Annotated in this window: 81 protein-coding genes and 1 pseudogene (1 of these 82 only partly in view); 41 read left to right on the forward strand and 41 right to left on the reverse strand. The window is 57.6% G+C overall.

Features of this window, described 5'->3' with window-relative positions:
• The 7 genes from ACR0JF_RS07370 to ACR0JF_RS07400 all read left to right on the forward strand — a co-directional run.
• A protein-coding gene (locus tag ACR0JF_RS07370) for a Hint domain-containing protein (RefSeq protein WP_170661447.1) crosses the window boundary here: on the forward strand, nucleotides 1-1,044 show its 3' portion. Its footprint begins 84 nt before the window's first position; the window shows 1,044 of its 1,128 coding nt (coding positions 85-1,128); its start codon lies beyond the left edge, outside the window; its stop codon occupies nucleotides 1,042-1,044.
• 109 nt (nucleotides 1,045-1,153) lie between these two features.
• Entirely contained in the window at nucleotides 1,154-1,504 is a 351-nt protein-coding gene (locus ACR0JF_RS07375) for a glycosyltransferase family protein (protein WP_170747518.1), read from the forward strand.
• Nucleotides 1,423-1,854, forward strand: a complete 432-nt coding sequence (locus ACR0JF_RS07380; RefSeq protein WP_170661446.1) for a glycosyltransferase — start codon at nucleotides 1,423-1,425, stop codon at nucleotides 1,852-1,854. Before ACR0JF_RS07375 ends, ACR0JF_RS07380 begins: the two co-directional genes overlap by 82 nt.
• 98 nt (nucleotides 1,855-1,952) lie before the next feature.
• Entirely contained in the window at nucleotides 1,953-2,174 is a 222-nt protein-coding gene (locus ACR0JF_RS07385) for a hypothetical protein (RefSeq protein ID WP_170661445.1), read from the forward strand.
• Nucleotides 2,175-2,391: 217 nt separating this feature from the next.
• Entirely contained in the window at nucleotides 2,392-3,354 is a 963-nt protein-coding gene (locus ACR0JF_RS07390; protein WP_480669076.1) for an HlyD family secretion protein, read from the forward strand.
• Nucleotides 3,351-4,277, forward strand: a complete 927-nt coding sequence (locus tag ACR0JF_RS07395) for an ABC transporter ATP-binding protein (RefSeq protein ID WP_170661444.1) — start codon at nucleotides 3,351-3,353, stop codon at nucleotides 4,275-4,277. Before ACR0JF_RS07390 ends, ACR0JF_RS07395 begins: the two co-directional genes overlap by 4 nt.
• Nucleotides 4,274-5,419: an ABC transporter permease gene (locus ACR0JF_RS07400; protein ID WP_170661443.1), complete on the forward strand. Its 1,146-nt coding sequence runs from the start codon at nucleotides 4,274-4,276 to the stop codon at nucleotides 5,417-5,419. Before ACR0JF_RS07395 ends, ACR0JF_RS07400 begins: the two co-directional genes overlap by 4 nt.
• 104 nt (nucleotides 5,420-5,523) lie before the next feature.
• Here ACR0JF_RS07400 and ACR0JF_RS07405 read toward each other — a convergent pair whose 3' ends face one another.
• The 7 genes from ACR0JF_RS07405 to ACR0JF_RS07435 all read right to left on the reverse strand — a co-directional run bounded on the left by ACR0JF_RS07405 (nucleotide 5,524) and on the right by ACR0JF_RS07435 (nucleotide 12,072).
• Entirely contained in the window at nucleotides 5,524-6,396 is an 873-nt protein-coding gene (locus tag ACR0JF_RS07405) for an NAD(P)-dependent oxidoreductase (protein ID WP_170661442.1), read from the reverse strand.
• Between the two features lie 15 nt (nucleotides 6,397-6,411).
• On the reverse strand, nucleotides 6,412-7,374 hold the full coding sequence (locus ACR0JF_RS07410) for a 2-hydroxyacid dehydrogenase (RefSeq protein ID WP_170661441.1): 963 nt from the start codon (nucleotides 7,372-7,374) through the stop codon (nucleotides 6,412-6,414).
• Nucleotides 7,375-7,378: 4 nt separating this feature from the next.
• The gene (locus ACR0JF_RS07415; RefSeq protein ID WP_170380356.1) at nucleotides 7,379-7,573 is read right to left on the reverse strand and encodes a hypothetical protein; all 195 of its coding nucleotides are present in this window, start codon (nucleotides 7,571-7,573) and stop codon (nucleotides 7,379-7,381) included.
• 16 nt (nucleotides 7,574-7,589) lie between these two features.
• Entirely contained in the window at nucleotides 7,590-8,933 is a 1,344-nt protein-coding gene (locus ACR0JF_RS07420) for an amidase (RefSeq protein ID WP_170747517.1), read from the reverse strand.
• Nucleotides 8,930-10,294, reverse strand: a complete 1,365-nt coding sequence (locus tag ACR0JF_RS07425; protein WP_170380354.1) for a TRAP transporter large permease — start codon at nucleotides 10,292-10,294, stop codon at nucleotides 8,930-8,932. The genes ACR0JF_RS07420 and ACR0JF_RS07425 overlap by 4 nt, the downstream gene beginning before the upstream one ends.
• On the reverse strand, nucleotides 10,287-10,895 hold the full coding sequence (locus ACR0JF_RS07430; RefSeq protein WP_170380353.1) for a TRAP transporter small permease subunit: 609 nt from the start codon (nucleotides 10,893-10,895) through the stop codon (nucleotides 10,287-10,289). Before ACR0JF_RS07430 ends, ACR0JF_RS07425 begins: the two co-directional genes overlap by 8 nt.
• Before the next feature lie 82 nt (nucleotides 10,896-10,977).
• Complete coding sequence (locus tag ACR0JF_RS07435; RefSeq protein ID WP_170380352.1) at nucleotides 10,978-12,072, reverse strand: TRAP transporter substrate-binding protein; 1,095 nt, start codon at nucleotides 12,070-12,072, stop codon at nucleotides 10,978-10,980.
• A gap of 246 nt (nucleotides 12,073-12,318) precedes the next feature.
• Here ACR0JF_RS07435 and ACR0JF_RS07440 point away from each other — a divergent pair, with 246 nt between their 5' ends.
• Nucleotides 12,319-13,152 (forward strand): IclR family transcriptional regulator, encoded by an 834-nt coding sequence (locus ACR0JF_RS07440; protein WP_170747516.1) that lies wholly within the window; start codon nucleotides 12,319-12,321, stop codon nucleotides 13,150-13,152.
• Nucleotides 13,153-13,206: 54 nt separating this feature from the next.
• Here the strand turns inward: ACR0JF_RS07440 and ACR0JF_RS07445 are convergent, their stop codons facing one another.
• The 8 genes from ACR0JF_RS07445 to ACR0JF_RS07480 all read right to left on the reverse strand — a co-directional run bounded on the left by ACR0JF_RS07445 (nucleotide 13,207) and on the right by ACR0JF_RS07480 (nucleotide 23,960).
• Entirely contained in the window at nucleotides 13,207-14,643 is a 1,437-nt protein-coding gene (locus ACR0JF_RS07445; protein WP_170661438.1) for a sulfatase-like hydrolase/transferase, read from the reverse strand.
• Between the two features lie 4 nt (nucleotides 14,644-14,647).
• Nucleotides 14,648-15,436 carry a phosphonoacetaldehyde hydrolase gene (gene phnX, locus ACR0JF_RS07450; RefSeq protein ID WP_170661437.1) on the reverse strand — a complete coding sequence of 263 codons (789 nt, stop codon included), beginning with the start codon at nucleotides 15,434-15,436 and terminating at the stop codon, nucleotides 14,648-14,650.
• 14 nt (nucleotides 15,437-15,450) lie between these two features.
• Entirely contained in the window at nucleotides 15,451-16,638 is a 1,188-nt protein-coding gene (locus tag ACR0JF_RS07455) for a 2-aminoethylphosphonate--pyruvate transaminase (protein WP_480669081.1), read from the reverse strand.
• Nucleotides 16,639-16,734: 96 nt separating this feature from the next.
• On the reverse strand, nucleotides 16,735-18,669 hold the full coding sequence (locus ACR0JF_RS07460) for an ABC transporter ATP-binding protein (protein WP_170661435.1): 1,935 nt from the start codon (nucleotides 18,667-18,669) through the stop codon (nucleotides 16,735-16,737).
• A complete protein-coding gene (locus ACR0JF_RS07465) occupies nucleotides 18,669-19,832 on the reverse strand; it encodes an ABC transporter permease (protein ID WP_170661434.1) in 1,164 nt (387 codons plus the stop codon). The genes ACR0JF_RS07460 and ACR0JF_RS07465 overlap by 1 nt, the downstream gene beginning before the upstream one ends.
• A 1-nt stretch (nucleotide 19,833) precedes the next feature.
• Complete coding sequence (locus tag ACR0JF_RS07470; protein ID WP_480555242.1) at nucleotides 19,834-20,826, reverse strand: ABC transporter permease; 993 nt, start codon at nucleotides 20,824-20,826, stop codon at nucleotides 19,834-19,836.
• Between the two features lie 89 nt (nucleotides 20,827-20,915).
• Complete coding sequence (locus ACR0JF_RS07475; protein WP_170661433.1) at nucleotides 20,916-22,967, reverse strand: ABC transporter substrate-binding protein; 2,052 nt, start codon at nucleotides 22,965-22,967, stop codon at nucleotides 20,916-20,918.
• A gap of 69 nt (nucleotides 22,968-23,036) precedes the next feature.
• Nucleotides 23,037-23,960 carry a LysR substrate-binding domain-containing protein gene (locus tag ACR0JF_RS07480; protein WP_170661432.1) on the reverse strand — a complete coding sequence of 308 codons (924 nt, stop codon included), beginning with the start codon at nucleotides 23,958-23,960 and terminating at the stop codon, nucleotides 23,037-23,039.
• A gap of 263 nt (nucleotides 23,961-24,223) precedes the next feature.
• Here ACR0JF_RS07480 and ACR0JF_RS07485 point away from each other — a divergent pair, with 263 nt between their 5' ends.
• Complete coding sequence (locus ACR0JF_RS07485; protein ID WP_170661431.1) at nucleotides 24,224-25,000, forward strand: HAD hydrolase family protein; 777 nt, start codon at nucleotides 24,224-24,226, stop codon at nucleotides 24,998-25,000.
• A gap of 18 nt (nucleotides 25,001-25,018) precedes the next feature.
• Nucleotides 25,019-26,254 carry a glycosyltransferase family protein gene (locus tag ACR0JF_RS07490; RefSeq protein WP_170661430.1) on the forward strand — a complete coding sequence of 412 codons (1,236 nt, stop codon included), beginning with the start codon at nucleotides 25,019-25,021 and terminating at the stop codon, nucleotides 26,252-26,254.
• On the opposite strand, the gene ACR0JF_RS07495 is transcribed toward ACR0JF_RS07490, so the two are convergent.
• The 15 genes from ACR0JF_RS07495 to ACR0JF_RS07565 form a co-directional block, all read right to left on the reverse strand.
• The gene (locus tag ACR0JF_RS07495) at nucleotides 26,232-27,974 is read right to left on the reverse strand and encodes a sugar phosphorylase (protein ID WP_170661429.1); all 1,743 of its coding nucleotides are present in this window, start codon (nucleotides 27,972-27,974) and stop codon (nucleotides 26,232-26,234) included. The genes ACR0JF_RS07490 and ACR0JF_RS07495 overlap by 23 nt on opposite strands.
• A 376-nt stretch (nucleotides 27,975-28,350) precedes the next feature.
• Nucleotides 28,351-30,192, reverse strand: a complete 1,842-nt coding sequence (locus tag ACR0JF_RS07500; RefSeq protein ID WP_170661428.1) for a V-type ATP synthase subunit A — start codon at nucleotides 30,190-30,192, stop codon at nucleotides 28,351-28,353.
• A complete protein-coding gene (locus ACR0JF_RS07505) occupies nucleotides 30,189-30,881 on the reverse strand; it encodes a hypothetical protein (protein WP_170661427.1) in 693 nt (230 codons plus the stop codon). The genes ACR0JF_RS07500 and ACR0JF_RS07505 overlap by 4 nt, the downstream gene beginning before the upstream one ends.
• A gap of 1 nt (nucleotide 30,882) precedes the next feature.
• Nucleotides 30,883-31,560: a hypothetical protein gene (locus ACR0JF_RS07510; protein ID WP_170661426.1), complete on the reverse strand. Its 678-nt coding sequence runs from the start codon at nucleotides 31,558-31,560 to the stop codon at nucleotides 30,883-30,885.
• Nucleotides 31,560-32,003, reverse strand: coding sequence for an ATP synthase subunit C (locus tag ACR0JF_RS07515; RefSeq protein WP_170324458.1), 444 nt, complete (start codon nucleotides 32,001-32,003; stop codon nucleotides 31,560-31,562). The genes ACR0JF_RS07510 and ACR0JF_RS07515 overlap by 1 nt, the downstream gene beginning before the upstream one ends.
• Nucleotides 32,000-33,796 carry a V-type ATP synthase subunit I domain-containing protein gene (locus ACR0JF_RS07520; RefSeq protein ID WP_170661425.1) on the reverse strand — a complete coding sequence of 599 codons (1,797 nt, stop codon included), beginning with the start codon at nucleotides 33,794-33,796 and terminating at the stop codon, nucleotides 32,000-32,002. Before ACR0JF_RS07520 ends, ACR0JF_RS07515 begins: the two co-directional genes overlap by 4 nt.
• Nucleotides 33,793-34,398, reverse strand: coding sequence for a V-type ATP synthase subunit D (locus ACR0JF_RS07525; protein WP_170661424.1), 606 nt, complete (start codon nucleotides 34,396-34,398; stop codon nucleotides 33,793-33,795). Before ACR0JF_RS07525 ends, ACR0JF_RS07520 begins: the two co-directional genes overlap by 4 nt.
• On the reverse strand, nucleotides 34,376-35,737 hold the full coding sequence (locus tag ACR0JF_RS07530) for a V-type ATP synthase subunit B (protein ID WP_170661423.1): 1,362 nt from the start codon (nucleotides 35,735-35,737) through the stop codon (nucleotides 34,376-34,378). The genes ACR0JF_RS07525 and ACR0JF_RS07530 overlap by 23 nt, the downstream gene beginning before the upstream one ends.
• A gap of 158 nt (nucleotides 35,738-35,895) precedes the next feature.
• Complete coding sequence (locus ACR0JF_RS07535) at nucleotides 35,896-38,313, reverse strand: DUF3141 domain-containing protein (protein WP_170661422.1); 2,418 nt, start codon at nucleotides 38,311-38,313, stop codon at nucleotides 35,896-35,898.
• A 632-nt stretch (nucleotides 38,314-38,945) separates the two neighbouring features.
• On the reverse strand, nucleotides 38,946-40,091 hold the full coding sequence (gene argE / locus ACR0JF_RS07540; RefSeq protein WP_170661421.1) for an acetylornithine deacetylase: 1,146 nt from the start codon (nucleotides 40,089-40,091) through the stop codon (nucleotides 38,946-38,948).
• A complete protein-coding gene (locus ACR0JF_RS07545; RefSeq protein WP_170661420.1) occupies nucleotides 40,088-41,023 on the reverse strand; it encodes a LysR family transcriptional regulator in 936 nt (311 codons plus the stop codon). The genes argE and ACR0JF_RS07545 overlap by 4 nt, the downstream gene beginning before the upstream one ends.
• Before the next feature lie 54 nt (nucleotides 41,024-41,077).
• Nucleotides 41,078-42,187: an aromatic ring-hydroxylating oxygenase subunit alpha gene (locus ACR0JF_RS07550; protein ID WP_480669086.1), complete on the reverse strand. Its 1,110-nt coding sequence runs from the start codon at nucleotides 42,185-42,187 to the stop codon at nucleotides 41,078-41,080.
• 24 nt (nucleotides 42,188-42,211) lie between these two features.
• Nucleotides 42,212-42,886, reverse strand: a complete 675-nt coding sequence (locus ACR0JF_RS07555; RefSeq protein ID WP_170661419.1) for a DUF1028 domain-containing protein — start codon at nucleotides 42,884-42,886, stop codon at nucleotides 42,212-42,214.
• 4 nt (nucleotides 42,887-42,890) lie between these two features.
• Nucleotides 42,891-43,307 (reverse strand): RidA family protein, encoded by a 417-nt coding sequence (locus ACR0JF_RS07560; protein WP_170473868.1) that lies wholly within the window; start codon nucleotides 43,305-43,307, stop codon nucleotides 42,891-42,893.
• Between the two features lie 2 nt (nucleotides 43,308-43,309).
• Nucleotides 43,310-44,452, reverse strand: coding sequence for an SRPBCC family protein (locus ACR0JF_RS07565; RefSeq protein WP_170661418.1), 1,143 nt, complete (start codon nucleotides 44,450-44,452; stop codon nucleotides 43,310-43,312).
• 200 nt (nucleotides 44,453-44,652) lie between these two features.
• On the opposite strand from ACR0JF_RS07565, the gene ACR0JF_RS07570 reads away from it, so the two are divergent.
• Entirely contained in the window at nucleotides 44,653-45,900 is a 1,248-nt protein-coding gene (locus ACR0JF_RS07570) for a flavin-containing monooxygenase (RefSeq protein ID WP_170661417.1), read from the forward strand.
• 209 nt (nucleotides 45,901-46,109) lie between these two features.
• Here the strand turns inward: ACR0JF_RS07570 and ACR0JF_RS07575 are convergent, their stop codons facing one another.
• Nucleotides 46,110-46,982 carry an amidohydrolase family protein gene (locus tag ACR0JF_RS07575; protein ID WP_170661416.1) on the reverse strand — a complete coding sequence of 291 codons (873 nt, stop codon included), beginning with the start codon at nucleotides 46,980-46,982 and terminating at the stop codon, nucleotides 46,110-46,112.
• A complete protein-coding gene (locus tag ACR0JF_RS07580; RefSeq protein WP_170661415.1) occupies nucleotides 46,979-47,992 on the reverse strand; it encodes an ester cyclase in 1,014 nt (337 codons plus the stop codon). Before ACR0JF_RS07580 ends, ACR0JF_RS07575 begins: the two co-directional genes overlap by 4 nt.
• Before the next feature lie 152 nt (nucleotides 47,993-48,144).
• Between ACR0JF_RS07580 and ACR0JF_RS07585 the strand changes: the two genes are divergently transcribed.
• From ACR0JF_RS07585 to ACR0JF_RS07665, 17 genes and pseudogenes are all read left to right on the forward strand, one after another.
• The gene (locus ACR0JF_RS07585; protein ID WP_170641200.1) at nucleotides 48,145-49,191 is read left to right on the forward strand and encodes an ABC transporter ATP-binding protein; all 1,047 of its coding nucleotides are present in this window, start codon (nucleotides 48,145-48,147) and stop codon (nucleotides 49,189-49,191) included.
• A 75-nt stretch (nucleotides 49,192-49,266) separates the two neighbouring features.
• Nucleotides 49,267-50,478, forward strand: a complete 1,212-nt coding sequence (locus ACR0JF_RS07590) for an extracellular solute-binding protein (RefSeq protein ID WP_170641198.1) — start codon at nucleotides 49,267-49,269, stop codon at nucleotides 50,476-50,478.
• Nucleotides 50,479-50,545: 67 nt separating this feature from the next.
• Nucleotides 50,546-51,568: a carbohydrate ABC transporter permease gene (locus tag ACR0JF_RS07595; protein WP_170380322.1), complete on the forward strand. Its 1,023-nt coding sequence runs from the start codon at nucleotides 50,546-50,548 to the stop codon at nucleotides 51,566-51,568.
• A gap of 1 nt (nucleotide 51,569) precedes the next feature.
• Nucleotides 51,570-52,724 carry a carbohydrate ABC transporter permease gene (locus tag ACR0JF_RS07600; RefSeq protein WP_170661414.1) on the forward strand — a complete coding sequence of 385 codons (1,155 nt, stop codon included), beginning with the start codon at nucleotides 51,570-51,572 and terminating at the stop codon, nucleotides 52,722-52,724.
• Nucleotides 52,725-52,728: 4 nt separating this feature from the next.
• On the forward strand, nucleotides 52,729-53,259 hold the full coding sequence (locus tag ACR0JF_RS07605) for an ester cyclase (RefSeq protein ID WP_170661413.1): 531 nt from the start codon (nucleotides 52,729-52,731) through the stop codon (nucleotides 53,257-53,259).
• An 11-nt stretch (nucleotides 53,260-53,270) separates the two neighbouring features.
• Nucleotides 53,271-54,602 (forward strand): histidinol dehydrogenase, encoded by a 1,332-nt coding sequence (gene hisD, locus ACR0JF_RS07610; protein WP_170661412.1) that lies wholly within the window; start codon nucleotides 53,271-53,273, stop codon nucleotides 54,600-54,602.
• Entirely contained in the window at nucleotides 54,599-55,651 is a 1,053-nt protein-coding gene (locus ACR0JF_RS07615; protein WP_170661411.1) for an ester cyclase, read from the forward strand. Before hisD ends, ACR0JF_RS07615 begins: the two co-directional genes overlap by 4 nt.
• A complete protein-coding gene (locus ACR0JF_RS07620; protein WP_170661410.1) occupies nucleotides 55,651-56,415 on the forward strand; it encodes an SDR family oxidoreductase in 765 nt (254 codons plus the stop codon). Before ACR0JF_RS07615 ends, ACR0JF_RS07620 begins: the two co-directional genes overlap by 1 nt.
• The gene (locus ACR0JF_RS07625; RefSeq protein WP_170661409.1) at nucleotides 56,415-57,170 is read left to right on the forward strand and encodes a hypothetical protein; all 756 of its coding nucleotides are present in this window, start codon (nucleotides 56,415-56,417) and stop codon (nucleotides 57,168-57,170) included. Before ACR0JF_RS07620 ends, ACR0JF_RS07625 begins: the two co-directional genes overlap by 1 nt.
• Nucleotides 57,163-58,206 (forward strand): LacI family DNA-binding transcriptional regulator, encoded by a 1,044-nt coding sequence (locus ACR0JF_RS07630; protein WP_480669087.1) that lies wholly within the window; start codon nucleotides 57,163-57,165, stop codon nucleotides 58,204-58,206. The genes ACR0JF_RS07625 and ACR0JF_RS07630 overlap by 8 nt, the downstream gene beginning before the upstream one ends.
• Entirely contained in the window at nucleotides 58,203-59,192 is a 990-nt protein-coding gene (locus ACR0JF_RS07635) for a nuclear transport factor 2 family protein (protein ID WP_170661408.1), read from the forward strand. Before ACR0JF_RS07630 ends, ACR0JF_RS07635 begins: the two co-directional genes overlap by 4 nt.
• 148 nt (nucleotides 59,193-59,340) lie before the next feature.
• On the forward strand, nucleotides 59,341-60,300 hold the full coding sequence (locus tag ACR0JF_RS07640; protein ID WP_170661407.1) for a cupin domain-containing protein: 960 nt from the start codon (nucleotides 59,341-59,343) through the stop codon (nucleotides 60,298-60,300).
• Entirely contained in the window at nucleotides 60,297-60,899 is a 603-nt protein-coding gene (locus ACR0JF_RS07645) for a class I SAM-dependent methyltransferase (RefSeq protein ID WP_170661406.1), read from the forward strand. Before ACR0JF_RS07640 ends, ACR0JF_RS07645 begins: the two co-directional genes overlap by 4 nt.
• Before the next feature lie 10 nt (nucleotides 60,900-60,909).
• A complete protein-coding gene (locus ACR0JF_RS07650; protein WP_170661405.1) occupies nucleotides 60,910-62,034 on the forward strand; it encodes a cobalamin-independent methionine synthase II family protein in 1,125 nt (374 codons plus the stop codon).
• Nucleotides 62,031-62,726: an alpha/beta fold hydrolase gene (locus ACR0JF_RS07655; RefSeq protein ID WP_170661404.1), complete on the forward strand. Its 696-nt coding sequence runs from the start codon at nucleotides 62,031-62,033 to the stop codon at nucleotides 62,724-62,726. The genes ACR0JF_RS07650 and ACR0JF_RS07655 overlap by 4 nt, the downstream gene beginning before the upstream one ends.
• Nucleotides 62,723-63,418, forward strand: a complete 696-nt coding sequence (locus tag ACR0JF_RS07660) for an RraA family protein (RefSeq protein WP_170661403.1) — start codon at nucleotides 62,723-62,725, stop codon at nucleotides 63,416-63,418. The genes ACR0JF_RS07655 and ACR0JF_RS07660 overlap by 4 nt, the downstream gene beginning before the upstream one ends.
• Before the next feature lie 358 nt (nucleotides 63,419-63,776).
• A pseudogene (locus ACR0JF_RS07665) lies at nucleotides 63,777-64,530 on the forward strand (IS5 family transposase).
• 173 nt (nucleotides 64,531-64,703) lie between these two features.
• On the opposite strand, the gene ACR0JF_RS07670 reads toward ACR0JF_RS07665, so the two are convergent.
• The 6 genes from ACR0JF_RS07670 to ACR0JF_RS07695 are packed head-to-tail and all read right to left on the reverse strand — an operon-like array spanning nucleotide 64,704 to nucleotide 69,447.
• Nucleotides 64,704-65,486 carry a TonB family protein gene (locus tag ACR0JF_RS07670; protein ID WP_170661402.1) on the reverse strand — a complete coding sequence of 261 codons (783 nt, stop codon included), beginning with the start codon at nucleotides 65,484-65,486 and terminating at the stop codon, nucleotides 64,704-64,706.
• A 38-nt stretch (nucleotides 65,487-65,524) separates the two neighbouring features.
• Nucleotides 65,525-65,920, reverse strand: a complete 396-nt coding sequence (locus tag ACR0JF_RS07675; RefSeq protein WP_170661401.1) for a biopolymer transporter ExbD — start codon at nucleotides 65,918-65,920, stop codon at nucleotides 65,525-65,527.
• Nucleotides 65,917-66,288, reverse strand: coding sequence for a biopolymer transporter ExbD (locus ACR0JF_RS07680; RefSeq protein WP_170661400.1), 372 nt, complete (start codon nucleotides 66,286-66,288; stop codon nucleotides 65,917-65,919). The genes ACR0JF_RS07675 and ACR0JF_RS07680 overlap by 4 nt, the downstream gene beginning before the upstream one ends.
• Nucleotides 66,278-66,943, reverse strand: coding sequence for a MotA/TolQ/ExbB proton channel family protein (locus ACR0JF_RS07685; protein ID WP_170661399.1), 666 nt, complete (start codon nucleotides 66,941-66,943; stop codon nucleotides 66,278-66,280). Before ACR0JF_RS07685 ends, ACR0JF_RS07680 begins: the two co-directional genes overlap by 11 nt.
• Before the next feature lie 4 nt (nucleotides 66,944-66,947).
• Entirely contained in the window at nucleotides 66,948-67,385 is a 438-nt protein-coding gene (locus ACR0JF_RS07690) for a hypothetical protein (protein ID WP_480669088.1), read from the reverse strand.
• A gap of 22 nt (nucleotides 67,386-67,407) precedes the next feature.
• On the reverse strand, nucleotides 67,408-69,447 hold the full coding sequence (locus tag ACR0JF_RS07695) for a TonB-dependent receptor domain-containing protein (protein ID WP_480669090.1): 2,040 nt from the start codon (nucleotides 69,445-69,447) through the stop codon (nucleotides 67,408-67,410).
• Nucleotides 69,448-69,685: 238 nt separating this feature from the next.
• On the opposite strand from ACR0JF_RS07695, the gene ACR0JF_RS07700 reads away from it, so the two are divergent.
• The 13 genes from ACR0JF_RS07700 to ACR0JF_RS07760 all read left to right on the forward strand — a co-directional run bounded on the left by ACR0JF_RS07700 (nucleotide 69,686) and on the right by ACR0JF_RS07760 (nucleotide 86,415).
• Nucleotides 69,686-70,738, forward strand: a complete 1,053-nt coding sequence (locus ACR0JF_RS07700; protein WP_170661397.1) for a ChuX/HutX family heme-like substrate-binding protein — start codon at nucleotides 69,686-69,688, stop codon at nucleotides 70,736-70,738.
• Nucleotides 70,738-71,589: an ABC transporter substrate-binding protein gene (locus tag ACR0JF_RS07705; RefSeq protein WP_170661396.1), complete on the forward strand. Its 852-nt coding sequence runs from the start codon at nucleotides 70,738-70,740 to the stop codon at nucleotides 71,587-71,589. The genes ACR0JF_RS07700 and ACR0JF_RS07705 overlap by 1 nt, the downstream gene beginning before the upstream one ends.
• Nucleotides 71,586-72,659 (forward strand): iron ABC transporter permease, encoded by a 1,074-nt coding sequence (locus ACR0JF_RS07710; protein WP_170661395.1) that lies wholly within the window; start codon nucleotides 71,586-71,588, stop codon nucleotides 72,657-72,659. Before ACR0JF_RS07705 ends, ACR0JF_RS07710 begins: the two co-directional genes overlap by 4 nt.
• Before the next feature lie 2 nt (nucleotides 72,660-72,661).
• Complete coding sequence (locus ACR0JF_RS07715; RefSeq protein ID WP_170661394.1) at nucleotides 72,662-73,435, forward strand: heme ABC transporter ATP-binding protein; 774 nt, start codon at nucleotides 72,662-72,664, stop codon at nucleotides 73,433-73,435.
• Between the two features lie 1,347 nt (nucleotides 73,436-74,782).
• Nucleotides 74,783-76,966, forward strand: coding sequence for an esterase-like activity of phytase family protein (locus ACR0JF_RS07720; RefSeq protein WP_170661393.1), 2,184 nt, complete (start codon nucleotides 74,783-74,785; stop codon nucleotides 76,964-76,966).
• Nucleotides 76,967-77,533: 567 nt separating this feature from the next.
• Nucleotides 77,534-78,571: a GlxA family transcriptional regulator gene (locus ACR0JF_RS07725; RefSeq protein WP_170661392.1), complete on the forward strand. Its 1,038-nt coding sequence runs from the start codon at nucleotides 77,534-77,536 to the stop codon at nucleotides 78,569-78,571.
• Between the two features lie 96 nt (nucleotides 78,572-78,667).
• Entirely contained in the window at nucleotides 78,668-79,807 is a 1,140-nt protein-coding gene (locus ACR0JF_RS07730) for a ring-hydroxylating oxygenase subunit alpha (protein ID WP_170661391.1), read from the forward strand.
• A gap of 96 nt (nucleotides 79,808-79,903) precedes the next feature.
• Nucleotides 79,904-81,436 carry a choline-sulfatase gene (gene betC / locus ACR0JF_RS07735; RefSeq protein ID WP_480669093.1) on the forward strand — a complete coding sequence of 511 codons (1,533 nt, stop codon included), beginning with the start codon at nucleotides 79,904-79,906 and terminating at the stop codon, nucleotides 81,434-81,436.
• 1 nt (nucleotide 81,437) lies between these two features.
• Nucleotides 81,438-82,232 (forward strand): SDR family oxidoreductase, encoded by a 795-nt coding sequence (locus tag ACR0JF_RS07740; protein WP_170661390.1) that lies wholly within the window; start codon nucleotides 81,438-81,440, stop codon nucleotides 82,230-82,232.
• A gap of 154 nt (nucleotides 82,233-82,386) precedes the next feature.
• Nucleotides 82,387-83,316 (forward strand): 3,5-dioxohexanoate:acetyl-CoA acetone transferase, encoded by a 930-nt coding sequence (gene kce / locus ACR0JF_RS07745; protein WP_170661389.1) that lies wholly within the window; start codon nucleotides 82,387-82,389, stop codon nucleotides 83,314-83,316.
• 12 nt (nucleotides 83,317-83,328) lie between these two features.
• Nucleotides 83,329-84,750: an aminobutyraldehyde dehydrogenase gene (locus ACR0JF_RS07750; protein ID WP_170661388.1), complete on the forward strand. Its 1,422-nt coding sequence runs from the start codon at nucleotides 83,329-83,331 to the stop codon at nucleotides 84,748-84,750.
• The gene (locus ACR0JF_RS07755) at nucleotides 84,743-85,489 is read left to right on the forward strand and encodes an SDR family oxidoreductase (protein ID WP_170661387.1); all 747 of its coding nucleotides are present in this window, start codon (nucleotides 84,743-84,745) and stop codon (nucleotides 85,487-85,489) included. Before ACR0JF_RS07750 ends, ACR0JF_RS07755 begins: the two co-directional genes overlap by 8 nt.
• Nucleotides 85,489-86,415, forward strand: coding sequence for a 3-hydroxyacyl-CoA dehydrogenase NAD-binding domain-containing protein (locus ACR0JF_RS07760; protein WP_170661386.1), 927 nt, complete (start codon nucleotides 85,489-85,491; stop codon nucleotides 86,413-86,415). The genes ACR0JF_RS07755 and ACR0JF_RS07760 overlap by 1 nt, the downstream gene beginning before the upstream one ends.
• A gap of 601 nt (nucleotides 86,416-87,016) precedes the next feature.
• On the opposite strand, the gene ACR0JF_RS07765 is transcribed toward ACR0JF_RS07760, so the two are convergent.
• The 3 genes from ACR0JF_RS07765 to ACR0JF_RS07775 all read right to left on the reverse strand — a co-directional run bounded on the left by ACR0JF_RS07765 (nucleotide 87,017) and on the right by ACR0JF_RS07775 (nucleotide 88,853).
• Entirely contained in the window at nucleotides 87,017-87,598 is a 582-nt protein-coding gene (locus ACR0JF_RS07765; RefSeq protein ID WP_170661385.1) for a disulfide bond formation protein B, read from the reverse strand.
• A gap of 9 nt (nucleotides 87,599-87,607) precedes the next feature.
• Nucleotides 87,608-87,763, reverse strand: coding sequence for a DUF5993 family protein (locus ACR0JF_RS07770; protein WP_425084400.1), 156 nt, complete (start codon nucleotides 87,761-87,763; stop codon nucleotides 87,608-87,610).
• A gap of 145 nt (nucleotides 87,764-87,908) precedes the next feature.
• Nucleotides 87,909-88,853 (reverse strand): aldo/keto reductase, encoded by a 945-nt coding sequence (locus ACR0JF_RS07775; protein ID WP_170661384.1) that lies wholly within the window; start codon nucleotides 88,851-88,853, stop codon nucleotides 87,909-87,911.
• Nucleotides 88,854-89,147: the final 294 nt, after the last annotated feature.

Here is an 89,147-nt window from a genome sequence, read left to right on the forward strand (position 1 = left end):
CTGCTCGACAACAGCTTCAGCGTGCAGATCAACGGTGTTGATCTTTTTGTCGGCGGCCCTGCCGGAGCACCCAATGAGCTGCAGTTCCAGATTAGCGGAACCTCCGGTCAAACCGTGCGATTTGCAGATGGCGACCGGTACGAGGTGAATACGCCTGCCGTATGGCAGCTTCAAAATTCGGACACTGATCCTGTTGTCCGGCTCGAGGTGAACCCGGACGGGACCATCGCCCTGTTCGGTGTGAAGTCCAACGATGGCGCGCTTGTCCCGTTGGAATTGTTCAACGGCCTGACCGTGAACACCGACGCAATCGCGGCAGCCTGGAACGAGGATGGTGACAACACCATCGAAATCGATCAGGTCGTGACCGGCCCGACCAATGCGAGCGGTGAATTCGAGGATGTACCCTGTTTTGCATCCGGAACACTGATCGAAACATCAGATGGGCTCGTTCAGGTCGAGGACCTGAAGGTCGGCGATCAGGTCCTGACATATGACAACGGTCTGCAGCCGGTTTGCTGGATTGGCTCTCGTGACCTGAGCGGAACTCAGCTTGAGGACAAACCGCACCTCAAACCCATTGTGATCCGGGCGGATGCGTTGGGTCCCGGCTATCCACGGCGCGATCTGATCGTGTCGCCTCAGCACCGGATTCTAGTTTCCTCGGCCATCGCCAAGCGGATGTTCGACTGTCAGGATGTCCTGCTGCCAGCGAAGAAACTGCTGCCGTTGAGCGGTATCGATGTTCTGGACGACCTGGCTGGCGGAGTGAGGTATCACCACATCCTGTTCGATCAGCATGAGATTATCTGGTCCAACGGCACGCCCACGGAAAGCCTCTTTCTGGGGCCGCTGACTATGCAGGCCATCTCGCCCGAAGCGCGGCAAGAGATCAAAGAGCTTTTCCCTGAATGCGTAACAATTGGTTTTCAGCCGCTAACGGCGAGATTGGTGCCGGAAAAGGGCAAGTGGATGGCGAAACTCGTTGAGCGTCATCGAGGGAACCGCAAGCCCCTGTTCGACGGTCAGCCTGGCCATAGCTGAGTAAGGCACCACCTGCGCCTGACAATCTGCTCGGATACCGTACATTCCGACCGCCGGAGGAAACCCCTATCGGCGCAGTCTGATGTATCGATGCGCGCAGGGCGGTCGGTTGGTCTGGACCATTCAAAACGCCCGCCCGCACAAGGTGATCAACCTTGACGGCTTTCTCCAGGCCCGCCAATCGCTGGTCAATCGGGCCGACGCCATCCACGTTCACGCCCCCCATGCCCGCGATCACATGATCTCGGAATACAGGGCTGACCCGAGCCGTATTCATGTGATTTCCCATCCAAGCTATCTCAGGTCATATGAGCCGCAAAACATCACACTGGCGCGCCCCATGCCGGATCGCAACCCAACCGCGTTTTGTTCTTCGGCATGTTTCGAGGAGAAAAAGGGGCTGAGCGCATCCAGGACGCCGCCGCCAAGCTGGCAAAGCGGGACTATGACTATCGTCTGAACATGTACGGCAAGGCTTTCGGCAGCCAAAGACGGTTGCTGCGGCGTCTCGGCTGGAATGAGAACATATCGCTCAGCACCGACCGTATCCCGGATGAAGAGATCCCAGAAATCTTCTCGAACGCGCATTTCTTTCTGGCCCCCTATTTCGAGCTTTTCAGCTCGGGCACTGTTTCACTGGCCTTAAGTTTCGGATTACCGATCATCGGCCCTGCCCTGCGTGAAATGAAAGAAATCACGCCGCCGGAACTGCATGAGACAACACTCTATGACCCAAGCTTGCCCCGAGGGTTGATCCGCGCCATGATCCGATCGCTGCAGATGGAAACCTCCGAGTATCGGTGGCTGTGACAGGCCTTTTTGAACCATGCGCAAATGCACGCGCCCGAGGTGATAAGCCCCAAGCCGATGAACATCCTTCTTGAACACCAACCAGACCGGGCCACGACATGACACGTTCGACACCTCGCCTGTTCCTTCGTGACTTGCGTGAGCTGGGGGTAGACCTAGCGCCAAAAGAGCCGGGCGCCGAAATCCACCCGCGCAAGCTGTTTCGTGCCTTGTCGCGCCGTGGGTTTGAAATTCTGGATTTCCCCAGACCCATTCGACCGGATTCTGATGACTGTGACGTTCTATTCGCCCGCTATGACAGCGCGCGTTTTGACTTTTAACGCTTTTGAGAACCCGATTGATCCAAAACTGCCGATGGCATGGCAGGGAAATGGTGTGTCAGTACAAGCTTAAGGTTTGAGGCCAGCACAACGCATTGCGTGATCCCCTGGAGTGGTCTCCGCGGAAGGCTGGACAATATATACAATTCCGATTTCATGATTGTATGGTTCAACAAACCGTCCAACGCGACCAGAGGTTAACACCCGGAGGGACCCCGTGCTGAATTTGTCGATCCCCATACCCTTGATATTGGCGGCAATGCTGCCTGCGGTTCTGGACCGATGCTCTGCCTCGGATACGAGCGTGGCCCTAGGTGTTCTGGCACGCGACCGCGTCGCATTGACTGCGACGGCCAGCGAAATCATCGTCGATCTTCCCGTTGCCGAGGGCTCAGTCGTTGCGGCCGGAGATACGCTGGTTCAACTTGATCCCACATTGCAGACCGCAAAGCTGAACCTGGCTCAGGCGGAACTGGAAAAAGCAAAAGCCACCCTTTTGAAGCTGCAGGTCGGGCCGCGCGACGAAGAGATCGCAATTGCCCAAGCCAAGGTCGCCGGGGCTACCGCGCGATTGGCCGATGCTGAAGCAATCTATGAACGCAATGCCCGTTTGGTTGAAAACTCGGTCGTGACCGAGGCGCAGGTCGCAAATGATCTGGCCTTGCGGGACTCTGCGCGGGCCGAATTGGTCGGTGCTCAGGAAACGTTGAAAGAGCTTCAGAACGGCACCCGCCCCGAAGATCTCGCCGTCGCCGAAGCCAACGTCCGCGCAGCCGAAGCGTCGGTTGACGCGGAACAGACCGTATTGGAGGATCTGACCGTTGTCGCAACACGCGACGGCGTGCTGGACTCACTGCCCTGGAACCTTGGTGAACGAGTGACAACCGGCAGCCCCGTGGCCGTTCTGGTCACCGGCCAGACGCCCTATGCCCGCGTTTATGTGCCCGAACCGCATCGCGTGAATCTGAAACCCGGCGATACGCTGGAGGTGAATGTCGACGGGCTGGATGACCCGCTGGACGGCGTGGTCCGTTGGATCAGCGACGACGCATCCTTCACCCCTTACTATGGTTTGAACCAAGATGACCGGACGCGGCTTGTCTATCTGGCCGAAATTGATCTGCCCTCAGCGTCGCCGGACCTGCCTGCCGGGGTTCCAGTGCAGGTTCCCATGCCATGACGGATGTCGTTGTGTCGACACGCGGCCTGACCCGGCAGTTCGGAACAAACACCGCCGTCAACGATCTGGATCTTGAGATCAGAACAGGCCAGATCTACGGGTTTCTCGGCCCCAACGGATGTGGCAAGACCACGACCATGCGCATGTTGACCGGGCTACTGACACCGACCAGCGGATCCATCTCGGTTCTGGGCCGGTCCATGCCTGAGGCAGCAGAACCGCTGAAGAATGAGATCGGGTACATGACCCAGATCTTCTCTTACTACCGCGACCTGACCGTGCTGGAGAACCTCAGGTTCGCGGCGGAAATCTACGGTATCCCGGTAAAAGCAGCGAAAGATCGTATCGACGAACTGCTGCACACCTACGACCTGATAACAAACGTAAATCAACTCAGCGGCAGCATGAGCGGCGGACAGCGGCAAAAGCTGGCCCTTGCGGCCACGATCCTGCACCGGCCTAAACTGCTGTTTCTGGACGAGCCGACCTCGGCCGTTGATCCCGAAACACGCCGCACATTCTGGGAGCAATTGTTCGATCTGGTCGATCAGGGTGCCACCATGATCGTTTCTACCCATTTCATGGATGAGGCCGAGCGCTGCCACCGTCTGGCCATCCTTCAGCATGGTGTCAAGAAAGCGGATGGATCACCGCGCCAGCTTATGAATGATCTTCAAGCCGACGTTGTCGAGGTCGAAGGTCCGGATCTGCGCAAGGTCAAACATGAGCTGGACGGCAGGCCAAAGATATTGTCGACCGCTCAGGTCGGCTCTCGCTTGCGGGTTCTGGTGGACAAGTCCGAACCTCAGCCGGTGGACATGCTGCGCGCCCGGCTTGAGGGTTTCTCCGATCTGTCCTTGACACCCCAGAGGCCAAATCTTGAAGACGTCTTTGTCAGCGCCACGCGGGGGGAAAACCCATGATCTCGGCCCGCCGGATCGCAGCCGTCCTCAGGAAAGAACTGTTGCAGCTCCGGCGGGACAGGATGACCTTCGCCATGGTCATCATGATCCCGCTGATCCAGCTTTTGTTGTTCGGATATGCGATCAACACAAATCTGCGCCACGTGCCTGTGGCTGTTGTCGATCAATCCCGAACCGAGCTGTCCCGCATGTTGACGCAGATGGTTCAGGCCACACAGGTCGTGACCGTCACCGAGCACCTGACCACCCCACAAGAGGCCGAGCGCGCGATCACACAATCCCGCGTGCGGGCCGCACTGATCATCCCCCCAGACGTCAGCCAACGCCTTGCCCGCAGCCCGTCTGTCGGGCTAGGCTTGCCCAATTCAACAGATCAAACCAGCAGTCGACCCGTCGCGCATTGGATCGTCGATGGCTCGGACACGATGGTGGCAAACGCGATCAAATCCCTGCGGACAATGCCCTTGACCGAACTACTAAGACTGCCTGCAAACCGGCAGGTTCCGACATTTGAGGTGACGCTGTACTTCAACCCTGAACAGCGATCAGCGGTCAATATCGTGCCGGGTCTTGTGGGGGTGATCCTGACGATGACGATGATCCTGTTCACCTCGGCCGCGATCGTTCGGGAACGCGAACGCGGCAATATGGAGATGCTGATCAACACGCCGATCAAGTCGATCGAGTTGATGCTGGGCAAGATCATCCCCTACATCTTTCTGGGTCTGATCCAGGTCGCGATCATTCTGGGGCTAGGTCATCTGCTGTTTGACGTCCCCATAAACGGAGGGCTGGGCACATTGCTGGTGGTGACGCTGTTGTTCATCATCGCCAGCCTGTCGTTGGGGCTGGTGATTTCAACTCTGGCCCAGAACCAGCTTCAGTCGATGCAGATGACCCTCTTTATCCTGCTGCCATCGATCCTGATGTCGGGGTTCATGTTCCCGTTCGACGGCATGCCCCATCCGGTGCAAATCATCGCACAGGTGCTGCCGGCGACGCATTTCATGGAGATGATCCGAGGCGTGGTTCTGCGCGATGCCTCTCTCTATGATCTGCGGTCAGAGATCCTGTGGATGATCGGCTTTGCCATTTTCGGATTGCTGGCAGCAACGCTGAGGTTCAAGAAGCGTCTGGGTTAGCGAACCATCTGGCGCTTGAACTGCGTGTCAGGCAAATCGCCGCCCTACCTCGGTTTGCTTTGCAAGCGCTCAGCTGGGAGGCATCGAAATCGCAGACGTGTTGTTCAATCCAGAGCCCGAAGTCTCTTTAGCAAAGACGAAGTATCCCAGCGGCCGCCGCCGAGTTTCTGAACATCCTTGTAAAACTGATCGACCAACGCCGTCACCGGAAGGCTCGCCCCGGTTTCATTTGCAGTATCAAGACAAATCCCCAGATCTTTGCGCATCCAATCTACGGCAAACCCGTGGTCAAAGTGGTCGTCCAGCATCGTCTCGTACCTGTTCGCCATCTGCCAGCTTCCAGCTGCGCCTTGGCTGATAACCTCGACGACCGCGCGCCCGTCCAGACCGGCTTTCTTGGCAAAGTGCAGGGCTTCACTCAAACCCTGAACCAGACCGGCGATCGCAATCTGGTTGCTCATCTTCGTCATCTGACCCGCACCGCTTTCGCCAATCCGACGACAGATCTTCGAATAGACCTGCATGATCGGCTCGGCTGCATCGTAAACAGACTGATCCCCGCCGCACATGATCGAAAGGACACCGTTTTCGGCCCCCGCCTGACCGCCCGAAATCGGCGCGTCTACAAAGCCCAAACCCTGATCCTTCGCTGCCGCATACAACTCGCGTGTGACTTTAGCTGAAACGGTCGTGTGATCCACGAGCGTTGTGCTTTGCGACATCCCGGAGAAAGCTCCGTCTGCCCCGGTGCAAACGCTGCGTAGGTCATCGTCATTCCCCACACAGGTCATGACAAATTCTGCCCCCTCGGCCGCCTCGCGCGGGGTTGCGGCCATCGAGCCACCATGTTCGGCAACCCAGGCTTCAGCTTTAGCTGCCGTCCGGTTGAAAACCGTTACTTCGTGGCCTGCGGCCTGCAAGTGGCCTGCCATCGGATAGCCCATCACGCCCAGGCCGAGAAAAGCAAGTTTAGCCATTCGTTAAATCCTCTACTACAAAAGGTCTCGCGGTGTTTGGCCCGCAAAAAAGGCATCCAGATTGTCCAAGGCGCGAAAGCCCATCGCGTCTCGGGTTTTGGTTGTGGCGCTGCCGATATGCGGCAGCATGAAGATGTTTTCATGCGCGGCGAATTTTGGGTTTCCACCCGGTTCAGTCTTGAAGCAATCTAGCCCGGCAGCGGCCAGCTTGCCGCTTTCGATCGCGTGCAGAAGCGCGTCTTCGTCAACAAGCGCACCCCTCGCCGAATTCACCAGAACCGCGCCGTCAGGCAGTTTTGCCAGATTTTGGGCATCCATCAGGTTCACGGTTTCCGGTGTTGCAGGACAATGCAGTGACAAGAAATCCGCCACCATCAACAACGTTTCGATGCTGTCGTGGTATGTGGCTCCGTGCTCTTGTTCAGGCGACAGGCGGGTGCGGTTGAAGTAGTGAACCTCCATATCAAACCCGCGCGCCTTTTCTGCGAACGCGCGGCCCACACGACCCATACCGACAATCCCAAGCCGAGCGCCGGTGAGCTGTTTGCCGACCATGAAAGACGGGCTCCAGCTGTCCCAAGTACCGGTGCGCATCAGGCGGTCCCCTCGGACCGCATGCCGCGCGGCACCCAGCATCAGCAACATCGCAAGCTCAGCCGTGGCGTCTGACAGGACGTCGGGCGTGTTTGTCACGACAATCCCCTTCGCAGCCAGCGCCGGAAGGTCGCAATGATCTACACCCACCGAGTGGTTCGCCACAATCTTCAGCCGTGGTTCAAGCTTTGAGACGACCTCGGCCGAGAAATGTTCCGAGTGACAGGGCATCATCGCGTCGACCCTTGCGCTCATGGCGATGATCTCGTCCGCCGTGCCCGGCGTGTCGGCCTCGTTCAGGATCACGTCATAGCCTTGTCGCGCGCGCGCAATCGTGGCATCGGACACCCGACGCGGTAGCCAGAGAACGGGTCTATCGCTCATGGGGTCAGTCCTTTTTGATCGCGTCTTCCCAGAAATTGTACAGCGCCAGGGCTATGACGAAGACCGCAATACACAAGAACGGAAACCCGCCCCAGAACCCGGCGAAACCGGTCGAGATACTGTGGGCAAGCCCGAGGACGAACACCATCATCAGGCCGGTACCGATGAGGCCCATGAGAATATTTGTCAGTCGTGACATAAGATTGCTCTCCCTTCTATTCTTGCGTTCTGAGGGTTCTTTGAACCCATGAAGCTGTCCGAAGAAGCCGGTCGTCTTCTTCGACCGCGCCGATCAGTTGGACACCAATGGGCAGATCATTCTGCCCCACCAACAAAGGCAGCGTGAGGCAGGGCAAACCTGCCAGTGTCCAGGTGAGGCAGAAAACGGAATCTCCGGTATGACCGGCGCTCAGCGGCACGGCTTCGCCAGTTGCTGCCGGGGCCAGGATTGCGTCGAATTCATTGAAATACTCGGCAAAGAAGCCCTGAGCGGACGCCATGACCGCCAAGGCGTCTTTATATTGGGCCTCGTTGATATCTCCGCCGCGGGTGATTGCGGATTGCATCTCAGGGCTGAGGTCCGGCCAATGCGCGTTCGAGATTTCGGCCATGTTTTGGCGAATTTCGTAGTCATAGATCGTTTTATGAACGGTGATCAGATCGGCCAGTTGCGGCGATACCGAAAAACGCTCGACCCTTCCACCAAGCCCCTCGATAACGGCGTTCAGCCCCTCAAGGGCATCTTCATCAAGGCGGTCGTTGAACGGAAAATCCAGCCAGGCAATGTTCGGTTCGACCGGAACCTCGGCCTGCGCACCGGCTAGCATATCTGCTCGCGGCCGGGCAAAGCTGGCGGGGTCGCGCTGGTCATATCCAGCCACCACGTCTGTCAACAAAGCGATATCTTCCAGCGCGTTGGCGAACCCCCCAACGTGGTCCAAAGAGACCGACGTCCTGAAAACCCCATGTCGCGAGATCATTCCGCGCGAGGGTTTGAAACCATAGACGCCGCAATAAGAGGCCGGACGGATGACCGAGCCCCCGGTCTGAGTGCCGATGGCCAGAGGCACATGCCTGGCCGCAACGGCCGCAGCAGATCCGCTGGACGACCCCCCTGGTGTTCTAGACGTGTCGAAAGGGTTGGTCGTGTCGGTCGGATGCATGAAGGCAAGCTCGGTCGTCTTGGTCTTGCCCATGATAACGGCGCCGGCCTCGCGCAGGCATTCAACCAGCCTTGCATCTGCCTCCGGCTGCCGACCCGAAAAGATCGGAGTGCCCCGCTGCGTGGGCATGTCTTTTGTGTCGACAATGTCCTTCAGCCCAATGGGAACCCCGTGCAAGGGGCCGGTCGCCCGTCCGGCCTTGCGAATGCGATCCAGCTCACGCGCCTGATCCAGGGCTACGCCCGCATCCAAGTAAGCCCAGGAGCGGATCGTACTGTCGGTCTCTTCGATGCGTTTGAGGCAATCCTCAACAAGCGCCTCGGAAGAGATACGCCCGTCCCGAATGCCCTCTGCGGATTGAACCGCCGAGAACAATGACAGATCATGTTTGGTCATGGCACCCAGACCCCGAACAGGTAGTCAGGCAGCCATAGTGCGATACCCGGGAACTGATACATCAGCACCATGCACAGGATAACGATGGCCAGATAGGGCATCAGACCTCGGAAGATCTCCATCAGCTGAATCTGGTTCTTGAGGACCCCCTTCAAATAGTAGGCCGACATGGCCATCGGTGGTGTCAGGAATGAGGTCTGCAAGTTCAGAGCCACCAGCATCGCGAAGAAATACGGGTTGACGCCAAACGTCTCGAGCATGGGCAGGAAGATTGGCACGAAGATGATCAGAATCTCGGACCATTCAAGCGGCCAGCCCAGCAGGAAGATGATCAACTGCGCGAGCACCAGGAACTGCCAGGGCTGAAGGTTCATACCAACAACCCAATGCTCGATTACGTCATGCCCGCCGAGATATGAAAAGATCGACGCAAAGGTCCACGAGCCCACGAATAACCAGCACACCATGGCGGTGGCCTTGGCCGTGAGGAAGACACTTTGCTTGACCTTGTCCCAGGTGAGCGACCGGTAGAGCACGGCCAGCACAAGCCCGCCCAAGGCACCCATCGCCGCCGCTTCGGCCGGTGTTGCAAGACCGCCGAGGATTGAGCCAAGCACCAGCAGGATCAAAACAGTCAACGGCACGAACGAGATCAGCAGGTCCATGTATATCTGCCGTTTTGGCGGAACATCATCCTCCTGCGGCTTGGGGGCCAGCGACGGATTCAACCAGACACGCACCATGACGTAGACGATGTAGAGACCCGCTAGCATGAGGCCCGGAAAGACCGCCGCTGCATAGAGGCGCAGCGGAGAAAGCTCGGCAATGGCGGCGTAGACGATCAACATGATCGACGGTGGGATCAGGATGCCCAACGTGCCACCGGCGCAGATCACGCCCGAGGCAAAACTGCGCTGATACCCCGCGTTGGCCATTGCCGGATAGGCCAGCAATCCCATCAGCGTGACAACTGCGCCCACAATCCCCGACGCTGTCGAGAAAACCGCACACGTTAGCAGCGCCGCGATCGCCAGAGACCCAGGCAGGTTGCGGGCTGCCATGTAGAGCGAAAAGAACAGCCGGTCGACGATGTTCGCCCTTTCGACCACGTAGCCCATGAACAGGAACAAGGGGATGGCAACAAGCGTGTCATTCTCCATCACCGAATAGGTGTTCTGGTTCAGCAGATAGAAGATGTTGTTGTTGAAGATGTCCGCAATGCTCTCGGGCGCGGACTGGTAGTAGGCATAATACCCGAACGCGACACCCATGGCGAGCAGTGTGAACGCAATCGGAAAGCCCAACAGAACCAGCACAATAAAGAGGCTGAGCATCAGGATGGCGACTTGTGGGTCAGTCATCGCTGCGACCTCCTTGCTTGGTGCCTGTTGTATGAATTCGGTCGACGGTTGATTCCATCAGCATGTCTTCGGTCTCACGTACGTCATCCAGACGGTCGAGCCAGACGCCATTTCGCATCGCCAGCCAGCATCTTGCCATCTCGGCAAGACCTTGCAGCATCAGCAAAACACCTGCGACCGGGATCAGAGTTTTGAAGAAATATATCTGAATTCTGGCGGGACTGTTCCAGCTGACTTCTTCATAGCGCCAGCTGTCCTTGGCGATTTCCCAGCCGTACCAGAACAGGGCAAACATACCGGGGAAGAAAAAGATTATATACAGAACGAAATCGACCCGCGCCTGCCAGCGGACCGAGAACAGGCGGTACAGCACGTCGCCGCGCACATGAGCGTCTTGCGCCAGCGCATAGGCCCCGGCCATCAGGAACAGGGCGCCATACATCTGAACCATCATATCGAACGCCCAGACGGTCGGCTTGTTCAGCACGTACCGGACGAACACTTCGTAGGACACCGAAAGTGTCAGTATTAGGATGCACCAACCGAAGGCTTTGCCGACCCATTGGCTTAGCCCTTCGATGGCGTGGATTGTCTTGATCAAGGTCAGTTCCTCGCCTGTTCCGCCCGCAGTTCAGAAAGCCGCGCACCGGCGCGACCTTCCGTTTTCAAAGAGTTGTCAGGCCTCAGCCGAAGTAGTGCTTATACGCCAGCTTGTAGTCAGGCTGGTTGAGGTTGAGGTAGTTCATGACAGTCTTCGCATAGGCCTTCTGGCTGTCGACGACCTTGGCAAAGAACGGATCTTCGTTCGAGATCCTTTCGACCACAACGTCCCAAGCCTCAAGCTGGGCCTGCATGACGCTGTCAGGCGTCCGATACACGTTGACGCCCTGCTCTTCGGCCAGCGTCACCAGATCGTCGGCGTAGCGCTTGGTGTTGTTCCAGTAGAAGTTCGAGTTCTCGGCCTCGGACGCGTATTTCAGGATCGCCTGAAGCTCGGGCGCAAGCGCGTTGAACTTGTCCTTGTTGAACGTGACCTCGAAGAACTCCTGGCTCTGGTGGAACGAGGCCAGATGATAGTGTTTGGACACGTCTTGCATACCAAAGTCGCGGTCGGATGTGGGGTTGTTGAACTCCGCCGCATCAATCAGGCCGGACTTCATTGCGGGCTGGATCTCGCCCCCGGGCAGCTGCACAACGGACATGCCCATCTCAAGGAGAACATCTGCCGCAAGACCAACTGTGCGGTACTTCAGACCGTTCATCTGATCCGAGCTTGTGATTTCCTCTTTGAACCAACCCAGTGGCTGTGCGGGCATGGGCGAGTTGAAGAACGAAACAACGTTCAGGCCAAGGATGCCCATCAGCTCGTCAAACAGTTCCTGACCGCCGCCATAGTTCACCCAGCCCAGAACCTCCTGGCTGGACCAGCCAAAGCACGGACCCGTCCCGAACAGCGATGCTGTCTTGGATTTCGAGTACCAGTAGGCCGGAACATAATGCGCCGCGTCCAGAACGCCGCGGTGAACCGCGTCCTGCATCTGGCTGGTTTTTACGACCGAATTCACAGGCAGAAGTTCGATTGTCAGTTTGCCACCGGACATTTCGTTGACGCGGTTGACGTAGGATTGAGCGTTCTCAAGAAAGATGCCGCCGCCCCAGGCAGCCTGCATCTTCATTGTCGTTCCTTCCTGAGCATGGACAGCCGGAGCAGCAAGCGCGCCAGCACCTACAACAGCGGAGCCACGCAGAAAGTTTCTGCGGTTCAAAGATTTTGTCATGTTTCCTCCCTAGACTGGGCCGTCGCCGATATCCCTTCGGCATTGGCACCAAACCCGCCCTCCAGCGGATAGAATCTACGATAAGCCAGATTCGCGATTTTTCAAAATATTTTGGAAACTCTTTCATTTTGAGCGTCAAGATGGGCGCAATTTGTTGTTTTTGCTATATTTATTATTTTCATTTTTTTGCACTTGCGAACAAGCTAGACTCTTTTCACAACAATCCAGATGACAAACGCGCCAAAAATGAATGAACCAAAGACAGTTGCAAGACGCGGACGGCCGCGTCTGAAAGCGAATGAAGAAAAGCCCGCAGGTTCTCTGGTCGGGGCGCTGGATCGTGGGATTCGTGTCCTGATTGCCGTCGCGGATGCGCGGGGCGCGACGCTTGTCGACATCGCAAGAACGACAGGCATTCCAACGGCGACGGCGCACCGGCTTCTGACCACGCTTCAACAGCGAGGAATGGTGGTTAACGATGCCGAACATGGTAAGTGGCGCGTCGGACCGCAGGCCTATCGGATCGGTAACACGTTTGAAGAAGCCTCGAATTTGCTGGAGGTCGCACCAGCGGCGATGCGCAAGCTCTCCAAGGAAACCGGAGAGACCGTGAACCTTGCCATCGAGGAAGGAGGACAGTTGCTGTATCTGATTCAAGTGGAATCCGAAAACCCGATCCGCGCCTCGATCAAAAATGGCACCGCAGCTTACTTTCACACATCCGGTGTCGGCAAAGCCATCATGGCGTATATGGACGAAGCAGCGCTTGAAAAGCTGTTGTCCCCTCTGACACTGGTCCAGCAGACTCCCAACTCGATTACGGACAAACAACAGCTCAAAAACGAGCTGCAGACATCCCGGCAAAGAGGATGGGCAATCGACGATGAAGAGCGTTTTCCAGGCCTACGCTGTATCGCGGCGCCTGTATTCGACTCGTTGGAGAATGTCGTCGCTGGAGTTTCTGTGTCTGGGCCCATCACCAGATTCCCCGACAACAAGCTTGAAACCTTGGCCGCGTCGGTTGTTGAGACTGCGGCAAGCATTTCTGAAAAGCTCCGGAATTCCTCACCTCAGAGTTAATTTCTTTGCTTTTTCAACCTTTTTAAGCTTTGGGGGTCAGGCCCCGAGGTTACCTCAGACCGAGCCTTTTCTCATTCTGTGTGACAGCACCTCAGCCCGCAGGAGATGCAGTCGGGGCAGATCTTCCCGCGCGAGATTCCGGGCGCAATCAGGATCATTTTCGACATCAAACAGCATTGGCTCAATATCCGTCGCGAAATGCGCAAGCCGATAACCGTCTTTCTCAAACGCGAGGGCGCGGCAATGATCGGGTGGGCACTGCCATGCGGTTTCAAAGCGCCCTTGGCCGTTTTCTGATCCAAGCTCAAGCTCGACCATGGCCTCGTGCCCGTAGGGTCGTTCGGGCGCCAAAAGGTTGCAGCCCCGCATCTCAGAGGGCGGTGCAGCCCCAAGCGCCGACAGAACCGTCGGGGCCACGTCAATCGACTGGGTCAATGCGTCGATATCTTCAGGCTCAAGATCTGGATGCCCGATCATCAGGGGCACGTGGGACGCGGCGCGGAACGGGGTCTGTTTTCCCCAAAGACCAAGATCGCCCAGCATCTCTCCGTGATCGGCGGTCAACACGATCAGCGTGTCGTCCAACTGACCCACATTTCGCAACCACTCAAAAAGTCGACCGATATGGTGATCAACCTCGGCGGCCAGTCCCAGATAGGTGGCCCGGCACAGCGCGATCTGCTCAGGCGTCATTGCGTCTTGCTGTCCGTCAAAACCCCAGAACATGTCCGGGCCGCTTGGGCTGGAATGATAGGCTTCAAAAAACGGATGCTCAAAAGTGGCCTCAACCGGTGGCGGGATGTCCTGCGGGTTGATCAAATCGTTATACGGCGCGGGGGCAACAAACGGAGGATGCGGCCGGATATAGGTGACCATGGCAGACCATGGCTGTGATTTGCGAACGTCAAGATGCGCCAAAACCCGGTCGGTCAGGTACGCGGTATCACTGTCTCGCGCATCATAGAGCGCTGGCCCTCCGAGCATGTTGTTCTGAGGTCTGTAAAGCGCGGTCAGGTCGCCCGCATCCGGCACGTCATAACCACGCGATCTGAGATGGGCGAGCCACTCCCACGCTTCCTCACGCATCTCGGTGACCTCGGTGATCCCCGGGATCGGCCCTGTGTAGGACAGATGCGCCGGGTCATTCGGGTGCAAGCCTCTGGGATCAGGCTGCGTATCCGTATAGCCGAACAGCAACAGCTCTCGCCCGATGGAGCGCAGCGCTGTTGCAAGGTTGGGAATATCGCGCCGCAGCGGAACGCCGTTCTGAACCGATCCGTGGTTCATGGCGTATTGGCCCGTCAGCAGGCTTGCACGGGCCGGACCGCAAGGCACCACAACCGTATGATGGTTGCGGAAATGCACCGATTGCGCGGCCAGAGCGCGGATGTTGGGCAGCGGCACATGCTGGCCCAAAGCGCCCGTCAGAAGGTTCGCGCGGAACTGATCGATGACGATGAACAGAAAATTGCGCGGAGCCTTCTTCAGCATGGGGTCAGCCCTCTGCGCCGTCCAGTCCACGGATCAGCGCGGGCAGATCGGCAACCGTGTCGATCACATAGTCCGCTCCGGCGTCCTTCAGGATCTTGGTCGCGTGCTGGCGCAGCGCGTCAACCTCATCTGCGGAAAGTGCAGCCAGTTCCTCCGGTGTTTTACCCACAGCATTGCCGGACAGGGATACGCCCACGGTCAGACAGCCAGCGGCGACACCCTCTTTGATGCCCGGCTCGGTGTCATCGACCTTGATGATAGCCGCAGGCGGATAGGCCACAAGATCAACCATGCATTTATACATGCCCAGCGGGCCGGGTCGGCCTTCTGGCAGGTCGTCGGAACAGACTAGGTTGTCCGGCTCATAGCCCTGAGCGGCGGCAACCGGCAGGACGTTCTCCATGATCGAGCGGGTGTAGCCCGTGGTCGATCCGATCTTGAGGCCCATGGACCGCAGATCATCAATCGCAGCTTTGCCACCCGGAACCAGATCCGCGTAGTCGGCAGCGACTTTTTCGTTCATCGGCACGAAGATCTCGTAAACCTTGTCGACATCCTGATCGGTTGGCGCGTTGCCGTATTTCGCCTCCCACTGGGCGGCGATTTCGGGCATATCCATCATGGAGCGGATGTGATCCCATTTGGGCGCGCCCATCGGTGCGCGGGCCTGTTCGATCGTGGCTTCGATATCGAACTTTGCGAAGACCTTCACAAACACGCCCATCGGCGCGAATGATCCAAAATCGACCATTGTCCCCGCCCAATCAAACACGGCGGCTTTGAATTTGCTCATTGTCTTTCCTTTCGTCAGGCAGGTTCAACCTGTTTCTGTTTGAGTGTTTCGTCCGAGGGGCTGGCACTGTCGACCCCCATGTCACGCAGCACCTCGGCTGCGGTGTCAACGACCGCTTGCATCACATGCGCATCGACCTGTCCGATGTGGCCAATGCGGAAGCTTTCGGCTGCGGTCAGTTTACCGGGATACAGGATAAATCCGCGCGCTTTCATGCGGTTATAGAAATCCGGAAACGCAAAACTCGGATGATCTGGGCAGAAGAAAGTGGTGATGATCGGCGACAGCCACTCATCATCAAGCAATGTGACAAAGCCCAGCGCGCGCATCCCTTTGACCAGCGTCTTGCGGTTTTCAAGATACCGCGCGCCCCGTGCGGCGACGCCGCCCTCGGCCTCATGCGCGCGCAGCGCTTCGATGAAGGACGCGACCACATGCGTCGGCGGGGTAAAGCGCCACTGGCCTGTTTTCTCCATCGCGGCCCATTGGGCGTGAACATCCAGGCTGAGCGAATGGCTGTTGCCTTCCGCCGCCTTGATCGCATCTGTTTCGGCGATCACGAACCCAAAGCCCGGCACGCCTTCGATGCATTTGTTGGCCGAGCTGACCATGGCCTGAAACGGGATCACATGCGGCTCGAGCGGAACAGCACCATAGGCCGACATGGAATCGACCAGAAGCTTTCGACCCGCCGCCTGTGTCGCGTCCGAGATCTCTTGCAGCGGGTTGAGGATGCCCGAGCTGGTCTCGCAATGGATGGCCAGCACATGCGTGATCGCGGGGTCGGCCTGCAGCGCCTCTGCCAACTGATCCCCGCGCGGAGGCAGATAGTCCCCCATGTCGATCACGGCGTAGTCACGACCAAGATAACCCAGAGTCTGTACCGCTCGTTTGCCATAGGCGCCGTTGCACAGCACCAGAACCTTGGCGTCCTTGGGTACAAAGCTGCCCAGCATCGCCTCGACCACGTAGGAGCCGCTGCCCTGCAAAGGCACACAGTCATAGCGGGCTTTGTCCTGCCCCAGAATATCCAGCAGGCGGCTACGCAGCTCAGCCGTCATGGCGCGGAAATCTGCGTCCCAGCTGCCCCAGTCGCGCAACATCGCCTCTTTCACTGGCAGCGACGTGGTCAATGGACCCGGAGTCAACAGATACGGTTCGCCGAAATGCGGCGATGGCAGTTTTTGGGTGTGATCAATCATGTCATTCATCTTCTATATGAAGGTTGCCGTAACATAGGTTTGAGCTATGGCTTGGCTACAGTTTTCCGGTGACCCCGGCAAGGGTGTTTCGACCGGCTAAGCGGGTTCCAGCGCCTTGGTCCTTTCCGTGGTCACGTGCTGATCCAGATGACAGGCAACAAAATGCCCCTCATCCACTTCCACCAATTGGATCGGCTTGTCCGAGGGCTGATCCCGGATGCGCAGCGACACCCCGTCCGGGCCATTTGAGGCAACGGGATGGATCATGTCGCCGTCAAAGCGGATCGGCTTGAATTCGGCGTCAGGATCGGGATGCGGCACGGCGGACAGCAACGCCTTGGTGTAAGGGTGCTGCGGGCTGAAAAAGATCTTGTCGGTCGGGCCATATTCCATGAACCGCCCCTGATACATCACCGCCACCCGATGCGAGATCTGCGCGACCACCGCCAGATCGTGCGCGATAAACAGGAAGCTGACACCCAGTTCGGCCTGCACGTCCTTCAAAAGCGCAACGATCTCGGCCTGAATCGACACATCCAGCGCCGAAACGCATTCGTCGCAAACAACAAACTTGGGCTTGGAAACCAGCGCGCGCGCAATGCAGATCCGCTGCCGCTGCCCACCGGAGAACGCATGCGGGAAGCGGCGCAGATGCTCCAGATCGATCTTACAACGCGCCGCGATCTCGCGCACCCGCTCGTCGATCTGATCCCGGTCTGTCATCAGGCCCGAGGCCACAAGCGGTTCGGCGATGATATCCCGCACCGTCATGCGCGGGTTCAGTGAGGAATACGGGTCCTGAAAGACAAGGCTCATTTCTGGGCGGAAGCTGCGTAGCAAGTTGCCACCGAGGTTGTGCAACTGAACCGGGCCTTCATGGAACGCCATGTTGATCTTGCTGCGCACCGCACGAAGCTCGGCCTCGGAGGCGTGGGCAAGGTCGATATCGCCCTTTTTCTTGCGGTGAAAGATCACCTCGCCTTCGCTGGGATCAATGGCGCGCAACATCGCGCGTCCAACGGTGGTTTTACCCGATCCGCTTTCGCCAACGAGGCCCACGGTTTCGCCCTTGAGGATGTCAAAAGTGATGTCACTGACCGCGCGAACCGTTTCAACCTCGGTTCGGAACAGTTTCTTCTTACGCACCTCGAACGCGACGCCCAGATTGTGAACGTCAATCAGCTTTTTGCTCTTTTTCAACGGTGTAGGCGGGACGACCTTGTCCAATCGCGGAACCGCGTCCAGCAAGCGCTGAGTATAGGCCTGTTGCGGGTTGTTGATGACCTCGCGCACGGTGCCGCGCTCGACAATCTCGCCCTTATACATCACTGCAATGTCGTCCGCGACCTGAGCGACCACACCCAGATCGTGGGTGATGAAAATCATGCTCATGCCCAGCTCGGTCTGCAGATCACGCATCAGTTGCAGAACCTGCGCCTGAATGGTCACGTCCAGTGCGGTTGTCGGCTCATCCGCGATCAGCAGCTGCGGGCCCGCCGAAAGGGCGAGCGCGATCATGGCCCGCTGGCGCATGCCACCCGACATCTCATGCGGGAATTGATCCACGCGGGCGGAGGGGTTGGTGATGCCGACCTTGTCCAGCATCTCAATCGCCAGCTCGCGCGCCTGCCGCTTGTTCAGCCCGCGATGCAGCTGGATCGCCTCCATGATCTGGTTGCCGATGGTGTAGATCGGCGAAAAGCTGGCCATCGGCTCCTGAAAGATCATCCCGATCTCGCCGCCGCGGATCACGCCCATGCGTGGGTCATGGGGGCGCACCTTGGCCAGGTCGACGGATTTGCCGTCCTTCATGACGTAGTTGATCTCGGACCCCTGACCGATGCTGGCAATGCCGGGCAGCAGCTGCATCACCGCCTTGGTCGACACGGATTTGCCCGAGCCACTTTCACCCACGATGCCCAGCGTCTTGCCTTTCTCAAGCGAGAACGAGACATCGCGAACCGGCTGGATCAGCCCTTCATCGGTGCGGAAAGACAGGGTCAGGTTTTTGACGTCGAGGATGTTTGCCATCACTTCGCCTCCGCATAGGGGTCAGCCGCGTCGCGCAGCCCGTCGCCGATCACGGTGAAGGCGAGAACGGCCACCACCACGAATACGGCGGGAATGAACAGCCATGGGGTTTGCTCGATCGCGCGGACCGATTGCGCCTGTTGCAACAGAACACCCCACGAGACTGACGGCGGGCGCAGGCCGAGGCCAACAAAGGACAGCGCGGTTTCCGAAAGGATCATGTAGGGGAACGAGATCACCAGATCGACGATGATGAAGCTGGTGAAGCTTGGCAGCATGTGCTGACCGATGATGCGCTTGGGGCGCGCACCGGCCAGTCGGGCCGCAACCACATAGTCTTCGTTCCGGATCGACAGAAGCTGAGACCGGATGCGCCGTGCCAGTGTCGGCCAGCCAAAGAGGCCAAGGATCAGTGTCATCGCAAAATAGACCTGTGTGGTCGACCACTCCTTAGGCATGGCGGCGGCCAGACCCATGTACAGAGGGATGATGGGCACCACCCGGATCACCTCGGTCACACGCTGGATGACGTTGTCGATGAGGCCGCTGAAATACCCGGCAATCCCGCCGATGATCAGCGCCAGTACAAATGAGATCAGCACGCCGATCACACCAATCGAAAGAGACGTCCGCGTGGCATAGATGGTGCGCGAGAACACATCCCGCCCCAGATCATCCGTGCCCCAGAAATGGATCTTGGCCTCCGGGTTCTGCAAGCCGATCAGGTGGCGGTCGGTTGGGATAAAGCCCAGAACCTTGACCGGTTCGCCTTTGACGAACAGCCCCAGATAGTTGCGCACCTCGGGATCGGGCACCGAGACGGCCCGCAGGGTCACCGGATCACGCTCGGTCTTGGTGCCGGTGATAAAGGGCACGACCGAGCATCCGTTGTCATCGCAAAAGCGCGGGATTTGCGGCGGTCCTTCGATATAGGAGGTATCGCGCGTGACTGGGCCATAGGGGGCGACAAATTCGGCAAACAATCCGGCCAGCGCCATCAGCCCCAGCACGATCGAGGCATACATCGCGGCGCGGTGCTTTTTGAAACGCCACCAGATCAGGGTCCATTGCGAAGCCGAGTAGTATTTCAGCAACTGCTGACGTTCTTTTTCCGCAGCCCGACGCTGGGCCGGGGTCATCTCGGGATCTGTCATATCGGTCATGTCACGCCCCCAGCTTGATGCGCGGGTCGAGCCACGCCAACAGCAGATCGGAAAGGAAATTCATGAAGACGATGGCAAAGGTCAGCATCAGCAGGATCGCACCCGCCACGTTCATGTCGAGGTCGAGATACGCTTTCAGCAGCAGCTCACCCAGTTCGGTCAGGCCCAGAACCACGGCCACGATCGGTAGCTCGGAAAAGATCCGGTTCACGTCAAACCCGATGGTCGAGACGACCGGGTTGATCGCCAGCCGGGCCGGGTATTTGATCAGCAACTTCCGCTCGGGCACACCGCGCGCGCGGGCTGCGGTGACGGACAGCTTGTTCAGTTCATCCGACATGGTCGCGCGCACGGTCTGGATCTGGTAGGCCACCGCCGACCAGGCCAGAACCACCGCGGGCAACCACAGGTGTTTCAGCATGTCCCAGACCTTGGCCACGCTCCAAGGCGCGTCCTGATACTGGGCCGAGAACAAGCCACCGATATCCGCGCCGAACCAGCGGTTGGCGAAATACAGCATGACCAGCGCCAGCAGAAAGTTCGGCAGCGCGAGGCCCAGATACGAGAAAATCGTCAGACCGTAATCAATGGCCGAGCCGCGCCGCACGGCCGCATAAATTCCAACGGGGATCGAGATCAGATAGGTCAGGATCAGCGTTGCGAACAGGATGCCTGCGGTCAGCCAGACCTTGTCACCGATCACCTTGGTGACCGAGGTTTCAAAGGCAAATGCCTGCCCGAAATCCCAGCGCAGAACGATGCCGCCAATCCAGTCGAAATACCGAAGCAACATGGGCTTGTCCAAACCCAGCTCCTGACGGATGGCCTGCACATCGGCCTCGGTTACGTTGACCCCGGTTCCCGAGTATTTCCGAAACGCGTAGCGGTCGGCGTAGTCTCCGGGCGGGATTTCCATGATCAGGAATACCATCATCGACACCAGAAGCATCGTGATAGCCATCCCTACTAGTCGTTCGGCGGTAAATCTGAGCATGCGTCTGTCCCAAGATTGCAGCTTGGACTGCAAACTCCGGGGCGTCTGCTGCAAACGCCCCGGAGGAAAATGTCAAACCCGTATGGGGGTTACTGTTCCAGCCACCACTGCGAGGGGCGGTAGGGGTAGGTCCAGTAGAAGTCGTAGGTTTTCGACTTGATGGGTTTGACGTTCTGCAGGTCATTGCGCCACAAGAAGGGAGCAACGATGTCACCGATGGTGCCGATCTTCAGCATGTTGTCAGTGTGGATCTTGACGATTTCCGCACCGATTTCGTTGCTGGTGTCCGAGCCGAACTCAGCCTGAATGAACCGCTCGCTCAGCTCCCACAGCTTCTGGATATCGGCTGGGGGTTCAACACCTTCAGCACCATCGGTCTGTTTCCATGTGGCCCATTTGGCACCGGTGCCCGGGTTGAAGAAGTCGCCAAAGGGCGGCACGAAAACGGTGGTGTCCTGCGAGATGGTCGGGCCGGCATTGCCGTCATATTTCCAGGTCGTCAGGTCCAGATCGTTGTTGTTGCCCGAGGCGCGGTATTCATCCGAGGTGACCTCTTTCAGGTCGACGCGCACGCCCACGGCGGTCCAGTAGTCCCGCACCAGCTCCATCATTTTCACCGGCACACCCTGCGAGGAATAGACCAAGCGAATGACCAGAGGCTTGCCGTCCGGGCGCTCCAACGTGCCGTCGCCGTCGCTGTCGCTCAGGCCCATTTCGGCCAGAAGGGCCTTGGCACCTTCAACGTCATAGGCGATGTCCTTGGTCAGCACGTCATCCGAGATGAACGACACGGTCTTGGGCTCGGCCGGAACACCCTGCATTGGTGTGCCCTGACCCAGATAGACGATCTCGTTGATTTCATCACGGTTCATCGCCAACGACATGGCACGGTTGAAGCGTACATCGTTGAAGATTTCACGCAGCACCTCGTCGTTATGGGTGCGGTTGAACGAGAAGAACACGTTTTCACCCAGTGTCGGCGCGAACTGGATCGTGTAGCCGCCTTTGGCTTCGTTCTCTTTCAGCAGCGGAAAGTCTTCCAGGAAGATCGCCTGCTGTTTCCAGACAACCTCTCCGTTCATGACCTTAAGGTTCTGAACTTCCTTGTCGCTGACATAGCTCTCAACGATTTCGTTGATATAGGGCAACTGGTTGCCCGCAGTGTCGACCTGGTGGAAATAGGGGTTCGCCACCAGTTTGCGGCCTTCCGAGGTCTCTTCGACAACGATGTGGCTTTCCAGCGTCGGCACAACCGCACGGCCAATCGCAGCGGCTTTGTCGGCGTCTTTCAGCAGCGGCGAGGGAACGTCTTTCCAATCCGAGCCGCCGTAGTAGAAATCAACCGCTTCGGCGCCGTTGGCGAAACCGTATTCCTGCGCCAGCGCATCGGCGTTTTCGTTGTATTTGGGCATGAACTGGCCCAGGAAATGCTTGGGCTGGAACGGCTGGCCATAGTCGACGGCAAAGCGGTTCAGAATGCCCGGCGTCGGCACCGGAAAGGTCATGCGGACGGTCACATCATCAACCGCCTCAACCTTGATCGGCTCGCCTGCAAACAGCCAGCGATCCGGGGTTTTTTCCAGAATGTCGGTGTTCAGCAGCAGATCATTGTACCAAAAGGCAACGTCTTCGGCGGTGAAGGGTTCGCCGTCAGACCATTTGTGGCCTTCACGCAGCGTGATCGTGAGAACGGTTTTGTCTTCGTTCCAGTCCCACGCCTTGGCAACGTTGGGAACAACCGTCTGCAGGTCATCCGCATAGCGCACAAAGTTCACATGGCGCACAGATAGAAGGTCCGACGTGCCCGACTCGGTCGCTTTCGAGATGCCGGTGATCGCGCCGCCATACTGGCCGATGCTGTCATAGGGCATCACGACCAGAGGCTCGGTCGGCAAACGGTCTGCAACAGCGGCTAGGTCGGCGTTGCCAAGGATTTTGCCGTTCAGGTCGGCAATCGCTGGGTTTTCCGAGAATTCCAGGGTGCAGGATGCAGCCGATTGCAGCTCGGCCAGTTCCAACTGCTGCGGGAAAGCGGGCTCCAGCCCCATTGGATCAGCGACGGTGGCGCCAGGGCAATTTGCCAGCGCGGGAACCGCAATCATCGTCGCGGCAGTGGACATCAGAATATGACGGATCGTCATGACAACCTCCAGGTTTGTTCGACGACCCGGTTAAGGGGCTATTGTAACAGTTTAATAATGAGTGAGCGTTTATAGCTTTAAACTATGGCGCGCCTGTTCGTTAACGCTCGCCAAAGTTTCTTGTGTAATTTCATAGAATTGTCGGACAGTGGCCGACGCAGCCATCGCAGGCATCGAAACCAAAAACTGATGAGCGCTTAGTTTTTGATCGTTAATCGGGATGAATTTCAGATCCTTGTCTGCGGCCACCAACTCCGATTCGAAGCCTACCCCTTCGCCCACGCCAGCCCTGACCAGAGAGGTGATCGACCCCCAGGAGCCGAGGCCCAGAATGGTTTCCGGCACGATACCAGCATCTGAGGCCGCGCGTTCGAAGATCTGACGCGTACCGGCATTTGGCTCCCGCTGTATCAGTCTCAGTTTCCCGACATCCGCCCAACTGAGGGTCTCGACGTCTCGCAATGCACCTTCGCTTTGGGCGACAATGCCGATCCGGAACGATGCCACCCTTTGGCAATGCATCGTCTCCAGCGGTTCGAGCGCGGTGACAAAGGCGACATCCAGATCACCGGTGCGCAGCAAGGGCAACAGGTCGAGGCTTGCCATGGCACGCGCATTCAGGGTGACACGCGGATGGGTCTGGATAAATCGGGCAATTGGAGGCATGGCGATCTGATAGGTCGAATAGCCCACCCAAAAGCTGCCCGACTTCAGGTCTTTCCGCGCGCCAATCGCCAGATCGACCTCGGACTTCAACGCCAGCAAAGCCTTGATTTGCGGGCGCAGTGTTTCGAACATTTCGGTGGTTTCAATACCCTTGTTGCCCCGCCGCAAAAAGCGACACTCGGTTTGCCGCTCCAAGGCGACGATCAGGTTTGAAACCGTGGGTTGAGAGACGCCCAACTCTTCTGCTGCAGCTGTGAAACTGCCGGTGCGGGCAACCGCCTCAAGCGCTTTGAGCTGGCGGATGCTCGGTTCTACATTGCTGGGCATGGTCAGTTTCCTTCGCTCGCGCTGTCGTGCAGGTGATCCGGAACAGACACAAAGTTCAATGCTCGGATACCCTTTCTTAGCTTTATCCGTTTTCATTTCCTGCGCGTCCAGTGCACATGGGAGTGGGCTAAGTTAGGTATTGCCGGCCTAGTTTGCCTATTTTTTCAGCTACCATACTTGTCTGCTGATTTTTTAAACACTAAATCCGCATGTTCTTCTGATTTGAGATGTAGCCGCGCGATCTCGGATGCTAGTCAGAAGCCATGTCCCGACGCCTGCCACTTCTGGTTTTCTCCGATCTCGATGGTACTCTGCTGAACCATCACGACTATAGCTGGGACGCGGCGCAACCCGCACTAAAACGGCTTCGGGACTTTGGCGCGGGGCTCGTGCTAGCCAGCAGTAAAACCGCTGCTGAGATTATTGGCTTTCGCCAAGCCATCGGCTTTTCGAACATGCCGTCGATCGTTGAAAATGGTGCTGGCATTCTGGCACCGGGCCACCCAGAAACCGGCGGGCCATCTGAATATCTGAACATTCTGAATATCCTGCAACACCTCCCACCCGGCTTTCGCGGCTTCGCAGATATGAGCGTGCAGGAGGTGAGCGACAGGACCGGCCTTGATCTCGTCGAGGCAGAGAAAGCCCAGGATCGGCATTTCAGCGAACCGGGCGTGTGGGAGGGCGCGCCAGAAGATCTTGACGGGTTTATCTCCGAAGCCGGGCGGTACGGTCTAAAGGCCAGGCAAGGCGGTCGATTTCTCACTTTGTCGTTCGGAAAGACCAAAGCGGATGCCATGTCCGACGTGATCCGCCAGTTGAAACCCGAAAGAACCATCGCTCTTGGGGATGCACCGAACGATCTGGAAATGATCCTTGCCGCCGACACTGGTGTCGTTGTCGCAAACCGGCATGGTGCACCCATTCCGGTCCAGGCACTCGAAGACGAGCAGTGGATATTCAGAACCATACGCGAAGGCCCCGAAGGCTGGGCCGAGGCCATTCTGACCCTCACCGCATCCGATCACAAAGACAGCTAACCAAGACAGGCAGCCCAAATGGCAGACTTCCATCAGAACGGAAACATCACCACGCTTCACAACCTTCGAAGCCGTCCGGCCGAGCATCTGGTGCACGAAATCTCGGTCTTTGCCGAAACACGCAAGGTGACACTGATCCTGCCTTGTCTCTACTCAGAACTGGAAGGCCCGGCCCTTACGGGGATTATCGACGAGCTGTCCAGGGTCAATTACCTGCATCGCATCATCATCGGGCTCGATCAGGCCGACGCAGAACAATACCAAAGCGCCAGGGCGTTTTTTGACCGTTTGCCCCAGAAACATGTTGTGATCTGGAATAGCAGCCCCCGGATGTTGCAGCTGGAAGACCGGCTGCGCGACCTTGGCCTTGCACCACAGGAACCGGGCAAGGGCAAAAACGTCTGGTCCTGTATCGGCTATCTGCTGGCTTGCGCCGACAGCTCAGTTATGGCGATCCATGACTGCGATATCGTGACCTACAAACGGGATATGCTCGATCGGCTGGTCTATCCCGTAGTCAACCCAACCTTCCCGTTCCAGATGGCCAAAGGCTTTTATCCGCGCATCGGCGATGGCAGCCTGAACGGCCGTGTCACTCGGCTGCTGGTCAGCCCTCTGCTGATCGCGCTGAAAAAGGTGATCGGAGATCGGGACTACATCGATTACCTACGCAGCTTCCGGTATCCGCTGTCAGGCGAGTTTGCCATTCGCACATCGACCCTGCCCGATCTGCGCATCCCGTCGGACTGGGGGCTGGAAATCGGCGTTCTTTCCGAAGCCTGGAGGAACCTCGCGCCCAAGTCCGTCTGCCAGGTCGAGATTGCCGACAATTACGATCACAAGCATCAGAAGCTGTCGCCCGAGGATGCCAACACCGGGCTAAGCCGAATGTCGACCGACATCTGCAAGGCCATTTTCCGCAAACTGGCCGCAGATGGCACCGTATTCACTACCAACACGTTCCGGACGCTCAAAGCGACCTATTATCGCTCGGCGTTGGATTTGCTTGAGGGGTACTATACCGATGCAAAGATGAACGGCTTGGCGCTTGATCGCCATACCGAGGAAAAGTCGATCGAGCTGTTTGCCGAAAACATCATCCGCGCCGGGCGGGTCTTTTTGGAGAACCCCCATGAAACGCCGTTCATCCCGACATGGAACCGGGTCCATGCCGCAGATGCCGAGTTCCTGCACCACCTGAGCGAAGCGGTCGCGCTGGATCTGGATGAGTTCACACCGCAGGGGCGTTCGTGATCCAGCGACACTGGTAAGGCGCCAGTGAGAATTCGGACATATTGGCACCAAAGACCTCGCCGGTCAGAGCGTCCATCCATGTTTCTTCGGCAATCAGGTTCACTTCCGTCGGGTTGATCTGAACGTGATCCGAAGACACGTTGTGAAGGGCGAAAATGGATTGGCTTCGATCCAGGCTCTGCCGCCAGATGCCAAAGACCCTTTCGTCGAGCCGCAAGGTAAACTGCGTCGCATTCGGGTGGAACGCCGACTGCTGCGCACGAATACGCAACCGGCGCGACATTTCCGACAACACTCGGGATTGATCCGATCCGGGGTCGGCGAGCTTTGACAACAGGTCCGGATAGTGCCAGCGATGCCGATTGATCGCCCTGTTCATCCCGCGACGTTCCACCGCCTCATGGTCGTTGGGTGTGGCCAGCAGGGAATGGATGTAGAACGCGGGAATGCCCTCAAGCGACATTACGATGGTCTGCGAACAGATAAAACGCGCCAGGTGAAACTGATCTTCGCCGTTGAAGGTCGCGCGCATGGCCTCGAAGAAGGCACAGTTCAATTCATAAGGTTCTTCGCGACCATCCGGTAAGGCGCGCATGGAAACCAGCCCGCCCAGCTTTCGCACGGTGTCGATCATCCGCGTCTTTTCTTCGGGCGGCAGCAGCCCTTCTGCGGGCCGCATCCCGATGCCATCATGGCTGGCGGTGAAGTTCAGATAGGCACACCCCAATTGTGCCGGAGGCATGGCCGCCTGCCAATCACGCAAATATCGTGCCGTGCCAGACTGCATGGCGTGCAGGATCAACGGAGGCAGGGGGAAGTTGTAGACCGCATGCGCCTCGTTCCGATTGCCGAAATAGCTTAAATTCTCGGTGCGCGGAACATTGGTTTCGGTCAGCAGGACGACCGTCTCAGTCGTGAAATCGCAAAGCAGCCGAAGCAGTTGCACGATCGCGTGCGTCTGAGGAAGGTGGATCGAGGTCGTGCCCACCTCTTTCCAGATGAAGGCCACGGCATCCAGCCGCAGGATGCGCACGCCCTTGTCGATATGCAGTCGGATGATCCGAAGCATTTCGATCAGCACCTCTGGATTGCGGAAATCCAGATCAATCTGATCGTGGCTAAAAGTACACCAGACGTGACGGTCGCCACGGCTCGTTTCAACCTGACGCAAAAGCGGGGTGGTTCTGGGCCGTACCACCGGCTGCAGATCATCTTCGGGCTTGGCTTCGAAGAAGAACCTATCATGCGGCGGTTTTCCCTGCAGGTAGTTGTTGAACCATAGCCCCTGACTAGACACGTGGTTGAGCACAAGATCCGACATCAGGTGGAAATCATCCGCGATGCGCGTGATGTCCGGCCAATCCCCCAATTGCGCGCTGACGCTGTAGTAATCCGACACCGCAAACCCATCGTCGGATGTGAAGGGAAAGAAAGGCAGGATATGCACACCGTTTACGACCTCTTGCAGATGACGCACAAGAAAATCGTGCAACAGGTCCAGCGGTTTATGAACCTGATCTTCGATGGAATTGCCGTAAGTGATCAGAACACTGTCCCGCTCCGACCACAGACCATTGCCGGGCTTTCGCCCCTGCTTTCTTTGGTGGTGGCCGGACGGCCAGAACGCTTGCACAATCTGCTCGGATAATTCTGTATGGTCATGGTCCGGGTAGATACGGATCAGAAGATCCGTCAGTCGCCGGGAGAAATTCTGGCTCATGGTCGTTGTGCTTGGCTCGGCTTCGTCAAATGCCAATTGTTCGCCAGAGCAGTAGATCTGTCAAACTAGTCCAATTTCAGCTGCGCATCTTCCCGAGGTTTGTCGATCCATCTGCCTGTAAATTGGTCAATGTAAAAGAAAAAATAACGCGCCTACGATATGGCCCTCGCGCATAGCATCCTTCGGATATCAAGTGCTATGACGGAATCATGGATAGGTTCTCAACGCGATGACATCGAAAGGCGTGCTCCGGCCCAAGACACTTTGGGCTGTCAAAAGTATGCAACAGCTTTGGGACCGATGCTTAAGCCAACCAGAATACTCACGGACATTGTCCTCACCAGTCGGCTTTCCGTCCTAAATGGCAAGCAACTCCTCAGACTCCGAATTTTTCATGACAGAGATCGGTGATCTGCTGCCAGATTGATTTGAATTCCGGCGTGTTCTCGGCTGCGTAGTGGAAGTTTTTCATCAATCCGGTGAGTTGCGTGAACACCTGCCGCACTTCGGCTTTGTCAGTGAAGTCGGCACTCGACTGGGTCACGTCGTAGACCAGTTTGAAGGTCATCTTTTGCCGCTCCAAGGGAACAGTTGCGTCCACCTGATCAAAGGCATCCTGCTGCAGGTAAACCATATCCACAAACAGCGCTTTTTGTTGGGTGACAAAATCCTCGATGGTGACACCCTCTTCGCCGGTGACCTGCATCATTTGGTCGACTTGCTCACCTTTTTCGATCAGGGCCAGCAGGTCCCGGACCTTACCTGTCCATCCGGGTTCCGCGTTCTTGTCGTACCAGTCGGAAAGCTGATCCGTGTAGCGCGACCAGCTGAGCATCGGGTCAACGGCCGGATAGAACCGCTTATAGGCCCGCTCTGAGGACAGGCCGAGGAAGCATTTCACCGTAGACAGAGTGGACTGCGTGACCGGCTCATCAAAGTTGCCTCCGGCAGGTGACACAGTCCCGATCAGGGTCAAGCTGCCCAGATCGTCATCATTGGTCTTCAACGCGCCCGCGCGTTCGTACAAACCCTTGATCGAGCTTTCCAAGTAGGCCGGAAAGCCCTCCTCGCCTGGAATTTCTTCCAACTTACCAGAGGTTTCGCGCATCGCCTGCGCCCAACGGCTGGTGCTGTCGGCGATCAGCAGAACGTCGTAGCCCATCTGGCGGTAATACTCGCCCAACGTGATGCCGGTGAAGATCGAAGCCTCGCGCGCGGCGACTGGCATTGAGGACGTGTTACAGATGATGATCGTGCGATCCATCAGGCTGCCGCCAGTTGTCGGGTCGGTCATCTTGGGGAATTCGTGGATCGTCTCGACCACCTCACCGGCGCGTTCGCCACAGGCCACGACGATGACGATATCTACCTTGGCGTTCCGCGCGATCAGGTTTTGCAGCACCGTCTTGCCCGCTCCAAACGGGCCGGGAATACAGGCCGTTCCGCCGCGGGCGATTGGGAAGAATGTATCAATCAGGCGCTGCGAGGTCAGAACCGGCTCGGTCGGGTAGAGGCGTTCGGACAGGGCGCGTTTGAGGATACTCTCTGGCAAGGGGCGCCGTACCGGCCATTTCTGCGAAAGGGTGAGTGTGTGTTCACCGCCCTGCTCATCCTCCAGTCGGGCAACGATGTCGTGGATCGTGGCCGCGCCCTTCTGGACCCAAACGACCTTGTAGTCGCCTGTCCAATTGAAGGGCAACATGATCTTGTGGCTGAAGTGGCCTTCGGGCACCGTTCCGATGCTGTCGCCTGCTGTGACCGTATCCCCAACCTTAACGGACGGCGTGAACGACCATTTTGCCTGATCATCCAGCGGGGCAACGTCTGCCCCGCGCGGCAGGAATGTTCCAAACTCGCTGGCCACCTTGGGCAGCGGCGACTGCAGGCCATCAAACACCTGCCCCAGCAAGCCAGGCCCGAGTTCGACCGACAGCAACTGGCCCGATTGTTCTACCGGATCGCCGACCGCGACACCGTCGGTGCTCTCATAGACCTGAACATCCGCTGTATCACCGCGTACGCGCAACACTTCGGCCTTCAGCCGCTCTTGCCTGCCGCCTGGGCCGGGGCGCGTGGGCAGGATGAAAACCACCTCGTTCTTGACCAGCTGTCCGGGCTGGCCCGAAGCGTCGACGTTGGCTTGGATCTGCACCAACCCCTCCTGCACCGAAACGACGCGGGCGGTGGCGGTCTGCGTGGCGGGGGTTGGGGCGGTCATGCGTATGCTCCCTCAAAATCGATATCAGCGACATCGGCCATGGCCTGTTGCGCCAGATGTTCAAATCTCTTGGCCGCGTCCTGCGCGTTGCTTTGCGCCCAGCGGTCGAAAATGTTCCATTTCAGCACATAAATCGCCACCGCTTCGAAATCGAAATAATGACGAGATGCGTGTCGTTTCAGTTGCTTGTGACTGACGGACAAGAGCAAGCGCTCCAGTCCCAAAGGGTCTTCGGTATCCAACAGCTGTTTTGCTTCCTTGATCCACGGCATCGCGCCTTCAAGACGGAAATGAGGATCGCCCCAATTCTCGGGGATGTGCCGGCTCCAACGCCCCATTCCGAATACCCCTGACGGGGCGCCACCGCCTTGCTTGCGCAGGCGCAGTGCGGCAACGGCGGTGCGCAGATCCATGCGCTCCACAAGGATCTTCCGCAAAGTTGGTTGCGGCGTATCTTCTAATGCTTCTTTGCATCGCTTGATCGCCTGAGCATCCGTCACGTCCATGTCATAGCCGCCCCAGTTCAGAGCATGCTCCAACGCCTTCAAAACGCGCGCGTCCTCGGACGTCAGCGCCGTCAAGCGCCGCTCAAGGCGGAGGCGCGACAAGGGCGGCTGTTTGGCTACAAACAACCGTTCCGAGCCCGGCAGGCTGCTGATCAAAGCGATATAGGCGTCGGAGTCCGACATGTTACCGGATCACCCCTTCCAGCACGGCGCGGAAACGAGGTTGCAGATGCTGCATCAGCAGCGAAGCCACGGCTTTGTCGGTCAGGTCCAGAACCACGCCCTGATCTTCGGCCCGAACTCGGATACCGCCCTGCGCGTCGTCCGCAGCATGCAATTCAACCTGTTCGCGCAGCATTTCGGCGGTCAAGCCAAGCACATATTTCGTCAACTTACCGGACTGGATGTCATCAGCGTTTTGCTTGATGTCTTCTTGCGTGGCGACCTTTGCGGGCAGGATGACCTGAACCTTGCCCTCGAGATTGGCCCCCTCAGAAGCGCGCCCGACAACCTCCAGGATCATCTGTTTAAGCAGGTCTGGGTCTGCCATTTCCTTGGTGACGAGGCGCGCCACGTCCTCTCGAAACCGATCCGTCAGGCCCGCTTTCATGGTCAGAACCGCGTCCCGCATGGCGGTGTTCAGCGCCTCTTCGCCGGCCGCGCGATAGCTGTCGGAGTCGCTGCGGGCCTTTTTCTGGTAGGCATCCGCCTCACGCTTGGCGTCCGCCAGAATCTTGGCCGCCTCGGCCTTTGCATCCGCCCTCAGCTTCTCGGCATCCGCCTTCCCGGCGGCCACCCCATCATTGCGCAGTTTGTCGATCAGTGCGTCAACGCCGTGCGAGATCATGCCATCCTGTGCCATCAACTGATCCCCGCGCTGATCACGAGGGCGAAGACGAAGGCGAAGACGCCAAAGCCTTCGATTATAGCCGCCGGAGCCAAGGACAGGCCGAATATCTCAGGCTTCTCTTTCGTTGCATTGATCGCCGCCGCGCAGGCGCGCCCCTGCCAGATACCGCAATACATCAGCGCGATGCCCGACAGGATGCCGATCCCGAACAGCCCACCCGCGTTTTCCGGCGTCACATCGCGGTTAAGCGTGAACATGATGACGATCCCGTAGATCACCATCGTTGACGGAAAAGCCGAGACACCGACGAACCGACCATAGCCGCCCTCTGTCTCGGTCATCGCACCAATACTGGCCATACCCGCAATCGAACAGCCAATCGCACTGGCCGCCGCGCCCAGCGCCATGGGGGCGTAGATGCCCAGCCAACCCAATGTCAGAACAAGCTCATTCATTTCTGAACCTCCTTGCGGGCGAACGGACGAAAGACGATGCCTTCGTCCGGCAGGCCCCATTTAAAGAATTCGATGTAATTGAGACGTAACCCGTGGACGACGCCGCTCATCATGGCGAGGGCGAAGTTCAGGATGTGGCCCATGATCAGGATCAGCAGGCCGAACAAAATGCCCGGCCCTTTCAGCGCGTGGATCACCGAGACGGCCAGATCGTTAAAGGTGATCGCAAGCGAGGCCGAGGCCAACCCGAGCGCAAAGAGACGCATGTAGCTAAGGACATCTCCGAATGCGCCCATGGCCCCGGCAAGACCCTGCACACCGTCTATAAGACGCCAGAGCCAGTCGATTGGTTTTTTGACCTGCCTCTCGCTTGTAAACAGCAAGATCGCCAAAAGACCCGCGCCCAATATCATCGCGCCCAGCGTTGCTGATTGGCCTTTCATGTAGCTGAGCCACAAAACAAACCCGCCAATCAGCGCCGCGATCCAACCCAGGTTGGCAACCGCTTTACGCTGCCCCCATGCCGCACGCGCGGCCAGAGCGTTGGCCAGCACAAGATGCAAGACACCGACAACAATCGAGATCATCATCATCGCGCCGAAGTTATTCAGGTCCAGCAATTTGGCCTTTGCCAGAAGGGACCCATCGGGCGGCGCGACCCCGAAATAGCTGCCAACCAGCACGCCATACAGGATGGTCGCCGCCGAAACGATGACGCCGTAGCGCCTCCAGGATTGTAGGCTGAACGTCCCGCCCAAACGCTTCCAGAATAGCAACAGGCCCAGCAGAATGACGGCCCCGTATCCAGCATCTGCCACGATCATTGCAAAGAAGAATGCGAAAGAGGCAGCGACGATCACGCTCGGGTCCCAATCCTTGTAGCCTGGCACTTGGTAAAACAGCGCCAAGTCCACGGCAGCGCTGCGCTGTTCCGGCTGCTCCAGCAATGTGGGCGGGGTGTCATCGGCGCCCGGGTCTTCGATCAGAACGGCGGCATCTTTCGCCCCCGCCATTTCCAGAACCGCATCAATCCGATCTTCTGGCACCCAGCCCTGCAGGGCAAACATCGCCTCTTCGTCGCGGACCTTCTGGGTGGCGTGGGCTAGCTCTGCCGCACTTTCAGCTACGGACAGGTTGCGCCGCATCAGCGTTAGATATCGGGTCTGCGCAACCCTTTCCGCCTCAAGCGCTTCGATCGCGATCTCTGCCTCTTCCAGCTGTGCTTCCAACTCGTGGATCGGCAAAGACCCGGTATGCGTGCGCGGGACCGGCAGGATATCGTCGGCCGGTTCGTCTGGCGCAATCAGGACGGCATAGATGAAGCGGTGATCCTGTTCGAGAATGGCCCAAGGCAGCGCCAGACCTTCCAACGCACCCCGGTGCTTTAGGGGCAGTTGGTAAAACCACAACCGGTTGCCCGCAAGAACATCGTCGGGCGGGAAATCCAAATCCCCCCAAGGCTGCACCTGAGCAATCCGATGGGCCAGAAAATCTCTTCGGTCTGACATGTCACGCGTACGCTGCATCAGTTCCAGCACGTCTTTGACGAACTGATCCATCTGGAACTCAGGATCGCGTTGTATTTGCCTGCGAGGCTCGGGGACATCGGTCAGGAAACGCAGCGCCTTGTATGCTTCATGCGCGCCCCGTTCATTGACCTTTTCCGGCTCAGCCGGCGGAGCGGCCAAAGGCAGAACATGCATACAACCCAGCGCCTGCAGCGCCTCAAGCGTTTCGACCTTCTGCGCCGACCGTCCTACCAATGAGAGTTTTTTGAGCCGTGCAACACTCATGACACGGCCTCCTGCGCATGTTTGCGCTTGGAGATCTTCGAGCGCACGACGGCCTGCATCTGCTCATCACTCAGATAGATGCGGATCTTCTTGATATTGGCCTTGGCGCGCGGGATCAGAACCTTTTCGAACAGATTGACCCGCTGCGTGATCGTGGCGACGGCCTTGTCGAAAATCTTCACCCGCTCTTCCGCCACTTTGACCCGCAGACGCGCCTCGATCATGTCGTGTAGCAATTGCGCGGCGGCGTCGACCCAATGGGGCTTGGCCAGCCGTGAGTACGGCCGCACCGAGACCTCAATCCTGTCAAGGGCGGGCAACTTGACGCCGACGACATTCACCTCTTTGATCTTGTAGTCTTTCAGCTCGACCAACCCGTCCAGATCAATACCCTTCTGCGCCAGCATGGGGAGCTTCGCGCCGACCTGTTGCGCCAGATCGCTCACTTCGTTTTCCAGACGCTTTACATCTTCGAGTGCCCTGGCGCGTTCGGCCATCAACTGCTGGCGTTTCAGGTCCAGCGACGGCAGGAACCGCTCATAGCTTTTCAGCTGTGTCTGCTCGCGGGCGAGCGACGACTTATTCAGCTGCAACCGCGCCATCACCATCCTTTGGGAAATACTTGTCGATCAAAGCTTGCTTCATCAGCAATTGTTCGGGTTCAAAACATTCGGCCAGTGTTTTCCAGCCCAGATCCAGCGCGTCTTCCAACGGGATTGAGACGTTAATGTCCATGAACCGCTTGCGGAACAGCGCGCCGAATTTCAGAAGTTGGTGATCGTAGTCCGACAGATCAAAGGCCATCGCCTGTTTCTGCGCCGCATCCCGGCTTTCCGAATAGAAGCGGATCATCGTGTTCATGATCTGCCCGTGATCTTCACGTGTGGTTTTGCCTATGACGTTCTGCTTGAGGCGCGACAGGCTGCCGAATGGGTCAATGACGCCCGAATGCAGGTAGAACTGGCCCTCGGTGATGTAGCCCGTGTTGTCTGGTACCGGGTGGGTCACATCATTGCCGGGCATCGTGGTCACGGTCAGGACGGTTACCGAGCCCCCTTTGGCATAGTCACAGGCTTTCTCGTAGCGTCGCGCGAGCTGCGAATAGAGATCACCCATGTATCCACGCTGCGAGGGGACGCGCTCCTGACTGATGCCCACCTCTTTCATCGCATCTGCATAGGCGGTCATGTCGGTCAGAAGCACGAGAACGCGCTTGCCCTCTTCCACCGCGAATTTCTCGGCCACGGCCAGCACCATGTCTGGCACCAAAAGGCGTTCCACCAGAGGGTCCATGGCCTGATTGACGAACATCACGGTGCGCGAGAACACCCCAGCATCCTCAAACGAAGTCCGGAAGGTGTGGTAGTCATCGAAGATCAGCCCCAAGCCGCCGAAGACCACGATATCCGCGTCCGCCTGAATCCCTATGCGGCTGAGGAAGGCGTTGAACGGTTCACCCGAGACTGAAAAGATCGGAATCTTCTGGCTTTCGACCAGCGTATTGAACACGTCGATCATTGGCACGTCTGTGCGGATCATCTTGTTGGGCACGGCCCGTTCGGCCGGGTTCACGGTTGGCCCGCCTATGTCGATCCGAGGCTCGGCAGACAGGTCGGGGCCGCCGTCAATCGGCTCTCCCGCGCCGTCAAAAACGCGTCCCAGAATATTTGCAGAATACGGCGTCTGCATCGGGTGACCCAGGAAGGTCGCCGTCGCCTCGGTCGAGATGCCCTTGGTGCCCGAGAACACCTGCAGCGTCACCACATCCCGGTCGATAAAGATCGCTTGGGCCAACGTTTTATGCCCATCGACCGTTTCGATCACCGCCAGATCATTGAACCGAACAGCCGGTGCGCCACCTTCGTCAACCGGCACACGAACCTTAATCGTGTCGCCGACAATTTCCAAAACACGTGTATACTTCAAAAGACTCTGAGACATCGCCTACCCTAAGTCGCATGTTTAAGAGTTTAATTTCTTTCCACCTTCGTGCTGCCCACCAAAGCATCAGCGCCAGAGGGATTTATATTGATCTGGCAAATCTGGTTGCCGCCAAGTTAATAGACGTTTCCGGCCTAAAGCAATGAAATCGTTTCAATTCAGACTGGGTTTCGGGTTACTTTTCGCCTTCTGGGTCTTGCTGGTGATGACTCTGACGCTGGCTTTGCCTCAGTTCCAGCATCCCCACTGTAGTCCAAAACCCGCACAAGCAAATTGGCCATCTCTTCCAGTTCTTTAGAGGGCGTTCGGACTTCACCTATTATGTGTTTGACAAGCTCGACGGCTTCAGTGCGCCGCGCTTTGTCAGGCAATAGATAAGGCAACGTTTCAACCGCGCCCTTCGGATCAAAAGTGGCGACCAGGGATTGCTCATGCAGAATACGTTGACGGTCGGTGACCGAAAGGGACTTGAACGGCGCTTCGTGGTGAAAGATATGCGCCCACCGGTGCAAAATCTCGGCGCGAAAGCCTTTGTGACTGTCAGCCAATAGAACAAGCATACGAATGACCGCTTCGGGCAGACCCCCTTGTCGCATATGAGCAAGCACCGCGCTGACCTCGGGCAGATCGCGCAAAGTCGCCGGGTCTGGCAGGGTTCGGCGCGTTGCATTCTTTTGCCCGAACCAAGACGCAAACGGCCCACCCCAGATGGCGAAGAATGACGCCTCATACCAGGCGTCGCGCAAATCTCGGCCAAGATCCATCGACTGCTCGATCCATTCTCCGGTGAGTTTTTCCCATTTCAAAAATGGATTTTTAGTATCGGCAGGAGCGCGCTGTGCTCTCGCATTCTGCGCCAGAGTTTCGATTCCTTTCCCCAACACTGTGCTCGAAGACATCGCAGCGCGTTGTGCTCGCAATGGATGTGCATTTCGCAAAGCCTGGGCCATCACCGGTGACGACAGGGCTTGCACTGCTGGGCGACCGAAGGTTTCATAGGCCCCTGCTTGCACTTCGGACATTTGCGCCACTGCGGCAAAACTGTTCTCATCCTGTCGACCGTCATCCAATGCCGCGACGTCCGACAGCGTTCGTTCGACGAAACGAACTTCGAAGGATTTATCGACCCCGTCCCCTTCGATGTTGTCAATGACCATCTCATAGAGACCGGGCGCCATTGCCTCGACCGTCTCAAGTGTAGAGGCCAAGCCTGCGTGCTCTTTGCGCGCGACCTTCGAGGAAACAAAGATGCCCAGATGTCCCACCTCATCATGAAGCATGTAGATGATGCGCTGGCCGCGTACCCGTATCTCTTCTTCGTCCGCATAGGTTTCGGCAATCCAGTTCAACGCCTGTTGCGGCGGCGTGATATTGTCGCCATGGCTTGCAAAGACAAAAATCGGCGCTTTGATCGCCTTGAGATCAACGGGAACTCCGGGTTCCAGTTGCGCGGTATTCTTGACCAGCCGGTTTCCAACGAACAGCTGTTCGACAATCCATCGAATTTCGGCCTCGTTCAGAATGAAAAACCCACCCCACCAGCGCTCAAAATCAATGAAGCGCTGCCTGCCGGCTTCGGGATCGCGATACAGATCGAAATATTTGCCAAAGTAGTTTCGGCTGGGGTTTAGCTGCTCGAAATTCATCACCAGATTGGCGCCGTCGAACTTGCCATTCCCCAAATCTGACCAGAACATCGGCTGCCAGGTGCCACCAAGCATACCACCGTTGTAGCGCATGGGGTTTTCACCAACCTCACCCGACCAAGGTGCAACCGGCGCTCCGTTGAGCACCAAAGGTCCGTTCAGATCTGGGTTGCAGGCCGCCATCAGCAATGTCGCCCAACCGCCCTGGCAGTTTCCTGTCACAACTGGTTGCGGGCTTTTGGGGTGACGCGCGCTGACTGTTCGAACAAATCCAGCCTCGGCATGCATGACGTCGGCTAATGTCTGACCTTTAACCGGATCACGGCCGAAGCTCACAAAATAGACCGGATGGCCCTTGGCCAGCGCCACGCCGACCTGGCTGTCGGACTTGAAACCACCAATACCACCCCCATGACCGGCACGCGGGTCAATGATGATGTAGGGGCGTTTGTGATCGTCTACGTCGATCCCTTGCGGGGGGACAATGCGCAATAGCTGATAGTTGCAAGGCCGGTCGAGCTCCGCCCCATCAACGATCACTTCGTAGTCATAGGCAAGCACTGGCGGGCATCCGGCCGCTTCATGTTCGAGGAAAACATCACCACGCTCACGCAAGGCGTCCATCGTCAAGGCGACGCGCTGACCAGCATCCTTGACGTAGTCCGCCCAAGCCGAGCCAACAGATTTCGTCTGCGTGAATTGCACCGCAAGATCTTGCAGATCGCTTGTCAGGTTCAGAACCCGATCCGAATGGTGTTCAGTTATTTTTTGTGCCTGAATGGTGGCGGCACAAGACAGAATTTCATACTGAACACCAGATTGATCGAGCACGTTGGAAATCGCGTCAGACATTTTGCTGTTCACGGCCGTTATGTTTTCGCCATTTGCAAGGTTCGATGCCTTTTCATTCAAGGTTGAATTCCGAGCCATTGATCTATCCTTCCTCAGACGATGCTGTTTTCATCGTCGATGGGGTATATGCCCCTGATAAAATTGAACGCCTCGCGGCTTGCAAGAAACGCTTCAAAGGCCGACATCTTCAATGGTCGCGAAGCAATACGTGGGTGCACGATTTATTGCAGCGCACCGAAATTGGCTGTCCCGGTGAATACGCGAGTTTTCAAAGGGCCGGGCGACATCTTCGCTTTGCGACTGAAGCGCGCGTGCATTACCCCACGCGATCGACCGATCGCTTGCCACTCCGATGACGACAGCTTTTGACCTGTTCAGGTGGAACATCGTGGCGCCTCGATTTCTGCAGTGCAGCATACCACTTCTCAATCGATTCGAAACAATTGAATGGTCAATCTGTCTCGCCAACGCTGCGACAAAGTCGTTCAGAAGCGAGCTCGTGGCCCATCCTATTCCGCGACACTCTCCGACGTGGCTAGTCGAAGGAAACAGATATGCGACCGAAATAAGAATACGGACTAGTGTTTAGATGATGGCTGCACGCCAATCCCGGACCGCCCCTTACCGGAGCAGACGGCATTCATACGCATCAAGTGTGGGCGTCAATTGTCGGAAGCTTCGCAACTGACCTCACAAAAAACACATCTGCCCTAGAGGCCAAACAACACCTCATTCGCGACTTTTCCGAGCATGAGGGAACAAGCAACCAATTGTTCCTCGGAAACGTACTCATCAGGCTTGTGGCCTTGTTCCGCCATAGACCCTGGGCCGCACACCACTGTCGCAATGCCGAGGTCTGACAGAACACCAGCCTCAGTTCCGAATGCAACGTGGGTTGTGTCGCCGCCGCCAGAGGATTTGACCAGTAAGACCACCGGTTCAGAGCTGGCGACTGACAGCCCCGGGTATCCCGCCAACGCCCGGAGCGAGATTTGGGCAGCCGGTGGAAACTTGGCCAAAACCGCGTCTGCTGCCTGCTGAAGCTGGGCTTCAATCTTGTCGGGGTCATCTTCCGCCAGATGCCGGAACTCAAACACAAGCGTCGCCTTGTCGGGCACAAGGTTGAGCGCTGTGCCGCCGGACAGCTGGCCAACATGGAAGGTCGTATAGGGAACATCGTAGGCGTCGTTGCGGATCCCGGTTTGTTGGACCTTCTGTTGCATCTGGCGCAATTCTCCGACGAAATCTACAGCAACGTGGAGTGCGTTTACAAATTGCGGGGCCAGTGCGGAATGTCCGGCGTCACCTCTAATGTCGGCGCGGTAGGCACGCTTGCCTTTATGGCCGATAGCGACCTTCATCTCGGTCGGCTCGCCTACAATGGCCAGTCTGGGACGCTCCAACAGCGACGGCAGCTGCTTTTTCATGCGTGAAATCCCGACGCAGCCGATCTCTTCGTCGTAAGACACCAAGAGCTTTAGGGGCGTTTTCAGCTCCCGACCGTGCACGGCATCGGCGAGGGCCAACATCTCAGCCAGAAAGCCTTTCATATCGGTCGTTCCACGCCCGTACAATCGGCCTTCTTGTCGGGTAAGTTTGAAGGGGCTTACGCTCCAATCCTGCCCCTCAACTGGCACCACGTCGGAATGCGCAGAGAGTAACAGCCCACCTTCAACAGATGGCCCGATTTCTGCAAAAAGCCCTGCCTTAGGTTCGTCAGGATCCACGATGCGCTGGACCCGAAAGCCGCGATTGCGCAGAAAGTCTTCGATATAGGCGATCATATCGAGGTTGGATCGGGCACTGACGGTTTCAAAGGCAACCAGACGCTCCAGAACCTCTAGCGAGACACTCATGAAAGCGCTTCTCCTCCGATGGCGCGGAAGGCGCCCGCGCGGGCCTGAGCCTGCGCATAGTCTATGAACGCAGACACCGTGCGCGACTTTTCCGCACCGTGGGTGGTCAAAAGGCCCATTCTCAAGGACCGAACCGGCCCGGTAATCGGCACGCAAACAAGCGGATTGCCGTCCGGTGATGTATTGCTTTGCGGGCGCACATTGGCGATGGAATAGCCAAAGGCGTTACCGACCATCGAACGCATCACGGCCATGTCTCTTGTCAACTCCACGATGCGAGGCTGGCGCGAGGATGCCGTAAACAGCGACAGGAAGTAGTCGGTGCTGATCGGCAAATCGAGAAGGATCATTGGCAGGTCCGCCAGATCATCAATGGATACGGATGTCCGTGTCGCCAATTCGTGCCCGGCATGCAGCAATGCAAATGGGTTCAGGCGCACCAGCCCGATGAAATTCAGGTCGGTTGGAATATCCATGTCATAGGTCAGCGCAATGTCGATCTCGGACCGTTGCAACGCGTTGAAAATCTCGGCCTGATTCAGTTCTTTCTGGGCGATCCTGACATCGGGAAACCCGGTTTCGAACCCGCGCCGCAACCGCGGTAAGACAAGTTGCGCAAAGGTCAGGAGGCAGCCCACCGCGAGAGGGCCGCGCGCCGTACCCGAAATATCGGCGGCAATGTTTGAAATCTCTCTTGCGTCGTTCAGGACCTGGCGGGCCTTTTCAAGTACCCTTTGCCCGCCTTGTGTCAGTGACAGGCCCTGCGCATGTTGCCTTACGAACAGCGAAATCGCCAACTCTTCTTCAAGCTGGCTGATGGCCGATGAGATCGACGGCGACGAGACGTTCAACCGGTCTGCGGCCCGCGCTATACTGCCTGTTTCGCCAACCGCAACCAGGTACTCCAACTGCCGGAGGGTCAGACGCGGCACGCAGACGCTCCTATTTTAGAGACGTTGGCAGAGGTTTTCAGGGCTCGCATACTCTCAGGCCAGATCAGGGGCACTATCCTGTTGGGCCAGCCAGGTCTGGAAATCGCGGATCGTGCCTTCATAGTCATCCCCTGCCAGCGGCCCTTCGATCGCGTGGGCAGAATGCAGCGCGACCTGCATGCGCTCAAGCTTTTCGCGATCCTCGCGGTTGACCTCTTCCCAGAGCGCGATTCGCCCCTGGATCGTGTCGTGATCGAGGTTATCGCGATAGACGGACATCGTCCATTTGACGCGGATCAGGTTCGCGTTGATCGGGAAAATAGACAACGATACGAGCAGGCTGGCGGCTTGGCTGGCCACCTGCGTGGGAAACTTCGCAAAGAGGGACGACCGTTTTCGTTCCGCCTCGCTCAGACCCACGGCGCCGTCTCCGCGCGGCGTGATATTGTCCGGGTAATTGGCAGCGTAGGAGGTGTAGCCATCCCCGCTGACCAGCTTGCGCGACAGCCCTGAGGGGGTGTAGCCGTGCAGGGTTTGCGGATGGACCACACTCAGGTGGTAGCCTTCCATGAAGTTCTCAACCAGGCATTTCCAGTTGGTCTGCCAGTTCTCTTCAGCCACATGCACAAGGCGGAAATCCTCGGTCTCATAAGGCGCCAGCATGGCGTCAAGCTCGGGGTGTTCAAACGGCGGGGCGTCTGGCGTCAGGTTCACGTAAATGAACCCGTTCCAAAGCTGCACCTGGTGTTCCGGCAGCCTGCAGGATTTGGGATCAAAGCCCGCATTCTCCATCCGTGGGGCACGCAGCAAGGCACCGTCGCGCCCATAGGCCCATGCGTGATATGAGCATACAAACCGCTTTGTATTACCGCTTCCTTCGGCCAGCGGCATGCCGCGATGCCGACACACATTTGCCAGCGCGCGGATTTCACCTTCATCGCCACGCACGACAAGCAAGGGTTCATTCAGAAGCTGGACAGTGAAGAAATCACCGGGTTCCGGAATTTCGTCGACCCGACCCAAGCAATGCCACCCGCTGCGCAGCACAGTCTGCGCCTCGTGGTCGAATTGCTCTTGTGAGGTGTAGAATGCACCGGGCATACCCATCGGGCGATCCGCGGGCAAGGCGGCCAAGTCTTGAAGTTTCGTTCGCAAATGGGTCATCCCGGCCTCCCTTGTTGTTATGTCTTACGCGTCCCCCGGCACGCCATAGGAGGGCGCGGCGGAGGGATCGAGTGCGCGGCGCACGTAATCGTCCAGTTGTGGTTTGTAGACGTTCCAGGCGGTTGCAACCGCTTCAATGGGGCAATCCTCGGTCCAATCGCAGCGCAGGTCGGCCACGGGCCAGCTGACTTCGTCAACCAGCATCAGACCCGCGGAATGCACGGGCCCGGCCTCGCCCCCGGCAACAAGCCCAGCGCGCAGTGCAGCAATCAGCCGGTCACCCAAGTGACCCGTCGCATCTTCGAATGCAGACACGATGGCAGCGGGTACATCGTCATGGGCCAGAAGATTGCCCCCCGATGCAACATCCCTGCCCTGCGCCTCGTTCCAGTTGCCCAGCACGTTTTGGCCTGAGTGGATGGCTGTGGTTCCGTTCCGGTCAATTGCCAGAAGCTGCCTGTACGCGATGTGCGCGGCCTCACCAGTGATTTGGCGCACCGCCACCTCAGCCGAGGCGCCCTGCTCCATCAGATCGAGCGTCTTTGGGCCAAGGCTCGGGTCGGTGACATTCTGGCTTGCCACCGCACCAACGCCTGCACGGGCATAGGCGCAACGGGCTGCAACGGCCGGAGAGGAAGACGAGATCGCCATGCCAAACATGCCGGTCTGCGCGCAGCGGGCCACAAGAGAGAAAGTCACGGGGCTAGTCCGGGATCACGGCGGTGGCGTCAATCTCCACCAGCCATTCGGGCCGTGCCAGAGCCTGCACCACCAGACCGGTCGAAACAGGATGCACGCCTTTAATGTATTCGCCCATGGTCCGATACACAGCCTCACGGTGGCGGACATCGGTGATATAGACGACCACCTTGACGAGGTGCTCCATTTCGCCGCCTGCTTCTTCGATCAATTGCTTGATGTTCTGCATCACCTTGTGGGTTTGCTCTGCGGGGTCATGGCTGTCGATGTTCTTGGCATCGTCCAGGTTCTGCGGGCACTGCCCGCGCATCCAGACAGTACTCCCGCCGCGAGTGACAACGGCTTGGCACAGGTCATTGTCAAGCGACTGTTCCGGGTAGGTATCGCCGGTATTGAAAGGGCGGATGCGGGTGTGAGCCATATTTAGGACGCGCCTCCTGCGTCGATCTTTGACATCAGATACTGCGCAAAGTCATAGTTCGGTCGTTCCAGATGGCTTAGGTGCCCGGGCGTTGCCGCTTCTGAACATAGACCCCTAAACACTTTTTCGGTACAGCCGCGATCTTCGACATTCACGTCATCCAGAAGCGCCTTGAGCGCGGTGAAATTGTCTTGCGCATCCGGGTCATCCGCAAAATCATTCGACATGCCACCGCCAAAGCGGATATGCACCTGACCCGGCCCTTTGGGATGCAAGGACAAATACCAGAAATACCCTGGCGTCAGCGTGATCATCAGGCTTGGATAAAGCGCCAAAAGAAAGGTCGTGCGGCGTTCATCGCCGTTCAGCCGGTCATTGCTGGGGTGCGCCATGGCAATGCGCAGGGATTCATCCTTCAGAATCGTGTGGTAGTTGAAGGCCGCGCTACCGGGCGGGCAAATCATATCCTCCAGCCGCGACAAGCCACCAATCGTGCCCGCGTGGCACACCGGCAAATGGTAGCTTTCCATGAAATTCTCGGCCAACACCTTCCAGTTGGTATCCCAGACATGTTCTTCGTAGAACGCCTCGGAATAGTTGGCCATGTCATAGCCTTCGATCATGGTCGCGACTTCAGACAGTTGCTCGGCCACGGTGGCTGCATTTGGATCAAGGCAGACAAAGACCCAGCCTAGCCATTCTTCGCAGCGGACCTGAGGCAACGCGTAGTTTTCTTTGCAAAACCCCTCGTTCTGCTTCATCGCTGGCGCACCGCGCAGCTTGCCGTCGAGGTTATAGGTCCAGGCGTGATAGGGGCAGACGATCGTCTTGGCATTCCCGCGCCCATGCAAAAGCGTTGACATGCGGTGCAGGCACACATTGCTCATCGCGCGCAGATCGCCGTCTCTGTCACGCAACACAACGATTGGCTGCCCGGCCAGTTCGCAAGCGACATAGTCCCCGACAGACGACAAGGCGTCGGCCCGGCCTACACAATACCAGTCCTTTCGGAAGATGTGCTCCAGCTCTGCATCGACAAAGCTCTGCTCGGTATAGACCTCGGTCGGCATGGCCCGCGCACGTTCAAATGGGACCGAGGTATTCGCGCGGAGAGCGGCGATAGGATCAACGTGGTCTTTGGGCATGAACGAACCTCTTTGCCTGAGTCGCGGGCGGCCACCGCATTCACATACTGGGACGGCTTTTGCCGGAAACAAACCAAAAGTCTATCTTACCGGTGATTAGGTAAAATCTAATCGACATAAGATGATACAAAATTAGGGTTGCACAAGCAAAAGAAGCAGCCGGGCCAACAGATACCCAGCACGGTAAAAAAGGTGACGCGATGGAAAACTTCGACACGGTGGTGATTGGCGCAGGTCAGGCGGGCATTGCCACAAGCGAGCATCTCCGTGCCCAAGGCATTGAACACGTCCTTTTAGAGCGGGGCCGCATTGCCGAACGTTGGCGATCCGAACGGTGGGATTCACTCGTTGCAAATGGTCCAGCATGGCATGATCGCTTCCCGGGCCTCGAGTTTTCCGGCGACCGCGACGCCTTTCCGCGCAAGGAATGCGTGGCCCAGTATTTTGAAGACTATGCCAAAATGATCGACGCGCCCGTGCGCACCGGCGTTACGGTGACGCGTGCGCGCCCGCATGAAAACCGCGCGGGTTTTTTGATCGAAACGTCGCAAGGTCCCATAGAAGCGCGCCACCTCGTCTGTGCCACAGGGCCGTTTCAGAAATCGGCGATTCCGCCGATCATCCCCGAATCCTCTGACGTTCTGCAGATGCATTCCACCGCGTATCGCAATCCCGACGCTTTGCCTGAGGGCGCCGTGCTGGTCATCGGCGGCGGTTCCTCAGGATCGCAGATCGCCGCCGAGTTGCACGATGCTGGGCGCGAGGTTTTCTTCTCCATTGGCCCCCATGACCGACCTCCGCGTCGCTATCGCGGGCGCGACAATGTCTGGTGGCTGGGTGTTCTCGGCATTTGGAATTTGGATACACCGGCGCCCGGCACCGAGCATGTCACGATCGCAGTCAGCGGCGCGCATGGCGGCAATACCGTAGATTTCAGGAAACTTGCCCAGCGCGGTATCACTTTGCTGGGGATGTCGTCAGGTTATGAAAACGGCGTTCTCCATATCGCTGATGACCTCAAAGCCAATCTCGATGCGGGCGACGCAAACATGTTGTCCCTGCTCGAAGCCGCCGATGCCTACGTCGCGCGCACCGGCATGGACCTGCCACAAGAGCCCGAGGCCTGGGTCATAGCGGACGATCCCGCTTGTGTGTCGGACCCCATTCGCGAGCTGGACCTTGAGCGTAACAATATACGCACCGTGATCTGGGCAACCGGGTTCCAGTTTGACTATGACTGGCTGGAGGCAGACACGCTGGACGACCGAGGCAGACCGATCCATCAACGCGGCGTCTCTCCAGTGCCGGGGCTCTATTTTGTCGGGCTGCCTTGGCAATCGCGCCGCGGATCATCGTTTATCTGGGGCGTTTGGCATGATGCAAAGTTCATCGCGGACCAGATCTCTATTCAGGAAAACTATCTGGCCTATGCACCAAATTCTCCTTGAGAGGTGTTGATCAGCAAAAGAGAAACAGGCCGTTCTCATGAGCGGCCTGATCTGCCTGGCTCGGTTTTAATTTGAAGTCGAAAGTCTGGCTGTGATTGCCTGACATGTTGAAACCGAATGAATCCGGGCGTGCGCATATCTAAACGCATCGCCCCACGCGGTACCCTCAATTGCAACGGGCCGATCAACTTCGAATACAGTTTCCAAACTCATTCAAAACGGTAGAACCTCTTAGCAGTATCTTGGAACACGCTGTTCTGATGCGCGTCAGGGATCAGTTCTTGAAGGCGCGACACCAGTTCATGGTAAGTCGAAGAAAGACTGTCGACCGGAAAGTTCGATCCGAACATGCAACGATCGGCGCCGAATTGCGACAAGCAGGTTGAAACGATTGGCGCGACGCTTTGGGCGCTCCAATTGTGATCAAACATGCCAAGCCCAGAGAGTTTGCAATGGACGTGAGGCAGTTTGGACAGGGAACTAAGCGCCTCTTCCCAGTGACTTAACCCCTCAGCGCTGCGGTCATGTGGTGAGCCAGCATGACAAAGAGCGACAGGCGTGCTTGGTGCATGAGAAAGCACTTCGGCAGTTTGTTCCATCAGTTCAGAAAGCAATTGCAGGTCAAAGGAAAGGCCTCGCTCGCCCACGGCTTTCAGGCCGGTCCGGAAATCCGGGTTTTCAAGCAATCTGTTTGTGCCGGTCTTGGCATCTTCGCCTGGCGCGCGCCCGACGATCTGACGAACACCCCGGACCGAGGGTAGCGATTGAAAGCGATCCAGCTGGTATTCCAGATTATCGGCTGTCAAATCACAGAACACGACCTGAAACAGCGGCCAATCCGGATTTTGGTCGGCCACGGATTGTACCCACTGCGCCTCGGCCCAAGGATCGGCGGCGCCGACCTGGATATGAACCGAAGCCGAGAAGCCCTGTGCCGACGCATCTGCACGAAATTCTGGTAACAAATAGTCACGCTGGATCGGCGTGGGGTCGCCAAAAAACCGAACGGCGCCCTTTTCCATCAACCAAGGATACTCTACCGCGTTCAGATCCCACAGATGGTGATGTGCGTCTATCTTCATGGTGTTTCGATCCCAGCAGTGCGACCCAATACGTCGACGCCCTGTTGTTTCCAGAAATGCAGCAGGTCTATGAAAATCCAATTTTCGGCCAGTTTGTCCTCGGCACGGCGATAAATGTCGATCACCCTGAACTCACCCGGTTTGCCAGTGGCCGGCATACCCATGAACCCTCCTGAGGGCGTTGCGGTGAAGTTAGGCCAGCCAAAGAAGCCGCCATAATGCCCTTCGGCCAGGCGGCAGATATGCTTGGTCTTTGACCGGTCTTTGAAACCCGCACGGAACGGTCCCGAGTGTTGCTTGGCATAGCGTTCGATCGTGTAGGTCGCACCTATCCCCTCGGGCCCCCACCAGATCATGTCTTGATGCCAGGTTCTGGCCAACTCTTCCTCAAGCGGTAACCCGCTTTGCCACTGGCCAAGGTCCGAGATCATCGCATTGATCAATGCCAGTGTTTTCTCACCCTCTGCAACCGGCTGTTCCGTGAGCAGCAGGCCGTCATGTGGCATTGGGCCGGGTTGCACCAGATGCGCCGCTGTTTGCGGAGGAAACGGGTTCTGGCCGGCTTGTACCATCAGGTGCGGTATGTCGAAATACATCGCCGTTTCCGTGATCTTGCCATCGGCGACCTTGTAGAAGGCGCAATAGCGCAGAAACGCCATCTTTCCGGTCGGTCGGATGCCAAGCCAGGGATGGTCGAACAGGCCCATCAAATGCCCCATAGTGACGACCCACACATCTGATTCATCACGCAGCGAATTCTGCCCGGCGAACATGATATCCACCCGATTTTGCAATCGTGTCAGACTGGATTTCAGGGGCATCCAGAATTGCTGGGCCACTTGTTCAGCATCATTGATCAAGTTGAATGGGTGAAAGCCGCGCCAAACTGAATCAGGTGTGCAGAAACGGCTCATGACGTTGGGAACGTCTTGGGGCGTCGCTGAATCCAATGCGGAATGAAAGTCAGAGATAACTTTTTTCTCTTTCTGGAAGGTCACGGTATTTTCCATTTTTGTCAGGGTGTTGCGCGTTTTGTGTCGCTGGAATGAATCGGGTATTTTCCACATTCTTGCATACGTATGCAAAAAAGTCTTGCCTGATTTGATATATGCGAATTACAGTTTTGCAAACGTATGCAAAACGAATCCTAGTTGGGGGCACCATGGCGGAAATTCAACTGCGTAACGTCGGCAAACGATGGGGTTCGTTTGTGGGGGTCCACAATTTTGACCTAACCATCGCAGATCGCGAGTTTCTGGTGCTGCTGGGTCCATCGGGTTGCGGCAAGACCACCACGATGCGGATGATCGCCGGGCTTGAGGACGTGACCGAGGGCGATATTTTGATCGACGGCAAGGTCGTAAACGATCTGGAACCCAAAGACCGCGACGTGGCGATGGTGTTCCAAAGCTATGCGCTCTACCCCAACATGAACGTCTATGAGAACATCCGCTTTCCGCTGAAAGTCCGCGGCATCGACCCGGCGACCCATGACGACAAGGTGCGCCGCGCCAGCGCAATGGTCGAGCTGGACGATTTTCTGCATCGCAAACCCGCCGAACTGTCGGGCGGTCAGCGGCAGCGCGTGGCCCTGGCCCGCGCCATCGTACGAGAACCGAACGTATTCCTGATGGACGAGCCTCTGTCGAACCTGGATGCCAAGCTGCGGGTCTCGACCCGGGCGCAGATCAAAAACCTCAGCCATGAGCTGGCGGTGACGACGATCTATGTGACCCATGACCAGATCGAAGCGATGACACTGGCTGACCGCGTTGTGGTGATGAAACAGGGCGTGGTGCAGCAGGTCGGCAGCCCGACCGAAATCTATGACCGACCCGCGAATACATTTGTCGCCAGCTTTATCGGCTCGCCCGCCATGAACCTGATGGAGGGTGAGGTCGCGGGCGGCGTGTTCCGTGCGGAACATGTTGAGATCCCAGTCAACGCGCCCGATGGCCCCATGACACTGGGTTTCCGGGCTGAGGATGCCAGTCTTGCCGAAGGCGCAGGCCAGATCACCGCACCGATCTACACGCTGGAGCTTCTGGGCGACGCGACCATGATATCGGTCCGGGTCGGTGGGGCTTTGGTGTCGGTCAAGGCCGATAAATCTTTCCGCGCCGAGATCGGGGATGATGTCTCATTCTCGGTGCCAACAGAAATCTGTCACCTCTTCGAAGCTGGAAGCGGTGCGCGGATCGGGGAGTAACCCCGCCAACAGCCCTTCGGGGCATAACAGCGGTCCGGGCGTCGACGACGGACCCATCCTGACAGGGAGAAACGCATGAAACTCAAGACGATCCTAATGGCAGGCGCCATGGCCATCGCGGCAAGCGGTGCATCGGCAGCCTGTTCCTATGAAAACGAAGTGCCGCTGAAATCGCTGTCGGCAGGGTTCGAAGCCTGGAAAGCAGTGACGGATGCGATGGCCGAGTGCGGCAATTTCAGCGCCTCGCTGGATCAGGAATTCCGCGAGAAGCAGCCCGAAGCTTTCGCTGCCAACCCCTCGCTCTATCAGATCGGCGGCGTGGCGAACGAAACCATGATCCCGCTTCTGAACGCGGGCACGATCCGCCCGCTGGATGATCTTGTCGCGAAATACGGGCAAGACCTGCTGCCCAACCAGCTGATCAAGGTGGATGGCAAGGTGATGGCGATCGCTATGATGGTGAACGCGCAGCACCTGATGTATCGCAATGATGTTCTGGCCGAGCTGGGCATCGAAGAACCCAAGACCTATGACGACGTTCTGGCTGCCGCAGCCAAGATCAAAGAGGCCGGCGTGATGGAATACCCAATCGGCGGCACGTTCAAAACCGGTTGGAACCTGGCTCAGGAATTCGTCAACATGTATATGGGCGAAGGCGGCACGTTCATCGGCGAGGGCAACATGCCCGCGATCAACAACGAAAAGGGCGTCAAAGCGCTTGAGACGATGAAGGCCATGACCGAGTTCATGGATCCCGAATACCTCGTGTCCGATTCCACCTATGTCCAGCAGCAGTTCCAACAGGGCAAGATCGCCATGGCGAACCTGTGGGCCAGCCGCGCCGCTGCTATGAATGACGAGGCAGAAAGCCAGGTAGTCGGCAAGGTCACCATGGCCTCGGCTCCGATGGGCTCCGAGCGTCCTTCGACCACGATCTGGTGGGACGGCATCGTTCTGGCCTCAAACATGAGCGATGAAGAGGCCGATGCTGCCTTCCGTCTGGTCATGGAAGGAATCGACGGTGACATGGTCAGTGCGAACAATGACACTGCCGTCTGGCTGAACGCGGCCTACCAGCCCGGCGAACTGGCTGCAGGCGCTGCTGCCTCGGCGGAAAACGGTGCTGGGGCCTACCCGGCCAGCGCCGCAATGGGTGTTCTGCACAGCGCCCTGGGCAATGGTCTGGCCGATTACCTGACCGGCGCCAAGGACGCACAGACTGCGCTGGCCGATATCGAGGCGGACTACATCACCGCCGCGAAAGAAGCTGGTCTGATCAGCAACTGATCCTCCCTGGGGAGGGCCCCGTGCCCTCCCAATTTCCCCACCCGAGAACCATGAGAAAGGCAGAGCCATGAATTTCAGGACATTTGCCGCCTTTGTTGGCCCCTCTGTCTTTATGATGCTTCTCTTTATCGCTTTCCCGTTGGTCAGCGTGTTCAAGCAGAGCTTTTACATCACGCAGCCTGTCTATGAGATGGTCGAGGTCGAAACCTGTACCCCTGGCTTCCTGACCCAGACCTGTGTGACCGAGCAGAAATCGCAGCCAAAGCTGGATGAACATGGCGAGGTGATCACCCAGACCGAATATGTCGGCCTGCAAAGCTATCGCAACGTGCTGGAACCCGAGCGGGCCTGGCGCGCGATCACCGAGGGCAACTGGTCCGTGCTGTCCACCATCAACTTTTGGAAGGCGCTGCGATTCACACTGACTTTCACGCTAATCACACTGCCTCTGGTCATTGGGTTCGGGTTGGGCATCGCGGTTCTGATCAACAACGCCGCGGGGTCGATCCGCGGGCCGGTCATCTTCATCTCGCTGCTGCCTTTCATCATCACGCCGGTGATCGGCGCGCTGTCGATCAATTGGCTGTTCCGTGGGGACGGCATCCTGACGGCGTTACTGGAATGGTGGTTGAACCGAGACATAGCACTATTCGCGCAGGCCTGGACGATTGAAATCCTGATGATGTTCTACCGCGTCTGGCACGTGGCCCCGTTTGCGGCCGTTGTGTTCTATGCCGGACTGCAGACCGTCAATCAAGACAGTCTAGAAAGCGCCGTGATCGATGGGGCGACTCGTTGGCAGCGCATGAAATACATCGTCATTCCGCATCTGATGCCTCTGATCATCTTCGTGTCGATGATCCACCTGATGGACGCCTACCGGGTGTTCGAAGAGATCGTCGGTTTCTCCAGCCAGGCTTATGTCATCTCGCTGCAATGGCTGACCTTCGACTTCCTCGTGCCGGATCAGGCGGGCAACCGGTCGATCAGCCGGGCCTCGGCCAGCGCGATGCTGACCATGATCGGGATCGTCATTCTGCTGATCCTACCGCTGCGCCGCACCTGGCGCGACCATAAAGGAGGCCACTGATATGTCCTCGCGCGCGCTTCGCCAACCTCTCAGCCTGCGGCTGACCTCGAACATTTTCCTGGCGTTCTGGTGCCTTGTCGCCGCCTTCCCGATCGTCTGGATCGCGATCATGAGCGTCAAATCCCCAGTGGACGCCTATGACAGCAACGCGCTGAACGTGATCTTTGGACCGGCGACGCTGGCAACAGGGAACGGGTTGTCGGTTCTGGATATTATACTCGGGATCGCGGTGATTTGGGGTGCCGCCATGGTCGTAACCAAGGTGCTGCCCGCGAAGATCAGGGAATACACCGCGCCGGGTCAGGCGTGGTTCGGTTGGGTGGTCGGAGTGCTTGTCGCCCTGATCGCCTTCCTACTGGTGTTCTTTGTAGTCCTGCCCGCAGTTCTGAACGTGCTGAACCCGCTGTTCGGCCCACTGGGCCGCGACGTGCTGGGCGTGACGACCGAGCATTACAAAACCGTTTGGGTTGACCGGGGCTTTTCCAACAACTTCAAAAACTCGCTGGTCGTGACCGCCGGAGTTGTGACCGTATCGCTGACCGTAGGCACGCTGGCCGGTTATGGTCTGGCGCGGTCGGGCTCAACACTGGCCTTCTGGATTTTGCTGATTGCGCTGATCTTTCGCGCGCTGCCACATTCGGTTCTGGTGGCGGGCTATCTGCCGGTCTTCATCAACTCGGCCGAATGGCTGGCGCCAATTCTGGGTGAGAATGCACCGACGCTTTATGGTAAGCCTTTCGCCGTGATCGCGGTGCTGGTTGCGATCAACCAGCCGTTCACGATCTGGATGCTGCGCTCGTTCTTCCAGAACATTCCGGCCGAACTGGACGAGGCGGCGCGGGTTGATGGCTGCAACCACTTTCAAGCCTTCCGCCGCGTGATCATGCCGGTCATGTGGCCGGGAGTGATTACGACTGGGCTGTTCAGCTTCCTGCTGGCCTATAACGACTTTCTTGTGACCTCGCTGCTGCTCGATGCGCAGAACCAGACGATGGTCCCTGCCATTGCGGGCATGTTCAACCGCGAAACAACCACGACCGATCAGGTGGTCGCCGTGGCCGCTGCGGTGTCGATCATCGCCCCGCTGTTCTTCCTTGTGATGATCTTCCAACGCCAAATCGTAAGCGGGCTCACCGCTGGCGCAGTAAAAGGATAAAGAAATGAAGGGTTCCCGCCCGGAACAAGCCGTTCTGACTCGTGACACGGATCTGAGCAAAACCGAAGACACGCGCCGCGTGATCGAAACCATGGTGGACGGTTTGAACGACCACCGTATTGACGATATCGGCGAGTTCTTCTCAAAGGGTTTCCGCTGGATGGGCAATCAGGGCTGCGGCACCAAGACCGGCCTGATGGAATTTCAGGATAACTGGCAGCGCCCCTTCCAGGCCGCGTTTTCGGACAAAACCTGTATCGACGAGGCACGCCTCTATATGGGCGAATGGGCCGCCGCCTTTGGCCGGCAAGAGGCCACCCATTCCGGCGAGTTTCTGGGCATCGCCCCCACCGGAAAGCGGGTCGAGATCCGTTACATGGATTTCTGGAAAGTGGTCGACGGCAAGATCGTCGACAACTGGGTGAATGTGGATTTCGCCCATGTGGCCGCGCAGCTGGGGGTCGATCTGTTTAACGGTGAGGGCTGGGAAGCCTATGACCGGGGTGAGAAAACCGCACCCCGCCCCGACAAGTAAGGATCAGGATTATGGCAATCGAGTATCTGAAACGCGGCAAATCCGACGCTGACCGGGCCGAAGATGACGCAAAGACCCGAGCCGTGGTCGAGGCCACGCTGAAAGACATCGAAACCCGTGGTGACGTCGCCGTGCGCGAGCTGAGCGAGAAATTCGACAACTATTCCCCCGCCTCGTTCCGCCTGTCGCACGAGCAGATCGACGATCTGATCGGCCAGCTGACCGACCGCGAGCTGGACGATATCAAGTTCGCCCAAGAGCAGGTGCGCAACTTTGCACAGGCGCAGCGGGACTCGATGCTGGATATCGAGGTTGAAACCCTGCCCGGCGTCATACTGGGCCACAAGAACATCCCCGTGCAGTCGGTGGGTTGCTATGTACCCGGCGGCAAGTTCCCGATGGTGGCCTCGGCCCATATGTCGGTGGCGACAGCCAGCGTCGCGGGCGTGCCGCGCATCATCGCCTGTACACCTCCGTTTCAGGGCAAACCGAACCCGGCGGTGATTGCGGCCATGCACCTGGGCGGCGCGCATGAGATCTATGTGATGGGCGGCATTCAGGCCATCGGCGCGATGGCGCTGGGGACCGAAACCATTGATCCCGTCCACATGCTCGTTGGCCCCGGCAATGCCTTTGTGGCCGAAGCCAAGCGCCAGCTGTTTGGCCGTGTGGGCATCGACCTGTTTGCCGGCCCGACCGAGACCATGGTGATCGCCGACGAGACCGCAGCAGACGCGGAACTCTGCGCAACCGACCTGTTGGGTCAGGCTGAGCATGGCTACAACAGCCCCTGCGTGCTGCTGACCAATTCGAGTAAACTGGCCGAGGATACTCTGGCCGAGGTCGACCGCCTGCTGGGCATCCTGCCCACCGCCGACACTGCGAAAGTGTCCTGGGCCGAGTATGGCGAGGTGATCGTGTGCGACACCTATGACGAGATGCTGAAAGTTGCCGACGACATCGCATCCGAGCATGTACAGGTGATGACCGACCGCGATGACTGGTTCCTTGAGAACATGACCTGTTACGGTGCACTGTTCCTTGGCCCGCGCACCAATGTGTCGAATGGCGACAAGGTGATTGGCACCAACCACACGCTGCCCACCAAAAAGGCCGGGCGCTATACCGGCGGGCTTTGGGTGGGTAAGTACCTGAAAACACATAGCTATCAGAAAGTTCTGACCGATGAGGCGGCGACGCTGATCGGCGAATATGGCTCGCGCCTGTGTATGCTGGAAGGCTTCGTGGGCCATGCCGAGCAATGCAACGTCCGCGTCCGCCGCTATGGCGGGATCAACGTCCCTTATGGCGAGGCGGCCCCATATCGGGACGCCGCGGAATGAGTGATATCCATACGCAGCACAAGACCCTGATCGCTCCGCTCAGGGCGGCTATGTATGACTTTACCGAAACGGGTGTGCGGCAGGCGCTGGCAAATGTCAGCGCTCCGGATGCCCTGTTTCGATTATGCCACCCGTTCGGCGACAGCACAGGCAGCGACGCGTTTTATGACACCGCTTACAAAGGTTTGCTGGACGCATGGCCTGACTTGGAGCGGCGCGACTACATCGTCACAGCCGGGCCGGATGAACACGGCGCGGATTGGGTCGGTTGCGGCGGCTACTATACCGGTACCTTCACCGGACCGTGGCTGGATATCCCGCCGACCGGCCATCAGGTGACGATGCGGTTCCATGAATTCTATCGCTTCAGCGACGGCAAGATCGTCGAGATGCAGGCGCTGTGGGACATCCCCGAAGTGATGATGCAGGCCAACGCCTGGCCCATGGCCCCAAGTCTGGGGCTCGAATGGCATGTGCCGGGTCCCGCCACGCAGGATGGTCTGGTGCCGGGGCCATATGATGCCGCCAAAGGCCAGCAGACATGCCAGCACATCATCGACATGCTGGATCACCTCAAGAAACACCCTTCGGAAGGCGGGCCAGAGGTGATGGAGATGGAGAAGTTCTGGCACCCCCGCATGAACTGGTACGGTCCGGCGGGGATCGGCACCGGGCGCGGCTATGCTGGGTTTCGTAACTGGCACCAGATTCCGTTCCTGAACGGGATGCCGGATCGCGGGCAGTATGTGGATGACATCACCTATCACTTCTTCGGCGATGGCGAATATGCCGCCGTCACCGGCTGGCCGAACATGATCCAGACGGTAACCCATGACGGCTGGATGGGGATTGCGCCCTCGGGCCAGCGGATCACCATGCGCAGCCTTGATTTCTGGCGGCTCGAGAATGGCCTGATCCGCGAAAACTGGGTTCTGGTCGATCTTCTGGACGCTTATCGCCAACTTGGCGTTGACGTGTTCGCCCGTCTGCGGGAATTCAACAAGGCCCGGAATATGGGCCGAATTGAAATACCGGATGGAATGAGCTGATGACTGATCTGCCCCGCACCCCCTCTTTTTCGCTGAGCGGTAAAACCGCGCTGGTTACCGGTGCCTCCTCGGGTATCGGTCAGGGCTGTGCCGTCGCGCTTGCCGAAGCCGGGGCGCATGTGGTTTGTGCGGCGCGCGGGGCAGATCGACTGGCTGAGACTGTCGCCGCGCTGCAGGCGCAGGGCTGGTCGGCCGAGGCTGTGGTGGTGGATCAGGGTGACTTGCAGGCGCTGAAACAACTGTTCGAAGTCCGCCCTTTTGATGTGGTGGTCAATTCCGCCGGAACCGCCCGCCATAGCCCGGCAATCGACACCACGCCCGAGGATTTCGACGCGGTGACAGATATCAACCTGCGCTCGGCCTATTTTCTGTCATCCTACGCGGCCAAGGCGCTGCTTGAGGCCGGGCGGCCAGGATCGATCATCCATATCTCAAGCCAAATGGGCCACGTGGGCGGTGTGGACCGGGCGCTGTATTGTGCCACCAAACACGGGCTTGAGGGCATGGTCAAAGCCATGGCGATCGAATGGGGCAAACAGCGCATCCGCATCAACACGGTCTGCCCGACTTTCATCCGCACACCGCTGACACAATCCACCTTCGACAACCCAGAACGCGCCGCGTGGATCATGGACAAGATCAAGCTGGACCGCGTGGGCGAAGTCGAAGACATCATGGGCGCGGTCACCTATCTGGCCTCAGACGCCTCAGCGCTGGTGACGGGCACTTCGATGCTGATTGACGGCGGGTGGACGGCGGACTGATGCGCTATGACGACAAGGATATCAGCATTCAACGCAGACTACGGGATGCGATCCTTGATGCTATCGTGGAAGAAGGCAAAACGATGATCTATCGACCCTCAGCCGGGATGGAGAATGAGGAACCGCATCACTTTTGGGGGCGTTTTGGCCCGATCTTGGACGAATACGGATTGAAACAGATCGACAAAGACTCCGTTCGGGAAGATGCGCAGCAACTGATCGGTAAACTGAACGAACCCGATGCCGATACGGTGCATCAGCTATTTGTTCAGTTTCTGGGCGAGCGCCCCGGAAGCCAACTGCCGGACACCCGGGGTGACTTCCAAATACCGGATAGTCTGCGCGGGGTAATGGATGCCTGTTGCGATTTGACCTTTGCGGTTCCGACGATCTCGCGCGGTTTTCGTTGGACCGAGCGGGTTGCCCCCGTCATGCGTGACGCAAAACGTTGGGACCATGAAGGTGTGTCCAAGCAGGACGAAAGCCAGGCTATGGTTTCCGAATTTCGTGAGCAACGTGAACAGCGCGGTCGTGCGTTTGTAAAAACAGCTCCGATGCATGCCATAGACGGTCTTCGGGACATAGCAAAAACCGAAGGTTCAATGGCGGCATTGCAATCCCTGAATCAATACCACGATGGCAATGCATGGCTGAGCATTCACGACCCGACCGTACCGCGCGGTATGCCGACGATGGGGCTAGATGCTGGGATGAAATTGCTGGCTGCACTGTTCAGAGAGAAACCTGATGGCTGAAAAGGTCACATCCCTTCAGGTTGCACAGCTGGCAGGTGTTAGCCAGTCGGCGGTCAGCCGGGTCTTCACACCCGGTGCCTCGGTCAGCAAAAAGACCGAAGACAAAGTGCGCAGGGCGGCCGCCGAACTCGGGTACAGGCCCAATGTTCTGGCCCGCGCCATGGTATCGGGCAAAAGCCGGATTATTGGTTTGGTGGTGGGGTATCTTGAAAATTACTTCTACCCCGAGGCGCTGGAGAAACTGTCCAACGCGCTGCAGGAACAAGGCTATCACGTGCTGATTTTCATGGCCTCACGCTCGGCCGGGAATATTGACGACGTGATGGAGGAAATTCTGGATTATCAGGTGGACGGGGTCATTCTGGCCTCGGTTCCCATGTCGTCGGATATCGCCATGCGCTGCCAGCAGGCCGGTGTTCCGGTTGTATTGTTCAACCGTACGCAGGATCTTGACGGGATCACCACGGTGGCCTCGGACAACTATGCGGGGGGCCGTAAAGTGGCCGAGTTTCTGCTGGCCGGAGGGCATAAGCGTATCGCCTATATAGCGGGTTGGCAGGGCGCCTCGACCCAGCGCGACCGCGAGGCCGGGTTCCGCGCGGCATTGGCCGAAGGCGGGCAGGATGTGTTCGCCCATGACGTCGGAGATTTCCACACCGAAAACGCGCGCGCCGCCGCCCGCCGGATGTTTGACGTTGCCCCCGGTAAACGGCCCGACGCGGTATTTGTGGCCAATGATCACATGGCTTTGGCCGTGATGGACGTGATCCGCTTCGAATTGGGCCTGCGCGTGCCCGAGGATGTTTCGGTCATCGGCTATGACGACGTGCCGCCCGCCGGGTGGCCTGCCTACAACCTGACGACAATCCGCCAGCGCGCAAATCTGATGGTGGCTGAAACCGTCACCGCATTGCTTGACCATATCGACACCCCGGCCACGGCCGAGCCGCGCAAAGTGGCCATTGACGGGCCACTGATCGTGCGGACCTCGGCGCGTTTGCCGAAGGGGTGGAAACCACAAAGGACTGAGACATGAAGGGCTTTGATCCGAAATTCCGGGATTTCCCGGATTACATCATCGGGATCACCAAAGAGATCTGGGAGGATCGCGGCATCGCCACGCTGCACGACTATTACAGCAAGGATATCGTCGTGCGCTCGCCAGGGTCGGTGGTGCTGGGCAACCAGAACGTCATCGGAGCAACCATGGCGACGCTGGCCGAATTTCCGGACCGTCAATTGCTGGGCGAGGATGTCATCTGGTCCGGTACGCCGGAAGAGGGGATGTTGAGCTCTCACCGGATCATTTCGACTGCGACGCATCTGGCTGAAGGCGTTTATGGAAAAGCGACCGGAACCAAATTGCGCTATCGGATTCTCGCCGACTGCCACGCCATCGACAACCAGATCAACGATGAATGGCTGATCCGCGATCAGGGTGCGATCGTGCGTCAGATGGGTTGGGACCCCAAGGAATACGCCGCCGATCTAATCGCGCGCGAAGGTGGACCTGAGAAATGCATCAAACCGCTGACGCCCGAGATCGACCAACCTGGCCCCTACAAGGGCACCGGCAACGACAATGAATGGGGGCAGCGTTACGCCGATATACTGACCCGGATCATGAATGCCGATATGGGCGCAATTGAAACCGAATATGATCGCGCAGTTCAGTCCGAATATGTAGGTGGGATCACCGGTCACGGCTGGGACTCGGTGGATCGGTTCTGGATGGGTTTGCGCGCCAGCTTCCCCAACGCCCAATTCAAGATCGAACACCAGATTGGCCGCGACGACCCGAATATGCCCCCTCGCGCTGCTATACGCTGGAGCCTGTGGGGCAAGCATGATGGCTGGGGTGTATTTGGCCCGCCAACCGGTGCGAAGATCTATGTTCTGGGCATTAGCCACGGCGAGTTCGGTGAGTTGATTACCGGCAAGCCGCAAGTGCGCCGGGAATACACCCTGTTCGACGAGACCTCGGTCTGGAAACAGATCCTGCTACAGGGACAGGAGGGCTGAGTGGCTGCGATGGGCCTCTCCCTGAACGCCAGTCAAGCGGCGCGGCGCTTTCACACACATCGCGCCTCGCTGCGCGCGCGGCGTTTGAACAACCGACCTCCCGGGGGACGGGATTGATCCCATCACCCCCATCTTCAAGGAGACCATCATGAGCACAATCCAACAACGCATCGTCCGCTACGGCGAGCTGAAGCCCTGCAAAACCGCCTTTATCGACGCCCACACACCGGGCAGTGACCAGAAAGAGAACTTTACCATTATCGGCGGCGGCGTCTCGGAATCGCCCGACCAGCACGTCCACATCACCGACAAGATAGGCTTTAACATCGGCGCTGCGGGCCAGCCTCCGAAATGCCGGAACTCTCTGCACAGCCACACCACGGCCGAGGTGTTCTTTGTCGCCAAGGGCCGCTGGCGGTTCTTCTGGGGTCGCTACGGCACTGCGGGTGAGTTCATTGCCGAGGAAGGCGACATCTTCAACATTCCAACCGGCATTTTTCGCGGGTTCGAAAATGTAGGGCAGGATTATGGGATGATCATGTCGATCCTCGGCGGCGACGATGCCGGGGGTGGCGTAACATGGGCGCCGCAGGTCATTCAGGACGCGCAGGCCCACGGGCTGATGCTGGGTGATAATGGCGTTCTGTACGACTCCAAGAAAGGGCAAGAGCTGCCCCACAACGTGCGGCCGATGCCGTTGATGACCGAGGAACAGTTGAAAGACTACCCCGAAGTACCGGTCGAGGATGTGGTGGGCAAATACGTCGCCCGTTATTGGGATCTCATGGCGCTGTCGGCCAATAAACCAGCACCGGTGATCGGCGAAAACGCTCTGATTAAAGATAAACCGGGGTTCGAGGTCGACTTCCTCGGGCGCGGGTCGAGCGTGAGTGATCCAATTGTTGCTGAAAAGCCGGTTGTTTTAATGCCCGCCAGCTGTCACTGGCGCATCTCGATTGATGGGTATGAGACCACTCTGTCAAATGGAGACACCGCCTTGGTTCTGCCAGGAGAACGCTATAGCGTTGAACCGTCGATGACCGGACAGGCAGGTCTGTACCGGATTACAGCGACCGATGACCCGGCAGGAGCCACCTGGACAGGATGACCGCAGATCCAAACGACACCCATGCTATCTATGAACGGCAGGCGACCGACTATGACAAGCGCCGTTCAAAGGCCTTGTTCGAAGCGCGCTGGCTGGCGCGCTTCACTGCCAGCCTGAAGCCAGGCGATCGCGTTCTGGATTTAGGGTGCGGGACAGGCGATCCGATTGCGCGGTGGTTCAAGGCCGAAGGGTTTGACGTCACGGGTGTCGATTTCTCTGAGGCGATGCTGGCCATTGCCCGGACCCGCTGGCCCGATGGGGATTGGCGACATGGCGACATGCGCGATTTCGAACTGGATCAGACCTTCGATGGCATCATCGCCTGGAACAGCTTTTTCCATTTGACAGCGGACGAGCAAAGGGCTTGCATCGCCCGCATGTCCCGTCACTTGCGGCCCGGTGGAATGCTGATGCTGACCGTCGGTCCCCGCGCGGGAGAGGAAAGTGGTACCGTTGGATCGGAACCTGTCTATCACGCGTCGCTGTCTCCGGCAGGCTATGCTGTTTGCCTTGAAGAGTACGGGCTGCAATTGACCGGGTTTCTGGCCGAAGACCCTGAAACCCAAAGCCACACAATCCTGATGGCTCGCAAAATCTGAGGAGGCCCCAATGACCGTAAAGACCACGCATGTTGGATCCCTGCCCCGCTCGCAGGACGTGGTGGATTACATCTTCGCCCGTGAAAACGGCAAGCCATACGATGCCGCAGGTTTTGATGCCTGCATGACTGAAGCGGTCTCCGAGACGGTGCGCAAACAGGTCGAAGCCGGGGTGGATATCGTCAGCGATGGCGAGACCTCGAAGATTTCCTACGCCACCTACGTCAAAGACCGATATACCGGTTTTTCCGGTGACAGCCCGCGTAATGCACCTGCGGATCTGAAGATGTTTCCCAGCTTTTTGCAACGCCTCGCCGATGATGGCGGCACCCCGAAATATGCGCGCCCTATGTGTACGGGCGACGTGCGTTCAAAAGGGCAAGGCGAGTTGCAGAAGGACATCGAAAACCTTAAGTCGGCGATGTCCCAACGTGGGCTCGACCGAGGCTTCATGAACGCCGCCTCGCCAGGGGTGATTTCGCTGTTTCTGCAGAATGACCACTACCCAACGCGCGAAGCATATCTGGCCGCGCTGGCCGATGCGATGAAAGAAGAATACGAGACCATTGTGGCCGCCGGTCTGGACTTACAACTGGATTGCCCGGATCTGGCCCTGTCGCGGCATATGTTGTTCACCGATCTGTCGGACGATGCGTTCGTGAAGATCGCCAATATGCATGTCGAGGCCCTGAATCATGCTCTGCAGAACGTCCCGCAGGAGCGAGTGCGTGTGCACATCTGTTGGGGCAATTACGAGGGCCCGCATTGTTGTGACATCGCAATGGACAAGGTGTTCTCCACGCTGATGGCGACCAAATCGCGCTATGTGCTGTTTGAAACCTCGAACCCGCGACACGCCCATGAATGGACCGTGTTCCGCGACCGGAAAAATGAGATACCCGATGACAAGGTACTAGTGCCCGGCGTTGTCGACACCACCACCAACTTCATCGAACACCCCAAGCTTGTGGCGCAGCGCATCGACCGGTTCTCGGGCATCGTTGGCGCGGATCGAGTGATTGCAGGCAGCGATTGCGGTTTTGGCACCTTCGCGGGCTTCGGAGCGGTTGATCCGCAGATCGCCTATGCCAAATTGGCGGCGCTATCGGCTGGGGCAAAGCTGGCCGCGTCATGACGCCTTTGATCTTGTTGCCCGGCATGATGTGCGACGCGCGCCTCTTTGGTCCGCAGATCGACGCGCTTTCAAACAGGGTGCCGTTGATGAGCTTCCCGCTAAGCCAGCAGGACAGCGTCGGGGCCATGGCCGCCGAGATTCTGAACAACGCCCCTCCGCGCTTCGCTTTGGCGGGGCTGTCGATGGGTGGGATTGTTGCAATGGAAGTGCTGCGTCAGGCCCCGGATCGGGTGGAACGGCTTGCTTTGCTGGATACCAACCCGCTGGCAGAAGCGCCCGAGGTCAAAGCGCGCCGTGCGCCGCAGATGGCCGCCGTTCGCGAGGGGCGCTTGCGGCAGGTGATGCGCGATGAGATGAAGCCCAACTATCTGGCGGACGGTCCACGACAGGGCGCTATCCTGGACCTGTGCATGGCTATGGCTGCGGATCTGGGGCCCGACGTCTTTCTGCGTCAATCGCAAGCCCTGATGGATCGCATCGACCAACGCGCGACCCTTTCGGCCTATTCCGGCAAAACGCTTGTTCTGTGCGGGCGTGCCGACGGTCTTTGCCCTGTCGAACGCCACCAACTCATGCACGATCTTATGCCAGACAGCGTGCTGACGATCATTGAAGACGCAGGGCACCTGCCCACACTGGAACAACCACAAGAAACCACGGCGGTCCTGATCCGCTGGCTGGAGGACTCATGACCCCATCGCTTCTGTCTCTGCTTCGCAAGGTCGACACGCCCACCGTATGCAACGCCATTGAAGTGGCGCAGGGCAAACGAGGATTTGATCAGTTCACCCGGGGCACCATGCTGTGCTCTGCCCCCGATGAGCCGGCAATTGTCGGCTATGCACGCACCGCCAAGATAGCCGCCATTCACCCGCCAACCGAGCCAGCAGATGTGATCCGGGCGCGGCGCATGGCCTATTACAAATATATGGCTGAGGCCCCGGAGCCATCTGTCGCGGTGATTGAGGATGTAAACTACCCGGACTGTATCGGCGCCTATTGGGGTGAGATCAACACATCGGTCCACAAAGGGTTCGGTATTTCGGGGGTCGTCACCAATGGCGTGATGCGCGATCTTGGGGACCTACCCGATGGGTTTCCCGTCGTCGCCGGTTCAATCGGCCCGAGCCATGGGTTCGTCCACATACGCGAGATTGATACACCAGTTTCCGTGTTTGGCCTGACGGTAAGCCCAGGTGACCTTATACACGCTGACCGTCATGGAGCACTGGTGATACCAAAGGATATCGTTGTGCATCTGGAAGCGGCGATCCAGAAACTGCTGGTGACAGAGCGTATCGTCTTGGATGCTGCACGCCAATCTGGGTTTGATTTTGAAACCTTTGAAACCGCATGGGCCGAGTTCGAAAAGGCAAGGGTTTGATTTCAGCAAACAAGTGACGGATCGACCATGAAAAGTAAGACTTCGCGCTAGCGAAAGAGTAGCTCTGAACTGCCGGTGAGCTAGGCCCTATGCGCGTCAATCAGCTTCCAATTTTGACGCTTGCTGCGAAGGCCCGAAGGTCCCCTCCTCTTCCATGGCATTGGCATCACTTTTCATCTACTGGCTACTAGTCCTGGGCTCTGGAACAGGCAAAACCGGAACTCCCGCGCAGTTCCACCGCTTGGTCGCGCAGTATCTGACCCCGCGATTAAATCGGTCCAATGAACGACTACTGGAGACAAGATCCATGATATCCTTCGGGCGGTATGATTCACGATTTGAAAATTGAGTTTTGAACATATCAGATCTATTCTGGATGACGGACGCGCAGTTAGCGCGTCCTGGGCCTTTCTTACCGAAGTCCCATGGCAAGCAAAGCGTTAATGACCGGCGTGTATTGAGCGTGTTTCTCATCATTAACTGCAACAGCATCCGATGGCGTGATGTACCGGCTGCGTATGGCCTAATAGGACGCTGTAAAACCGTTGGAAGCCGCGAAGCGATAAGGGCATCTTCGCCCGGATGATGGCTGGTCTGGCCACCGCGCATGGCGAAAAGAAGGCCGTTGTGATCGACGCGACTTACCTGAACGCGTACCGCACAGCGACCAGATTAGGCGTCAAAAAGGGGGCGTGGACGCCTAATGGGCCGGAGACAGCCGGCGCAAATACGAAGCTAAATGTCATCTGGGATAGTCTGGTCACACCGAACAGACTTTCTGCCACTACCGGTCTGGCCAATAACTAAATCGGTGCACCGGCGTTGCTGAGTAGATTTCCGGACGTCGATTGGCTACTCGGTGACCGGGATTGTGATGCCGGCTGGTTCAGAGAAGCGTTTAAAAACAATTTGATACGCGCCTGCACCTAGGCCGCAAACAACGCGAGACCCAGTTCAAATACGGCAAGAGCAGGTTCAAACGCCGCGACCGAATCGAGATCATGTTTGGAAGGCTTAAGGACTGGCGGCGCGTGGCAACCCTATACGACCGCTGCCCGAAAGTCCTCCTCTCTGCCATCGCCGTCGCGGCAACCGTCATCCCTTGGCCATGATTCCTGACCCTAAGGTGGCAAAACTCCCTCATCGGAAGCATCAGTGCGGCTGTTGCATAGCTTAGCTAACGCGTGCTGTCTGGCATTTTGAAATCACCCTTCGCACTCGCGCTGTCGCAATCTGGTGCTGATCATATGGTTCTTAAAAACTTTCCTCCCTCGTGCATTCACCGCTACTTGCTCAAAATTTTTATATTGTACTCGCGACGGGCCCCGGCAGGCGGAATTGGAAAAGGTGCAGCCGCGCGCACCTGTGACAAGGCGATCTGGTCCAAACGCTTGGAACCTGAACTACGGGCAATGTTGGCCGATACCAAAGCTCCGCTGTCAGCGATGCGAAACGTCACCAGAACGGTACCGCGGATGTTGACGCTTTTGCGTCTCGCGCGAAGAATCTTGCGTTTGACTTTCCCCGCGTAGTTGCTTGCTTCGGCATTGCCCTGGGCCGAGGTTGAACTGGCTGTCTTTTCTGCGGCGGCTTCTCCCATGGCGGTTTCGCCCGTTGTGCTGCCCTTTTTTCGAGTGCGTTCACCATTGCCTGCTTTCGCAGCTGGCTGGGCGACTTTCTTTTTCTCAAGTTCTGCGTTTTGTGCGGGTGACGTTGCAGGTTTGCGTTTGGCCTCAGCCTCAGGCCGTTTGGCTTGAGTCAATTCGGACTGGCTTGCCTTTAGAGTATCCGTCGCCTTCAATGCTTCTTTCGCCGAAGGCGCGACCTGTTTTACAATAGGTTTTGCAGTCTTCACTGTCTGCACCTCGGGGTTTGCTTGTTTTATTGGTTGATCAGGCTCTACACTCGTTTTCCGGGCCGTGACCGGCGCGGATGCAATGGTTCCAGCAGTGAAATCCTTAAAGGACGTCCCAAGCGCCGCAGTTTCGACCGAGCCACCACCTTCGATTTGCGTCAATGTTTGTAGGCCAAAGTCATGCAAAGCAAGACCGTGGGTCGCGGCGGCCAACACGATCGCAAATGCGGCCATGGCGCGAGATTTGGGGATCATTGCAGCGCCCTTTGTGTCACCACAAAGACCTTGTTTGCACCCAAGGCACGGAGCGCATCACTAACCGCTTTCAGCCGCACCGCTGGAAGCGCGCGGTCGGGAACCAAGCGCACTATTTCCAGAGGCAGGTCAATCGAGGCGCGTTCAGCATAAGCTTCAACATCTGTCAGTTCGGCTCCACGAAACTCGAGCACACCGTCGGCCCGGATGACGAGCGCATCTGGCGGTTCGCGCCCTTCAAGGTCCCGCGTTTCTACCAGTTGCACCGAATTGCCAAGCGGCGGGGGAAGCGTACCGGCAATCATGAAGAAAACCAGCATCAGAAAGACGACGTTGATCAGAGCTATTGTGGGTTCACGGGTTCGCCTCACCTTTGGTTTCAATTGCATCATCCGATCACCTGCGTCCGTAGCTGAGCCACGCCTTTCAAGGCCGTCAGCAGGTCAATCAGTTGTTGCGAGGTTGCGTTCTGGCCGAGACTGATCAATGCCATTTGTTCGGAGGTCCCGTTGAAAAGCTCGGCAACGCTATCCAGGGTTATTACGGTCCCGTCGACCAGAAGACGATCCTGTTCAAGCTTCACAAAGCGGATCGGGATGTCTTGGTCTGAACCGCCTGCCGAAGCCGTTGAAAACTCGATCTCGCCGAATTTCGAGAAGGTCGAAGTAAGCATGAAAAACAGGAGCAGCAAAAAGATAACGTCGATCAACGAGGTCATCGACAGGCGCTTGCGCCACTTGGTGCGGGTCTCAAGTGCCATGGGCAAGAGCTGCCTTTGGCTTCTCGGTCGCTTTGCATTCTGCGGCGTGACCAGGTGCGAAAACGGTGCGTAAGGCACGGTTGGTAAAAATGCGCTCACGCGTCATGCGTGCCTCGAACCACGTCAGCAAAAGCGAGGTTGGCATGGCGACGGCTAACCCTGCAGCCGTTGTCAGCAGGGCAACCCAAATGCCGCCAGCAAGCAGTGCAGGATCTACCGAATTGCCTGCGCCTTGTAAGGTTTGGAAGGCTTCGATCATGCCAAGAACAGTGCCGAATAGCCCCAGTAGCGGTGCAAGCTGTGACACCACATCAAGCACGTTGAAGCCCCGTTCGAGCCCCGCAAATCGCGCTTCGGCCTCGGCATCGGCACGCTCGGATAGAGTGCTGCTATCGCCGCCGAATGACATGGCGATCACCGGGGCCAGATAGCTTCGGCTCTTTTCCAGATGCGCCATCGCAGCAACACGGTCCCGGCGGTCCCAGGCTTCAATCGCCAAAGACAGCTCGATATGGCGACCGACGCCGGCGGTCGCATATTGCCAAAGCTTGTAAATGACGAGCGACAGGGTTGCGACCGAGGTTGCGATCAGGATCGCAACAACCGGCCCGCCAAGCGCAAGGGCGTCTGTTAATTTCTGAATGATCGTATCCATTGGCCTATCCAATTATTTCCGTTTCAAGGCGGCTTTTGAGTGTCAGGTTTGACATGCAGGCATCCTCCATCCCGCCTTGATGCGCACACTCCTGCGCGCCGTTGATTAGGATTCGCGTGATGTGGTTGCAGGCCATTCCAACGAATTGAAATTGGCGAACCCTAGGACGCCCTGCGGGCAGATCCTCGAAATCCAGAAGCGTGAGCAGAGCAACCCCACCTTCGGCGCCGAATAAGACCATTTCGTAGACGGCGCTTTCGATATCAGCGTTATAGGTATTCTCGACTAAGAAGCTGAGCAGGCAGCTTTGGTCTCGTTTTTCCGCAGAACTCAGCTCTATCGAAACGCCACCGGTTCCTTCGGCGAAGGCAAGCCCCGCCCCCAGAATTGGGAGAAGGGTCAGCAGGACCAACCGAGCATTTCTTTTCGACGCAATTCGCATAACTGGTCCTTTCTTTTCTTGATCAGAAGGTTTTGGCCACGGTCAGCTTGAAGTTCCGGCCCGGCGCATTGCGCGTCGACAGGTTCGGCAGGTAGTTTTTGTCGAAGATGTTCTCGATACCTGCCCTAACTTCGAACCCTGCGAGCGCGCCTTCTTGCGGGAAGTAGGACGCACGCAATGTGTTCACGCCATACCCGGCAACCGGGTCGCCTGAGGAATCAAAGCCAGACCTGGCTCCGAAAAGCTCCCAGCTGACGTCCAGCGTTTCGCCAAACCGTTTGCCGAATGTGATCCGCGCCGAATCCGACGGTTCGTTGCGCCAGCGGGACTCCTGCCCGTTTTCATTAGTTTCCGTGCCGCTTACGACGTTGGCGTTAAAGTCGACATAGAATCCGCCAACGTTCGCATATGATGCTTCGATTTCCACACCGCGCGTTTCGACCTTGTCCAAAAGGACCGAGGCTCCGGTAATCGGATTCGACTGAGTGTACGATGTGACATCCCGCAAGTTGGTGTCGTAGAAATTCACCTTGGCGCGCACGACATCGCCCTCGGCAAAGATATCTCCGCGATTGAACGAAAACCCTGCTTCCCAGGTGCGCGATTTCTCGGGTTGGGTCATGAATACCGGGGTGCCAAGGTCGTCGATGATGGGCGGGCTTTCAGTGTATGCACCGCCGCCAAAGATGCCGAAACCGTTTGCGAATTCGTACCGCGCCGACAGACCCCCCATCAGAGCATCGTTATCGTAGCTCTCATCGAAAGGTTCTGTATCGCCATCCCCCTTGATGTCCTGCGTTTCGTAACGCAGCGCCGGTGTGATGGTCAGTTGGTCGCCGATCTGAATGTCATCGACAGCGAACAAGGCAATCCGACGATCGGTCCCACCAGGAGCTGACGGGGCATCCAGACGCTCTCGATTGATGAACTCGATCCCGGCTCGAAGATCATGCGAAGCGATTCCAGTTTGGAAATACGAAGTGTTCTTGATCGTCAGCTTTGTGGTTTCATAGTTATGTGACGCGTCCGCCAGAGCCCGAATGCTTGGGAAAAACGGAGTTCCCTCTAAGCTAGAGGAGCCAGGAACATAGCTGCTGTCGATGGACTGCTCGGAATAACTGAGGTTCACATCCAAATCGATCAGATCGTTGTCCGCTGGCCGGTATTGATACCGCAGTATGCCAATCCGGGTTTCGATATCACGATCCACATTGCCAAATGCGTCTGCGGATGTACCGAATGAGTCATATGGCACGTCCCGTTCTTCCGAGGTCGACTGGTTCCAGGACGCGGTAATCGAATGCTCCAGGTTGTCGCCGAAGCTGTATTTACCCTTCGCCAACAGGGAAGGCAGGGTAAAGGCGCTGTTGCCGATTGTATCGCCATTCCCGTCTTCCTGATCGTCCTGATCGCGATAGGTGTAGTTGAACAGAAACTCGGTCTGCTCGTTCGGCTGCCAAGCCAGAATCGACGACGAGGCAAAGCCGCTACCGTTGGAATACCCTTCCAACGTCTGACGGAACCGGAAGCCGGGCTCACCGCCGGTGAAATCCGAGGCGTCTTTGGTTTCCAATTGAACCACACCGCCGACGACGCCCGAGCCGAATTCAAACGACCCGACAGTGCCCCGGATCACCGACACGCTTTTGTAAAGCTGCGGATCGGTGAAGAGTTGGTTGCCGATCCGATACAGCTCTTCCGAACCGGTTGTTGCCCCGTCGATCAGAATGAGAACCTTCTGGTCGGTGCCGAAGGTGCTGTTGGCACCGAAGCCGCGAATGTTGATACCTGACCCCTGCGGTGTCGAGCCATTCACCAGAGTCACACCAGGCACCGTGTCGATCAGCTCTGCAACCGTGTTGGCCTGACGGTCGTTAATCTCTTCCTGATCGATATTGGTAATAGGTACTGCGGTGTCGGTCTGGATTCCCCGTTTGCTTTCGCCCAGCTCAAGTGTGCCCAGGAACCCATCATCCTGTTCCTGCGCCCAAGAGGCCGCTGCGATGAAACTGAGACAAGAGGCGGTGCCAAGTAGGCCCGCCTTTCGAATTGAAGCACGCATTTCTGTCCCTTCGAGTGGTTTGAGGACCGGAGATGCTTGCAGTTCGCTGGCTAAGGTCAGTCTTTTTTGGTGTTTTTTGGAATCGCCTTTCAGCGATGACTTGTGCTCGTTAATAAAGCTTACTAAAACAGTCAACATATTTCCGTGACTGAGTTTGCAGTCACTGCCAGCGGGCCAATGACGGGATCATGGGCCAGGCCAGCGCTTCACAAAACCACTCGAAGATGGGAAATCCACTATGGAACAGGTGCTTACGGCCCCTCAGGATATTCGTGCCGCCTATGCAGAGAAGGCTGGCAAACGTGATCGCGATCTGGCGGAATCACTTGGTTTGTCCGAAGGGCAGCTGGTGGCGGCCTTCGCTGGGTACGGCACAACAAGGCTGAGATCAGACATGGATGCGCTTTTTGGCCAGTTGAACGGGTTGGGAGAGGTCATGGCGCTGACTCGCAACCCTTCCTGCGTGATCGAGAAAGTCGGGCAATACGACAACTATCATCCCGGCGCCCATGCCGCGATGGTCCTGACCCAAGAGATTGACCTGCGCATATTCCCCAGCCATTGGGTTCATGCCTTCGCGGTCGAGCGTGAAACGAATTCCGGAACACGCCGCTCGATTCAAGTATTTGATGCGGCCGGAGATGCGGTTCACAAGATTTTTCTGCGGGACGGCTCGGATCAGGATCACTGGGCACATCTGGTCCAGACGCTGGCTGCGGACGATCAATCGCAGACGATGACAGTCGATCAGCGCAAACCAACCGAAGTACCTAGGGCCAATCCGGGCAAGGCTGAAATCCTTCGCAATGAGTGGGCCAAGATGACGGACACGCATCAGTTCATGCGCTTGACGTCGAAGCTCAAGATGAACCGGTTGGGGGCATATCGTATTGCCGGTGCGCCTCTGGTTCGGGCGCTTGACCCAGACACAATTCCGCAAATGTTCGAACAGGTGCGCGACCAAAGGCTTGAAGTCATGGTCTTTGTCGGCAATCGCGGTTGCATTGAAATCCATGGTGGCCCAGTCAAAACCCTGAAAAAGATGGGGCCTTGGTTGAACGTGCTGGACAAGGATTTCAACCTGCATCTGCGCACCGATTATATTGCCGAGGTCTGGGCCGTCACCAAACCCACCCAACGAGGACCCGCTGTTTCAATTGAAGCGTTTGACGCTGAAGGCGGATTGATTTTTCAGATTTTCGGTCGACGCGCCGGCGATACTGACCACCGCCCCGCCTGGGGTGCTTTGGTCGCAGGGTTGCCCGACGAAGTCACAAAAGAGGTGGTGTAGTGCGACGGTTCTTATCACTCTGCACGGCTGCTTTTCTCTCAGCCACTACTCTGCAAGCAGACGAACAACGCGTGATCGCGATCGGCAGTTCAATCACCGAGATCATCTATGCTCTCGGGCAACAAGACCGGCTGGTGGGCCGTGATCGGACCTCAACTTACCCGGCCGATGCGATGGATTTGCCGGATGTGGGCTATCGGCGCGCTCTTTCGCCCGAAGGCGTGCTGTCCGTCGCACCCGACCTAATCCTGGCATTGGAAGGCTCCGGCCCGCCAGATGCCATTTCGGTGCTTCAAGAAGCCGGTGTGGAATTTGTCACAATCGACGAAGAGTTTACCCGAGATGGGATAGTGGAAAAAATCCGCGCGGTGGGCGCCGCTTTGGGTGTTGAGGCCGAAGCCGAAGAGTTGGCTGCAAGCGCCGCGCAACAACTGGATCAAGCGCAAGAGAGTGCCTCGATCGTGGCGGGTGCGGACCCATTGAGTGTTTTGTTCATTCTTTCGGCGCAGGATGGAGAAATCACCGTCGGCGGGGCCAACACACAGGCCGACAGCATTATCAGAATGGCGGGCGGTGAAAACGCTGCGGCAGGCATTTATGGATTCAAGACCATGACGTCAGAAGCGTTGGCAGTCTCCGCGCCCGACGTGATCCTGATGATGGAGCGGCGCGGCAATCACGGAACTTCGGACGAAGACCTTTTTGCAATGCCCGCGATCCAACTGACCCCGGCAGGGCAGAACAAAGCCCTGATCCGTATGGCAGGTGCGTATCTTCTGGGCTTTGGCCCGCGTACAGCAGATGCAATTTTGGACCTATCGGCGGCGCTGCAAAACGCGAGCGGATCATGACGCTGGCGTTAGACCACGGCGCTCCGATGCGCGTTGACGCGCGAAGGATCAGGGCCAGGCGCGTGACGCTGTTTCTAGTTGTCGTCCTGACCGTAACAAGTGTGGTCAGCGTCTCGGTAGGAGCGTCCGAAGCCTCGCTGACGATTGCGGTCTTGGACTTACTTCAGGGGCGTGAGTTGTCGGACCTGAACCGGATCATTCTATGGGACATTAGATTGCCCCGTCTGGCGATGGGAATACTTGTTGGTGCGGCGCTGGCGGTCTCGGGCGTGGTGATGCAAGGGCTGTTCCGCAATCCGCTGGCCGATCCTGGGATCGTCGGTGTCAGCGAGGGCGCTGGGTTGGGCGCGATCACAGCCATCGTCTTTGGTGGCCTTCTGCCCAGCACGGTCCTCGCGTGGGTGGGCGACGGGCTGATTGCCGTCGCGGCCTTTCTTGGCGGATGGGGTACAGTCCTCATCCTCTATCGCATGTCCACGCGCCAAGGGCATACATCGGTTGCCACAATGCTGCTTGCAGGCATTGCGCTGGCGGTCCTGGCCGGAGCGGTATCTGGTGTGATGATCTACATGGCTGACGATCAGCAACTCAGAGACCTCACCTTCTGGGGCATGGGCTCGCTGGCTGGTGCGACGTGGATCAAGGTTGCAACGGCTGCTCCGATTATTCTGGCTGCAATTATCTGCACACAGTTTCTTGCCCGTGCCTTGAACGGTATGGCGATGGGTGAGGCCATTGCCCATCACATGGGCATTCCAGTCCAGCGAAGCAAAAACGTCGCGATCCTGGCGGTTGCTGGGGCAACTGGTGCCGCCGTTGCCGCGTCGGGTGGCATAGGCTTTATCGGAATCGTGGTGCCGCATCTGCTGCGCCTCAGCACCGGACCAGACCACCATCGCTTGCTGATGAATTCAGCTCTGCTGGGGGCCACGCTGCTGTTGTGCGCAGATGTGATCAGCCGCGTGATCGTCGCTCCTGCGGAGTTGCCAATCGGGATCGTGACCGCGATCCTTGGCGCGCCGGTGTTTTTCTGGATCCTGCTTCGACGCCATGGCTCAATGGGAATGTAAGTATGAAAGCCGAGAACATACGCGTCCAAATCGGAAGCAAAGAGATCCTGAAGGGCGTGGATTTTAAAGCAGAGCCCGGGCAAGTCACGGTCATCATCGGCCCGAATGGATCCGGTAAATCCACTTTGTTAAAAGCACTCTCGGGAGAAATCCAAAGCTCCGGCAGGATCTCATTAAACGGCCACGACATAACGGCACTAAAGCCTTGGGAATTGGCTGCCATACGAGGCGTTCTTCCGCAGTCAACAACCGTGGCTTTCCCCTTCACAGTGCATGAAGTAGTCAGGCTTGGGCTGGCAAATGGCTTGGCCGCCGAAGACGACACGTTGCCGTCTCGGGCATTGATGCAAGTTGACCTCGGCGGCTTTGAGACGCGGTCCTACCAGAACCTATCTGGCGGTGAGCAGCAACGCGTTCAGATGGCGCGTGTTCTGACGCAGGTCTGGGACACCAAAGATCTGGATCAGCCGCGCTGGCTGTTGCTGGATGAACCCGTTGCAAGCCTGGACATCGCACATCAGTTCATCGTTCTGCGCATCGCGCGGGACTTCGCAGCACAAGGAGGAGGTGTTGTCGTGGTTATGCACGATCTAAACCTGACAGCTTTGTTCGCCGACAAGGTATGTCTTCTGAGCAAAGGAAAAGTCTGGTCGTCTGGCCCAGTGTCAGCCGTTCTCACCAATGAGACGATGCAGCAGGTTTACGATATAGACTTGCCGATCAACACGATACCTTCTTGCGGGATGCCATTTTTTTTGCCTCAAGCGATGATCTGAACAAGATGGTTCGCCCGTTTTCCACGATACATCCACGGCTCAAAGCGGACATCCGCCAGTACGCAGGGATACTGCAATGCGGCCCGTCGAGCCAGCCATTCACAGCAAGTGCAAAACTGCGTCGCCTTCTGGGGTCGGCAACGCGGACTTTGCGGCCGTCCGAATTATTTACTCCAAAGGACCCCAGTCGGCCCAAGGCGGCCATTGGTCTGAAATGCAGATACTAAGGCCGCCGTCTCTCCTAATTGGGGTTCACAAGTTTTTGCACACTTGGTTTTCGGGTTACATTAATAGAGGAATCCGGTCAGGCAGGAGCCATCTTTACTTGCGTGAGTTGCGGCGTTGGAGGTTTCGCCCAAAACAAGAATTTACCCTGCCTGAGAACTGTGGCCCGCGGAAATAATAGTAGCGATAAACGGTATATCTATTGAAACGCCAGCATGAAAAAGGGCTGCCCAGGCAAAAGCGTTGTCGAGGGAAGAAGAACCGCATGACGCAACTGTGAGGTTACGCCATTTACAAAATACGAAGGGTTTATGCCTCTGAGCAACGGAGGTGCAAATATAGGCCCAATATCCTGAGCTTGTGTTCGCAGCACCTACTTTAATTTTTACTGTGATGATGCGTATTCGGTAATAGAATTAGAGCCGCAGCCGACTAGCGCGGCATCTTCGCCATTGGCTTTTCAGCAATAGGTTGTTTGCGGATGTTCCAGTTAACTGGCAACTAGGGATCGGGTTTTAGCCCACATAGCCGGCCAACGGCCCTTCAGGTATGAGGTTGCGTTTACCGGTTTTGATAATTCTTTCAAAAGGATAGGCCGGGACCGCTTTGGGCACTGTGTTGCTGATCTCCCAACGAGGCATGGCTGGCTAGCAGTAGTCCAAAACTGACCACGCCTATATGGTTTGATCTCCACGATTGCGGCCTTCCTTTCCGGACATTCGCTGAAGGCGCGATGCCGTCTAGCCAGCGGCCGACAACTGTCAAAATTCGCAATACCGCTTTGTCTAATTTGATAAACCAGATCATCACCACGCGACCTATCCATGGGACAATCCATCTGGGGAATAAGGGTACAGTGACAGGAAGTACGCGCCTGAACGAGGCTGCTACGTTTGGCTCATGTCGGAACACAGAACGCGACCAACACGAGTGTCCGGTCTCTTTTAAAATGCTGATAACTTGCGACATAACCTTTGACCTGACGGGGTTTGAATTGGTCAGCGTATGCTGCGGCGGCCTACCCTTTTTTGCGTTTGTCACCAAACTGAATCCAAACCGTCACAAAACCGCAATGACCCGGGTTCATCCCCTTCTCATCCAAGTGAGAGAGGATACCACCCGATGTCGTTGCGCTTTGTCTGCCTGACATCTGCCCTTGCCCTGACCGCCGGCCAGGCTTCGGCAGAAATGAATTTCAACCGAATTGCTTCTTTCCCCGTCGTTAAGAATATGGCCGAGGGAACTGATACCGAACGTGAGACCTCACCCGAGATCATTGCTGCGACTGCAGACGGGATGACGTTGGTCTATACAGATAGCCCGTTAGGTGTAATCGGCATGGTCGACATCACCGACCCAGCGAACCCGGCACCTCTGGGCGCGATGGAAGTGGGCGGCGAGCCGACATCAGTTGGGATCGTTGGTGGGACGGCTTTTGTGGGCGTGAACACTTCGGAAAGCTACACCGCCCCGTCGGGCAAACTGATCTCGGTCGATATCGCAGGCAAGGCGGAAACCGGCGCCTGTGATCTGGGCGGTCAACCCGACAGCGTTGCGATTGCCCCAGATGGCAGCTTTGTCGCCGTGGCGATCGAAAACGAACGCGACGAAGACCTGAACGACGGCGTCATCCCGCAACTCCCTGCCGGATCGCTGGCACTGGTGCCGCTGAAAGATGGCGCGCTGGAATGCTCTGGCATGAAGGTGGCCTCGCTGACTGGTCTGGCCGAAGTTGCCCCAACTGACCCCGAGCCGGAATTCGTTGACATCAATGGTCTGGGCGAAACCGTCATCACCCTGCAGGAAAACAACCACATCGCGGTTGTTGACAAGGACGGGAACGTAGTCAGCCATTTTTCGGCTGGCGCGGTTGATCTGGAAGGCATTGACGCCACGGACGAGCGAGGCGCGCTGATCTTCACCGAAAGCCAAGAGGGTCGCCTGCGCGAGCCTGATGCGGTGAAGTGGTTCGACGACAACCATTTCGCCACCGCCAACGAAGGTGACTACGAAGGCGGCTCGCGCGGCTGGACGATCTTCCACAAGGACGGCACCGTTGTTTACGAGAACGGTACCGATTTTGAGAAGGCGATTATCCAGATCGGGCACTATCCCGACAAACGGTCCGACAGCAAAGGCGTTGAGCCGGAAAGCGTGACTGCAGCCACCTTTGGCGGCACGCCGATGATTTTTGTGGGCGCCGAACGCGCCTCGGTCGTGGGTGTTTATGACACCACCGATCCGGCCAACCCGGTTCTAAAACAACTGCTGCCCTCGGGCGTGGGGCCGGAAGGCTATGTGGCAATCCCCGAGCGCAATCTGCTGGTCTCGGCCAATGAAAAAGACCTGATCGAAGATGGCGGCCCGCGTGCTCATGTGTCGATTTTTGAGTATCAGGATGCCCCCGCCGCTTATCCGCATCTGACCTCCGCTGGCGCGGATGAGTTGATCGGATGGGGTGCCCTGTCCGGTCTGGTCGCAGATGAGGATGGCATCATCTACGCGGTTAATGACAGCTTCTACGGCTTCCAGCCTTCGATCTTCAAAATCGACCCCAGCCAGACCCCGGCCCGCATCGTGGACGTCATCCGCATCCACCGTCAGGACGGCAACCCGGCGCAAAAGCTGGATCTGGAAGGTATCACGCTGGATGGCAAAGGTGGCTTCTACGTCGCCTCTGAAGGCCGAACCGACCGCGTCATCCCCCACGCGATCTACCATGTCTCGGCCGAAGGCAAGATCAAGGACCGCAAGGGTGAGATCGGCCTGCCGCCGGAACTGATGGCCGTCGAGAAGCGCTTTGGCTTTGAGGGCATCACCAAGGTCGGCGACACCCTATGGATGGCCGTTCAGCGCGAATGGAAAGACGATCCGGAAAACCACGTGAAACTGGTCGCCTATAACCTTGAAACCAAGGAATGGGGCGCAGTGCACTATCCCAAAGCTGACCCGGAAACTGGTTGGGTAGGTCTGTCGGAAATCACCGCATTCGGTGACCATGTTTATGTCATCGAACGCGACAACCAGCACGACCACCGCGCGGTTACCAAGAAAATCTACCGCATTCCGCTGTCTGAAATGAACCCGGCCCCGCTGGGTAGTGAACTGCCCGTGGTCAGTAAGGAAGAGGTCCGCGACTTGCTGCCCGACCTGACCTCGACCGGCGGCTACGTACTGGACAAGATCGAAGGTCTGGCCATCCTGCCTTCGGGCGAGGCATTCGTTATGACCGACAATGACGGCGTCGATGATGCCTCGGGCGAGACGATGTTCTGGTCGATTGGCTCGGTTTCGGCTGGGAACTAGACTAAACATCAGAAATCAAAAGGCCCCGCGCAGAGATTGCGCGGGGCTTTTGCATTCAAAGCCAGTTTTGATCCCTTTGGTCGAATCCCTTCGTTTCGAGGACGTCAATCTCACTCGCCATCAATTGTACATGGCTCTCATACGCCAAAATAACCGGCGACCTAGCATGTGATCTCAGCTCTGCCGAGTCGTTCGCACATCTGTGTACTTTGGCGAAGTTTGTAGAACATTTGGTGTATGACGACGTTAGCAAAAGCGCTGCCCGGTGCGCTAATGCTCAAAGACTAACAATGGTGTCGTGAAAATTCGGTTCAAAAGGATCGTGTCACCATTCTGTGCGCTGAATCTGAACAGACCTTGTGAGCCCCAACCAGCCTGTGCCGATCTGAGAAAGGCGGCCTTTCAGATCGCTGGCACGTAGGCAGAAATACTTCTTGTCCGACTGAGACGAGTGCGAATTCGACCAGCAGGCATTCTTTAAACCACGAGAAACAGACGAAACGTGTTGGTCCTGATCGAAGTGATAGTATTGACCAATCCCGACACCCATTTAACCTAGATGGCCTTATGGCGTCTCAACCACACAACATTCTGACACTTCTTGTCCTGGTAACACCAAACTTCAACATGGCAGCAACAGTGGGTTTCATCGACCCGTTCCGCGCCGCAAACTACCTGGAAGGCAAAGCACGGTTCCAATGGCAGATCGCATCCCTGCACGGTGGTCCTTGCACTGCAAGCAACGGGATGACCATCGACACGATTGCACTGGCCGAGGTTCAGGAAGGGCGCAAGGATTTCGTGATCGTCTCTTCCAGTTGGGCGCCGGAAGCCTACAACTCAACCCCGCTTCATACGTCGCTATGGCGTTGGGCCGGTCAAGGGAGCACGCTGGGCGGGCTGGACACCGGGGCGTTCATCCTCGCCGAAGCTGGTTTGCTCAAGGGGCGTCGGGCCACGGTGCACTATGAGCATATCGACGCGATGAAAGAGCTCTATCCCAATGTCGAGGTCAGTGAGGAGTTGTTCGTATTCGACAAGGCCCGCATCACCTGTTGCGGCGGCGCGGCAGCCTTGGATTTTGCCTTGCATATCATCGAGGGCACCAAGGGCGACGCTTTGGCCAATGCGGCAGCACGATACGTTTTTCACCAGACCGTGCGCCCCCAAGGCGCTATGCAAAGTCCGGGACTGGCCGAGCCGATGGGTCAACTGGCCCCCACAGCGGTCAAACGGGCGATAGCGTTGATGGAGCAGAACCTGGAAACACCGCTAAGCATTCCCGAGATCTGTGATTCCATAAACCTGTCACAACGCCAGTTGAATCGGCTGTTCGCGCGGCACGTCAAGAAAACTCCAACCATGTATTATCGTGACATCCGGCTGGACCGTGCACGCGGGCTGGTGACACAGACAGATATGTCTTTGCTTGAGGTTTCGGTGGCCTCGGGTTTTGCCAGCCAGGTTCATTTCAGCCGCGCATACCGCGAACGGTTTGGGCTGTCACCGCGCAATGATCGGGTGGAAGGCCGCGTTCCTTTTGAATTTCGAGCCTGGCCCATGCACCGCAAGACGGATAAGCAGATGGCGAATAAAGTTAAGTAAACGGCGAACTGTGCACAATGGTCGCGTGTGAGAGACGCGATCCTGTATCTCTGACCGAGTCACTCGGCAGGGTTTTGTTCACAGGAGACGCCCGCAATGACTGAACAGCCAACGTCCCAGCAATTCGCGGATATTTCCAAGGGCTATCACGAAAACCCATCCAGTTCGTTTTCGCTGCGGGCCGAGGCCTATACGGATCCAGCCTGGCACGCTGTGGACCTGCGCGAGATCATCGCCAAGACGTGGCAATGGGTCTGCCATGTCGAAAAGCTGCGCAAACCAGGCAGCTATGTCACGATCGAGATCGCTGGTCAGCCGATAGCCGTGGTACGTGATCGGGAAGGCGTTCTGCGTGCGTTCTACAATGTCTGCAAACACCGCGCCCATCAGCTTTTTTCGGGCGAAGGTAATACGACCCGCATCATGTGCCCTTATCACGCCTGGGTTTACAAGTTGGATGGACAGCTGGTGCGTGCCCCGCATACCGAGAATCTGAATGGATTCGAGCCCAAAGAGATTTGTCTGGATGAGGTGCAGGTAGAGGAATTTTGTGGTTTTGTTTATGTAAACCTTGATCGAGAGGCCTCACCCCTGTCGGAGCTGTCCGGCGATCTGGAAACCGAAATCCGCCACTGGGCGCCGGATATCGAAGAGCTGACATTTGCTCATCGACTGACCTATGACATCAAGTCCAACTGGAAGAACGTGGTCGACAATTTCCTAGAGTGTTACCACTGTCCGACCGCTCACAAGGATTTTTGCGAACTTGTCGATATGGACACCTACAAGGTGACCACGCACGGCATCTATTCCAGTCACATGGCCGATGCGGGCAACACGTCCAACAGCGCTTATGACGTGTCGAATGCCACGGTGAAAACCCATGCCGTTTGGTGGCTATGGCCCAATACCTGCATCATGCGGTATCCGGGTCGGTCGTCGATGATCATCCTCAACATCATCCCTGCAGGCCCCGACCGGACGCTGGAAACCTATGACTTCTTCCTTGAAACCAAGGAGCCCAACGAGGCCGAGGTCGAAACGATCCGCTATCTGGACGAAGTGTTACAGGTTGAAGACATCAACATCGTTGAAAGCGTGCAGAAAGGGATGAACACTCCAGCCTTCGACGTGGGCCGCATCGTGAACGACCCTGATGGCTCGGGCATGTCGGAACATGCGGTGCACCATTTCCACGGTCTTGTTTTGGACGCATACAAAAGGGCCGCCAGGTGAGTCAGTTTTCCAAAAGAATGCAGTTCCAACCTCCTCCCCGCCCGTGACTGAACGCGCGCAGTCACCGCATATTGGCAGGCAGGGAGGAACAGCATCATGCCAGCAACACCAAATATCGTCGTCGTGATGGCCGACCAATTGGCACCGCAATTTTGCGGGGCCTATGGCCACCCGGTCGCCAAGACACCGCATATCGATGCGCTGGCCGCGCGCGGGATGCGGTTTGATGCGGCCTATTGCAACTCACCACTTTGCGCACCTTCCCGGTTCGCCTTCATGTCCGGCCAGTTGATCAGTCGTATCGCCGCCTACGACAATGCCTCCGAATTCCGCGCCAGCGTGCCAACATTCGCGCATTACCTGAAGACGTTGGGCTATCACACCTGCCTGTCGGGCAAGATGCACTTTGTCGGCCCCGACCAGAAACACGGGTTTCAGGACCGCGTGACCACCGACATCTACCCGTCCGATTTCGCCTGGACGCCCGATTGGGAGGCCCATGATGAGCGCATCGACAAGTGGTACCACAACATGCAGACGGTCAAGGAAAGCGGCGTGGCCGTCGCCACCTTCCAGACCGACTATGACGACGAGGTCGGCTTTGCCGCGCGCCGCTGGCTGATAGATCGCGGGCGCGATCGGGCGCATGGATCGGAAGCGCCTTTCTGTATGGTCGCCAGTTTCATTCACCCACATGATCCCTATGTCGCGCAGCCGGAATGGTGGGACCTCTATGACGATGATGACATCGATATGCCCGAGTTCACGTTGTCACCCGAAGACCAAGACCCGTTCTCGCGTCGAGTCATGGATGGGATCGAAGCCAGCTACGTGCCTCTGACAGACGAAGAAGTCCGGCGCGCGCGCCGTGCCTATCTGGCTAATGTTAGCTTCTTCGACAGTCAGGTAGGCAAGATCGTCAGGACGCTCGAAGACATTGGCGAGCTGGACAACACCATCGTCATTGTCACTGCAGACCACGGCGACATGCTGGGTGAGCGCGGCCTGTGGTACAAGATGAACTTCTTCGAATACTCGGCTCGGGTGCCCTTGATCATGGCCGGGCCGGGGGTCGCCAAAGGCCGCGCGCCCAAGGCCTGCTCGCTACTGGATCTGTTGCCCACCTTTGTTGATATCGGAGGCGGCACCCCGGAGATGTTTGGCGAAACGGTCGACGGCCGATCACTAATGCCACTGGCGCGCGGTGAGGCCGACCCGGTGGACGAGGCGATCGGTGAATACTGCGCCGAAATGACCCCCTGGCCGGTCTTTATGATCCGGCGTGGGCCGCTGAAATACATCCATTGCGACATCGATCCACCGCAGCTTTATGACCTGTCGGTTGACCCGTTCGAGAAGGTGAATGTCGCTGCTGATCCAGCTTATGCCGAAGCCGCTGCAGGCTTTGCCGGCGAAGTCAGGGCCCGCTGGAACAGCGAACAGTTGCGCAAAGATGTGATCGCTACCCAGAAATCCCGCCGCGCGCTTCATGCGGCGATGGAAGCCGATGCTGGTGAGCATTGGGACTACAACCCACCCTCTGATGCCAGCCAGCAATATGTGCGCAATCATATGGATTGGACCGAAGCCGCAGGCCGTTATCGGTTCCCGCCACAAAAGGACGACTGATATGAAACTACAGGGAAAAATCGCCCTCGTAACTGGTGGTCGTGGAGGGATTGGTCGGGCCATCGTCGCGCGCTTTCTGCGCGAAGGTGCTATTGTCTATACCGCCGATCTGACACCACAAGGATCATTGACCAAACATGCCGATGATGGCAGCCGTTTTGTTGCCATGAACGTGGCGGATGAGGCTGCAGTAAAAGCTGCGATGGCGCAGATCGAGGCCGACGCAGGCAAGCTCGATATTTTGGTGAACGCAGCCGGGATTGAGATTGAGAAGACCATCGAAGACACCACGCTTGAGGAATGGAACCAAAGCTTCGCTGTAAACTGCACCGGCACCTTCCTGACCTCGAAATACGCCTTGCCCCTGATGCGCGCGGCGGCGAAAACCGGCGCTTCGGCCAGCATCATCAATTTTGGCAGCTATGATGGGTTCATCGCCGATCCCGGCCTTGCGGCTTATTGTGCCACCAAGGGCGCGGTGCATGCGCTGACCCGCGCCATGGCCTGTGACCACGGCCCTGATGGCATCCGCGTGAACGCGATCTGCCCGGGCTATATCGACACACCAATGCTGCAAAGTTTCTTCACCGGCGACGGGTCCGGCGGCGGAGGCAAGTCGATTGATGAGCTGCAACAGGCTGTTCGCGACGTACACCCGATGCGCACCTATGGCACGCCCGACGATATCGCGAACCTTGTCAACTGGCTCGCCTCGGACGAGGCCCGCTATGCGAGCGGTCAACTTTGGGTTCTGGACGGCGGACTGTCTGCGCAAGTCCAGCAGATGAGACTGTGATGTCAGAAGCGCTGCGCTCTCAAGAGCCGGAGGTCGCCGCTGGGATACCTCTGTTCGCATTTGGAGAGATGGCTTGGCGAAGGCCGATCTGGGGCATACCAGAGAACCCACGCCACCTCTTAGTTGTCCCTAAGACCTTCGAGGAGCCAACCACATGACCAAGCCCGTCATCATCACCTGCGCCCCCACAGGCGGCATTCACACCCCCACCATGTCGGAGCACCTGCCGATCACTCCGAGCGAGATCGCAACCGCCAGTATCGAGGCCGCCGAGGCCGGCGCTTCGATCATCCACCTGCATGCGCGCGACCCGGAAACCGGCAAGCCCGACCCGAACCCCGAGCTGTTCATGGAATTCCTGCCGCGCATCAAACACGCGACGGATGCGGTCATGAATGTCTCTACGGGCGGTGGGTTGGGCATGTCGCGCGAAGAACGCCTTCGCGCCGCGACGGTCGCCAGCCCGGAAATGGCAAGCATGAATATCGGGTCGATGAACTTCGGCATTTTCCCGATGAAGGACAAGTATTCGAACTGGAAGCATGACTGGGAGCCCGAATTCCTGGACATGACCCGCGATTTCATCTTCCGCAACACCTTCGCGGATATCGAATACTGCCTAAAGGAACTGGGTCAGGGCCACGGTACGCGTTTCGAGTTCGAATGTTATGACCTTGGCCACCTTTATAACCTGGCGTGGATCATTGATCAGGGTTGGATCGAGGGGCCGATTTTCGTGCAGATGGTTTTTGGCATCTTGGGCGGGGTGGGGGCCGATCTGGACAACCTGATGCACATGCACACGATTGCCAACAAGCTGTTTGGCGATGACTATGAATGGTCGGTGCTGGCCGCCGGTCGCCACCAGATGCCGTTCACCACGCAAAGCGCATTGCTTGGGGGGAACGTGAGGGTGGGTATGGAAGACAGCCTATACATCGGACCCGGAGAGAAAGCTGTGTCCAGCGCTCAGCAGGTTCGCAAAATTCGGGAGATCGTCGAAAATTTGGGGCTTCAGGTTGCCACCCCCGCCGAGGCGCGCGCGCGTCTGGGTCTGAAAGGCGGCGATCAGGTAGCATTCTAAGGAGGGGAGCACATGCAGACGAAGATGTTGATCAATGGCGAGCTTGTAGAAGGAGGCGGGGCGGCGATCCCGGTCCTGAACCCGGCAACCGGAGAAGAGATTTGCATCATCAATGCCGCGACCTCTGAGCAAGCAGACGCCGCAGCCGCCGCCGCGCATGAGGCGTTTGACACGTTTGGGCAGACCAGCCCGGCGGAGCGGTCGCAACTGTTGACAGATATCGCGGATGTCCTCCAAGACAACATCGAGGAGTTGGCCGAGTTGGAAAGTCTGGACGCAGGAAAGCCCTGGCCCTCTGCGCTAAACGACGAAACCCCGCTGACGCTGGACACCTTCCGCTTTTTCGCTGGTGCCGCGCGCACGATCACCGGGGTGACGGCGGGCGAATACGTAGCCGGTCACACTAGCATGATCCGCAAAGATCCGGTTGGACCGGTGGCGGCGATTGCCCCCTGGAACTACCCTTTGATGATGGCCGCCTGGAAGCTGGCTGCGCCATTGGCGGCGGGCTGTCCCGTGACGCTGAAACCCTCTCAGCTCACGCCACTTTCCACATTGAAGGCCGCTGAGCTGATTGCAGACATCGCCCCCAAAGGCGTCGTGAACGTTCTACACGGTTCGGGCCGCGAGATCGGCAGCCAGATGATCAACGACCCGCGCACCGAGGCGATTTCGATCACCGGGTCCAATGCGACCGGGGTCGAGGCGATGAAAGCGGCCTCTCGTCAGATCCGCCACGTGCATTTGGAGCTGGGCGGCAAGGCCCCCGTGATCGTCTTTGACGACGCCGATATCGACGCGGTGGCGGAAACCGTTCGCTATGGCTCGTTCTTCAACGCCGGTCAGGATTGCGCGCAACCCTGCCGCCTGCTGGTGCAGGATGCAGTCTATGACACGGTGGTAGCCGCTGTGCTCGATCAGGTTGGGCAGATCAAGGTTGGTGCGCAAAAGGCCGAGGGCACGGAAATGGGCCCGATCATCTCAGCCGGACAACGCAACACCGTGGCCGGATTTGTCGACCGGGCGCGCGACACTTGCGAGGTTGTCGCCGGTGGTAGGATGATCGACGGCCCCGGCTTCTTCTATGAACCCACGGTGCTCGCGAATGTGCCCCATGATGCGGAAGTGGTCTGCAACGAGATCTTCGGCCCTGTCGTTACGATCTCGCGGTTCAGCGACGAGGACGAGGCGCTGCATGTAGCCAATGCCGGTCCGTTCGGACTGGCTTCGTCGGTCTGGACCAACAATACCGGGCGGGCGATGCGGATGTCGGCGAAACTGCGCTACGGATTTACCTGGGTAAATACCCACGGCGTCGCGACCCCGGAGATGCCCTGGGCGGCGATGAAATCTTCGGGAACAGGTTGTGATATGAGCGTTTTTGCGCTCGATGCCTGCACCGCCGTCAGACATGTGATGATCGCCCATGGATAATTGCGCGATTGTCACCGGCGGAAGCCGGGGGATTGGCCGGGCTATTGTGGACCGGCTGTTGGCAGACGGTTTTGATGTTGTCACATGCGGACGCGGCGCCCGGCCTGAGGACATGCCGGAAGCGGTCGTTTGGGTCACGGGGGATGTGTCGAAATCCGGCGATGCGGCGATGCTGATCAAAGCCGCAAACAACGCATTCGGTCGAGTCACCTTGTTGGTCAACAACGCGGGCGTTCAGGTCGAAAAGACCGTGGCCGACAGCGATGATGACGATTGGGATCTGGTGATGAACGTGAACTGCAAAGGCGTGTTCAACATGTGCCGCGTGGCCTTGTTGGATATGGCCGAACATGGCGGCAACATCATCAATATCGGGTCAATCTCCGGTATGGTCGCGGACCCAAACATGGCGCTTTACAATGCGTCCAAGGCCTTTGTACACGGGCTGACCCGCTCGATTGCCGTTGATCACGGGCCAAAAGTACGCTGCAACGCGATCCGCCCGGGCTGGATCATGACGGAGATGGCCGAGGACGGGTTTGGCTTGGCAAAAGACCCGGAGAAAGCCATGGCTGACGCATTGGCCCGCCACCCGGTGGGCCGGTTCGGGGAACCCGCCGACATTGCCAACATGGTAAGTTGGCTGGCATCGGATCAGTCGGTTTACGTGTCTGGCGAATGTTTCACGGTCGATGGCGGCATGACTGCTGCCTCGCCCCTCAACCCGGGATTATTCTGATGGAATTTGCACATACGGCTTGCCTTGGTGGTGGTGTCATCGGAGCCAGCTGGGCGGCGCTTTTCTTGGCTTCTGGACGTTCGGTTGCGGTGTTCGATCCGGCGTCGGAGGTGGAAAAGCAGGTGCGCGACTATGTCGAGATGGCCTGGCCAACCCTGAGCGAGTTGGGACTGACCGAGAACGGCGCCCCTGACGCAATCAGCTTTCACGACAGTGCCGCCAAGGCAGTCACCGGAGCCGCGTTCATCCAGGAAAACGTGCCTGAACGCCTGCCCATCAAACACGCCACCTTTGCCGAGATCGAGCCGGTTCTGGACCCGCAAGCCATTGTCGCCAGTTCGGCCTCGGGCCTGATGCTGAGCCAGATGCAGGGAGGCTGGAAAGACCCCGCACGCTTCGTGCTGGGGCACCCGTTCAATCCGCCCCACCTGATCCCGTTGGTGGAAATCCTGGGCAATGACCTGACCGACCCGGCGGCAGTGGATGGGGCCGAACAGTTTTACGAAGCAGTGGGAAAGGTTACCATCCGGGTGAATAAGGAAAAGAACGGCCATGTCGCGAACCGCTTGCAAGCCGCTATATGGCGCGAAGCGATTTCATTGGTGGTCGAAGGCGTGGCGAGCGTCGAGGACGTGGACAAGGCAGTCTGGGCAGGACCCGGCCTGCGTTGGGCCGCGATGGGGCCAACCATGCTTTTCAACCTGGGCGCAGGCGCAGGCGGGCTTCAGGCATTTTGCGACCATTTCACCGACACGTTCAACGGCTGGTGGGATGATCTGGGACAGGTGCGTCTGGATGACGATGTTTCGCGCACCTTGATTGAAGGTGTGCGCGACGAGGCTCGCGGGCAAAGCCCAACTGAACTTTCGGCAAAACGCGACGCGTTGATCCTAGCAATGCAGAAAGCCACTGCAAGTTTGCGTTAGGCGATGAAACATATTGTGGTTAGTGGCACCAGGCAGGCCGGGTTTTCGCTCTGCGCTAACTTGGCGAGCGTGGGCGTTAGGGGCCGATCACACTGGTCGGAGAGGAGCACGCGCTGCCCTATCAGAGCTCTCAACAGTCCAAGACCTATCTTCTGGGCGCGATGGTACGTGAGCAGTTGTTTCTGCGGTCTGAAGCCTATTGCGGCAAAAAACGACATCACCCTGCGCATAGGCAGCCGCGTCTTAGAAAAAGACCGGGTCAGCAGGCAGGTGCGCACCGAAACAAGCAACGCCGTCCCCGATGATATCTGGTGCTGACAATTGTTTCACACTCGCGTCGCGTGCTAGGTGCCGTGGCGCAAGGGCCGCCCTCAATGCTTTAATGGCAGCGTGGCACTCAATTTCATTTGTATCTGATGCCCGAAAAGAGCCCAAAGCGGTCACCTGCCTCTACCGTGAACATTTAGTTGGTTACTAGCCCTTGATTTCGTCCTTGGCAATTGCTTGCGATCAAAACAAAGCGAGAGGTCGCCTTTGAATTTCTTCTTTGATTTTGGGAGGCAAAATACCGGAAAAACTGCGCACAAGATCTCTTCTCGGCCTAAGTTTCACCGGCTTCCTCAAACCTATCCAAAAACTTGTAGTCTGTTGGCGGATCGTCGCAAATACCTGGTCCACACTCCAATAGAGCTGAGCCTGCGTTGGCGGCTCCCAAAGCTAAGATCAACATGAACGCGGTTTTGGCCAACTTGCTTCCACCGAACCGTTCCGATGCCCTAACGTCCGCCGCTAGATCATATTGCTTTTCAAAGACAAGCATCACCGCGGTCCCGAGTATTATCAATCCGAAGGCTATGCCGGCCCAAGTGTAAAAATGCAGACCAAGAACCGGAGACCCATAGTGCCCGGTGCCGGGCACTATGTGCAGTAGGATTTGGCGGATCGAAACGCTGATGCCAAATATTGCTGCCACAAGGACGATTCCGTAGTTCCTTGCACGCGTGCCCCACAAGAGGTTTAGCCCGAGCCCAAACCCCACGGCCACGAAACCGACACGTTGCAATAGACACAGCGGACAGGGTAGTTCGTATAGAACAAGCTGAAAATAGAATGCAAGAACCAACACTAGGCAGACAGCCAGGGCACCAAGCGCGTTCATATTTCGGGCAAATTCAGGTGACATGGAACGATCTCACAGTTGGATTGAAAGCGGCGTTGTTGCATGAAATTTAAGCCAATAAACGCTCGCCAAAAGCGTGACTACGAAGAGAGCGTATGAAAGCCGGACGAGTTTATAGTAAGCGAGCCCCAAAGCGCATGTGAACAACGCAAATAGTAGTGCAATCATATTGATCCCTTTGACTTTTGGTTTCGCCGAGACTAGCAGGTATTGAGGGCACCGTTTCCTTTTCGAAACTCGGTTCTAAGCATCTTATCAAGTCTCAAATGGTCTTCCATCTTGTTTGCGATACTGCGCCCTCTGGGATTTAACTCTAAGCCTCTGGATCCTCCGAAGATATCCCGAGCTGGGCTAGTTCTTCCCAAACACCATCAGGGATGGACCACTCTGCCCATTCCATCGCCTGTTGAACATGCTGAGGCCATGTCACTCCGCAAATCGTCGAAGTGATGTCGTCATTTTTCAAAGAGTGTTGCAACGCGACCGCCCCGACTGGGACATCGTAGTGCCCGCATACCTCTTCAACAGCACGTATTGGCGCAAGTACTTCATCATCCGCAGGACGATAGACATATAAGCGATGGATCGCGCTGCCTCGGGCAAGTGCACCTCCGGAATAAGGTGCTGCGTTCAATATCGAAACGCCTCGTGATTTCGCGAGTTCTATGAGAGGTGCCGCGTTGTCGTTTACCAGTGTATGCCGGTTGTGTGTCAGGACCACGTCAAAATCCCAACCCTCCAAAATTGGCATCATCAAGTCGATACGTCCCGCTGCGATCCCGACCGCCTTTGCTAGACCTTCCTCCTTGATACGAAACAACTCTTCAATCGCGCCACCTAGTCCTTTGACCTCAGATAGGTCATTTGCATATTCGACATCATGCACGTGGAGTATATCGACGCTGTCGACGCTTAGGGCCGAAAGACTTTCCTCGAATGACCTACGTGCCTGAGAAGCATCAAAGGCACCGGTTTCCATATCCCGGTCGACTTTGGTGGAAAGCACCCGCCCTTCCGGCCAACCGCCAAGCTCACGAATGACTGTTCCTATGCGCTCTTCACTTCGCCCCGTGGCATAGCAACGGGATGTGTCCAGGAACGCATTTGGCTGCGAAAGAATTGCCCGAATTGTATCAATCGCGCGGTCTTCCTCAACTTCATACCCATAGATTTCAGGAATGCTTCCCAGCCCTGTCGATCCAAACCCGACGCGAGGAACCCGTATTCCTGTCTTACCAATTTCGCGTAGCTCCGCCATGCCAACCTCCCAATTGGTTCCGGACGTTCATAGATGTTGCGCGAGTAGCTTCTTGAAAACAAGTCAGAGTTTCCGCGAAGCTAATTGGTTGTACGGGGACCTTTCAAGCAATTGCACCCACAGGCTCTTGCGAAGAAGCCTGTTCCGCACACAACCCGGAAATTCGCATTAGATATCAACTGTGGCTTTCCCTTACATTCGCGCACCACTTGAAACGCAATGCCATCAGCGGCCGAAGTTGCAGACCAGTTAGGAGTTCGGCTATGCTTTGGCGCATTGCCCAAGTTTCTCTTC

Source organism: Ruegeria sp. BG11 (genome assembly GCF_056538565.1).

Bases quoted from the DNA above. Each gene is read 5' to 3' on its own strand.
- ACR0JF_RS07380 (WP_170661446.1), top strand. From the start codon at position 1,423: ATGTTTCGAGGAGAAAAAGGGGCTGAGCGCATCCAGGACGCCGCCGCC.
- ACR0JF_RS07385 (WP_170661445.1), top strand. From the start codon at position 1,953: ATGACACGTTCGACACCTCGCCTGTTCCTTCGTGACTTGCGTGAGCTG.
- ACR0JF_RS07395 (WP_170661444.1), top strand. From the start codon at position 3,351: ATGACGGATGTCGTTGTGTCGACACGCGGCCTGACCCGGCAGTTCGGA.
- ACR0JF_RS07400 (WP_170661443.1), top strand. From the start codon at position 4,274: ATGATCTCGGCCCGCCGGATCGCAGCCGTCCTCAGGAAAGAACTGTTG.
- ACR0JF_RS07405 (WP_170661442.1), bottom strand. From the start codon at position 6,396: ATGGCTAAACTTGCTTTTCTCGGCCTGGGCGTGATGGGCTATCCGATG.
- ACR0JF_RS07410 (WP_170661441.1), bottom strand. From the start codon at position 7,374: ATGAGCGATAGACCCGTTCTCTGGCTACCGCGTCGGGTGTCCGATGCC.
- ACR0JF_RS07415 (WP_170380356.1), bottom strand. From the start codon at position 7,573: ATGTCACGACTGACAAATATTCTCATGGGCCTCATCGGTACCGGCCTG.
- ACR0JF_RS07420 (WP_170747517.1), bottom strand. From the start codon at position 8,933: ATGACCAAACATGATCTGTCATTGTTCTCGGCGGTTCAATCCGCAGAG.
- ACR0JF_RS07425 (WP_170380354.1), bottom strand. From the start codon at position 10,294: ATGACTGACCCACAAGTCGCCATCCTGATGCTCAGCCTCTTTATTGTG.
- ACR0JF_RS07435 (WP_170380352.1), bottom strand. From the start codon at position 12,072: ATGACAAAATCTTTGAACCGCAGAAACTTTCTGCGTGGCTCCGCTGTT.
- ACR0JF_RS07440 (WP_170747516.1), top strand. From the start codon at position 12,319: ATGAATGAACCAAAGACAGTTGCAAGACGCGGACGGCCGCGTCTGAAA.
- ACR0JF_RS07445 (WP_170661438.1), bottom strand. From the start codon at position 14,643: ATGCTGAAGAAGGCTCCGCGCAATTTTCTGTTCATCGTCATCGATCAG.
- phnX (WP_170661437.1), bottom strand. From the start codon at position 15,436: ATGAGCAAATTCAAAGCCGCCGTGTTTGATTGGGCGGGGACAATGGTC.
- ACR0JF_RS07455 (WP_480669081.1), bottom strand. From the start codon at position 16,638: ATGATTGATCACACCCAAAAACTGCCATCGCCGCATTTCGGCGAACCG.
- ACR0JF_RS07460 (WP_170661435.1), bottom strand. From the start codon at position 18,669: ATGGCAAACATCCTCGACGTCAAAAACCTGACCCTGTCTTTCCGCACC.
- ACR0JF_RS07465 (WP_170661434.1), bottom strand. From the start codon at position 19,832: ATGACCGATATGACAGATCCCGAGATGACCCCGGCCCAGCGTCGGGCT.
- ACR0JF_RS07470 (WP_480555242.1), bottom strand. From the start codon at position 20,826: ATGCTCAGATTTACCGCCGAACGACTAGTAGGGATGGCTATCACGATG.
- ACR0JF_RS07475 (WP_170661433.1), bottom strand. From the start codon at position 22,967: ATGACGATCCGTCATATTCTGATGTCCACTGCCGCGACGATGATTGCG.
- ACR0JF_RS07480 (WP_170661432.1), bottom strand. From the start codon at position 23,960: ATGCCCAGCAATGTAGAACCGAGCATCCGCCAGCTCAAAGCGCTTGAG.
- ACR0JF_RS07485 (WP_170661431.1), top strand. From the start codon at position 24,224: ATGTCCCGACGCCTGCCACTTCTGGTTTTCTCCGATCTCGATGGTACT.
- ACR0JF_RS07490 (WP_170661430.1), top strand. From the start codon at position 25,019: ATGGCAGACTTCCATCAGAACGGAAACATCACCACGCTTCACAACCTT.
- ACR0JF_RS07495 (WP_170661429.1), bottom strand. From the start codon at position 27,974: ATGAGCCAGAATTTCTCCCGGCGACTGACGGATCTTCTGATCCGTATC.
- ACR0JF_RS07500 (WP_170661428.1), bottom strand. From the start codon at position 30,192: ATGACCGCCCCAACCCCCGCCACGCAGACCGCCACCGCCCGCGTCGTT.
- ACR0JF_RS07505 (WP_170661427.1), bottom strand. From the start codon at position 30,881: ATGTCGGACTCCGACGCCTATATCGCTTTGATCAGCAGCCTGCCGGGC.
- ACR0JF_RS07510 (WP_170661426.1), bottom strand. From the start codon at position 31,560: ATGGCACAGGATGGCATGATCTCGCACGGCGTTGACGCACTGATCGAC.
- ACR0JF_RS07515 (WP_170324458.1), bottom strand. From the start codon at position 32,003: ATGAATGAGCTTGTTCTGACATTGGGTTGGCTGGGCATCTACGCCCCC.
- ACR0JF_RS07520 (WP_170661425.1), bottom strand. From the start codon at position 33,796: ATGAGTGTTGCACGGCTCAAAAAACTCTCATTGGTAGGACGGTCGGCG.
- ACR0JF_RS07525 (WP_170661424.1), bottom strand. From the start codon at position 34,398: ATGGCGCGGTTGCAGCTGAATAAGTCGTCGCTCGCCCGCGAGCAGACA.
- ACR0JF_RS07530 (WP_170661423.1), bottom strand. From the start codon at position 35,737: ATGTCTCAGAGTCTTTTGAAGTATACACGTGTTTTGGAAATTGTCGGC.
- ACR0JF_RS07535 (WP_170661422.1), bottom strand. From the start codon at position 38,313: ATGGCTCGGAATTCAACCTTGAATGAAAAGGCATCGAACCTTGCAAAT.
- argE (WP_170661421.1), bottom strand. From the start codon at position 40,091: ATGAGTGTCTCGCTAGAGGTTCTGGAGCGTCTGGTTGCCTTTGAAACC.
- ACR0JF_RS07550 (WP_480669086.1), bottom strand. From the start codon at position 42,187: ATGACCCATTTGCGAACGAAACTTCAAGACTTGGCCGCCTTGCCCGCG.
- ACR0JF_RS07560 (WP_170473868.1), bottom strand. From the start codon at position 43,307: ATGGCTCACACCCGCATCCGCCCTTTCAATACCGGCGATACCTACCCG.
- ACR0JF_RS07565 (WP_170661418.1), bottom strand. From the start codon at position 44,452: ATGCCCAAAGACCACGTTGATCCTATCGCCGCTCTCCGCGCGAATACC.
- ACR0JF_RS07570 (WP_170661417.1), top strand. From the start codon at position 44,653: ATGGAAAACTTCGACACGGTGGTGATTGGCGCAGGTCAGGCGGGCATT.
- ACR0JF_RS07575 (WP_170661416.1), bottom strand. From the start codon at position 46,982: ATGAAGATAGACGCACATCACCATCTGTGGGATCTGAACGCGGTAGAG.
- ACR0JF_RS07580 (WP_170661415.1), bottom strand. From the start codon at position 47,992: ATGGAAAATACCGTGACCTTCCAGAAAGAGAAAAAAGTTATCTCTGAC.
- ACR0JF_RS07585 (WP_170641200.1), top strand. From the start codon at position 48,145: ATGGCGGAAATTCAACTGCGTAACGTCGGCAAACGATGGGGTTCGTTT.
- ACR0JF_RS07590 (WP_170641198.1), top strand. From the start codon at position 49,267: ATGAAACTCAAGACGATCCTAATGGCAGGCGCCATGGCCATCGCGGCA.
- ACR0JF_RS07595 (WP_170380322.1), top strand. From the start codon at position 50,546: ATGAATTTCAGGACATTTGCCGCCTTTGTTGGCCCCTCTGTCTTTATG.
- ACR0JF_RS07600 (WP_170661414.1), top strand. From the start codon at position 51,570: ATGTCCTCGCGCGCGCTTCGCCAACCTCTCAGCCTGCGGCTGACCTCG.
- ACR0JF_RS07605 (WP_170661413.1), top strand. From the start codon at position 52,729: ATGAAGGGTTCCCGCCCGGAACAAGCCGTTCTGACTCGTGACACGGAT.
- hisD (WP_170661412.1), top strand. From the start codon at position 53,271: ATGGCAATCGAGTATCTGAAACGCGGCAAATCCGACGCTGACCGGGCC.
- ACR0JF_RS07615 (WP_170661411.1), top strand. From the start codon at position 54,599: ATGAGTGATATCCATACGCAGCACAAGACCCTGATCGCTCCGCTCAGG.
- ACR0JF_RS07620 (WP_170661410.1), top strand. From the start codon at position 55,651: ATGACTGATCTGCCCCGCACCCCCTCTTTTTCGCTGAGCGGTAAAACC.
- ACR0JF_RS07625 (WP_170661409.1), top strand. From the start codon at position 56,415: ATGCGCTATGACGACAAGGATATCAGCATTCAACGCAGACTACGGGAT.
- ACR0JF_RS07630 (WP_480669087.1), top strand. From the start codon at position 57,163: ATGGCTGAAAAGGTCACATCCCTTCAGGTTGCACAGCTGGCAGGTGTT.
- ACR0JF_RS07635 (WP_170661408.1), top strand. From the start codon at position 58,203: ATGAAGGGCTTTGATCCGAAATTCCGGGATTTCCCGGATTACATCATC.
- ACR0JF_RS07640 (WP_170661407.1), top strand. From the start codon at position 59,341: ATGAGCACAATCCAACAACGCATCGTCCGCTACGGCGAGCTGAAGCCC.
- ACR0JF_RS07645 (WP_170661406.1), top strand. From the start codon at position 60,297: ATGACCGCAGATCCAAACGACACCCATGCTATCTATGAACGGCAGGCG.
- ACR0JF_RS07650 (WP_170661405.1), top strand. From the start codon at position 60,910: ATGACCGTAAAGACCACGCATGTTGGATCCCTGCCCCGCTCGCAGGAC.
- ACR0JF_RS07655 (WP_170661404.1), top strand. From the start codon at position 62,031: ATGACGCCTTTGATCTTGTTGCCCGGCATGATGTGCGACGCGCGCCTC.
- ACR0JF_RS07660 (WP_170661403.1), top strand. From the start codon at position 62,723: ATGACCCCATCGCTTCTGTCTCTGCTTCGCAAGGTCGACACGCCCACC.
- ACR0JF_RS07675 (WP_170661401.1), bottom strand. From the start codon at position 65,920: ATGATGCAATTGAAACCAAAGGTGAGGCGAACCCGTGAACCCACAATA.
- ACR0JF_RS07680 (WP_170661400.1), bottom strand. From the start codon at position 66,288: ATGGCACTTGAGACCCGCACCAAGTGGCGCAAGCGCCTGTCGATGACC.
- ACR0JF_RS07685 (WP_170661399.1), bottom strand. From the start codon at position 66,943: ATGGATACGATCATTCAGAAATTAACAGACGCCCTTGCGCTTGGCGGG.
- ACR0JF_RS07690 (WP_480669088.1), bottom strand. From the start codon at position 67,385: ATGCGAATTGCGTCGAAAAGAAATGCTCGGTTGGTCCTGCTGACCCTT.
- ACR0JF_RS07695 (WP_480669090.1), bottom strand. From the start codon at position 69,447: ATGCGTGCTTCAATTCGAAAGGCGGGCCTACTTGGCACCGCCTCTTGT.
- ACR0JF_RS07700 (WP_170661397.1), top strand. From the start codon at position 69,686: ATGGAACAGGTGCTTACGGCCCCTCAGGATATTCGTGCCGCCTATGCA.
- ACR0JF_RS07710 (WP_170661395.1), top strand. From the start codon at position 71,586: ATGACGCTGGCGTTAGACCACGGCGCTCCGATGCGCGTTGACGCGCGA.
- ACR0JF_RS07715 (WP_170661394.1), top strand. From the start codon at position 72,662: ATGAAAGCCGAGAACATACGCGTCCAAATCGGAAGCAAAGAGATCCTG.
- ACR0JF_RS07720 (WP_170661393.1), top strand. From the start codon at position 74,783: ATGTCGTTGCGCTTTGTCTGCCTGACATCTGCCCTTGCCCTGACCGCC.
- ACR0JF_RS07725 (WP_170661392.1), top strand. From the start codon at position 77,534: ATGGCGTCTCAACCACACAACATTCTGACACTTCTTGTCCTGGTAACA.
- ACR0JF_RS07730 (WP_170661391.1), top strand. From the start codon at position 78,668: ATGACTGAACAGCCAACGTCCCAGCAATTCGCGGATATTTCCAAGGGC.
- betC (WP_480669093.1), top strand. From the start codon at position 79,904: ATGCCAGCAACACCAAATATCGTCGTCGTGATGGCCGACCAATTGGCA.
- ACR0JF_RS07740 (WP_170661390.1), top strand. From the start codon at position 81,438: ATGAAACTACAGGGAAAAATCGCCCTCGTAACTGGTGGTCGTGGAGGG.
- kce (WP_170661389.1), top strand. From the start codon at position 82,387: ATGACCAAGCCCGTCATCATCACCTGCGCCCCCACAGGCGGCATTCAC.
- ACR0JF_RS07750 (WP_170661388.1), top strand. From the start codon at position 83,329: ATGCAGACGAAGATGTTGATCAATGGCGAGCTTGTAGAAGGAGGCGGG.
- ACR0JF_RS07755 (WP_170661387.1), top strand. From the start codon at position 84,743: ATGGATAATTGCGCGATTGTCACCGGCGGAAGCCGGGGGATTGGCCGG.
- ACR0JF_RS07760 (WP_170661386.1), top strand. From the start codon at position 85,489: ATGGAATTTGCACATACGGCTTGCCTTGGTGGTGGTGTCATCGGAGCC.
- ACR0JF_RS07765 (WP_170661385.1), bottom strand. From the start codon at position 87,598: ATGTCACCTGAATTTGCCCGAAATATGAACGCGCTTGGTGCCCTGGCT.
- ACR0JF_RS07770 (WP_425084400.1), bottom strand. From the start codon at position 87,763: ATGATTGCACTACTATTTGCGTTGTTCACATGCGCTTTGGGGCTCGCT.
- ACR0JF_RS07775 (WP_170661384.1), bottom strand. From the start codon at position 88,853: ATGGCGGAGCTACGCGAAATTGGTAAGACAGGAATACGGGTTCCTCGC.